The sequence below is a fragment of the Sinorhizobium garamanticum genome (assembly GCF_029892065.1).
Lineage (GTDB): Bacteria > Pseudomonadota > Alphaproteobacteria > Rhizobiales > Rhizobiaceae > Sinorhizobium > Sinorhizobium garamanticum.
In genome coordinates this window covers 1,468,186-1,581,452 of the sequence record NZ_CP120373.1, presented here as the reverse complement: position 1 = coordinate 1,581,452, position 113,267 = coordinate 1,468,186, and the positions used below count along the sequence as shown (strand labels likewise).

General features: G+C 62.4%; 108 protein-coding genes, 2 tRNA genes, 1 pseudogene and 1 riboswitch (2 of these 112 only partly in view). Of the genes and pseudogenes, 46 read left to right on the top strand and 65 right to left on the bottom strand.

Going from position 1 to position 113,267, the window contains the following annotated elements:
* The 8 genes from zapE to sdhC form a co-directional block, all read right to left on the bottom strand.
* Positions 1–266 carry the start of a cell division protein ZapE gene (gene zapE / locus PZN02_RS07370; protein WP_280660936.1) on the bottom strand. Its footprint begins 886 nt before the window's first position, so the window shows 266 of its 1,152 coding nt (coding positions 1–266); it begins with the start codon at positions 264–266; its stop codon lies beyond the left edge, outside the window.
* A 109-nt stretch (positions 267–375) separates the two neighbouring features.
* Positions 376–915, bottom strand: a complete 540-nt coding sequence (locus PZN02_RS07365) for a protease inhibitor Inh/omp19 family protein (protein ID WP_280660935.1) — start codon at positions 913–915, stop codon at positions 376–378.
* Between the two features lie 196 nt (positions 916–1,111).
* Positions 1,112–1,708 carry a peptide-methionine (S)-S-oxide reductase MsrA gene (gene msrA / locus PZN02_RS07360; RefSeq protein ID WP_280660934.1) on the bottom strand — a complete coding sequence of 199 codons (597 nt, stop codon included), beginning with the start codon at positions 1,706–1,708 and terminating at the stop codon, positions 1,112–1,114.
* A gap of 144 nt (positions 1,709–1,852) precedes the next feature.
* Complete coding sequence (locus PZN02_RS07355) at positions 1,853–2,632, bottom strand: succinate dehydrogenase iron-sulfur subunit (RefSeq protein WP_280660933.1); 780 nt, start codon at positions 2,630–2,632, stop codon at positions 1,853–1,855.
* A complete protein-coding gene (locus tag PZN02_RS07350; protein WP_280660932.1) occupies positions 2,625–3,578 on the bottom strand; it encodes a hypothetical protein in 954 nt (317 codons plus the stop codon). The genes PZN02_RS07355 and PZN02_RS07350 overlap by 8 nt, the downstream gene beginning before the upstream one ends.
* Positions 3,578–5,419, bottom strand: coding sequence for a succinate dehydrogenase flavoprotein subunit (gene sdhA, locus PZN02_RS07345; protein WP_280660931.1), 1,842 nt, complete (start codon positions 5,417–5,419; stop codon positions 3,578–3,580). Before sdhA ends, PZN02_RS07350 begins: the two co-directional genes overlap by 1 nt.
* Positions 5,420–5,426: 7 nt before the next feature.
* Positions 5,427–5,807: a succinate dehydrogenase, hydrophobic membrane anchor protein gene (gene sdhD, locus PZN02_RS07340; protein WP_280660930.1), complete on the bottom strand. Its 381-nt coding sequence runs from the start codon at positions 5,805–5,807 to the stop codon at positions 5,427–5,429.
* An 11-nt stretch (positions 5,808–5,818) separates the two neighbouring features.
* Positions 5,819–6,214, bottom strand: coding sequence for a succinate dehydrogenase, cytochrome b556 subunit (sdhC, locus tag PZN02_RS07335; protein WP_225109838.1), 396 nt, complete (start codon positions 6,212–6,214; stop codon positions 5,819–5,821).
* Positions 6,215–6,523: 309 nt separating this feature from the next.
* Between sdhC and PZN02_RS07330 the strand changes: the two genes are divergently transcribed.
* Complete coding sequence (locus PZN02_RS07330; protein WP_280660929.1) at positions 6,524–7,174, top strand: hypothetical protein; 651 nt, start codon at positions 6,524–6,526, stop codon at positions 7,172–7,174.
* Between the two features lie 32 nt (positions 7,175–7,206).
* Here PZN02_RS07330 and PZN02_RS07325 read toward each other — a convergent pair whose 3' ends face one another.
* The 5 genes from PZN02_RS07325 to tsaD form a co-directional block, all read right to left on the bottom strand.
* Positions 7,207–7,869 carry a class I SAM-dependent methyltransferase gene (locus PZN02_RS07325; protein WP_280660928.1) on the bottom strand — a complete coding sequence of 221 codons (663 nt, stop codon included), beginning with the start codon at positions 7,867–7,869 and terminating at the stop codon, positions 7,207–7,209.
* Between the two features lie 83 nt (positions 7,870–7,952).
* Positions 7,953–8,384 (bottom strand): EVE domain-containing protein, encoded by a 432-nt coding sequence (locus PZN02_RS07320; protein WP_280660927.1) that lies wholly within the window; start codon positions 8,382–8,384, stop codon positions 7,953–7,955.
* Between the two features lie 5 nt (positions 8,385–8,389).
* A complete protein-coding gene (locus PZN02_RS07315; protein WP_280660926.1) occupies positions 8,390–8,683 on the bottom strand; it encodes a YciI-like protein in 294 nt (97 codons plus the stop codon).
* Between the two features lie 78 nt (positions 8,684–8,761).
* Entirely contained in the window at positions 8,762–9,751 is a 990-nt protein-coding gene (locus PZN02_RS07310; protein WP_280660925.1) for an NAD(P)H-dependent glycerol-3-phosphate dehydrogenase, read from the bottom strand.
* 8 nt (positions 9,752–9,759) lie between these two features.
* Complete coding sequence (gene tsaD / locus PZN02_RS07305; RefSeq protein WP_280660924.1) at positions 9,760–10,854, bottom strand: tRNA (adenosine(37)-N6)-threonylcarbamoyltransferase complex transferase subunit TsaD; 1,095 nt, start codon at positions 10,852–10,854, stop codon at positions 9,760–9,762.
* A 176-nt stretch (positions 10,855–11,030) separates the two neighbouring features.
* On the opposite strand from tsaD, the gene hemC reads away from it, so the two are divergent.
* From hemC to PZN02_RS07275, 6 genes are all read left to right on the top strand, one after another.
* Positions 11,031–11,960 carry a hydroxymethylbilane synthase gene (gene hemC / locus PZN02_RS07300; RefSeq protein ID WP_280660923.1) on the top strand — a complete coding sequence of 310 codons (930 nt, stop codon included), beginning with the start codon at positions 11,031–11,033 and terminating at the stop codon, positions 11,958–11,960.
* 4 nt (positions 11,961–11,964) lie between these two features.
* Positions 11,965–12,678, top strand: a complete 714-nt coding sequence (locus PZN02_RS07295) for a uroporphyrinogen-III synthase (RefSeq protein WP_280660922.1) — start codon at positions 11,965–11,967, stop codon at positions 12,676–12,678.
* Between the two features lie 196 nt (positions 12,679–12,874).
* The gene (locus PZN02_RS07290; RefSeq protein ID WP_280660921.1) at positions 12,875–14,134 is read left to right on the top strand and encodes a COG4223 family protein; all 1,260 of its coding nucleotides are present in this window, start codon (positions 12,875–12,877) and stop codon (positions 14,132–14,134) included.
* Between the two features lie 18 nt (positions 14,135–14,152).
* Positions 14,153–15,769: a heme biosynthesis protein HemY gene (locus PZN02_RS07285; RefSeq protein WP_280660920.1), complete on the top strand. Its 1,617-nt coding sequence runs from the start codon at positions 14,153–14,155 to the stop codon at positions 15,767–15,769.
* Between the two features lie 24 nt (positions 15,770–15,793).
* Positions 15,794–16,276 (top strand): tellurite resistance TerB family protein, encoded by a 483-nt coding sequence (locus tag PZN02_RS07280; RefSeq protein ID WP_280660919.1) that lies wholly within the window; start codon positions 15,794–15,796, stop codon positions 16,274–16,276.
* A 1-nt stretch (position 16,277) separates the two neighbouring features.
* The gene (locus PZN02_RS07275; protein ID WP_280660918.1) at positions 16,278–17,027 is read left to right on the top strand and encodes a glutamine amidotransferase; all 750 of its coding nucleotides are present in this window, start codon (positions 16,278–16,280) and stop codon (positions 17,025–17,027) included.
* A gap of 36 nt (positions 17,028–17,063) precedes the next feature.
* On the opposite strand, the gene PZN02_RS07270 is transcribed toward PZN02_RS07275, so the two are convergent.
* On the bottom strand, positions 17,064–18,311 hold the full coding sequence (locus PZN02_RS07270; RefSeq protein WP_280660917.1) for an MFS transporter: 1,248 nt from the start codon (positions 18,309–18,311) through the stop codon (positions 17,064–17,066).
* Positions 18,312–18,545: 234 nt separating this feature from the next.
* Here PZN02_RS07270 and PZN02_RS07265 point away from each other — a divergent pair, with 234 nt between their 5' ends.
* Together PZN02_RS07265 and PZN02_RS07260 are read left to right on the top strand one after the other, a co-directional pair.
* Positions 18,546–18,842, top strand: a complete 297-nt coding sequence (locus PZN02_RS07265; protein WP_280660916.1) for a YggT family protein — start codon at positions 18,546–18,548, stop codon at positions 18,840–18,842.
* Positions 18,843–19,163 carry a DUF167 domain-containing protein gene (locus PZN02_RS07260; RefSeq protein WP_280660915.1) on the top strand — a complete coding sequence of 107 codons (321 nt, stop codon included), beginning with the start codon at positions 18,843–18,845 and terminating at the stop codon, positions 19,161–19,163.
* 7 nt (positions 19,164–19,170) lie between these two features.
* On the opposite strand, the gene ppa is transcribed toward PZN02_RS07260, so the two are convergent.
* From ppa to PZN02_RS07235, 5 genes are all read right to left on the bottom strand, one after another.
* Complete coding sequence (ppa, locus tag PZN02_RS07255) at positions 19,171–19,704, bottom strand: inorganic diphosphatase (protein WP_280660914.1); 534 nt, start codon at positions 19,702–19,704, stop codon at positions 19,171–19,173.
* Positions 19,705–19,954: 250 nt separating this feature from the next.
* Complete coding sequence (locus PZN02_RS07250) at positions 19,955–20,461, bottom strand: GNAT family N-acetyltransferase (RefSeq protein ID WP_280660913.1); 507 nt, start codon at positions 20,459–20,461, stop codon at positions 19,955–19,957.
* Positions 20,462–20,822: 361 nt separating this feature from the next.
* The gene (gene typA / locus PZN02_RS07245; protein ID WP_280660912.1) at positions 20,823–22,649 is read right to left on the bottom strand and encodes a translational GTPase TypA; all 1,827 of its coding nucleotides are present in this window, start codon (positions 22,647–22,649) and stop codon (positions 20,823–20,825) included.
* A 194-nt stretch (positions 22,650–22,843) separates the two neighbouring features.
* Positions 22,844–24,406, bottom strand: coding sequence for an alkaline phosphatase D family protein (locus PZN02_RS07240; RefSeq protein ID WP_280660911.1), 1,563 nt, complete (start codon positions 24,404–24,406; stop codon positions 22,844–22,846).
* 299 nt (positions 24,407–24,705) lie between these two features.
* The gene (locus tag PZN02_RS07235; protein WP_280660910.1) at positions 24,706–24,927 is read right to left on the bottom strand and encodes a KTSC domain-containing protein; all 222 of its coding nucleotides are present in this window, start codon (positions 24,925–24,927) and stop codon (positions 24,706–24,708) included.
* A 225-nt stretch (positions 24,928–25,152) separates the two neighbouring features.
* Between PZN02_RS07235 and PZN02_RS07230 the strand changes: the two genes are divergently transcribed.
* Positions 25,153–26,460, top strand: coding sequence for an amidase (locus tag PZN02_RS07230; RefSeq protein WP_280660909.1), 1,308 nt, complete (start codon positions 25,153–25,155; stop codon positions 26,458–26,460).
* Between the two features lie 17 nt (positions 26,461–26,477).
* On the opposite strand, the gene PZN02_RS07225 is transcribed toward PZN02_RS07230, so the two are convergent.
* A complete protein-coding gene (locus tag PZN02_RS07225; protein WP_280660908.1) occupies positions 26,478–26,636 on the bottom strand; it encodes a hypothetical protein in 159 nt (52 codons plus the stop codon).
* 178 nt (positions 26,637–26,814) lie between these two features.
* Between PZN02_RS07225 and PZN02_RS07220 the strand changes: the two genes are divergently transcribed.
* Positions 26,815–27,321, top strand: coding sequence for a hypothetical protein (locus PZN02_RS07220; protein WP_280660906.1), 507 nt, complete (start codon positions 26,815–26,817; stop codon positions 27,319–27,321).
* Positions 27,322–27,378: 57 nt separating this feature from the next.
* Entirely contained in the window at positions 27,379–28,188 is an 810-nt protein-coding gene (locus tag PZN02_RS07215; protein ID WP_280660905.1) for a DUF429 domain-containing protein, read from the top strand.
* A 74-nt stretch (positions 28,189–28,262) separates the two neighbouring features.
* Here PZN02_RS07215 and PZN02_RS07210 read toward each other — a convergent pair whose 3' ends face one another.
* The 6 genes from PZN02_RS07210 to PZN02_RS07185 form a co-directional block, all read right to left on the bottom strand.
* A complete protein-coding gene (locus tag PZN02_RS07210; RefSeq protein WP_280660904.1) occupies positions 28,263–29,051 on the bottom strand; it encodes a hypothetical protein in 789 nt (262 codons plus the stop codon).
* 118 nt (positions 29,052–29,169) lie between these two features.
* The gene (locus tag PZN02_RS07205; protein WP_280660903.1) at positions 29,170–30,486 is read right to left on the bottom strand and encodes an alpha/beta hydrolase; all 1,317 of its coding nucleotides are present in this window, start codon (positions 30,484–30,486) and stop codon (positions 29,170–29,172) included.
* 94 nt (positions 30,487–30,580) lie between these two features.
* Positions 30,581–32,959 carry an arylsulfatase gene (locus PZN02_RS07200; protein WP_280660902.1) on the bottom strand — a complete coding sequence of 793 codons (2,379 nt, stop codon included), beginning with the start codon at positions 32,957–32,959 and terminating at the stop codon, positions 30,581–30,583.
* Positions 32,946–33,878: a formylglycine-generating enzyme family protein gene (locus tag PZN02_RS07195; protein WP_280661419.1), complete on the bottom strand. Its 933-nt coding sequence runs from the start codon at positions 33,876–33,878 to the stop codon at positions 32,946–32,948. Before PZN02_RS07195 ends, PZN02_RS07200 begins: the two co-directional genes overlap by 14 nt.
* A gap of 271 nt (positions 33,879–34,149) precedes the next feature.
* Positions 34,150–34,419, bottom strand: coding sequence for a hypothetical protein (locus PZN02_RS07190; protein WP_280661418.1), 270 nt, complete (start codon positions 34,417–34,419; stop codon positions 34,150–34,152).
* A 47-nt stretch (positions 34,420–34,466) separates the two neighbouring features.
* Positions 34,467–35,267 carry a DUF2092 domain-containing protein gene (locus tag PZN02_RS07185; protein WP_280660901.1) on the bottom strand — a complete coding sequence of 267 codons (801 nt, stop codon included), beginning with the start codon at positions 35,265–35,267 and terminating at the stop codon, positions 34,467–34,469.
* Between the two features lie 213 nt (positions 35,268–35,480).
* On the opposite strand from PZN02_RS07185, the gene PZN02_RS07180 reads away from it, so the two are divergent.
* Complete coding sequence (locus PZN02_RS07180) at positions 35,481–36,410, top strand: AraC family transcriptional regulator (protein ID WP_342394716.1); 930 nt, start codon at positions 35,481–35,483, stop codon at positions 36,408–36,410.
* A gap of 98 nt (positions 36,411–36,508) precedes the next feature.
* Here the strand turns inward: PZN02_RS07180 and PZN02_RS07175 are convergent.
* Positions 36,509–36,647 (bottom strand): annotated as a pseudogene (locus PZN02_RS07175) (type II toxin-antitoxin system mRNA interferase toxin, RelE/StbE family); the annotation flags it as partial.
* A gap of 508 nt (positions 36,648–37,155) precedes the next feature.
* Between PZN02_RS07175 and PZN02_RS07170 the strand changes: the two are divergent.
* Positions 37,156–37,497, top strand: coding sequence for a helix-turn-helix domain-containing protein (locus tag PZN02_RS07170; protein ID WP_280661417.1), 342 nt, complete (start codon positions 37,156–37,158; stop codon positions 37,495–37,497).
* Positions 37,498–37,716: 219 nt separating this feature from the next.
* Here PZN02_RS07170 and PZN02_RS07165 read toward each other — a convergent pair whose 3' ends face one another.
* From PZN02_RS07165 to PZN02_RS07155, 3 genes are all read right to left on the bottom strand, one after another.
* Complete coding sequence (locus PZN02_RS07165; RefSeq protein WP_280660899.1) at positions 37,717–48,105, bottom strand: autotransporter-associated beta strand repeat-containing protein; 10,389 nt, start codon at positions 48,103–48,105, stop codon at positions 37,717–37,719.
* Positions 48,106–48,234: 129 nt separating this feature from the next.
* Positions 48,235–49,401 carry a hypothetical protein gene (locus PZN02_RS07160; protein WP_280660898.1) on the bottom strand — a complete coding sequence of 389 codons (1,167 nt, stop codon included), beginning with the start codon at positions 49,399–49,401 and terminating at the stop codon, positions 48,235–48,237.
* Positions 49,402–50,541: 1,140 nt separating this feature from the next.
* Positions 50,542–50,631 (bottom strand) — tRNA-Ser (locus PZN02_RS07155).
* Positions 50,632–50,936: 305 nt separating this feature from the next.
* On the opposite strand from PZN02_RS07155, the gene rplU reads away from it, so the two are divergent.
* The 4 genes from rplU to PZN02_RS07135 all read left to right on the top strand — a co-directional run bounded on the left by rplU (position 50,937) and on the right by PZN02_RS07135 (position 52,956).
* Positions 50,937–51,308 carry a 50S ribosomal protein L21 gene (gene rplU, locus PZN02_RS07150; RefSeq protein WP_280660897.1) on the top strand — a complete coding sequence of 124 codons (372 nt, stop codon included), beginning with the start codon at positions 50,937–50,939 and terminating at the stop codon, positions 51,306–51,308.
* A 33-nt stretch (positions 51,309–51,341) separates the two neighbouring features.
* Complete coding sequence (gene rpmA, locus PZN02_RS07145; protein WP_280660896.1) at positions 51,342–51,611, top strand: 50S ribosomal protein L27; 270 nt, start codon at positions 51,342–51,344, stop codon at positions 51,609–51,611.
* Between the two features lie 131 nt (positions 51,612–51,742).
* Positions 51,743–52,375, top strand: a complete 633-nt coding sequence (locus PZN02_RS07140) for a GNAT family N-acetyltransferase (RefSeq protein ID WP_167528129.1) — start codon at positions 51,743–51,745, stop codon at positions 52,373–52,375.
* Positions 52,372–52,956: a GNAT family N-acetyltransferase gene (locus PZN02_RS07135; protein WP_280660895.1), complete on the top strand. Its 585-nt coding sequence runs from the start codon at positions 52,372–52,374 to the stop codon at positions 52,954–52,956. Before PZN02_RS07140 ends, PZN02_RS07135 begins: the two co-directional genes overlap by 4 nt.
* 41 nt (positions 52,957–52,997) lie before the next feature.
* Here PZN02_RS07135 and PZN02_RS07130 read toward each other — a convergent pair whose 3' ends face one another.
* Positions 52,998–53,858 carry an endonuclease/exonuclease/phosphatase family protein gene (locus tag PZN02_RS07130; protein ID WP_280660894.1) on the bottom strand — a complete coding sequence of 287 codons (861 nt, stop codon included), beginning with the start codon at positions 53,856–53,858 and terminating at the stop codon, positions 52,998–53,000.
* A gap of 70 nt (positions 53,859–53,928) precedes the next feature.
* On the opposite strand from PZN02_RS07130, the gene obgE reads away from it, so the two are divergent.
* The 10 genes from obgE to PZN02_RS07080 all read left to right on the top strand — a co-directional run bounded on the left by obgE (position 53,929) and on the right by PZN02_RS07080 (position 64,208).
* On the top strand, positions 53,929–54,939 hold the full coding sequence (gene obgE / locus PZN02_RS07125) for a GTPase ObgE (RefSeq protein ID WP_280660893.1): 1,011 nt from the start codon (positions 53,929–53,931) through the stop codon (positions 54,937–54,939).
* 1 nt (position 54,940) lies between these two features.
* Positions 54,941–56,122, top strand: coding sequence for a glutamate 5-kinase (gene proB / locus PZN02_RS07120; RefSeq protein WP_280660892.1), 1,182 nt, complete (start codon positions 54,941–54,943; stop codon positions 56,120–56,122).
* Entirely contained in the window at positions 56,115–57,398 is a 1,284-nt protein-coding gene (locus PZN02_RS07115) for a glutamate-5-semialdehyde dehydrogenase (protein ID WP_280660891.1), read from the top strand. Before proB ends, PZN02_RS07115 begins: the two co-directional genes overlap by 8 nt.
* Before the next feature lie 58 nt (positions 57,399–57,456).
* Positions 57,457–58,050, top strand: coding sequence for a nicotinate-nucleotide adenylyltransferase (locus PZN02_RS07110; RefSeq protein ID WP_280661416.1), 594 nt, complete (start codon positions 57,457–57,459; stop codon positions 58,048–58,050).
* A 197-nt stretch (positions 58,051–58,247) separates the two neighbouring features.
* On the top strand, positions 58,248–58,661 hold the full coding sequence (gene rsfS, locus PZN02_RS07105; protein WP_280661415.1) for a ribosome silencing factor: 414 nt from the start codon (positions 58,248–58,250) through the stop codon (positions 58,659–58,661).
* A gap of 160 nt (positions 58,662–58,821) precedes the next feature.
* Positions 58,822–59,304, top strand: coding sequence for a 23S rRNA (pseudouridine(1915)-N(3))-methyltransferase RlmH (rlmH, locus tag PZN02_RS07100; protein WP_280660890.1), 483 nt, complete (start codon positions 58,822–58,824; stop codon positions 59,302–59,304).
* Between the two features lie 106 nt (positions 59,305–59,410).
* Positions 59,411–60,850 carry a murein hydrolase activator EnvC family protein gene (locus tag PZN02_RS07095; RefSeq protein ID WP_280660889.1) on the top strand — a complete coding sequence of 480 codons (1,440 nt, stop codon included), beginning with the start codon at positions 59,411–59,413 and terminating at the stop codon, positions 60,848–60,850.
* Positions 60,840–62,162 (top strand): S41 family peptidase, encoded by a 1,323-nt coding sequence (locus PZN02_RS07090; RefSeq protein ID WP_280660888.1) that lies wholly within the window; start codon positions 60,840–60,842, stop codon positions 62,160–62,162. The genes PZN02_RS07095 and PZN02_RS07090 overlap by 11 nt, the downstream gene beginning before the upstream one ends.
* Positions 62,163–62,308: 146 nt before the next feature.
* Positions 62,309–63,526, top strand: a complete 1,218-nt coding sequence (locus tag PZN02_RS07085) for a divergent polysaccharide deacetylase family protein (RefSeq protein ID WP_280660887.1) — start codon at positions 62,309–62,311, stop codon at positions 63,524–63,526.
* 154 nt (positions 63,527–63,680) lie between these two features.
* Positions 63,681–64,208: an RNA pyrophosphohydrolase gene (locus PZN02_RS07080; RefSeq protein WP_280660886.1), complete on the top strand. Its 528-nt coding sequence runs from the start codon at positions 63,681–63,683 to the stop codon at positions 64,206–64,208.
* Positions 64,209–64,591: 383 nt separating this feature from the next.
* On the opposite strand, the gene bfr is transcribed toward PZN02_RS07080, so the two are convergent.
* From bfr to PZN02_RS07055, 5 genes are all read right to left on the bottom strand, one after another.
* Complete coding sequence (gene bfr, locus PZN02_RS07075; protein ID WP_280660885.1) at positions 64,592–65,077, bottom strand: bacterioferritin; 486 nt, start codon at positions 65,075–65,077, stop codon at positions 64,592–64,594.
* A complete protein-coding gene (locus tag PZN02_RS07070; protein ID WP_425336275.1) occupies positions 65,043–65,402 on the bottom strand; it encodes a (2Fe-2S)-binding protein in 360 nt (119 codons plus the stop codon). The genes bfr and PZN02_RS07070 overlap by 35 nt, the downstream gene beginning before the upstream one ends.
* A 300-nt stretch (positions 65,403–65,702) precedes the next feature.
* Positions 65,703–69,056 (bottom strand): error-prone DNA polymerase, encoded by a 3,354-nt coding sequence (locus PZN02_RS07065; RefSeq protein ID WP_280660883.1) that lies wholly within the window; start codon positions 69,054–69,056, stop codon positions 65,703–65,705.
* The gene (locus PZN02_RS07060; RefSeq protein ID WP_280661414.1) at positions 69,053–70,468 is read right to left on the bottom strand and encodes a DinB/UmuC family translesion DNA polymerase; all 1,416 of its coding nucleotides are present in this window, start codon (positions 70,466–70,468) and stop codon (positions 69,053–69,055) included. Before PZN02_RS07060 ends, PZN02_RS07065 begins: the two co-directional genes overlap by 4 nt.
* 40 nt (positions 70,469–70,508) lie before the next feature.
* Complete coding sequence (locus tag PZN02_RS07055) at positions 70,509–71,456, bottom strand: ImuA family protein (RefSeq protein WP_280660882.1); 948 nt, start codon at positions 71,454–71,456, stop codon at positions 70,509–70,511.
* A gap of 167 nt (positions 71,457–71,623) precedes the next feature.
* On the opposite strand from PZN02_RS07055, the gene PZN02_RS07050 reads away from it, so the two are divergent.
* Positions 71,624–72,058 (top strand): metallopeptidase family protein, encoded by a 435-nt coding sequence (locus tag PZN02_RS07050; RefSeq protein ID WP_280660881.1) that lies wholly within the window; start codon positions 71,624–71,626, stop codon positions 72,056–72,058.
* A gap of 156 nt (positions 72,059–72,214) precedes the next feature.
* On the opposite strand, the gene PZN02_RS07045 is transcribed toward PZN02_RS07050, so the two are convergent.
* The 4 genes from PZN02_RS07045 to PZN02_RS07030 form a co-directional block, all read right to left on the bottom strand.
* Entirely contained in the window at positions 72,215–72,403 is a 189-nt protein-coding gene (locus tag PZN02_RS07045) for a Trm112 family protein (RefSeq protein WP_225108993.1), read from the bottom strand.
* A gap of 11 nt (positions 72,404–72,414) precedes the next feature.
* Positions 72,415–73,095: an LON peptidase substrate-binding domain-containing protein gene (locus PZN02_RS07040; RefSeq protein WP_280660880.1), complete on the bottom strand. Its 681-nt coding sequence runs from the start codon at positions 73,093–73,095 to the stop codon at positions 72,415–72,417.
* Between the two features lie 323 nt (positions 73,096–73,418).
* A complete protein-coding gene (gene trxA, locus PZN02_RS07035; RefSeq protein WP_280660879.1) occupies positions 73,419–74,396 on the bottom strand; it encodes a thioredoxin in 978 nt (325 codons plus the stop codon).
* A gap of 58 nt (positions 74,397–74,454) precedes the next feature.
* Positions 74,455–74,964: a prolyl-tRNA synthetase associated domain-containing protein gene (locus tag PZN02_RS07030; protein ID WP_280661413.1), complete on the bottom strand. Its 510-nt coding sequence runs from the start codon at positions 74,962–74,964 to the stop codon at positions 74,455–74,457.
* Between the two features lie 328 nt (positions 74,965–75,292).
* On the opposite strand from PZN02_RS07030, the gene PZN02_RS07025 reads away from it, so the two are divergent.
* Positions 75,293–75,367 (top strand) — tRNA-Gly (locus tag PZN02_RS07025).
* A gap of 210 nt (positions 75,368–75,577) precedes the next feature.
* Here the strand turns inward: PZN02_RS07025 and PZN02_RS07020 are convergent.
* The 7 genes from PZN02_RS07020 to PZN02_RS06990 form a co-directional block, all read right to left on the bottom strand.
* The gene (locus tag PZN02_RS07020) at positions 75,578–76,594 is read right to left on the bottom strand and encodes an aldose epimerase family protein (RefSeq protein WP_280660878.1); all 1,017 of its coding nucleotides are present in this window, start codon (positions 76,592–76,594) and stop codon (positions 75,578–75,580) included.
* 264 nt (positions 76,595–76,858) lie between these two features.
* Positions 76,859–78,043: a vWA domain-containing protein gene (locus tag PZN02_RS07015; RefSeq protein ID WP_280660877.1), complete on the bottom strand. Its 1,185-nt coding sequence runs from the start codon at positions 78,041–78,043 to the stop codon at positions 76,859–76,861.
* A gap of 6 nt (positions 78,044–78,049) precedes the next feature.
* Positions 78,050–78,976, bottom strand: a complete 927-nt coding sequence (metA, locus tag PZN02_RS07010) for a homoserine O-acetyltransferase MetA (protein WP_280660875.1) — start codon at positions 78,974–78,976, stop codon at positions 78,050–78,052.
* A 61-nt stretch (positions 78,977–79,037) separates the two neighbouring features.
* A riboswitch (SAM riboswitch) is annotated at positions 79,038–79,115 on the bottom strand.
* A gap of 23 nt (positions 79,116–79,138) precedes the next feature.
* A complete protein-coding gene (locus tag PZN02_RS07005) occupies positions 79,139–80,005 on the bottom strand; it encodes an AAA family ATPase (RefSeq protein ID WP_280660871.1) in 867 nt (288 codons plus the stop codon).
* Between the two features lie 140 nt (positions 80,006–80,145).
* Positions 80,146–80,526: a RidA family protein gene (locus PZN02_RS07000; protein ID WP_280660870.1), complete on the bottom strand. Its 381-nt coding sequence runs from the start codon at positions 80,524–80,526 to the stop codon at positions 80,146–80,148.
* A gap of 12 nt (positions 80,527–80,538) precedes the next feature.
* Entirely contained in the window at positions 80,539–81,144 is a 606-nt protein-coding gene (gene leuD, locus PZN02_RS06995) for a 3-isopropylmalate dehydratase small subunit (protein WP_280660869.1), read from the bottom strand.
* 145 nt (positions 81,145–81,289) lie between these two features.
* Positions 81,290–81,535 carry a hypothetical protein gene (locus PZN02_RS06990; protein WP_280660868.1) on the bottom strand — a complete coding sequence of 82 codons (246 nt, stop codon included), beginning with the start codon at positions 81,533–81,535 and terminating at the stop codon, positions 81,290–81,292.
* A gap of 112 nt (positions 81,536–81,647) precedes the next feature.
* Here PZN02_RS06990 and PZN02_RS06985 point away from each other — a divergent pair, with 112 nt between their 5' ends.
* Both PZN02_RS06985 and PZN02_RS06980 read left to right on the top strand, forming a co-directional pair.
* Positions 81,648–82,553 carry an HpcH/HpaI aldolase/citrate lyase family protein gene (locus tag PZN02_RS06985; RefSeq protein ID WP_280660867.1) on the top strand — a complete coding sequence of 302 codons (906 nt, stop codon included), beginning with the start codon at positions 81,648–81,650 and terminating at the stop codon, positions 82,551–82,553.
* On the top strand, positions 82,550–82,756 hold the full coding sequence (locus tag PZN02_RS06980; RefSeq protein WP_280660866.1) for a DUF1737 domain-containing protein: 207 nt from the start codon (positions 82,550–82,552) through the stop codon (positions 82,754–82,756). Before PZN02_RS06985 ends, PZN02_RS06980 begins: the two co-directional genes overlap by 4 nt.
* 199 nt (positions 82,757–82,955) lie before the next feature.
* Here PZN02_RS06980 and PZN02_RS06975 read toward each other — a convergent pair whose 3' ends face one another.
* Entirely contained in the window at positions 82,956–84,170 is a 1,215-nt protein-coding gene (locus PZN02_RS06975; protein ID WP_280660865.1) for a ubiquinone biosynthesis hydroxylase, read from the bottom strand.
* 99 nt (positions 84,171–84,269) lie between these two features.
* Here PZN02_RS06975 and tesB point away from each other — a divergent pair, with 99 nt between their 5' ends.
* The 6 genes from tesB to PZN02_RS06945 all read left to right on the top strand — a co-directional run bounded on the left by tesB (position 84,270) and on the right by PZN02_RS06945 (position 91,950).
* Entirely contained in the window at positions 84,270–85,154 is an 885-nt protein-coding gene (tesB, locus tag PZN02_RS06970) for an acyl-CoA thioesterase II (protein ID WP_280660864.1), read from the top strand.
* 225 nt (positions 85,155–85,379) lie between these two features.
* Entirely contained in the window at positions 85,380–85,730 is a 351-nt protein-coding gene (locus PZN02_RS06965; protein WP_280661412.1) for a P-II family nitrogen regulator, read from the top strand.
* Positions 85,731–85,758: 28 nt separating this feature from the next.
* Positions 85,759–87,186, top strand: coding sequence for an ammonium transporter (locus PZN02_RS06960; protein ID WP_280660863.1), 1,428 nt, complete (start codon positions 85,759–85,761; stop codon positions 87,184–87,186).
* A 355-nt stretch (positions 87,187–87,541) separates the two neighbouring features.
* Positions 87,542–90,196, top strand: coding sequence for an FtsK/SpoIIIE family DNA translocase (locus PZN02_RS06955; RefSeq protein WP_280660862.1), 2,655 nt, complete (start codon positions 87,542–87,544; stop codon positions 90,194–90,196).
* A gap of 135 nt (positions 90,197–90,331) precedes the next feature.
* On the top strand, positions 90,332–90,997 hold the full coding sequence (locus PZN02_RS06950) for an outer membrane lipoprotein carrier protein LolA (RefSeq protein WP_280660861.1): 666 nt from the start codon (positions 90,332–90,334) through the stop codon (positions 90,995–90,997).
* 146 nt (positions 90,998–91,143) lie between these two features.
* Positions 91,144–91,950: an exodeoxyribonuclease III gene (locus PZN02_RS06945; protein WP_280660860.1), complete on the top strand. Its 807-nt coding sequence runs from the start codon at positions 91,144–91,146 to the stop codon at positions 91,948–91,950.
* Between the two features lie 24 nt (positions 91,951–91,974).
* Here PZN02_RS06945 and PZN02_RS06940 read toward each other — a convergent pair whose 3' ends face one another.
* Together PZN02_RS06940 and PZN02_RS06935 are read right to left on the bottom strand one after the other, a co-directional pair.
* The gene (locus PZN02_RS06940; RefSeq protein ID WP_280660859.1) at positions 91,975–92,430 is read right to left on the bottom strand and encodes a cyclic nucleotide-binding domain-containing protein; all 456 of its coding nucleotides are present in this window, start codon (positions 92,428–92,430) and stop codon (positions 91,975–91,977) included.
* Between the two features lie 178 nt (positions 92,431–92,608).
* Positions 92,609–93,292 (bottom strand): response regulator transcription factor, encoded by a 684-nt coding sequence (locus PZN02_RS06935; protein ID WP_136505392.1) that lies wholly within the window; start codon positions 93,290–93,292, stop codon positions 92,609–92,611.
* A gap of 143 nt (positions 93,293–93,435) precedes the next feature.
* On the opposite strand from PZN02_RS06935, the gene PZN02_RS06930 reads away from it, so the two are divergent.
* Complete coding sequence (locus tag PZN02_RS06930) at positions 93,436–93,984, top strand: L,D-transpeptidase family protein (protein WP_280660858.1); 549 nt, start codon at positions 93,436–93,438, stop codon at positions 93,982–93,984.
* Between the two features lie 12 nt (positions 93,985–93,996).
* Here the strand turns inward: PZN02_RS06930 and PZN02_RS06925 are convergent, their stop codons facing one another.
* The 5 genes from PZN02_RS06925 to rplS all read right to left on the bottom strand — a co-directional run bounded on the left by PZN02_RS06925 (position 93,997) and on the right by rplS (position 98,917).
* Complete coding sequence (locus tag PZN02_RS06925; RefSeq protein WP_280660857.1) at positions 93,997–94,542, bottom strand: SixA phosphatase family protein; 546 nt, start codon at positions 94,540–94,542, stop codon at positions 93,997–93,999.
* Between the two features lie 108 nt (positions 94,543–94,650).
* Positions 94,651–96,060, bottom strand: coding sequence for a 3-isopropylmalate dehydratase large subunit (gene leuC / locus PZN02_RS06920; RefSeq protein ID WP_280660856.1), 1,410 nt, complete (start codon positions 96,058–96,060; stop codon positions 94,651–94,653).
* A gap of 300 nt (positions 96,061–96,360) precedes the next feature.
* Complete coding sequence (locus PZN02_RS06915) at positions 96,361–97,179, bottom strand: amino acid ABC transporter permease (RefSeq protein WP_280661411.1); 819 nt, start codon at positions 97,177–97,179, stop codon at positions 96,361–96,363.
* A gap of 71 nt (positions 97,180–97,250) precedes the next feature.
* Complete coding sequence (locus PZN02_RS06910) at positions 97,251–98,060, bottom strand: basic amino acid ABC transporter substrate-binding protein (RefSeq protein ID WP_280660855.1); 810 nt, start codon at positions 98,058–98,060, stop codon at positions 97,251–97,253.
* A 323-nt stretch (positions 98,061–98,383) separates the two neighbouring features.
* Positions 98,384–98,917: a 50S ribosomal protein L19 gene (rplS, locus tag PZN02_RS06905; protein WP_280660854.1), complete on the bottom strand. Its 534-nt coding sequence runs from the start codon at positions 98,915–98,917 to the stop codon at positions 98,384–98,386.
* Positions 98,918–99,247: 330 nt separating this feature from the next.
* Between rplS and PZN02_RS06900 the strand changes: the two genes are divergently transcribed.
* Entirely contained in the window at positions 99,248–99,994 is a 747-nt protein-coding gene (locus PZN02_RS06900; RefSeq protein ID WP_280660853.1) for a sulfite exporter TauE/SafE family protein, read from the top strand.
* Positions 99,995–100,027: 33 nt separating this feature from the next.
* On the opposite strand, the gene trmD is transcribed toward PZN02_RS06900, so the two are convergent.
* The 7 genes from trmD to PZN02_RS06865 form a co-directional block, all read right to left on the bottom strand.
* Positions 100,028–100,738, bottom strand: a complete 711-nt coding sequence (gene trmD, locus PZN02_RS06895) for a tRNA (guanosine(37)-N1)-methyltransferase TrmD (protein WP_280660852.1) — start codon at positions 100,736–100,738, stop codon at positions 100,028–100,030.
* An 11-nt stretch (positions 100,739–100,749) separates the two neighbouring features.
* On the bottom strand, positions 100,750–101,301 hold the full coding sequence (rimM, locus tag PZN02_RS06890) for a ribosome maturation factor RimM (RefSeq protein WP_280660851.1): 552 nt from the start codon (positions 101,299–101,301) through the stop codon (positions 100,750–100,752).
* A gap of 108 nt (positions 101,302–101,409) precedes the next feature.
* Positions 101,410–101,784: a 30S ribosomal protein S16 gene (gene rpsP / locus PZN02_RS06885; RefSeq protein WP_280660850.1), complete on the bottom strand. Its 375-nt coding sequence runs from the start codon at positions 101,782–101,784 to the stop codon at positions 101,410–101,412.
* 37 nt (positions 101,785–101,821) lie between these two features.
* On the bottom strand, positions 101,822–102,157 hold the full coding sequence (locus PZN02_RS06880; RefSeq protein ID WP_173508728.1) for a chorismate mutase: 336 nt from the start codon (positions 102,155–102,157) through the stop codon (positions 101,822–101,824).
* Positions 102,158–102,169: 12 nt separating this feature from the next.
* The gene (ffh, locus tag PZN02_RS06875) at positions 102,170–103,726 is read right to left on the bottom strand and encodes a signal recognition particle protein (RefSeq protein ID WP_280660849.1); all 1,557 of its coding nucleotides are present in this window, start codon (positions 103,724–103,726) and stop codon (positions 102,170–102,172) included.
* A 258-nt stretch (positions 103,727–103,984) separates the two neighbouring features.
* Positions 103,985–104,632: a cysteine hydrolase family protein gene (locus PZN02_RS06870; protein ID WP_280660848.1), complete on the bottom strand. Its 648-nt coding sequence runs from the start codon at positions 104,630–104,632 to the stop codon at positions 103,985–103,987.
* A complete protein-coding gene (locus PZN02_RS06865; protein ID WP_280660847.1) occupies positions 104,629–105,102 on the bottom strand; it encodes a MarR family winged helix-turn-helix transcriptional regulator in 474 nt (157 codons plus the stop codon). The genes PZN02_RS06870 and PZN02_RS06865 overlap by 4 nt, the downstream gene beginning before the upstream one ends.
* Positions 105,103–105,224: 122 nt before the next feature.
* Between PZN02_RS06865 and PZN02_RS06860 the strand changes: the two genes are divergently transcribed.
* From PZN02_RS06860 to PZN02_RS06835, 6 genes are all read left to right on the top strand, one after another.
* Positions 105,225–106,226: an MBL fold metallo-hydrolase gene (locus PZN02_RS06860; RefSeq protein WP_280660846.1), complete on the top strand. Its 1,002-nt coding sequence runs from the start codon at positions 105,225–105,227 to the stop codon at positions 106,224–106,226.
* 103 nt (positions 106,227–106,329) lie between these two features.
* Positions 106,330–107,235: a diaminopimelate epimerase gene (gene dapF, locus PZN02_RS06855; RefSeq protein ID WP_280661409.1), complete on the top strand. Its 906-nt coding sequence runs from the start codon at positions 106,330–106,332 to the stop codon at positions 107,233–107,235.
* Positions 107,232–108,506, top strand: coding sequence for a tRNA (N(6)-L-threonylcarbamoyladenosine(37)-C(2))-methylthiotransferase MtaB (gene mtaB, locus PZN02_RS06850; protein WP_280660845.1), 1,275 nt, complete (start codon positions 107,232–107,234; stop codon positions 108,504–108,506). Before dapF ends, mtaB begins: the two co-directional genes overlap by 4 nt.
* Positions 108,507–108,884: 378 nt before the next feature.
* Positions 108,885–110,354 (top strand): signal recognition particle-docking protein FtsY, encoded by a 1,470-nt coding sequence (gene ftsY / locus PZN02_RS06845; protein WP_425336287.1) that lies wholly within the window; start codon positions 108,885–108,887, stop codon positions 110,352–110,354.
* A 164-nt stretch (positions 110,355–110,518) separates the two neighbouring features.
* Positions 110,519–111,151 carry a septation protein A gene (locus PZN02_RS06840; protein ID WP_280660843.1) on the top strand — a complete coding sequence of 211 codons (633 nt, stop codon included), beginning with the start codon at positions 110,519–110,521 and terminating at the stop codon, positions 111,149–111,151.
* On the top strand, positions 111,148–111,741 hold the full coding sequence (locus PZN02_RS06835; RefSeq protein WP_280660842.1) for a DUF2585 domain-containing protein: 594 nt from the start codon (positions 111,148–111,150) through the stop codon (positions 111,739–111,741). The genes PZN02_RS06840 and PZN02_RS06835 overlap by 4 nt, the downstream gene beginning before the upstream one ends.
* Before the next feature lie 4 nt (positions 111,742–111,745).
* Here the strand turns inward: PZN02_RS06835 and PZN02_RS06830 are convergent, their stop codons facing one another.
* The 3 genes in view from PZN02_RS06830 to PZN02_RS06820 are tightly spaced (each overlapping or abutting the next) and all read right to left on the bottom strand, a layout consistent with a single transcriptional unit that may run on beyond the window.
* On the bottom strand, positions 111,746–112,354 hold the full coding sequence (locus PZN02_RS06830) for a DsbE family thiol:disulfide interchange protein (RefSeq protein WP_280660841.1): 609 nt from the start codon (positions 112,352–112,354) through the stop codon (positions 111,746–111,748).
* A complete protein-coding gene (gene ccmD, locus PZN02_RS06825) occupies positions 112,351–112,527 on the bottom strand; it encodes a heme exporter protein CcmD (protein ID WP_280660840.1) in 177 nt (58 codons plus the stop codon). Before ccmD ends, PZN02_RS06830 begins: the two co-directional genes overlap by 4 nt.
* Positions 112,524–113,267, bottom strand: the 3' portion of a protein-coding gene (locus PZN02_RS06820; protein ID WP_280660839.1) for a heme ABC transporter permease. The gene runs 27 nt beyond the window's last position; only the last 744 of its 771 coding nucleotides appear in the window; its start codon lies beyond the right edge, outside the window; its stop codon occupies positions 112,524–112,526. Before PZN02_RS06820 ends, ccmD begins: the two co-directional genes overlap by 4 nt.

Sequence of the window (113,267 nt, the reverse complement as noted above, 5' to 3'; positions counted from 1 at the left end):
TCGAAGAACATGTCCATCAGCATCGTCTTGCCGCGACCAACGCCGCCGTGGATGTAAAGGCCCTTGACCGGAGCGTGATCCTTCTTGCGCGAGGCAAAGAGCCAGCCGAGCGCATTGGACTTGCGCGACGGCCTGCTGGCAAGCAGCTCCGCGGTCAGGTGGTCGAGTCGCCGCGCGATCGCAATTTGCGCCGGGTCGCGCTGTCGTTCGCCGGTGGTAACGAGCGTTTCAAGCTTGTGAACAATGCTGTCGTCTGGGTTGAGCACGCGGCACCCAAGGTGAGCAAGGAGCAATTTAGGCGAGAGGCACGGGACGGGCAAGACTGCTCACACGTCCTCGTCCCGCGTTCGGCTGAGCGCCGGGCGTTGGCGGCCGTCAGCGGCTGAGGCTGACCGGCTGCCCGCTGTTGGTCGAGCCGTCGAAGCGCGCGTCTGCGGTCTTGTAGAGGCGTGCGATCGGATTGCCGCCCCGGTCCTTTAGCACCACCTGCTTGCCGGCGACTTCCCAGGAGCCCATCGTCGTCAGCTCGCCGGCGCAGCCGCGCGTGCCGCCGCGCGATCCGCTGCCGAGGTTCGTCAGCGTCAGGAACATGTCACAGGAGCTGCCGGCGCTCGACACACGCCAATTGCCGACCATCGATTCCTTCGTCACGTCGAGCGCGTTCGGGGCGGCCGCGACCTGCGTGCCGGCCGGCGCGCCGCCGGGAGCTGCGGCGCCAGCGGTGGGTGCCGCCGGGAACTGCGAGGTGTTGGTCGTCGGGTCAGGGAGCTGGCCCGACGAAACCGTCGGAACGGGCGCAGCCTGCAGCGGAGCAGGCGAAACATCCTGAGAACCGAAACCACCCATGGATGTCCGCTGGCATCCGGTCAGCGCAAGCACAACCGCCAGCCCCGCCGCCGCATGAAAAACCCGCATGTCTCTTACCCCCAATATCTTCGTCGAACCATGATGCAACGCGATAATAATGGCCGAACTACAGCAAATCCACCTGACAAATCAAGGGAAGGCATTTCAGCAGCACCTGTTGCACGATTGAAACGCCGGTTGGAACGGGTGCCCTCCGCATCCGCCGACGCGGAAAATGCGGCAAGGCCAGGCGGCGAGAATACAATCAGTGATTGACGCCGGCATAGGCACGGTCGCCCCAGAGCGCCTCGACCGTCCGGTTCCTGCCGCAGCCGTTCCTGTAATACCAATAGCGAATCGGGTTTCGTGCGCCGAAGTCCTGATGATACTCCTCGGCCGGCCAGAATTTTGCAGCACCCTCGACCGGTGTGACGATCGGCTTTCCGAGTTCGGCTTCAGCCTTGATCTTTCCGGCCTTCGCGTCCATCGCCTGCCGTTCGTCAAGCGCGTAGATCGCGGTCGTGTAGGCAAAGCCGCGATCGCAGAACTGACCGCCGCCGTCCGTCGGGTCGGTTGTGTGGAACAGCACCGAGACCAGCATCGAATAGGAAACCCTGTCCGGATCGAACTTGATGCGGACCACTTCGCGATGGCCGCCGCTCGCGTAGTCCTCATAGGTCGGATTGGCGCTCTTGCCGCCGGCATAGCCCGAAATCGTCTCGAGAACGCCGGGCACGCCGTCGAAATCGGTCTCAACGCACCAGAAACAGCCGCCGGCAAACAGCGCAAACTGCGACTCGGCCGCCCGCGCCGGTAAGGACAGCAAGCAACCGGTGACAAGTGCAAACAGCAAACGATTCATCGCAATCTCCGATCCCCAACATAAAGCTATGAGGACGGCCGAAAGTTTCAAAATCAAATGCCGACACGGGGCCGTGAAGTTCGTGAGATACGCAAACGGCGGGCCAGAGAGCCCGCCGTCGAAGCCGACAATAGTTGCCGGCGACTAGACCCTGCGCTCGACCAGCATCTTCTTGATTTCGCCGATCGCCTTGGCCGGGTTGAGCCCCTTCGGACAGGCCTGGGCGCAGTTCATGATCGTGTGGCACCGGTAGAGCCGGAACGGATCCTCGAGATTGTCGAGCCGCTCGCCGGTCGCCTCGTCGCGGCTATCGATCAGCCAGCGATAGGCCTGCAGGAGAACGGCCGGGCCGAGATAGCGGTCGCCGTTCCACCAGTAGCTCGGACAGGAAGTCGAGCAGCAGGCGCAAAGGATGCACTCGTAGAGGCCGTCGAGCTTCTGGCGATCCTCGTGGCTCTGCTTCCATTCCTTGGCCGGCGTCGGCGAAACGGTCTTCAGCCAAGGCTCGATCGAGCGGTGCTGGGCATAGAAATTGGTGAGATCTGGCACCAGATCCTTGACCACCGGCATATGCGGCAGCGGATAGATCTTCACCGTTCCCTTGATCTCGTCCATGCCCTTGGTGCAGGCGAGCGTGTTGGTGCCGTCAATGTTCATCGCGCAGGAGCCGCAGATGCCCTCGCGACAGGAGCGGCGAAGCGTCAGCGTCGGATCGATCTTGTTCTTGATGTAGAGCAGGCCGTCGAGCACCATCGGACCGCAGTCGTCGATGTCGATGTAGTAGGTGTCGACGCGTGGGTTCTTACCCTCGTCCGGATTCCAGCGATAAACGCGGTATTCACGCAGGTTCGTCGCGCCGACCGGCTTCGGCCAGACCTTGCCTTCGGTCACCTGCGAGTTCTTGGGGAGAGCGAGTTCAACCATCGTTAGTTGCCACCTTCACAATTTCGAGAATCGTTTTGATGTCTTCCGATTCATCGGACAAATCATAAATACGTTCGACCATCGAAACCGGGCTAAAATCGTCGCTTTCGCCGAGCCACTGTTTTAGCACATTGTTTTCAACGAGTTCAGGGTAGTCGCCGAGTAGCGTTATGACCAATTCGAAGACAATCGCCGTCAACGCTATAAGCATTGCGTATGCGGTCGCCTTAAAGTCCGGGGTGGCGAGCCACGCTCCAGAAAATCCGTCCTTGGCCGTAATCACCTTCACATGTGCATTGTAACCCCAATGTACATGGTCACTCATCCATCCATAGAGGCGGCCGATCGTTCGGAACTTCGCCGCCGCAGTGCCTAAGCATTTGGTCGTTTGGGTTTTCTGGATCTGCTTCGCGTCGTCGACCCTTCGAATGACATAAACCCACGCTAGCTGCTCAAGAATCATTCTTGCGATGGCGACAGCTTCGAACAGAGCGCCCTTGTCGGCTTCGGCGAATGCCCGCCTGAAGCTGTAGTCGACTCTGATAAGGGTTAAGTCGCCTATCCACTCCCCGACAGTCGGTTCTCGATTCAACATAGGTGGATATGACGTTATCGCTTCCTGTATTCGGGAAAGCCGCGAGAAGCATGCCCGTTTGTAGCCTCGATCAAGTCTTGACTCCGATCCTGGATCGGCTTCATAGCGAATATCTTTGAGATATGTTTTTCGGACGTGATCAATAGACTTATTTCGCAGAGAGTAGGTTACGATAGCAGCACTAATCATCTCACGGAGCAACGCAGGATAACTATAATCAACTCCAACTTGATAACCAGCGTTGTTTACCGGAGCCTCAAAATCCTTCTGCATGAAAATCGGGAATGCCGCATAGAGCTGCGAGCGCTGACGCGCATCATGCTCAAACGCAGTTTCTTGCGCCCCGAACACTAGTACACGCGCGCCTTCGGGGCGATCTTCATCGGATCGATGCCCTCGGCGATCAGGTCGGTGTGAACCGGGCGGTAGTCGAGCCGGACATCGCCGGCCTCGTTGACCCAGGCAAGCGTATGCTTGCGCCAGTTGACGTCGTCGCGCCCCCCGAACGGGCCTTCGGTGTAATCCTCGCGCGCATGCGAACCGCGGCTCTCCTTGCGTGCTTCGGCGCCGTAGATAGTCGTGATGGCATTGGCCATCAGGTTTTCCAGCTCCAGCGTTTCGACAAGGTCGGAATTCCAGATCATCGAGCGGTCGGTGACCTTGACGTCGGAAAGCTCCTTCCAGATCTCCGAGAGGCGACGGCAGCCGGATTCGAGCGATTCCTGCGTGCGGAAGACGGCGGCGTCGTCCTGCATGGCGCGCTGCATCTTCTCGCGCAGCACCGCCGTCGGCGTCCTGCCATTGGCATGCCGCAGGCGGTCGAAACGCTCGACGATGCGGTCGCAGGCAGCGGTGTTGAGCGCCGGAATGGATTCCTGGCGGTCGATGATCTGGCCAGCACGGATCGCCGCAGCGCGGCCGAAGACGACCAGGTCGATCAGCGAATTGGAGCCGAGGCGATTGGCGCCGTGAACCGAGGCGCAGCCCGCTTCGCCGACCGCCATCAGGCCGGGCGCGAGGCGCTCGGGGTTCTCGCTGTCGGCATTCAGCACCTCGCCCCAATAGTTGGTGGGAATGCCGCCCATGTTGTAGTGGACGGTCGGCAGAACCGGGATCGGCTCGCGGGTGACGTCAACGCCGGCAAAGATCTTCGCGCTCTCGGAAATGCCCGGCAGGCGTTCGTGCAGCACCGTCGGATCGAGATGGTCGAGATGCAGGAAGATGTGGTCCTTGTTCTTGCCGACGCCGCGGCCTTCGCGGATTTCGAGCGTCATGCAGCGCGAGACGACGTCGCGCGAGGCGAGGTCCTTGGCGGACGGGGCATAACGCTCCATGAAGCGCTCGCCTTCCGAATTGACGAGATAACCGCCTTCGCCGCGCGCCCCTTCGGTGATCAGACAGCCGGAGCCGTAGATGCCGGTCGGGTGGAACTGCACGAACTCCATGTCCTGGAGCGGCAGGCCGGCGCGGGCGATCATGCCGCCGCCGTCGCCGGTGCAGGTGTGTGCCGACGTCGCCGAGAAATAGGCGCGGCCGTAACCGCCGGTCGCCAGCACCACCATCTTCGCCGAAAAGCGGTGGATCGTGCCGTCATCAAGGTTCCAGGCGACGACGCCGGTGCAGCGCCCGTCGTCCGACATGATCAGGTCGATGGCGAAATATTCGATGAAGAATTCGGCGTTGTTCCGGAGCGACTGGCCGTAGAGCGTGTGCAGGATCGCATGGCCAGTGCGGTCGGCAACCGCGCAGGTGCGCTGCACCGGCGGGCCTTCGCCGTAGTTCTGCATGTGGCCGCCGAAGGGCCGCTGGTAGATCTTGCCTTCCTCGTTGCGCGAGAACGGCACGCCGTAGTGCTCGAGCTCGTAGACCGCCTTCGGCGCTTCCATGGTGAGATACTGCATGGCGTCGACGTCGCCGAGCCAGTCGGACCCCTTGACCGTGTCGTAGAGATGCCACTGCCAGCTGTCGGGCGTCATGTTCTGCAGCGACGCGGCGATGCCGCCCTGGGCCGCGACGGTGTGCGAGCGGGTCGGAAAAACCTTGGTGATGCAGGCCGTCTTCAGGCCCTGCTCGGCCATGCCGAGGGTCGCGCGGAGGCCCGCGCCGCCGGCGCCGACGACGACGACGTCGAAGGCGTGATCGACATATTGGTAAGCCCTGCCGTTTGCAGCGGGTGAACTGATCGATGCCATGGCGAAATTACCCTGCAAAAGCGATCTTCAGGATGGCGAAAAGACAGAGCCCGCCGACCGAGATCGCGAAAAATGTGTTGAGCATGAGAAGAGCGATCTTGATGCCTTCTGCATGCACGTAGTCTTCGATGATCACCTGCATGCCGAGCCGCATGTGGGTGAAACCGGAAAGGAGAACGAGACCCATGATCACCGCGACGAACGGATTGGAGAGCGCAGCTACGACTTCCGCATGGGGGGCGCCAGCATAGCGGGCCACGAAGAAGGCGAAGAAGATCAGCAGCGGTACATTGGAGACAGCCGTCAGACGCTGGCGCCAGAAATGATCGGTCCCCTCCTTGGCGGAGCCGAGGCCGCGAACCTTGGCGAGAGGTGTGCGCATATCCATGTCGTATTCCCTCAGTACCGAACCAGATAGCCGATCACCCAGATCAGCAACGTCAGGGAAACCGATCCGATGATCGTCGCCTTGGCCATCTTCGTCGCAAAATGCTTCTCGTAGCCGTAGCCGAGGTCCCAAATGAAGTGGCGGATGCCGCCAAGCATGTGATGGACGAGGGCCCAGGTGTAGCCGAAGAGGACGAGTTTGCCGATCCACGTGCCGAACAGCCAGCTGACCCAATCGTAATAGGCGGCACCAGAGGCTGCGGCGATCAGCCACCAGGCCACGAGGATCGTGCCGAAATAAAGGGCGCCGCCGGTAATGCGATGCACAATCGACATCACCATGGTTGGGATGGGTTTGTAGATTTGAAGATGCGGCGAGAGCGGCCGGCTTCTTGTGACATTCGTCATCGGAACCTCACGGTGTGACCGGATCGCCGCGCCCCAAAAACTGGACCGCCCTAGTCCGGTATCGCACACGATTGTGCGCAATTCAGTCATCCGGACCTTTAATCACCATAAGGCTTAACGACAAGTATGCTTGTGGAGCAAAATTAATAAAATCGATTAGACAAAAAACGGCGTTTTTCAGCCTCGCTGAGACATGGGAGCGAATTAACGATAAGTGCAGAAAACATAAGCAAATCCGTGACATTTGCCCGCAACTGGCCCAGGATGACATTAAGGATTTGTTAAGGATGATCCGGAGGGCACGACAGAATGAATCTGTTGCGAGTGGTGGGTGCGACCAAAGTTCTAGTGCTGGCTTGCGCTCTGGCAATGCCGGTCAGTCTGCCGGCGGCAGCGGCGAACGGCGCGAGCTTTGGCGACGTTCAGACCCGCACACGTCATGTCCGACTCAAGCACGGCTTCGGCCATCATGATTTTCGCAAATTTCACCACGGCCGCCGGTTTTTTGCCGGTCATCGGCGGCACCGTTCGGTCATGTCGGGTATCGACAACTTTCCATCGTTCAATCAGCGCTTGCCGGACGTCAACACCCGCACTCGGCACGTATGGCGGAAGCATCACCTGAGGGGCTTCGCGCGGCGCGATTGGCGCCGGGACCATGGCGTGATCGTGATCGGCGGGGCATACGGCTTCGGCCCATACGGTAGTACTGGGTCCTATGGCGGCGACGACTTTCCGTCGGTGACGCCCGGCATCGGAACCTATGCCGGCGGTATCTCCGCCTTCCGCCAGGAGGGCAACGGCATCTATTTCAGCCAATACGGCAACTACAACTATTTGACGGAGGGTGCGGCCGATCCCGCCCCGCCGCTGAATCGTGCGAAGATCATCGTCGTCTCGCCGCAACAGAACGACCGCGTCTGCTCGTGGGAACACGGCGTCTGCGTCATCCGGCCGTAGCGGAATGAGGCGGTAGGCAGGCGCCTGTCCTGTCAGCCGAAGCTGTCGTCCGGCTCGAAGCGCCAGACGGTCGTGCGCTTCACCTCGCTGTCTTCAAGCGCCCGCGTGACCGGCACTTCATAGGTCGCGAGCACCGTCATCATCTCTCGCGGGCAATAGGCGCGCCCCGGGTCGCCGACGAGCACGGCGGCACCCGCCCTCGCCAACCCGGCAAGCCAGGGGCGAAGCAGATCGGCAAAGCCTTTGTCGTAGAAGACGTCACCGGCGAGATAGACATCGGCGACCTTCGGCTCGCCGATGATGTTCCGATCGCTGAACGCTATCTCGACGCCGTTCAACTCCGCATTCAGCCGTACCGCGGTTTCCGCCCAGGGATCGATGTCGACGGCAAGGACGGAAGAGGCGCCCGCCTTCATCGCCGCAATCGCGACGAGGCCGGAGCCGGAGGCGAAATCGACGACACGGCGGCCACGCACGGTCTCCGGGTGATCGAGGACATGACGTGCAAGCCCCTGCCCGCCCGCCCAGGCGAAGGCCCAGAACGGCGGCGGCAGACCGATCTCCTCGAGTTCCTCCTCCGTCTTCAGCCAGAGTTCATGCGCTTCGCTCGCGAGACGCAGCCGGATCTCCGGTACATGCGGCGGCGAGAGAATGCCCGTGTTGGCGCGGATGAAGCTTTCGGGATCGGTCTTCAACAGGCGCTCCGGGCGTGATCCGAAAAGTGGAAACCGGTTTTCGTTTATGATTTCAGGTCGATCCGACCTGAAATCATCGTGATCTAGCGCGGCGGGTTGTCGAGCCCGCCCATGCGGCAGACCTCGATCCACTCGTCATCGGTGACCGGCTGCACCGAAAGGCGCATCGACGTCACGAGCGCCATCTTGGCGAGCTTGGGGTTTTCCTTGATTTCCTTGAGAGAGACCGGGCGCGGCATGTCCATGACGGCGCGGATATCGACGCAGTCCCAGCGGGCATCGCCTTCAGCCGTCGAATCCGGGTGCGAGAGAGCACAGACCTCGGTGATGCCGACGATCTCCAGGCCTTCATTGGAGTGATAGAAGAAGCCCTTGTCGCCGATCTGCATCGCCCGCATGTTGTTGCGCGCGAGGTAGTTGCGAACGCCGGTCCACTCGGTACCCTTTTTGCCGGCGTCCTTCTGCATCTGCCAGGACCATTTCGCCGGTTCGGATTTGTAAAGCCAGAAAGCCATCGCCCTCACGCCTCCGGATTATTGAAGACCCAGTTGTAGGCCTTGATCTCGACATTCGAAAAAAGACCCGCCTTGGCATAGGGGTCGGCCTCGGCGATTGCCTTCGCCTCTTCAAGCGTCTCGGCCTTGACGATGACTAGGCTTCCCGTCGGCTTGCCGTCCTCTCCGAGAAAGGGCCCGGCAATCTTGACGATGCCCTTGGCGTTGAGATCATTGAGATAGGCGAGGTGATCGGGACGCGTATCCAGCCTGAGTTGCAGCCCGCCGGGCTTGTCCGTGCATAGAAGTGCGAAGAGCATGGTTCCTCCTAACATTGTCGACCGGAGCGGGATGCGGGCGGTAAACCGCTTCACGCTTTTGCCCATCCCGCTGCCGAATCATTCCTGAGTAATCGGGCGTGACATCAACTGCTCCAGGGCGGTGCGGACATCGAGCCTTCCGTCGATGATGGCGGCGACCGCCTCGGTAATCGGCATGTCGACCCCGAGTTCGTGCGCGACGCGGGCGGCGACCGACGCGGCAAAGGCGCCCTCGACCAGTTCTCTGCCCTGTCCTTTTGCTGGCCCATCCCTGCCGAGAGCAATGCCGAAGCGGAGGTTACGCGACTGATGGCTTGTCGCCGTCAGCACGAGATCGCCGAGCCCGGAAAGACCACGGACGGTATCGGGTTCCCCGCCTTGGGCCACGACGAAGCGCGACATTTCCGCAAGGCCGCGGGAGATCAACGCCGCGCGGGCCGAATCGCCGAGCCCCGCGCCTTCGACGATGCCGCAAGCGATCGCCAGCACGTTCTTGAGCGCCCCGCCAAGCTGCACGCCGATGCGGTCCGCCGAGGGGTAGAGCCGAAACGTTCGGCCGGAAAGGGTTTCCGCGAGTTCCGTCGCGGTCTCGCTGTCGCGAGCCGCAACGACCATCGCCGTCGGCAGGCCCCTGGCAATATCGGCGGCAAAGCCGGGGCCGGAGAGCACACCGACCTTGTGGCCCGGCAACTCCTCGTCGAGCACATCGGTCAGGAGCCGGCCGGTCGATTGCTCCATGCCCTTGGCACAGGTGACGATTGTCGCATCGGTGCCGATCGAGGCGCCATAGCTGCGGGCGGCGGCCCTCTGCTCCTGCGAAGGCATGGCAAAGAGGACGATATCGGCGTCCATGAGCGCCGCGGTATCGGAGGAAAAGGCAAGCTCCGCGGGAAGCGGAATGCCGGGCAGAAATGCGTCGTTCCGGCGCGTGCGGTAGCATTCCTCGACCGTCTCCTGTCGGCGGGCGAGCAATGTCACTTTGGCATTGCCGGTCGCTGCCGCGACGGCGGCAAGCGCGGTCCCGAAGGCTCCGGCTCCAACGACGACGATCTTCGGTTTTTCGCTCATCTTGTCCATCATGCCTTGGCGCCGCGCTTGCCGGAGCCGATCAATGCCTGCGCGTGGTTGTCAAGCGGCCAACGCGAGCGCGGCGCAACGTCGAGGCCGTCCGCCGCCAGTCCCGCCGCCAGCCGCTCGGCACCGGCCCAGGCGATCATCGCCGCGTTGTCGGTGCAAAGCTGAAGCGGCGGCGCCACGAAGCGGAAGCCGTTCTGGTCGCAAAGCTCCTGAAGCGTCGCCCGCAACTCCTGATTGGCGGCAACCCCGCCGGCGACAACGAGCGCCGGTTCAGAGACAGTGGCGAATTCCGCCTTGAACCGCTTCAGCCCGCGCCCGACACGGTCCCTGAGCGTGCGCGAGATGGCGCGCTGGAAAGAGGCGCAAATGTCGGCGATATCCTGTTCCGTCACAGGCTCCAGCGACTGCGCCGCCTGGCGAACCGCCGTCTTCAGTCCGGAGAAGGAAAAGTCGAGCCGCGCGTCGCCGACGAGCGGACGCGGGAAATCGAAGCGCTTGGGATCGCCCGTCCGGGCCATGCGCTCGACTGCCGGCCCGCCCGGATAGGGAAGGCCGAGCAGCTTTGCGGTCTTGTCGAAGGCTTCACCGAGCGCGTCGTCGATCGTCGTGCCCCAACGTTCGTAGTCGCCGACGCCCTTCACCAGGATCAATTGTGTGTGGCCACCAGAGACAAGCAGCATCAGATAGGGAAAGGTGAGGCCATCGGTGAGCCGCGCCGTCAGCGCGTGGCCTTCGAGGTGGTTGACGGCATAGAGCGGTTTGCCCGTCGCCCGTGCGATCGCTTTGCCGGTCATCAAGCCGACGATCAGGCCGCCGATCAGACCGGGACCACTTGTCGCAGCGATCGCGTCTATGTCCTCAAGCTTGACGCCGGCGCGCAGCAGCGCCTCCTCGATCAGCGTATCGAGCGCTTCGACATGGGCGCGCGCGGCAATCTCCGGAACGACGCCGCCATAGGCGCTATGTTCTTCCAGCTGACTGAGCACGACATCGCCGAGGATCCGGCCGCTGCCGTCCTTTTCCCGCAGCACGACGGACGCCGCGGTTTCGTCGCAGCTTGTTTCGATGCCGAGGATACGCAGGGGCGCGGACATGTGTGGTCTACTCAAAGATTGCGGTCGCACGGAAAGGTGGGTACACGGAACTTGTGTCAGCGCCGTGCGTCTTTCAGAAGCACAAAGGACGCTGTAATGCTTTGAACTGCTGCATGGTTTTATCCTTAAATCGGTGCCGATTTAAGGAAGCATGCAGTAACAATGGATGACCGAGGATGCAAACGAAACCTTTCCGCATCGGCACGCGCGGCAGCCCGCTGGCGCTCGCCCAGACGCATGAAACGCGCGACCGGCTCGCCGCCGCTCATGGTCTGCCCCCGGAAATGTTCGAAATCGTGATCCTGTCCACCAAGGGGGACCGGATCACCGACCGATCGCTTGCCGAGATTGGCGGCAAGGGCCTGTTCACCGAGGAACTCGAACAACAGCTTTTGTCGGGCGACCTCGATTTCGCTGTGCATTCGTCGAAGGACATGTCGACGAAGCTGCCGGACGGGCTTTTCCTCTCCGCCTTCCTGCCGCGCGAGGACATTCGCGATGCCTTTGTCGGACGGACGGCGCCGAAACTCCTGGACCTGCCGCAGGGCGCAACCGTCGGCTCGTCGTCGCTGCGTCGTCAGGCACTCATTCGGCGTCTCAGGCCCGACATCAACGTGATCACCTATCGCGGTCAGGTCGAAACGCGGCTGCGCAAGCTCGCGGAAGGCCAGGTCGACGGTACGCTGCTCGCCTATGCCGGCTTGAAGCGGCTCGGCATGACCGACGTGCCGACCGAACTGCTCGATCCCGAGGAATTTCCGCCGGCGCCGGCGCAAGGGGCGATCTGCATCGAAAGCCGTATCGGCGACACACACGTCAACACGCTGCTTGCCGCCATCGACGATCCGCGCACCCACGAGGCCGTCTCTTGCGAGCGCGGCTTCTTGGCGACGCTCGACGGTTCCTGCCGCACGCCGATCGCCGGCCACGCCCAATCGGACGGCACGCATATCCGCTTTGCCGGGATGATCCTGACGCCGGACGGCGCAACCTGCCATCGCATCGCCGTCGAGGGCAAGGCAGCGGAGGCGACCGAACTCGGGCGCAAGGCCGGCGAAGAGATCCGCGCCAAGGCTGGACCGGGATTCTTTTCGAGCTGGACGTGAGCCAATGCGCGTGCTCGTCACTCGGCCGCGCCCGGCTGTTACCGCGACGGCGCTGAAGCTCGAGGCGATCGGCCACGAAGCCATCCTGCTGCCGCTGATGCAAGCAGAGCATCTCGCCGCCGCTGTCGAGACCGCATTGAAGCAAAGCCACTGCGCCATCGTACTGACAAGCGCGGAGGCAACCCGGGTCCTCGCCGCGGTGGGTCACGCGCTTGAACCGCACCTGGCAACACCGCTCTTCTGCGTCGGCGAGGCGACCGGCCGCGCCGCTGCGGAGCTCGGATTCACCGACATTCATGTCGGACCGGGAACGGGCGAAGGTCTCGCTGAAACGATCGCGACCTCGTTCGCCGCGCGACCACCCGAACCACTGCTCTATCTCGCCGGTTCACCGCGTTCCGATGGCCTCGAACGAGCGCTGCGACTGCGCGGCATCGATTACAGAACCGTCGAATGCTACCGGATGACGCCGGTCGCGTATCGTGCAGACGAGCTCTCGGGTCTTCTGCACGCGGGGCGGTTTGACGCCGTGCTTCTTTATTCCGGTGAAGCCGCGCGGCAGTTTGCCGCTCTTCTCTCGCAGAGCCGTCTCAGCGCCGCAGCCTTTTCCCGGCGCTATCTCTGCTTGAGTGCATCGATAGCGGAGGCCGTGCCGCCTGACGCTGCGGCGGAAGTCGCCGCGATGCCCGACGAGGAGCACCTGCTGAACCTCCTTTGATCCGCGCGAAACGGTTTTCAAGCGATGGGGCGTGAACAGCAAAGCCAGCAGCGGTTTTCCGCGCAGGTGCCGACCCTTAATCGGGTGATCTGACGGCGTTTCCGGCAAAAACGGAGTTGGGGGCTTTCCCTCAGGAGTTCGCCTGACTAGGTTTGTCATAATAGGCCGACTGGCTATGCAACGGTAAGAGGTCACCATGGTATCGGAAAACCCGCCGCGCCGCTCGAAATCCGAGAAGGAGCCGCTGACGATCGACCTCCAGGCGGAAAAGACGGCGACCGACGAGGCCGAATCTGTCGCAAGCCAGGAATCGGTCACCGACGAGCCCGCTGAGATTTCGGCCAACCAGGCAGAGAGCGAAAGCGCGGTGGACCCGTCAGACGCGGCTGATGCGAAAGAACAGACGGAGGAGGAGCGCGCCGATGCCGCCGCGGCCGCCTTCGACGAAGAGCCCCCGCACCTCAGCAACGAGACTGTGGCGCAGCCGGCGCCGCAGAGACAGGCGACGAGCGCCGGTGCGCTGGCGGCCGGCATTCTCGGCGGCCTGGTAACGCTCGCCGGCGCTGGCGTGCTGCAATATGCCGGTTATATTCCGGCGCTCGGACCGGATCGCGGCAATGCCGCCATCGAGCAACGCCTCGCCAGCGAAATCGAGGCGATCAAGACGCAGATCGCATCGCAATCGGCGCCGACCGCGGACATCGGCCCGCTGGAGAACCGTCTTGCAGCGCTGGAACAGGCAGCCAAGCAGCCGGGCGCAGATGGAGCGAGCGCGCCGCAGATTACCGCGCTCGAAGCGGAAGTCGCCAATCTGACCAAGGAAGTCGCCGGGCTGAAAGCCAGCCTCGCCGATGCCGAACAGTCGGCGGCCGCCGCCAAGGCCGAGCTTGCCGGGCGCATCGACCAGGCCGAACAAAGGCTCAACGAGCCGGTCAACGACATCCAGATGGCGAAGGCCGTCGCCGTGACAGCGCTGAAGACAGCAATCGATCGCGGCGGGCCTTTCCTGGCCGAACTCGACGCGCTGCGCAGCATTGCGCCTGACGACGCGACGGTGAAGGATCTGGCTCAGGACGCCGCGACCGGTGTCGCGACGCGGACCGACCTTCGCTCAGCTTTCCCGCAAACGGCGGACGCGATGCTCGATGCGCTCAACCAGCCCGATCCGAACGAGGGCATTTTCGCTCGCCTCGTCTCGAGCGCCATGTCCGGCATCCGCATCCGGCCGGTCGGCAGCGTCGAGGGCGACACGCCGGAAGCCGTGATCGCGCGCATCGAGGACAAGCTCAACAATGGCGACCTCAAGGGCGCGTCATTGGAATGGGGGAACCTCCCCGAACCGGCGAAATCGGCCGGCGCGGATTTCAAGGCGAAGCTCGACCAGCGCCTGCGCGTCGAGACCACCATCGATGCCGCCGTGGCACAGACCATGACGCGTACCGGCACAGCCGGCTAAAGGAGGGAAGAAGAATAGATGATCCGTATATTGTTCTTCATCCTTTGCGTGCTGTGTCTCGGTCTCGGTTTCGCGTGGCTCGCCGATCGACCGGGGGAGCTGTCGCTGATCTGGCAGGGACAGCGCATCGAAATGACGCTGATGCGCGCCGCCTCCATTCTGATCTCGCTCTTTGCCGCCGTCCTGATCGTGATCTGGCTGCTCCGCACGATCTGGATGTCGCCCCATACCGTCACGCGCTATTTCCGCGCCCGTAAGCGTGATCGCGGCTACCAGGCGCTTTCGACGGGGCTGATCGCCGCCGGTGCCGGCGACGCCAATCTTGCCCGCAAGATGTCGGCACGAAGCCGCGGCCTGATCAGCGCCGACCGGGAGCCGCTCATCCACTTGCTTGAGGCGCAAACCGCGCTGATCGAGGGCAAATACGACGACGCGCGCAAGAAATTCGAACTGATGGCCGACGATCCGGAAACGCGTGAACTCGGCCTGCGCGGCCTGTTTCTCGAAGCCAAGCGCCTTGGCGCGAACGAGGCGGCCCGGCAATATGCGGAACGCGCCGCGGAGAAGGCGCCGCACCTGCCGTGGGCAACGCTGGCGACGCTGGATCACCGCAGCCAGGCAGCGCAATGGGACGAGGCGATCCGCCTTCTCGACCAGAGTCGCGCCGCCAATATCCTCGGCCGCAAGGAGGCCGACCGGAAGAAGGCCGTGCTGCTCACCGCCCGCGCGATGGCGAAGCTCGACGCTGACCCGAAAGCGGCGCGCGACGACGGCCTTGCCGCACTGAAACTCGATGACAGCCTGGTGCCGGCCGCGCTGGTAACGGCCAAGGCCCTGTTCCGCGAAGACAACCTGCGCAAAGGCGCGGGTATCCTCGAAAGGATGTGGAAGCAGCAACCGCATCCGGATGTGGCAAGGCTCTACGTCAGAGCGCGCGGAGGCGACTCCGCCCTCGACCGTTTGAAGCGTGCAAAGAAGCTCGAATCGCTCCGCAGCAACAATGCGGTTGCATTGGCAACGGTTGCCGAAGCCGCACTTGAGGCACGCGAACTGCCGCTTGCCCGCGCCAAGGCGGAAGCGGCTGCGCGGCTCGAACCGACTGAAAGCGTCTTTCTGCTGCTCGCCGATATCGAGGAGGCGGACACGGGCGACGAGGGCCGTATCCGCCATTGGATGGCGCAGGCGCTGCGCAGTCCGCGCGATCCGGCCTGGACTGCCGACGGCGTCACTTCGCCGTCATGGCTGCCGGTGTCGCCGGTCAGCGGCCGGCTCGACGCCTTCGAATGGGAGGCCCCCGCCTTGCAGCTTTCGGCCAAGCTCGAAAATGGTCATCCGAGCGCAGACGAAGCGATCCGCAGCCTTCCGCCAGTCGCGACCGCCCAGCACGTGGCAGTGCGCGCGACCCCAGAGCCGGCACCGGCGGCAGCAACGCCAGCCGTCCTGGAAGACGAGCGTGAGAAAGTAATCAAGGTTCCGGAGAGGAAAGAAGCTGTTCCCTCTCCTGCCAAGAAAAAGGAAGAGGCCGCGGAGGAAGAGCCGGCTCCCTTCTTCGGACGGCCGCCGGACGATCCCGGCGTTCGCGACCCGTCTGCCGGAGAAAAGGCCCCAGACAAGGCGGGCTTCCGGCTGTTTTGAACTTTGAAGGCGGTGCACAGAGACATGTTAGAGCGGTTCCGAGCGTTTCTCGAAGGTTTGGCAGGCCCCCCGGAGTCCATCAAGAAAGGCGACCCGCGCGTCGCCGTGATCGCGCTGTGCGTCCAGGTCATGGAGGCCGACGGCGCCGTTCTGGCTGCCGAGCGTCGCAAGATGCGCGATATCATCGAGGAACAATATCAACTCGACGACGAAGGTCTCGATGCGCTCATCGAGGCCGGCGAGGCCGCCGAAAGTGAGGCGATCGACTTCTACAAGTTCACCGCTGAAATCAAGCGCCATCTATCCGAAGAGCAGCGGATCGAGCTTGTCGGCATGCTGTGGGAGATCGTCTATGCCGATGGCGTCCGCAACGAAATCGAAGATCACGTGATCTGGCGGATCGCCGACCTCCTGGGCGTGTCCGGGCGCGATCGCGTCTTGAAGCGGCAGGAGGCTGCCGCCAAGATCGACGCGAAAGAGGAGAACGACACGCAGCAGGAAGACTGAAATGCCTGCAGAGGCCGACGACGTCAAAAGACCAATCCTCATAATCCTGCATCAGGAGCGATCAAGCGCCGGCCGCGTGGGGCAGATTCTCCAGCAGAAAGGCTTTGCGCTCGACATTCGCCGCCCTGCCCTCGGCGACGAGCTGCCGCCGACGCTGGAGGGGCATTCCGGAACCATCGTCTTCGGCGGGCCGATGAGTGCCAACGACGAGGAAGAGTTCGTCCGCCGCGAGATCGATTGGCTGTCGGTCCCGCTCCTCGAGAACAAGCCCTATCTCGGCATCTGCCTTGGCGCGCAGATGCTGGCACGCAACCTCGGCGGCAAGGTCGCGCCGCATCACGAGGGCATGACGGAGATCGGCTGGTATCCGCTAAAGGCCACGGCGGCCGGCAAGGCGCTGATGGACTGGCCGGCCATGGTTTATCACTTCCACCGGGAAGGGTTTGATCTGCCTGTCGGTGCCGAGCTGCTGGCGACCGGCGAGACCTATCCGAACCAAGCCTTCCGCTACGGTGAGAACGCCTGGGGCATTCAGTTTCATGGCGAGCTGACGCGCGCGATGATGCACCGCTGGGTCGTCCATGGCGCGCACCGCTTCGTGCTGCCTGGCGCCCAGATCGGCAAGGCGCACCTGGACGGGCGAATGATCCACGATCACCCTTTGCGGACGTGGATGGAAAATTTTCTCGAACTGATTTTTTTGCGGGGCGGAGAGGCAGTCGGGGCGCCCAAAGGGCAAGACCGAGGGTAACAAAACTGGCTCCGCCGCTCCCTGCTACGCGTGTGATCAGACCGGTTGGTGCTCTTCCGGAACGTCGAGCGTATCGATCTTGCGCAATTGCGGGAAACCGACCGCCCAGAGCAGCGACACCAAAAGAGTACCCACACCGCCAAAGGCGACTGCGAAGACGGCGCCGAAGGCCGAGGCCATCATGCCGGCGCGGAACTCGCCAAGTTCGTTCGACGCGCCCACGAACACCATGTTGACCGCGTTCACGCGGCCGCGCAGTTCGTCCGGGGTCCAGAGGGTGATCAGGATTTCGCGGACATAGACCGAGATCATGTCCGCCGCCCCCATGACGACAAGTGCTGCAATCGAGAGCCAGGGTGTCGCCGACAGGCCGAAGACGACCGTCGCGAGGCCGAAAAGCGCAACGCCGATGAACATGTAGAGGCCTGCCCGATTGCGGATCGGGTGGGCGGCAAGCCAGACCGCCATGCCGACGGCGCCGACGCCCGGTGCGGCGCGCAGAAGCCCGAGCCCCCACGGACCGAGTGTCAGGATATCGCGGGCAAAGACCGGCATGAGCGCGACCGCACCGCCAAGCAACACGGCGAAGAGATCGAGCGAGATCGCCCCCAGCACGACCTTCTCCGCCGTGATGTAGCGGAAGCCCGCCGTGATCGTCTGCCAGCTTTGTCCCGAGGCGGGCGAACGCACCGCCGGCTTCGGCACGGCAAAGACCATCAGGGCCGCCGCTGCAAAGAAGCAGAGACTGACCGCGTACGGCACAATGGGACCGAAACCATAGATCAGGCCGCCGGCGACCGGCCCGACGATCGTCGCGGTCTGCCAGGAGGTTGAATTCCAGGCGATCGCATTGGGCAGGTGCTCGACTGGCACCAGATTGGGAGCAAGCGACTGTGCGGCGGGGCCGAGAAACGCCCGCTCGATCCCGAAGACGATGAGGATCGCATAGACGGGCCAGGGCGAAAACAGCCCTGTCACCGTCAACAGGAGTAGCGCGGCCGCGCAGAGTGTACTCACCGTCGTGCAGATGCCCATGATGACGCGACGGTTGTAGCGGTCCGCGACGGTCCCCGTCACCAGAATCAGGGCCAGCGACGGCAGGAACTGGAAAAGGCCGATGAGGCCGAGATCGAACGGATCGCGCGTCAGGTCGTAGATCTGCCAGCCGACGGCGACGGACATGATCTGGATGGCGAAATAGGCGAGAAAGCGGGAGAAGAAATAGCGTCGATAACCGACATGCCTGAAGGCGGCGAAACGATGCGCGGCACGAACGGCGGACATGTGGGGGATGCTCCTGGTGCATGATTCCCTAAATCGGAATCGATTTAAGGACAAAATCATGCAGAAACTTAAAGGTCTACACCGACCTTCGCGCGTCTGATCGGCGCGCGGCGCCGTAGGACGGCAAAGGATCGGCGCGATGCCGTTAAACATGATCGCGCAGGACGAAGCGTCGTACTTGCCCGTTTAGTTTCCAATGTCTACATGTCTGTCAACAACGAATTGGAGACTGGCATGATTGCTGTCATCGCAACTTTGAACTTCATCATCAACATAGCTTGGTTCCTGATCATCGCGTCGGCCATCTTCTCCTGGCTCTATGCCTTCAACGTGATCAACGTGAACAACAACGCGATCAACATGATCGGCCGCTCGCTCTATCAGCTGACCGAGCCGCTTTACCGGCCCATCCGCCGCTTCCTGCCGGACATGGGCGGTGTCGATCTGTCGCCGCTGGTGGTTCTGGTGATCCTCTATTTCATCTGGTACTTCCTCAACACGACGGTCGCCTCGGCGGTGATCGGCATTTAAGTGCACGCGGCACTGACGAGCCTTGACGACCATGTCCGCTTGACCGTTCGACTGACGCCGAACGGCGGCCGCGACGCGATCGACGGCTTCGAGAGCGCTGCCGACGGTGGGGAATATCTCAGGGTTCGCGTCCGCGCCGTGCCGGAAAAGGGCAAGGCGAACCAGGCGCTGATCGGCCTGCTGGCAAAACAATTCGGCATCGCAAAAAACAGGATCGCGCTCGTTTCCGGCGACACGCAGCGTAAAAAAATCCTCCGGATCGAGGCCGATCCGGAGGCTATCATCAAGCGCCTGGCCGAAATCATCAGCCAGGCAGAATAAATGAAGACTACTTCTTCGACTTGGCGCGCTCGACCGCTTCCCGGATCAGCTGCTTGGCGACGCTCACGTCCTTCCAGCCGAAGATCTTCACCCATTTGCCGGGCTCCAGATCCTTGTAATGCTCGAAGAAGTGCTCGATCTGCTTGAGCGTGATTTCCGGCAGGTCGGTGTAGTCGTGGACCTTGTCGTAGCGCTGGGTCAGATGGCCCGACGGCACGGCGATGATCTTCTCGTCCTGGCCGGAATTGTCTTCCATCATCATCACGCCGATCGGGCGGACATTGATCACGCAGCCCGGCACCAGCGGGCGGGTGTTGCAGATCAACACGTCGATCGGATCGCCGTCGTCGGACAGCGTGTGCGGAACGAAGCCGTAATTACCGGGATAGGTCATCGGCGTGTAGAGGAAGCGGTCAACCACCAGCGTGCCGGCTTCCTTATCCATTTCGTACTTGATCGGATGCCCGCCGACCGGAACCTCCACGATCACATTGACATCTTCCGGTGGATTTTTTCCGATGGAAATCGCGTCGATCCGCATAAGTACCTCCAGGGGTCGGTTTAAAATTCGCTCCGTCGGATAAAGGGAAACATGCCGCGATGCAACATAACTTTCGTCCGGATGGGCGGAACATGCAGTAGGCGGGCGACACGGCCAAAAATAGGCAGGCGGAAGTTTTCAAGCGCAACGATGTGAAAGAGACCGGGTTCCACTGCGACGTGATCGGGCCGTCTACCGCGACAAGCGCGGCGAAAGTCGGGCGGAACTGCCGCAGTGACGGACGAAGCCGTTAGTTCCAGACGAAGCCGACTTTCTTCAGGTATTTGTCGCCGAAATCTTCCATGCCTTCGGCAATGTCGCTGCCCCCGGCCGTCTGGAAGAAGCTGTAGGCGTGTTCGCTGTCTTCGAGGCACCAGACGACGAGGCCCTTGCAGCCAAGCGACCTCAAGAGGCTCTTTGCCTCGCGGAAGAGAACGCGTCCGAGGCCGATGCCCTGATATTCCGGCCGCAGGTAGATCTCGTAGATCTCGCCCTCTTGCGGCAGCGCTCGCGCCCGGCTCAGGCCCAGCGTGGCATAGCCGGCGATCGTTCCGGCGACATCGACGACAAGCAACGTGGCGGGCCCGCGCGTGGCCTTGCGCCACCAGGTCTCGTCGCGGCGGTTGACCATCTGGATCAGGGGACGATGCGGAATGATGCCGCCATAGGCCTGCAACCAGGAAACGCGATGCACCTCAGCAATCGCCGCCGCCTCATGTGGCTCCCCGGGCCTGACCTCGATCGAAACAGTCTTCATGACTCGACTCTAAACACACGACACGGCGAACCGGAATCCCGCAGGGCTGCCGAGCGGCGTTAACCCACAGGCAACTTTAACGGCATCCGAGTGAAGGTTAACGCCTTTTTAACTTTATCCGCAAGCCGGTCGCGAAAGGCACACACAGCAAAAAAACCCCGGATCGCTCCGGGGTTTTTTTGCAATCAACAATCAGAATGTGGATCAGCCCCTCACCCTAACCCTCTCCCCGCAAGCGGGGCGAGGGGACACCGTTGCGACAAGGTATAGGCGGGGCGGGGCGGCATTTCCCTTCTCCCCGCAGGCGGGGAGAAGGTGCCGGCAGGCGGATGAGGGGGCCTTCGCGTGCGCCCGAGGGCAGTTACGCCGCGCCGGCGGTGCGGGACTTCTCGAAGCGCTTGCGCTCGTTCGGATCGAGATACATCTTGCGAAGCCGGATCGATTTCGGGGTGACTTCCACCAGTTCGTCGTCCTGGATCCACGAAAGCGCGCGCTCGAGCGTCATCTTGATCGGCGGCGTCAGGCGAACGGCTTCGTCCTTGCCGGCGGCGCGCATGTTGGTGAGCTTCTTGCCCTTCAGAACGTTGACTTCCAGGTCGTTGTCACGGGTGTGGATGCCGATGATCATGCCGGCATAGACCTTTTCGCCCGGCTCGATCACCATCGGGCCGCGATCCTCGAGGTTGAACAGCGCGTAGGCCACCGCTTCGCCCGCCTCGTTGGCGAGCAGCACGCCGTTGACGCGGCCACCGATCTCGCCCTTGTAGGGCTGATAGTCGTGGAACAGGCGGTTCATGATCGCCGTGCCGCGCGTATCGGTCAGCAGTTCCGACTGGTAGCCGATGAGGCCGCGGGTCGGAGCGAAGAAGACGAGGCGGACGCGATTGCCGCCCGACGGACGCAGCTCGACCATCTCGGCCTTGCGCTCCGACATCTTCTGAACGACGACGCCCGAGTGTTCCTCGTCGACGTCGATGACCACTTCCTCGATCGGCTCGAGGAGCTGGCCGTTCTCGTCCTTGTGCATGACGACGCGCGGACGGGAGACGGCGAGCTCGAAGCCCTCGCGGCGCATCGTTTCGATCAGCACTGCGAGCTGCAATTCGCCGCGACCGGAGACGAAGAAGGAGTCCTTCTCGGACGATTCCTCGATCTTGAGAGCAACGTTGCCTTCCGCTTCCTTGAACAGGCGGTCGCGGATGACACGCGAGGTCACCTTGTCGCCCTCGGTACCGGCAAGTGGCGAATCGTTGACGATGAAGGACATGGTGACGGTCGGCGGATCGATCGGCTGGGCCGTCAGTGCCTCGGCAACGGAAGGATCACAGAAGGTGTCGGCGACGGTACCTTTCGTCAGTCCGGCGATTGCGACGATGTCCCCGGCATGGGCCTCCTCGATCGGCTGACGCTCGATGCCGCGGAAAGCGAGGATCTTCGAAATACGGCCGGATTCGAGCAGCTTGCCATCCTGACCGAGCACCTTCACGGCCTGGTTCGGCTTGACGGAACCGGAATATACGCGGCCGGTGATGATGCGGCCGAGGAAGGGGTTTGCCTCGAGGATCGTGCCGATCATGCGGAACGGCCCTTCCGCCACAGTCGGCTCGGGAACATGCTTCAGAACCAGATCGAGCAGCGGTCCCATTCCCTGATCCTTCGGACCTTCGGGATTGACGTTCATCCAACCGTCACGACCCGAACCGTAGAGGATCGGGAAGTCGAGTTGCTCGTCGGTGGCGTCGAGCGCGGCGAAAAGGTCGAAGACCTCGTTGATGACTTCCTCGTGGCGGCCGTCGGGCCGGTCGATCTTGTTGATCGCGACGATCGGCTTCAGTCCGACCTTCAGCGCCTTGCCGACCACGAACTTGGTCTGCGGCATCGGGCCTTCGGAGGCGTCGACGAGCACGATCGCGCCGTCCACCATCGACAGGATGCGTTCGACCTCGCCGCCGAAGTCGGCGTGGCCGGGGGTGTCGACGATGTTGATGCGCGTTCCCTTCCACTCGACCGAAGTCGCCTTGGCGAGAATGGTGATGCCGCGTTCCTTTTCCAGATCGTTGGAATCCATCACGCGTTCGGCAACGCGCTGGTTTTCGCGGAAGGAGCCGGATTGCTTCAGAAGTTCGTCAACGAGCGTGGTCTTCCCATGGTCGACGTGCGCGATGATCGCGATGTTACGAATGCTCATTTTTTGTCTCGGAAAGTTCGTGGGCACGCGCGACAGGGCGGGTACCGCTTTTCAGTTGCCGCGCTCATACAGGTTTTTTCGCAGAAGCGAAAGGGGGCCGGCGCGCAGACCAGGTCTGCACAAAGCTCTTGAGCGGGATGAGGAAAAGTGTGCGCGGTTTTCCGCCCGCATCCCGCTCCAACTTTCTGAATCGCTCACGCAGCGGCCGCAGGATCGAGCGTCACGCGCCAGAGTTCCTTATCCTGGCGATCCATCAGCCGCACCGTCATCTGCTGCGTCCGGCCGTTGATGTCGACGATGCCGAAGAATTGCAGGCCGGCGGACGGCGGCAGGTTGCTGTCGATGCCGCCGCCGGACGCCTTGATGAAGCGGACCTCCGGGCCAAAGGTCATGTCGAGTTCCTTCGGACCGTAGGTGCCGGAATGCAGGGGACCGGACACGAACTCCCAGAAAGGCAGGAATTCCTTGAAGGCGGCACGCGACGGATCGTAGTAATGCGCGGCCGTGTAGTGCACGTCCGCCGTCAGCCAGATGATGTTCTCGACTGCGTTGTCACGAATGAACCGCAGCAGGTCGGCGAATTCCGTCTCCCTTCCCGTCGGCGTGCCGTTGTCACCGTTGGCGATCGCATCCGACCCGCGCCGTGCCGAATAGTCATCCCAGACGACAAGGCCAATCGGCATGTCGCAGGCGATTACCTTCCAGGTGGCGCGCGACGCGGCCAGCTCCCGTTTCAGCCAGTCCGCCTGTCGCCAGCCGAAGAGACCGCCGTCGCCCTCCCCTTGGTTGGGGCCGCGATAGGAGCGCAGATCGACGAAGAAGACGTCCAGGAGCGGTCCGTAGGCGACCTTGCGGAAGATGCGTCCGGGTTGCGTCGGCAAGGTGCGGATCGGCGTCATCTCGTGGAACGCACGAGCCGCGCGCGATGCGTAGACCGCGACGTCCTTTTCCGGATAGCGCGGATCATCCCTGAGATCGGTCGAGGCCGACCAGTTGTTCAACACCTCGTGGTCGTCCCATTGATAGAAGGTGGGGCAGACGGCATTCAGCCCGCGCACGTGCTCATCGAGAAGATTGTATTTCCACTGGCCGCGATATTCTTCCAGCGTGCGGGCGACGTCGCGCTTTTCGGGCGTCACGATCCGGTTCTTCCACATGCCCCCGTCCCGGAGCTTGATCTCGTCGGGGATGGGATTGTCGGCGTAGATCGTGTCGCCGGAATGGATGAAGAAATCCGGCTCGTGAAGCTGCATGGTCGAATAGGTCTTCATCCCGACATCGTCGATGCCCCAGCCCTGGCCGGCGGTATCGCCGGACCAGACGAAGCGCACCGACCGCCGGCGCAAGGGCGCCGTGCGGAAACGCCCGACGATCGGCTCGGCGACACGATTGCCGTCGTAAAGATCGGTCGCGGTGAAGCGGTAGAAGATATCCTGGTCCGGCAGCAGGTTGTCGAGCCGGCACTTGATCGCGCAGTCGGTCTGCGGCGTCGCATCGATGTCGGGAAGCCGGACCGCGTTCGAGAAGCTTTCGGTGGTCGAATATTCGACTGCCACCCGCGCCGGCCGGTCCACCCGCGTCCAGATCATTCCCGATTGCGTATCGACGTCGCCAGACTGCACGCCATGCAGGAACTCCGGCCGCCCATAGCCACGGGCATAGAAGGGTGTCGCGAGACCGGAAGAAGCGACGAGACCGGCGCCGCCGGCGGAGAAGAGAAAGGAGCGCCTGGTCAGCGTGCTTCGAATATCAGCCAAATTTTGCCTCCGGTACCGGCTTTACGAATCATCGGTATTTCGAGCGGACCTTTGGCGAGCCGCATGTCAGCGGCTTTACAGCGAGATGAAACTATTTGGACGGTTTGGCGACAGTTCTGTGAAAGAGCGGCGACGAAGCGATCGGCGGCGGGGCCTTGACGATGCGCCCCTCCCCTTACCCCAGTCCTCTCCCCGGCGAGGTTTCTGAGGGAGATACAGCATCGCCGATTGTCCCTTCTCCCTGCCTGAAGAGAAGGTGCCGACAGGCGGATGAGAGGCAACCGCGCGCTCACTCCGCCTCAGTGCGTGAAATCGTAGTGATCCCGGACGTGATGGTTGAAATAGCCGCCCGCGGAGTCCGCATGCACGAGCTCTTCGTAAACACGCTCCGGCACATCGAGATAGTGGTAAGGCCTGCGATTGCCGACGAACCAAACGCTGAGCGTTCGATGGCGCGCGTCGTAATTGACGCGTTGGATCGCGGAAGAGTCCAGGATCGCGGACGATTGCAACATTGGCATTGGCGTCTTCCCGGTTGGATTCCAGAAGTCGCTGATGTCTGACATTATACATCAATGGCCGCGATTTATAAACGATGACAGGGCGTCCGGCGCGGGCGTTCCCCGCGAGGCAGCCGCGGGCAATGAAGGCGCAGCACATTGAATCCCTGCATGATTTGTCCATAACTCGGTTCCGATTTACGGAATCATGCGAATAACTGCTATCCCATTCACGAGGTCTTCGCCTTGACCCAATCGCACACCCCTTTTCGCGACCGGCTCGAAGCCGTTCTCGCTCGGCTCGACCGGCGCCGGGCCGAAGAACGCGTCTTCGTGAAACTCTATTCCGACACCGCCCGCGCCGAGGCGGACGCCGCCGACCGAAGGCTGAGCGATGGAAAGAGCCTCGGCCCGCTCGACGGCCGCATCGTCTCGATCAAGGACCTCTTCGACGTCGCCGGCGAGCCGACGCTTGCCGGCTCGATCATTCGCCGGGCAGCAGAACCGGCCACGGCAGACGCTGCGATCGTCCGACGCTTGCGCGCCGCCGGAGCCGCCGTTCTCGGCAAGACGCACATGACCGAATTCGCCTTCACCGCCGTCGGCCTCAGCCCGCACTATCCGGTGCCCGGCAATGCGATCGACGCGAGCCTCGTTCCCGGCGGTTCATCATCGGGTGCGGCCGTCTCCGTCGCGGAGGGCACCAGCGAGATCGCCATCGGATCCGACACCGGCGGATCGGTGCGCATTCCGGCGGCGCTGAACGGTCTCGTCGGCTTCAAGCCGACCGCCCGGCGTGTGCCCCTCGATGGCGCCTTCCCGCTCTCTCCAAGCCTCGATTCGATCGGCCCGCTCGCGCGCACCGTCGCCGACTGCGCGCTCGCCGACGCCATCATGGCGGGCGATACGCCAAGACCGTTGGCCCCACTGGCGCTTGACGGGTTGAAGCTCGGCATTCCGAAAGGCCTTCTCCTCGAAGACCTCGCCCCGGAGATCGCAAGAGCCTTCGAGGCGAGCCTGCAAACGCTCTCCCGCGCCGGCGCGAAAATCGCCGAATGCGGCATCGACGATCTCCTCGCCCGCTTCGCCGAGGCAACGTCGATCGGCTCGATCGCCGCGATAGAAGGCAGCCGAATCCACCGCAACTGGCTTGAGGACGCGGGCGCACCCGTCGACACCCGGGTAGCATCGACGCTGCGCCGGCGCTTGACCGTGCCCGATGCGGCGCTGGCAAAGCTGCTGCGGACGCGACAAGAGCTCATTCGCGCCATGGGCGAGCGGCTGGCACTCCTTGACCTCATCGCCCTCCCGACCACGCCGATCCCCGCCGTCGGCATCGCCTCTGTGGAACAAGACAAACAGGAATATCGCCGCGTCGAAGACCTGCTCTTGCGCAACACTCAGATCGCCAATCAATTCGACCTGACGGCAATCACGCTGCCGATGGCGGGCACGCGCCTACCGGCGGGTTTGATGCTGGTTGGACGGAGCGGGACGGACCGGGCGCTGCTGGCTGCCGCGGCGTCTGTCGAAAGGCTGCTGCAAGCCGGCTGAATGAAGCGGCATCGGCCTCAATGCATCTGGGATACCCAATCCTCATCAAGGATCCGAAATGCATCTTCGAGCGCCGCGACCAGGATGTCCGTGAGTTCGTCGCCGCGATTGTTCGCGAGAAGCAGGGCGAGGGCCGCATCCTGCGGGTCGCTGTAGTGCTGAACATCGTTAGACATCGCATCGTCCTTTTTCGCCGCGTCACATTCCGGCAGTTGGGACGGTGATAGGAAGGCCGACTTGTGCGAGGCTTAAGGGGCAGCGCAAGTCGCTGTCCGCTGCTGCGGGTACCTTTTTGCTCGCCCTTGCCGTGCAGGCACGATAGTGGATCGCGGAATTTCAACGGCGGATGTGAGGATGACGAAGAAGAAACTCGACGATACACACGATCTGCAGCAGCTCAGATCCGAGTTCCCTGATGTCCATGGCGCTCTTCTCGCCGGCAAGATCCCGTCCTTGCGCAAGGCCCTCGTCATCGCCGGCATAAAGCCCGAGCGCACCCGACTGGATAAGCTCAAGAATTCCTGGGCGAAGGCGACCGATAACGAGCGGGACGCCTTTTTGAGCTGGCTTACGGCTAGGGGCGCGCGATCGACGACGGCCGCGCATTCCTCCACCCCCTCGCCGTCTGCCAGTGCCGTGGAGGCGCCGATTGCGAGCGGCCGCTATCTGCTGCCCTCCGCGATCGCGGAGATCAAGGCGATCATGGCCCGACGCCGGTTGAAGCCGGACGACGTGATGCAGGAAATCGGGTTTCCTCCCGGCGACCACTCCCTCGCCCACGCGCTTGCCCGTGGCGCTAGCCTCAGATTGGCGGTGATCGCCGCATTGGAGGCGTGGCTGCGCACGAACGCACGAGGATGAGGCCATGGGTGTGATTTTGCGGCGAAGGAGCAGCTTTCTGCCGTGGGAATTGCGACGTTGAAAGAAACACGCTTCGACAAACTGCTCGGCATCGACGTTGGATACTCGCTGTCGCGACCAACCACGGGGATTGCGTGGTGCGTCGACGGGAACCTCGGCTGCGCTCGGACGCACAGCGATTGGGACCGTCGACAGCGCCACATTCCAGAATCAACGACATTTTCGATTATCGCCATCGATGGCCCGTTGATGCCGCCCGACGCACCCGACGAACTCGACCGCTCCTGCGAGCGCCTCTTTATCCGCGGGGCGTTCCATGCGCGTTGCAAGCCGGGACTTAGCCACCACGGCCATGGCCTCGCCCTGAGAAAGGCCGCGGCCGAGACTGCGGCGCAGGTCAGGCACCTTGCGGCAGCGCCGATGATCGGCAAATCCGTCATCCCCGGTGCCGCAATCATCGAAGCGTTCCCCAACGCCTTTCTCGGCGTTCTTCTTAAGGATGAGCGTTTTGCCATGTCCAGGGCGGCGAAGCGCAGGAAGTTTGACTGGCTATACGACCACGCGGTTGAAAGCCGCGTCTTCGACAGACTTCTTCGCGCCATCGGCTGGAACAACGAGGCACTGCTACAGAAGGTCACAATCGAACGAGACCATGAAAAACGGGCAGCGTGGATCTGCCTACTGACAGCGGCAACCGCCGCCGCAGGCAAGTCCGAAGTCATTGGAGATGAGGCGGGAGGCTGGTTCTGGCTACCGCCTGCGGAGCTTTGGGCGCCCTGGGCAGCTAACGCTTTGGCGCAGAACAGGGCAGCTATCTCGGCAGGGGGCGCGATCGCCAGGTCGGAGACGGGTTTGGCCATTGGGTGAAATCTGTTGGGGGGCGCGCCGTTCCCGATGACACATTACGCGATCTCATAGACACGCTCTTCGTCGGCGCATCCTTAAAACCGCAGCACGAGCCCCAGAATCGGCCCCTGCTGTACAGCGTCGAACACGAAACCGTCGTTGCTATAGTCCACCCCCAGTGCGCGGTAGCCGGCGACCGCCGAAATCATGTCACTGAACCGGTAGCCGATCGCCGTGGCGACGTCCCAGTCGAGATCGGCGCCACCGGCACCGATGAGCCCCCACCCTGTCAGGTAGATTTCGGGTGTGAGCGAATAGGTTCCGCGAAAGCCGGCCAGACCGTCTACCCAGGTCGCGTCATCGCTTCTGGAGCGTCCATCGAGAAGCCCGCCGTGGAAGGAAAGCTCGCTTTCGACGGACCATATGCGCAGGCCGGCCACCACGTCCAACCGCGCTGTCCCGATCTCGAAGACGGAGTATCCCGCACCGAGCAGCCCGGCGAATGTTTCGGAAGTGAGCTCGACGTCCGTCGCGAAAACACCTCTAGGTGTGTCAGCCTGCCCCGAAATCTTCGTATACATCACGTCAGCGAAGATGCTGTACGGACCGTTGCGGGCTTCGCCTATCGCCATCGCACCGAACTCGAGGTTGTCGAAGATGTCGCTGAAGCTGGCATCGACATCCACCGCCGGCAGCCCGAACTGCGCAACGTCGCCCGACAATCCGGCCGCCCAGAAATAGGGGGCGAAGGAAAAGGTCCATCCGCTTTCGGTGGTCTGCTGAAGCTCCGGCGTCATTGGGGAATAGATGTCCGCGGCCTTGACCGTCCCGGCAACGAGGCAAGTTCCGATTGCCGCTAGAGCGCGAACGACGCAAATCTTCATGATATCTCTCTCTCTGACGGTCGCGGTTGCGACCAAGCTCTGTTGTAGGTCTTCGTTCAACCCCGGGCTGAGGTCCGCGGCTTGATCACGTGTACTCCGGATGCCGTTGTCAGCGCGGCTACGGGTTGCAGCTTCCAGACCTCGTCCGGCTTTCCTTCCCGCACTCGCTATCGGCTTTGTTTGATCTCGCCCCGCCGGATGGTCCGACGAGTGTCTCGACGTGGTGGGCGTAATTCTGCCGCGTGTTCTGATCGACGATCACGGCCGGCGCAGCAACGACCAGTCCCGCGGCGGTTCCGACGGTGTGGGCGGCCCCGGCGGTCGCCGCCACGATATGGTCGCCAAGCCCCAGGCGACTGTCGGTCAAGGTTTGGCCGCTGGAAAGGCGACTACCAATCAGTTGTACGATCTCGGGCGACTCCGCGAACTTGGTGTGGTGCAGATTGTCGCCTGCCTTGATTTTCGTGAGATCGACGACGGTGATCCCGTTCGCCGCCAGTTCCTCCTTGTAGGGCGACTGCTCCGGATCGATCGCTCCCAACCGGGAGACATTTCCCCAGACGCGACGAGAAACGGCGAGCGCACGGTCATCGCGGGAGACGAAGAGCGTGAAGCGCGGCCGTTGCTTGCCCATGTCGGCGATTTGCGAACCGAAGACGTCTACGTCTACGTCCGGTGCCGCCAACATGACGTTCTTGAACTTTGCCGGCAGCCCGTCGTTGCGAATGGCCATCTGGCGCAAAGATTCCAGCGCCAGCCAATTGCCCATCGAATGGGCCAGGATCGATACTTCCTTAACCTCGGGGTCACGCGCCAGATACTGGAACAAGCGTTCCACGGCGTTGCGGGTGTAGTTGGTGCTTTCGCGATCGTAGCCATAGGCCAGCAGACTTCCGCGCGAAGGCCACGTCGCGAGCACCGGCACGCTGCGCGCGCCCGAGTCGTGGATGATCTGCGCGAAGCGGAAGACTGCATCCTCGAAGTGGTTGTTGAACCCGTGGATAAAGACGAGGACACTGCCGTCCGGGCTCTTGCGCACATGACTGCTCAACCATTTCTCGGCCGCATCGCGGTCGACTTCCGCCGCCTGCAATGTTGCGAAATCCGTCTCGGGATTCGGCGGCAGCTTGCGCGGCCAAGCGACTTCACCGGCCTTACGGACAGTATCAGGCGGGATCGACACTGTAATTTCCGCGAATGTCGGGCTGAGCGCGCGCTCGCCGCTGAACATCTCGCCCGGTTTTTCCGCCCGGCTTCGGGTTGTCGTGACCAGCATCTCGACTTGAGCGGCCGACGGATTGGCCGCTACCGGCTGGAGCACCCCCGTCGGACGGCCCGCGCATGCAGAGAGCAGCGTCAGACCCAAGGCGACGCACTGCAAAAGTGGCCATGATGGTGCGCCGCCTTTGGCGTTCCGAGTAAGGTGCCGCGTCAATTCAATCACTCCAGTTAAACACCGTATGCACGCCGGTAGAAAGAAGAGCGGCGATCGAAGAGTTCGCCGCTCCAAGGCTCTCAGCATCGAGCGATCACTTCAAATACTCGACCTTCAGATGTTGTATCTTGCCGTTGAACGCGAACGGCTTGCGATCAAAGTATGCGAGGGAGACTGGAGAGTAGCTGTCTCTGCCCACGTCGAAGGCGTCATTGGCAGTAAATGCGAGCGGAGCGGAGCGCGGCACGCGTCCCTTCGCCACCTCTTTGCCATCAATGCGGATAACGACGTCGAGCGGTGCGCCGTGCTTGCTGCCGGCCTTGCGCGTTTCGACCTCTATGTTGACCTTGCCGCTCGGCAACGGTTCGGAGGATTCGAGACGTGTCCGCTCGATCTCGAACAGATTGTACTCGTAGGTGAGCTTACCGTTCTCGACCCACAAAGCGACACCGCCCGAAAAGGCACCCAATGCGTAGAGCACGCCCTCCGAGTCCGGCTTCAATTCCGCCTCAACGGTCACAAGATTGCTGCGCGCTCCAACTTTCGGCGCCGTGAACTCAGGAACCCCCACGACGTCTTGCGTGAACTGGAACTCGGTCGCCGGATTGGACGGCGCATCTTCCGGATGAAAGACGGCAGACCATAAGCCTCCCCCGACAGGGAACACCTTGTTGGCCTCAGCCTGCCCGCCAAACGCCTTCTTGAGCTCTTCGACTTTTTCGGGATGCTCGGCGGCGACGTCCTTCGCCTGGGAGTAGTCCGCGCTGAGATCGTGGAGTTCCCATACGTCATTGTCCGGCGACCATTTGAAGATGGCGGGATCAAGGCCGGGAGTCCATGGTGTACGGGGCCCGAAGACGGATGCGATCCACTCGTCCTGATAAATGGCACGGCTGCCCATGATCTCGAAGTACTGCTCCTTCTTTTGCCCCGAAGCCTCGGGAGAGTCGAAGGTGTAGGTCATGCTGACACCATCGAGCGGGTCCTGGGTGATGCCGTCCACGAGCTTCGGCGGCTGAATGTCCAGAACGTCATAGATCGTGGGCACGATGTCGTTGAGATGATGAAACTGGGAGCGCGGTTTCTTGTCCGGCTTGATTCTGCTCGGCCAGGAGACCACGAGCGGCGTACGCGTTCCGCCGAAATGGGCAGCAACCAGCTTGGTCGATCGATGCGGCGTCGAACCGGCCCATGCCCAGCCGGCATGATACATGTTGTCGGCCTTGGGCGATCCGAGAACATCCATCCCGCCCAGGTCATTCATCGCGCGAATATGATCCTTGATCTCCGTAGCGATGCCGTTCTGCGCCAGAAGCTCGCTGATCGTGCCGTTCTGGCCCTCCGCACTGGACCCGTTGTCGCCCCAGACGTAGAAGATGAGGGTATTGTCGCGAATTCCCAGTTCATCGAGGGCCTCGAGCAGCCGCCCCGCCTGAGTGTCCGCATGTTCGGTATACCCTGCAAAGACCTCCATAAGTCGGCGCTGGAACGGCTTCTCGTCTTCTGGAATGTCCTTCCATCCCGCAAGCGTATCCGGACGGGGCGTTAGTTCCGTGTTCTCCGGTATCCATCCGAGTTGTTTTTGGCGGGCATAGATGCGTTCTCGCATGGCATCCCAGCCGTCATCGAATTTGCCTTTGTACTTGTCCGCCCATTCCTTGAAGATGTGGTGCGGACCATGTGCGGCGCCGGGCGCCCAGTACATGAAGAAGGGCCGGTCCGGCGTCAGCGCGTGCACCTGCTTCATCCACGACACCGCCTTGTCGGTCATGTCCTCGGTGAAGTGGTAGCCTTCCTTCCCGTGAGACGGGTCGACACGAACGGTGTTTTCGACGACGGCGGGCTCCCACTGCGAGGATTCCCCGGCAAGAAAACCGTAGAAATAATCGAACCCGATTCCTTCGCCAGCGGGCCAGTCCGTGTACGGCCCGACGGCGGTCGTTTCATTGGCCGGGGTATTGTGCCATTTGCCGAAGGCTGCGGTCGCGTAGCCGTAATAGCCAAGGACTTTCGCGGCGGTTGCGGAGGTGCGTGGTATTCTGCCGGTGTATCCGTCCCAGTCGTTTGCCAACTCGGCGATCTGGCCGTTCCCGACGCGATGATGGTTGCGCCCCGTCAGCAATGCCGCCCGCGAGGGGGAGCACATGGCGGCATTGTGGAAGCGATTGTAGGACACTCCGTCTTCCGCAAGACGGCTCAATGTCGGCGTTTCGATCACGCCGCCGAAGGTGTCCGGCAACGCCGGGCCGACGTCATCGAGCATGATGACGACAATGTTCGGAGCATTCGCAGGAAGGCGCGGCTGCGCAGGCAACGGGCTGTAAGTGGACTGGGCTATCGTCGGGCCGGCCTTGCTCCCTGAGGGCTTTGGCGGAAAAGGCAGCGATTCCTGAGCCATTGCGGGGGCGCTCAAAAGGAGGAGTGCCGTGCTTACTCCCAACCAACGTGTTCTCGCGTGCTTAGGTGACTTCATACAACTCTCCTGGTCTGACAACACATCTGAAACCTACGTGACACGTCGACGTGTCGATCGCCTCGGCATGCCGCGCCGCGGGACGGTAGCGGCGGCAGTAATTGGGCGCACAAAGATGGGATCCGCCCTTCAAGACCTTGCGCGGAATTCTTATCTCGGGCTGGCAGGGATCATAGCTGTCGGCTTCGCGTCCGCCGCGAGGATTTCTGGGAATACAGCACGCCTTCGAGGCGTCTGCCTCGTGCCGCGACGAAAACCAGTCGGACGTCCACTCCCAAACGTTGCCGATCATGTCGTACAAGCCGTATCCGTTCGGCGGAAAGGCTTTGACCGGAGAGGTGCGCGAAAAGCCGTCCTCAACGTCATTGACAGTCGGGAAGGCCCCCTGCCAGGTATTGGCCAGATGGCGTCCGGCGGGAGTGAATTCTGAACCCCAGGCATATTCGGCGCCCTCGAGGCCGCCTCTCGCAGCAAATTCCCACTCTGCCTCGGTTGGAAGATCCTTTCCGCTCCACCGGGCGTACGCGAGCGCGTCGTGATAGGAAACATGAACGACCGGATGGTCATCCAGCCCTTTGATGTTGCTTCCGGGGCCGCATGGCTGACGCCAGCAGGCCCCCTTCAGAAAGGACCACCATTGAGTCCAGTCTTGCAGGTCAATAGCCCCGTTCGGCTGATGAAATACCAGTGAACCGGCGTACAGCATCTCTGGCAAAATGCCGGGATAGTCCCGTGGATCAGGAGGAGACTCCGCGAATGTGCGATAGCCGGTCGCCGCAATAAACTCCGAAAACTCGGCATTCGTCACAGGCGCTTCATCGATATGAAAGCCATCGACGCTCGCGCGATGCACCGGCCCCTCTTCGGGATAGTGTCCGTCGGACCCCATCGAGAAGGTTCCGCCCTCTATGAAGATCATGCCGGCGCGCACACGCCCGGCAACGACGGTTCCGTGAGCCGATTCCAACGTCACGCTTCCCCCTTGACCCCATGGCGACAATACGTTTGCAACGCCTGGTTATAGCGTTACAGCAAGCGCAAGCGCGTCGCTTGCCATTTGATGCCACATGGACCTCGCAAACAGCCTATTGGGATGGTCGCTCAGGGTGGCCGATGGACCGACTAACACGTTGTATTTTCCCGCTGATCTTGGTTCCTAGGAAAATTGCGTGCGATGCAGCGCATTGGGTTCAGTCGATGTAAACGACGACGTAACGCCCACCGTACGGTTGGTAGTAGACCCCGCCGCAGCGCCACACCACGGCACCGTTGACGCTGGTGCTGACGCAGCCCGCGGGCAGCGTGGCGACATACACCGTCGAGCGGCGGATCACTCGGCGCGTGGTCCGGCGGGCGACCCCGGCGACACTTCCTGGTGTCAACGGGCGCCCCACGACTGCCTGCGCCTCAGATACGAACGATCCGAACGGCGTGGAAACGAGATTGTCCGCCGCAAGCATGGCTATACCGGCGATGGCGACTGAAAGGACTTTCAACTTGCGCCTCTTCATTGCGCCGCCTCCAGTGAAAGCTCGCCGGTGACATCGGCATGGACGTGTTCAACTTTGTTCGCGTCCGCTGGCGGCGCGAATTCAAACTGCGCTGCCTCGATCCCGTCCGAATTCCAGTTGCTCAGCCGCAGCGTGTATTGTGGCGCCCCGGTCATCCATTTGGTCGTGATGACGTATTTAATCGGCAATGGCTTGCTGCCCTTGCTGATCCAGATTTGCCAGTCGACGATATCGGTCCTGAAGGCGAGATGATCGCATTCGACGCCGTTGACGAAGGCCGATCCGACAACGGTTCCCTCCGTGACGCCATCGGTGAGGACGGCGTAGGGGTCGCTTGCGAGCAGGTCCGCCCCCGGAGCATCAAGTTCGGTTGTGGCGCGAAGCTCCTCTGTCGCCTCTTCAACGCTGCGGCCAGGACTTTGCAGTTGTGCGTAAGCGTTTGTGATCTGGTCGTGGAGCGATATCGTGGTGCCGTCGAATATCACTTCCGCCTGGGCAAAGGGGCCTATGCGCTTCATCCGGAAACCCTTCGCGCGATCGAGCGCAATGGAGCCGGATGCGCTGTACTGAATCTTCTGGCCACCCAGAGTGAGGATTTCCTGATCTGCGTCGTAGTCGACACTAAGGGTGGGCATCGATTTGAGATTTTCGCTCATCGCAGCCAGGATCCGATCCGCCTCCGGATCGATCTCGTCTCGCGCCGATACCGGCCACGCCGCCGCGCTGGCTGCGACCGCCACAATCAGTGTGTACGGGCGGCAGGCCGTGCCAAGCCAGCTCATTATGGGTCTGTTCATTTGCTCACCTAGAGGACTCGTTTTTCTTTGACTTCGCGCTCGCCGCCGAAGACGGGGGCAGTTCCGGCCCGCTCCGATCAACTTCCTGCAAAGCCCTTCCCAGTCGGTTGCATACTGCTATAGTGCTCAACTCACGTCTTGCCTTTTCACGCCAACTTTGCTGCTCGGATGTTACATTTTGCACCCTCCATCAGGGTTAGGGCCTTCCTGCCGATGGCGCCCTATCTGGCCAAGCACGATGTTTCGGCCATCGAGTTCTGCGCGCGCCTCGGCATCTCGCCAAACGTGTTCCAGAACGCCGACGGCTGGCTTCCGCGCGCCCAATGCTTTCACATGGCCAACGAGGTGGCAGCCCTTCTGGGAGACCCATTCGCCGGCGCGCATGTCGGGCGCTTGACCGAACTGCGTGATCTCGGCCCATGGGGACAGTCGGTTCTCGCGGCAGAGAACGTGGCTGATGCATGCGTGCTCGCGGCATCCAACGTGGCCTCGATCCATCACGGATCGGATATACGCTTCTTGGTGGAAGGTGATACCGCTCGAATTGTCTTCCGCTTCGCTGATCATTGCGAGTTCGATCCTCGGCACTTCATCTTCGGCAGCCTCGCTGTACTGCGGAAGGTGCCGCTTTTGGCGGGTGAGCCCTCCGCAGTAAAGGTTCGGCTGACCGCTTCGAGGACGCGTGGAAGCGAGGCTCTGGAGGAGTGCTTGGGGCCGAACATCGAAACGGGATGCGACTACGATGTGATCGAGTTCGATCGGGAGTTGCTCGACCTTCCTCTCAAAACCCCCACAAATCGGCCCTCGAAGGTGACAGCGGCACTGGCTTCGGCGATAGAGGCGGCGAAGATGCTCAGCGAAAGGCTGTCCGATGGTCATGAGCTTGGACTAGCAACCGTAGCGAGAAGCCTTGGCATGTCGGCTCGGACCCTGCAGCGGCGCCTGAAGTTTTGCGGCGTCGATTTTGAAGAGTTGCTCGACGAGACGCGCCGCAGTGAAGCCATCCGGTTGATCTGCGAAGGCGTTCACAGCATGACAGACATCGCCTTCAGGGTGGGCTACAGCGATTCTGCGCATTTCACGCGCGCATTTAAACGGTGGACGGGAGTGGCGCCATCGCGCTTCCAGACGGACAAGGCCTGAGACGGGTGACGATGGCGTATGACGTTTCCCCGGCGAGAAGCTCGGGCAAGCGCTCTAAGGCTTGAACAGACGACCCTTGGCGGCCTGCAGTTTCCCTATGGCGTACGCGGGATAACTAACTCCCGTGTTCCGGCAATTCGCCCAGGGCGAACGCTTTCAGGAAAGTCAGGAAGACGACGAGTTGCGCAGGCGATCTCCTCGTCAGCGTGCACCGCTGCCCTTGGGTTCTCTTTCAATACAGCTGAAGACAGCATCACGATCGTCAAGCGCATGTTGCGCCCAAGCCTCATCGCTCGTCCGTTCCTGCTTTGCGCAGAGCTGCTTCCCGACGCTGACGAAAGCGCGCCTCTGCGTCGACAGCATCGCGAGCAAGGCCCCAACCCTGATCAAGGGTGCAGAATGTAACATCCCAGCGACAAAGTTGGCGTGCAAAGGCAAGACATAAGTTGAGCACTATAGCAGTATGCAACCGACTGGGAAGCTTCACGATAAAGTTGATCGGAGCAGGCAGGAACTGTTGGTCGACGCCGTTCAGCGGGGGCCGATCCGGGGCTCGTGCTGCGGTTTTAGGGATGCTCGTGCGCCGACGGAGGGCGTTGCGTACAGCGCTTGATCGGTCGGTATCTGGCCGACGACGCATTGGTCCGAAAATCAGCAAAGACAATAGGAGTAACGCGTGCTCAGTCGTAGCTCTGAAAGAAAAGAACCCAATCCCATCGACATTCACGTGGGTCGCCGAATCCGCATGCGCCGACTCTGGATCAAGATGACCCAGGTGACCCTTGCCAAGGCGCTCGGAATTACGTTTCAGCAGCTGCAGAAGTACGAGAACGGGACCAATAGGGTCGGAGCAAGCCGGCTGCAAGCGATCGCGAAGGTGCTCGGAGTGGCACCCTCGTACTTTTTCGACGGCATGCCCGGTCGTCAGCCCGGCGAGTCCGCCAAGGCGATTCCGCACAATGAGCTGACCGGGTTTCTGTCCAGCGAAGATGGCCTAGCACTGAACAGGGCTTTCGAGCGAATTCGCGACGCGAAAATTAGAAAGCGCTTTGTGAGCCTGGTCGAAACCCTCGCAGCGCAGGCATAGTGCAACCTATCTGACGCGCATTTCCCTCAAGATTGCGCCTCAATATCCCAATGGGCAAAGCATCATCGAGAAAGCCACTCGATGCCCCGTCGCTGGACCCGCTGCCGGTAAAACCCATCCGGCGCCTGCAATGTCGCAGTGGCCCTCCACCTGATATCCAGCTGCATTCGGAACTCTGTTCATGCCTCTGGGGCCTGGGCTGCCTCGAGCCTGGGCGGGCTACCACCGCACCCTGAAACCGACGGTGCCGCTCACGCTGTTGGTGCCCCCGAAGTTTTCCAGGCTGGTATCCGCCAGCGCCTCGCCATAGAGCGAGTATCTGTCATCGGCCCAGTTGACCGACCAGCCCAGGCCGACGCCGCCTCGCCATGGGCCATTTTCGCTCGTGAAGCGGGTTCCTCCCACGTCGACCCGAGAGCCGTCGGCGAAGTCGTAATAGAGGTTGGCGATTCCATAGAGATGCGAGCGACCGGTGCGACCTTCCGTATCCTGCCACTCGGTCTGGCGGTCGACGGCCAGGCCGAGTCGGCCAACAAGGCTCCAGCTCTTGTCGAGCGACACGTCGGCATTGAAGCGATCGGTGAAGTCATCGTACCGCACCGAGGAATAGGTGAGCTGGGCTTGCGGCGTCAGCGCCCAGATCTCATCCAGCGCAATGCGCTGACCGGTTTCGATGCTGAGCGCGTAGCCCGTTCCGTCATTATCGTTGACGAGGCCTTGCCCGGCGGTGGCGGAGTAGAGATCGCTATTGTACCACGTCGCCTGCGCCTGGCTGTCGAGATAGAAGCCGGTATTGCCGTACCAGGTCAGCGTGCCACCAAGACCGTAACCGGTCGTGTCGATACTGCCAATACCATGGGCCGACGTGACGTTGGAGGAGACGCTGCCATAATGGATGGACGCACCTGCGATCAACCGTCCAGATTCGTCCTCGTCGAGCAAACCGTCGATGCCTGCCTGGAGTTTCCATGTGGTCGCATCATAGTCGGTGCCACTGGTTGATATCTTAGGCTCGAAGTCGGCGTGGGCCGCCTCGATCCGCCCCCAGATACCGTCGGAGTCGTCGGTGCCGTCCTCTTGCGCTCGCGCGTCGTCGCGGGCGACCCAAGACCTGTTGCCGACACGCTGCTGCAAGGTACCGAGGCTGTTGAAAGCCTGCAGAGAACCGGCATAAGCCTCATAGAGCGGAACACCCGGTTGATAGAGCGGATCGCTCGGATCGTCTGCCAGGGCAGAGCGTAAGTACCAGTCGCCATCGGCCGGCGTACTCACGCCGCCCTTGAAGAGCCGATAGGCATAGGCGCCAGCGACAACGGCTTGATCGCCTTCATAAATGTAATCGCCATGAAGGGAAAACCTGCCGCTTGACGCGCCGCCGACGTCGACGACCTTGATGCCGTCCACGGTTTGTGCGCCGCCACCGCCGACATTGGCGACGTGCAGATCGGTGCTGCCCGAGCTATCGCCGGTCACAACGAGGCGGTCGGTCACCGAGCCATCTCCGCCGAGCACGGCGTTCAGGAGGATCGTCCCGCCACGACCCTCATAATTACCCGCAACCGTCAACGTCGTTCCCGGCGCACCCGACAGCTTCACCGTCCCGGCATTGGCCAGTGAAGCCACCGTCTGGTCGAAGCCGCCAAGATCGAGCGTGCCATTGCCGCCAACCGAAAAGGCCGAAGACGGGCTGAACGCGCCGGCCAATCCGGCCTGCAGCGTGCCGCCGTTCACCGTGGTGGTTCCATCATAGGAGGAGGCGCCGGCAAGGAGCAGCGTGCCGCCCCCTGCCTTGGTGAAGCCGCCGGGGCCATCGAGCGTGCCGTTGAGGGTGAAGCTCGTCCCAGCATCGATGAGAAAGGTTCCGGTGCTCGCCAGGGTCACGCTGCGGCCACTCTCCAGAGAGGCCGTGTTACGCAACGTGCCGCCATCGAGCGTTATCCCTCCGGGAGCATCGCCCAGGTTCTCGTCAGCGGAGATCTGCAGCGTGCCTTCCTCGATCACCGTTCCGCCGGTGTAGGTATTGACCCCGGAAAGTACCAATGTGCCGAGATCGGCCTTGACCAGCGTGGATGAGCCGGCGAGCTCTGCAGCGATGGTCGCCACCATGTTCGTGCCGTCGAGCGTGCCGTCGCCGACGCGGATGACGGATGAACCGCCGACCAGGGTCAGTGGCTCGCCATCGATCACATAACCGTCGGCGGCGAATTGCATGCCGAGGGCTTCCACCTGGCCGTTGCCGTTGTCGATAGTCACGGTTCCCGGCTGGCCCGCGAACACGGCGAAGGCGCCGTTCGAATAGGGCGCGTTGATCAGGCCCGTGTCGTTGGTCCAGTGGTCGTTGTCGGCGCGCCGCCAGACGCCGTCGCCACCATGAATGCTGCCATCATTGGCGGTGCCGTCTGGCCCGTCCCAGAAATTGAGCGTCACGCCCGTCGCGTTGACCAGATTGACCTGCTTGTCGATCGAGGTCTGCACGAGGAAATCGCCGGACGGCATGGCGCCGAGGCTGAGGCCGTTGTCGGTGAGCGCGCCCTCGTAGCTGATGATGCGGTATATGCCCGGGATAAAACTGCCGCCCGCAGACTGGGTCACGTTCAGCGTGCCGTCGAGTTCAAGGTCACTGCCCACCACGGTTAGGTCGTTGAAGGCTCCGCCGACCACATTCGCCTGGCCGAAATTGTAATTGAGGTTCGAACCGGTGCTGAGTGCCAGACCGCCATTGATGGTGAGCGTTCTGGGAACGATGCCCAGATCGCCAGGATCGAGAATGCCGCCGTCGGCTATCGTCACGCCGCCGCCAATCGTACCGATCCCGCCGAGCGTGGCGCCGCTTGCAACCGTGGTGAGTCCCGTCGCGCCGGACTGGTCGCCATTGATGAGCAGGCTTCCCGATTGCACCGTGCTCGGGCCTGAATAGGTGTTGTTGCCGGTCAGGATGGTGGCGCCGCTACCGATCTGCTCGAGCGAACCGCTGCCCGAGATCAGGCCGGCGAAGGTGTAGGTGCCTGAACGGTTGAAGGCGAGCGTGCCATTGTTGAGCACGTCACCGCGGATCGAACCCGACGCACCGCCGTCCCCGAGTTGCAGCGTGCCACCGGAGATCGTCGTGCCACCGCCATAGCTGTTCGCGCCCGTGAGCGCCAGCGTGCCAGTCCCGGTCTTGGTCAGCGAACCAGTGCCATCGATCACGCCGGAGAGAAGCAGATCCGCGTCGGTCTGGAACGTACCGCCGCCGTCTTCCATGGTAACGCCGCGCGCCGAGGCGAAAGCGGCAGTGTTCTGCAACGTGCCGCCATCGAAGGTGATTGCACCGGCCGCATCGCCAAGGTTCGTGTCGCTCGAGACCGACACCACGCCCGCGTCGATGAAGGTGCCACCCCCGTAGGTATTGAGGCCGGCAAGCGTCAGCGTGGCGCCGCCGGTCTTGGTAAGCGCACCCGTGCCGCCGATCACGCCGGAAAGCATGAGGTCGGCGTCGGTCTGAAACGTGCCGCCCTCGTCCTCCAGCGTGACGGCGCGTGCCGACGCGAAAGAGGCGGTGTTCCGCAGCGTGCCGCCGTCGAAGGCGATTGCACCGGCCGCGTCGCCCAGGTTGCCGTCGCTTGAGACCTGCAGCGTGCCGGTCTCTATCCTCGTGCCGCCCGTGTAGGTGTTGGCGCCTGAAAGCACCAGCGTACCCAGATCGGTCTTGACCAGCGTGGAGGCGCCGGCGAGTTCCGCAGCGATGGTCGCCATCATGTTGGCGCCGTCGATCGTGCCGTCGCCGACGCGGATGGTCGACGAACCGCCGACCAGTGTCAGGGGCTCTCCGTCGATAACATAGCCATCGGCCGCGAACTGCATACCTGAGGCTTCGACCTGGCCATTCGCATTGTCGATGATCACCGTGCCACCCGTACCGGTAAACACAGCGAAGGCGCTGTTGGCGTAGGGCGCGTTGTAGGCGCCTGTGCCGGTCGTCCAGCGTTCATTGTCGGCAAGGCGCCAGACCCCGTTTCCACCCTGGATGGCCCCGTCGTTCACCGGACCGGCAGCGCCATCCCAGAAGGTGAGTTGGTTCCCGCTCGTATCGACCAGATTGACCTGGTTCGCGACGGAGGTCTGCACGTAGAGATCGGAGGACGTGACATCGAGGCCGTTGTCCGTGAGCGTGCCGCCATAGCTGAAGATACGGTAGAGACCCGGGCCGAAATCGCCCCCAGGCGTTTCCGTGATATTAAGCGTGCCGTCGAGCACGAGGTCTCCGCCCACAACGGTCAGGTCGTTGAAGGCGCCGCCGACGACATTCGCCTGGCCGAAGCTGTAGTTGACGAGCGCCCCGTCATCGAGCGTGAGACTGCCAGCGACGGTTAAAGTGCCAGGAAGCGACCCCGGATTGCCGGGGTCGAGGACGGCGCCAGCGACCAGGGCGACATCGCCGCCGACCGTGCCCGTTCCGCCGAGCGTCGCGCCACCTGCAACTGAGGTCGGCCCGGTCGCGCCGGATTGGTCGCCATTGATGTACAACCTGCCCGATTGCACGGTGGTGGGACCGGAATAACTGTTGTCACCCGTCAGAATGGTGGTGCCGCCACCGATCTGCTCAAGCGAGCCGTTGCCCGAGACTAGGCCGGTAAAGCTGTAGGTATCCGAGCGGTTGAAGGCGAGCCTGCCGTTGTTGAGCACGTCGCTTTCGAGCGAACCGGAGGTACCGCCATTGCCGATCTGCAGCGTGCCGTCGGAGATGGTCGTGCCATTGGCATACCCATGGTCGCCGGTGAGCGTCAGCGTGCCGATGTTGTCCTTGGTAAGGATCTCGAAGCCGCCGACGCTTGCCCCGTCGAGGGTCAGGGACTGAGCGTTGTTCACCTCAAGAGTGTCCGTGCCGGCACGAGCTTCAACCCCGCCGCCGCTGATGCTCGCTCCATCATTCAGGGTCAGCGTATCGTCGCCGGTGCCGAGCGCCAGCGTGCCGGCGCCGGTGTTGAGCAGACCCGCCACGGTCACCACATCGCTGCCGCCGCCCAGATCGCCCGACGCCCTGAGAATGCCGCCGGGATTTATATTGATCGTGTTGTTACCGGCATCGCCGGTGATCGCCACCTGGGTGGAACCGGCAGCCTGTACCGTGCCGCCAACGGTCAGGGTGGAACTCCCGGTCATGGCGATGGTGGGTGCCTCGAGACCTCCAGCCACCTCCAGAGTGCCCGCACTGATGGTCGTGGCGCCGATGGCGTTGTTCGCCGAAGTCAGCACGCTGGCGCCCACGCCGATCTGTGCCAGGGTTCCAGGCCCGCTCAGCGTGCCGTCAAAAGTGAAGGTGTCGCTGCGGTTGAGCGACAGGGTTGAGGTCGGCGAATCTACAATCACGTTGCCGACGCCGGCATTACCTGACGTGCCGCCATTGCCGATTACGAGGTTTCCGTCATTGATGACGGTATTGCCGGAATAGCTATTGTTGCCGGTCAGCACCCAGGTGCCGCTGTCGTTCTTGGCGAGCGTCGTGGCGCCTGTGCCATTGTCCCCTATGGCGCCGCCCATGGTGTTGTTACCGGTATTGGTACCGCCGAGCGCAATGGTTCGGGGCGTGTCGGTGCCGGTCAGGGTCACGGGACCCGTATTGCTGAAGACCAGCGGACCCGTGCCGGAAGATTCGATGTAGGTGACGCCGGTGTCCAGGGTGAACTGGCGGTCGGTGGTGTCGCCGGCACCAGTATAGCGCAGGGTCGATTCGTTGCCGATCACCAGATTGGCGGCGGCATTGGAGGACGCGCCGATGCTGCTGGGCAAGCCGCCGTCGGCCATCTGATCGATCTCGAGAATGCCGCCGCTGATGGTGGTGATGCCGGTATAGGTGCTGTTGTCGTTGGTCAGGCGCCAGAGACCAGTACCGGTCTTGGTGAGCGAGGTGGCGCCCGTGCCGTTGTCGGCGAGTTGCGCGGAGAAGATGTTCGTGCCGGTGTTGGTGCCGGTTAGTGTGAGGGTTCGCGCCGCATCGATGCCTGCCAGCGTGACCGAACCGGCATAGGCAAATGCAATGGGACCCGTGCCACTGGAGGACAGCGTGCGGCCACTGGCACCCAATATAAACTGGCGATCGGTGCTGCCGCCGCTGCCGGCATAGTTCAGAGTGCCGCCGTTGAGCACCAGGTTGGCGGGATCGGATGTGGAAGCCCCGATCGAACTGTTGACGCCGCCGTCCTCCAGACAGGCCACTTGCAGCGTACCGGCATTGATCACGGTGCTGCCCGTGTAGCTACTATCGCAGCCCACGAGCGCCTGTGTGGTGTTGCCGTTCTTGATCAGATTGCCGGTGCCGCTGATCGCGCCGGCGTAGCTGCGGTTGTCGACACTATTGATCGTCAGCGTGGCGCTGCCCAGGCTGATGTCGCCTCCGTTGGCGCCGCCGCCGATCAGTGAGGTCACCACCGTATCGAAGCCGTCGAGATCCAGAAGCACCCCGGCCGCGTTGCTCAGCGACATATGACCCTGCGGGCCGAACGCGTTGGTCGTCGCCGCGCGCAGCACGCCGCCAGTCACGCTCGTGTTGCCGGTATAAGTGTTGTTCCCCGATAACACCAGCGTGCCGGCGCCGCCCTTAACGAGCGATCCGCCGCCGATGGCGTCCCCCTCGAATTCCAGGGTGGTTCCGGCGTTGGTCACATTGATACCGCTATTGCTTCCCGAAAGCTGGAAGCCGCGATCGGTGACGGCGTCGCCGCCGGTATAGAAAAGTGTGCCGTCGTTGAGCACGAGATTGGTGGAATCAGCACTGGAGGCGCCAATGCCGCTGGCCTCGCCGCCGTCGGCAAGGCAGTCGGTGCTCAGGTTGGCGCCCTGCAGGGTCGTGGGGCCGGTATAGGTGTTGTTGCAGCCGTTGAAGGTCTGAGTGCCGCCATTGGTGCGCCAGACGCCACCTGTGCCGCTGATAACACCCGAATAGTTGCCGTTGCCGCCGGCGATGCGCAAGGTAGCCGAGCCCAGGGTCACGTTGCCGCCATTGCCGCCGCCGCCGTTAAGGGGGCCAATGGTGTTGTCGAAGCCATCCAGGTCCAGTGTGACGCCGGCCGCGTCGGCCAAGGTCATGGTGGCGGCAACGGTGGGGGCTCCGAAGGCTTGGGTGGAGCCGGCGCGAAGGATCCCTGCGTTGACGGTGTTGCCACCGGTGTAAGTGTTGGTGCCGGAGAGCACCAAGGTACCGTCGCCTTCCTTGGTAAGGGCGCCGCCCGGACCAACGACGTTGCCGGTGAACGTCAAGGTGGTGGTCGGATCAGCCACGTCGATCGTGCCGTCGTTGACACCCAACGTGAAGCCGCGGTCGGTGGTGACGGTGCCGCCTGTGTATTGCAGTCCGCCGCCATCGAGCACCAGATTGGCGGAACCATTGCCAGACTGGCCGATGCTGCTCACCTGGCCCCCATTGGCCAGGGTCGTGGCCCCCAGCATGCCGCCGGTGACGGTGGTGACGCCGGTGTAATCATTGGCGCCGTTGGCGAGCGTCAGCGTGCCCGGCCCGCTCTTGCTGAAGTTGGCGTCGTCGGGGCTGGTGACCAGACCGGAGAAGGTCAGGTTGGCGTTTGGATCGGTCACTTCGATCCCAGCGCCGGTGATGGCGCCGGACTTGACGATGGTAAAGCCGCGGTCGCTGGTGTCGCCGGCGCCGGTGTATCGCAGGATCCCGCCTTCGAGCACCAGGCTGGACGAATCGGCGGAGGACGCGCCGATGCCGCTGGCCACGCCGCCATTCCGGATGCTGCCGACGGACAGCGTGCCCTGCACGACCTGCGTCGCCCCAGTGTAGCTGTTGCTGTCGTTGCCCAGGGTAACCAACCCGGTGCCGGCCTTGACGAACCCAGTGCCGGCGCCATTGTCGACAATCTGAGAATTGATGGTGAAATTGCCTGTGCTGTTCTGCCGGACACCCAGGTCACCGCCGGCGGCGCCGGTGATCATTCCGCCGGTGATCAACTGGTTGGTGTTCAACACCGAGGGGGAAACGATGATCGCGCCGTCCACGCCCAGGGTCTCGCCGGGGTCCACAGTCACCGTAGTGGACACCGGCTGGGTGTAGCGCAGGCCAGCCAGTTGCACGCTGCCGTTCACTCTGCCGGAAAAGCCGTCGACATCGTTGATGTATTCGTTGTCGAGCCAGGTGCCGGCATCGTCCTTGTCGGTGTAGTCGCTGTCCTCGAACGCGAGGATATTGCCGCCTTCGACCTTGGCGTAATCGGTGCCGTTGACCGTGGCCCAGCCGCCCAGTGCGGTGTTGGTCGTGGTGATAGTGCCGCTGTCCGGCAGGTTGAAGTTGACGAGACCACCGGTGCGGGTGATGGCGCCCAGATTGACGGTCAGGCTGCCGCCGCTTCCCGAGCTGGCGTCGATGGTGTTGTTGCCGGCGGTGATGTTCACACCGTCGAAGGTCTGGACATTGGTCTCGCCGGCCGCGCCGATCACATTCAGGGTGCCACCGCCCATGCTCAGGGTAGAGCCGCTACCGATGACGCCGCTGGTTGGTCCGCCTGCACCGCTGAAATCGAGGTTCAGAGTGCCGCCGCCGATGACGGTGTCGCCGGTATAGGTGCTGGCGCCCGTCAGGGTCTGGCTGCTGCCGCCCAGCTTGTTCAGGCCGCCTGTGCCGGTGATGCTGCCGGCGAAGGCCGCGCTGGTGCCCGTCGGCGCCTCCAGCGTCAGCGTGGCGCTGCCCAGGTCCAGCGTGCCGCCCGTGCCAGTCAGAGTGGTCAGCGTCCGGTCGAAGTTGTTCAAGTCCAGCGTGCCGCCATTGACCAAGAATCGGGTCGAGCTGCCGAACGCGTCGACCGAGCCGGCGCGCAACGTACCGCTGTCAACTACGGTCTGGCCGGTGTAGGTATTGGCGCCCGCGACTATCCAGGTGGCATCGCCGCCGCTCCTCAGGTTGCCGCTGCCAGAGATGACACCGGAAACGACGTTGTTGGCGCCGGTAAAGCTGCCGCCGAGCGTGGCGGTACCGGCGATCGCCGTGCTACCGCTAAGGGTGAGGGCGCCCGTACCGTCATTGCTGAGCGTGCCGTTGTTGATTGACCAGTTGCGATTGCTGCTCGCGGAGGCGCCCGTATAGCTCAGAGTGCCATTGCCGCTGATGCTTATCCCGCTGCCTGTGCCCAGCGAACTGGCTACGCCCGTGTCAGCGATGGTGCCGGCCACCACCGTTCCCGCACCGCCGATGGCCGGGCCACCGGAAAACGTGTTGGCGTTCCCCAGTCTGACAGTCCGTCCCGAATCCGCGATAAATGAGATCGGACGGGCGTTGTTGCTGCTGATCACGCCGAGCAGTTCCATGTCGGCGCTCTGTGCGTAGAACTCGGGATCGTTTCCCGAACCGCCCCCAAGGGCGATGTTGCCGGTCAGCGTCAGCGTGCCGGTGCCGCCGTTGCGGAGCTGAGGCCGGACGCTAGGCCCCGAACCCGGATTGATGGTCCAATTGCGGTCGGAGGAGTCGCCATCGCCGGTATATATGAGTGTTAGGTTGGTCTGGCTTGAATTCGTGAAAAGTATGGTGCCGTCGGCTGCCGTAATGGGCGCCCCCAGGGAGCTCACCTCGCCCAGGTTGCCGATCGAGGTGAACCTGGACGTGCCGCTGCCTGTGAACGCAGTCCGGCCGGTATAGTCATTGGCGTCGTTGGTCATGGCGACCGAGCCACTGGCGGTGAGGGCGCCTTCGCCGGTGAAATAGGCGCTGCCGACGCCAGCGCCGCTGATGGTGTGGCCGCCTGCCCCAACCAGGTTTACCGTCCGGTTGCTATCGAGCGCGCCGTTGGCGCTCAGGCCGCGCCCCGGCTGCATGTTGATGACATTGCCGATATCGCCAAGGGCAGCGTCGCCGATTGCGCCGATACCGAGATTGCCAGTATTGAGGTTGATGTCGCCGATGAAGCTGTTGGCGGCGTTCAGCGCCAGCGTCCCGCCATTAATGTCGATCCCGCCGTTGAAGGTGTTGCTGCCGTTCAGCGTCAGGGTTCCGCCGCCGGCCTTGATCAGTCCGCTGGTGCTGTTGATCACCGAGGAAATGGTGGAGGTGCCGGTGGTGACCGAAAGGGTCGGATCGACACCGTCTAGAGTCAGGATGCCGCCCGTGATGGTGTAGCCGTTGGTCTGGAACGTGATGTCGTGCACGGTGATTGGCACGCCAAGGGTTACGGTGCCGGCCGTGCTGCCGAAGAAGGCGTCGTGGAGCGCCCCGTTGTCCCAGGCACTGTAGGGGCCGCTCACACCGTCGTCGCTGGCGCTCCAGACTGGAGCGGTCAGATTCCAGGTGCCGGTGCCACCGCGATTGAGGGATGTGTTGTTGACGTCCCAATACAGGTCCGCTGCCGGAACGGGGCTTGCGGCAAGCCCGGTCAGCAGCGCCAAGGGCAGAAACTTGCCCGCCATCTTGCGGGCGACGCTTGAGAAAAGCCCGACGAGGTGGGGGGCGTAGCTGGCCACTTCCCCTTTCCATTTCGTCATGCGACCGCCGCGTATCGTGCGCAAGCGTTCGATCACGTCATGGCTTAGTCTATTTGATGGCTCCCAAATTTTCGGGCGGTCATAAGTTTGCGTATCCGAGTCCTGCCGCATGCCACCTCGCATCGTGTCTTGCGCGATGGTCATCGGGAAAAGATTCACAGAATCCGGTAGCCTGCACCGCCCATCAGCACGATTCTTCTTTTGAGGAAGCTTTTTCGCAAAGGAAGGTAATTTACTGTACTGAACATGGAGAAGAGCACCTCGTCAGAGGCGTCAATTGGAGAATTCCAAGCCTGCCTTCCTCAGCGAACGGAGGAATCTTTCGGCGTCTTCCAAACGGCCAAACCGCAACAACGCCTCTTGACGAACGTTCGTTACCAAGCCTGGCGCATGCTGCATGAGCCAGGCACGCTCTCCTGCCGCGTCTGCCGCATAGCCTCCTTCGGCAAAGATCGCCGCGGCAATCACATGATAGAGCGCATTGCCGGAAGTGTTGGCGTTTTTGATCCACATGACCGCCTGTCGGATGTCGCCGCTGAAATAGGCGCAGACGGCTAATCCCACCTCATAATAGGCCAGAGGTCCCGGATTGCGTTTACGCGCCTCTGCGACCAACAGGCACCCTTCCCTCCAATTTCCGGAAAGTGCTAGCCGATAGCCGTACTCGCCCAGAAACACGGTGTCGTTTGGATTGATGCTCATGCCGCGGCGCCCCACTCTCATGGCCGCATCGATCTCCCCCTTGAAATAGAGAGCGATCATCTGTGCCTGGAGAGCCCGGACGTTGGTCGGCTCCAATTCCACCGCACGAGCGGCTGCAGCAACAGCGCGATCGATCAACGGGGTCGAGCTCGTGGAATCGAATGGATAACGGAATCGAACTTCGTCAATGTAGATCAGTGATAGAAGTGCCCAAGCGGTTGAGTACGCTGGAAAGCGCTCTACAGCTTTCTCGAGACATGAACGAACGGACGGACGCGCTTCTGGATCGAAGCCGGCCCTATACGAGTAATAGGAAAGCGTGCAGAAATATGCGGCGCGGTCGTTGGGAGCGCCGGGAACAATGCGCTTGGCGTCTGCCTCGAATATCGCACCATATGCCTGTGCCAGGCTTGTCGCTACATCAGCGGCAATGTCGGCTTGAACCTTCAGAAGATCGGGAACTCGTGTCGTACCATCGTAGCTGTGCGCCCAGAGCACCGATCCGTCCGCGCGATTGAGCATGCGAACCCGAAATCGGAAGGACTCGTCCGACATATCGACGCTTCCTGCGACCACGTAGCGTACGTCCGGTCCCACCTGGCCGAGTGGTTGAACCACGACAATGTCCTTAAACTTGACGAGCTGACTTACGATCTCCTGCGTAAACCCACGGGCCAAAGCCGCAGTTTCGTCCGACCCATCCATGTCGTCGAACCACTCGACCAGCAAATGCGGCAATTCGGGCTTCCTCGGAGAAAGCCGGAATGAATATGACCAAAAGCCCAGCACTGAGACAGCGGCCAACAGCATGGCGACCGCGGCTATGAGCCAAGGCTTGCTCAGCGGGCGCGGCCGCGGGGGCTCGAATGCGTCCGCGTAGACAGGTTCTTCCGCGGCGGGACGTCGGGTGCCGCGCAGTGAGAACGTGGCAGCGTATCCGCCCTTTGGAATGCTGATGAGAATGGGGTCGGCTAGCCCGGCGGTCAGATAATACCGCTCAAGCGCCCTGCGGAGTTGACCGGCTGCGACGCGCACAATCGGGTCTGCCTGAGGGTCGAAAGACGTGTCACGGTCGAACACCTCTACGGCTATCGAATAGGCCTTGATGAGATTGCTGCGCCCCGCCAAGGTTTCACCCACGACATAACTGAGGAACCGACGCTCGCGATCAGTCGCTTGAAAGTCCGCGCTGGTCAGAATGCGCGCGAGTTGAGCCCTGCAATCCTCGATGGAGAAATCGGTCTGTTGATGGACGTTCACTTCCGCTCAGATCGCCCCCTCATTTCCCTCACGACTGCTGTCGATTCGCTGCAACGACGTCGCCCCGTCCCGGTCCTTATACCAGCATTGCGTTTGCTAGTAGCCTCCCAACATCTGTGGGTTACAATATGGAGATGGCGCGGAGGTCCCCTTTGCTATGACGGCATGAACGGCAATTGAGATCCGCTATCCGACATCCATCGGCATTCCTGCACACCCCGCTCAGTTGCGATAGAGGCCCTCGCCGCAATAGGCAAACAACGGCGGGCGGGCAGCAAGGAGCAGTTTCAATGATTTTGGTTCATCAGATGAGATTTGAGCTGGCACCTGGATTGGATTGGCTAGGTGCGCGGTTACGACACCGGCCCCTTCGGGAACAGAACGTTCCCCATCGACGTATTCGCGAACGGCTGCAGGACCGTGCAAAGCAACTGGGCATTTCATATGCCAAGCCGCACGCCGAATAGGATCAGATGGACGCCGACATATGCGCGTTACGCCTCCGGCCGGAGGGAGCCGGACTCGGCATACTCGCATCCGACAAGCATTTCACCGCGATGGGGCTGAATGCAGTAGCCGAGAAAAAACGCTATGAAGCATAGCTTTTATGGCGACACGTGGCGGAGAGGGGGGGATTCGAACCCCCGATGGGCTTGCACCCATGCCGCATTTCGAGTGCGGTGCATTCAACCACTCTGCCACCTCTCCGCAGGTCTGGTTGGCGCTTTGGTTGGCGCGGTCGGGTTCATAGCGGCAGATTTGCGCCCTGACAAGGGGCCGTGAAAAGAATATCTTGCTTGGCGGCGCCTTTCGTCTTGACAGTCAGGGGCGATTCCCGTAATCCGCGCAATGAAGTGGTGTGGTCTGACCGCGCCGCGAAGGGTAAGAGTTTGTGCCCACCCACTGGTGGAGGTCAAGGGTTTCCGAGGCGCTCCACTCAACGTAGCGACTGACAAAAAGACGGCCTTGCCTTTTTAAGGTAAAGAGCCGGACCGAACATGAAAGGATAAAATATGTTCGCAGTCATCAAGACCGGCGGTAAGCAGTACCGCGTGGCGGCCAACGACGTCATCACCATCGAAAAGCTGGAAGGCGTTCAAGGCGACAAGATTGAATTCACCGAGATCCTGATGGTCGGCGCCGGCGCCGATGCCACCATCGGTGCTCCGTTTGTCGAAGGTGCCGTTGTCAGCGCCGAAGTTGTGGAACAGGGCCGCGCCAAGAAGGTCATCGCCTTCAAGAAGCGCCGCCGCCAGAACTCCAAGCGTTCGCGCGGCCATCGCCAGCATCAGACGACTGTCCGCATCCTGGACATCGCTGCTGCCGGCGGCAAGGCGAAGAAGGCTTCGAAGAAGACCGAAGCTGCCGCTGAAGCTGCAAACTGAGTTCCGGGATCGAAGGTTTAAAGGAGAACACCAATGGCACACAAAAAAGCTGGCGGTTCGTCGCGCAACGGTCGCGATTCTGAGTCCAAGCGCCTTGGCGTGAAGAAGTTCGGCGGCGAAGTCGTCGTTGCGGGCAACATCATCGTGCGCCAGCGCGGCACGAAGTGGCATCCGGGTGCCAATGTCGGCCTCGGCAAGGACCATACGATTTTTGCGCTTACGGCAGGCAACGTGGACTTCCGCACGAAGGCCAACGGCCGAGTCTACGTGTCTGTAATGCCGAAAGCGGAAGCAGCGGAATAAGCCGGTAGCGCTCTAAAACAGCCGGCGTCTCATCGACCCGGCTGATGCACCCGCAAGGTTCAAAGCCAGACTTCAAAAGGGGAGATGGGACGGTACCCAACTCCCCTTTTCGCATGTCTGGAGGAAGAACCATGCAAACCGAGCTCTTGAGGGAAGACCAATCCCGGTCTCCCGAACAAAGGCTGAGGCCTCAGCGGTCAAGGACCGATTGCCCGATATTGTTATCGCCCCGGCTCGTTTTACGCGCGCCCCACGAAGACGATATCGACGCCCTTGCCCATCTTGCCAACAACGCCAATATCGCCACCATGGTCTCGCGCATGCCGCACCCCTACACCACGGCGGATGCGGCCGATTTCGTGCGACGCGCAAAAGCCGGCACGATTGGCAAGTGCGTCTACGCGATCACCAAGGCGGACAATGGCGCATTCTTGGGTTGCTGCGGCATCGAGCCGCATCCCGACGGCAAGACGGCCGAGCTTGGCTACTGGCTGGGCGAACCCTATTGGAACCAGGGCTACGCCACGGAAGCCGCGCAAGCGCTGACCGACATGGCCTTCCGCACCCGCGACATCGACCAGATCGATGCGCGCTGCCGGGTCATGAACATCGCCTCGCGGCGGGTCATCCAGAAGTGCGGCTTCCAGTTCCAGGGCTCCGGCATGGTCGAAAGCCTGGCGCTCGGTGGCATGATGTCCGTCGAATGGTACCGGCTCGACCGTAAGACCTGGGTTTCGCTGAGAAGCTGGGGAGGCATGCGATGAACGCGCTCGTTCCCGAACGGTCGCGGGTCATCATCCGCCCCGATCCCGGCCCCTGCCCGGTCATCCAAACCGAGCGGCTCAGGCTCAGACCGCACCGGCTTGCCGATGCGGAAGCGATCGCCCAGTCGCTCGGCGACTTCCAAGTCGCGCGCATGCTGGCGCGCGTCCCGGCGCCTTATGACCATCAGGATGCGCTCGACTGGTTGAACCGCCAGGCGACCAACGTCCTGCCCGACTGGGCGCTCGCCGTCACCACCGGCGACGATGTCCATATCGGCTGCGTCGGCATCGAGCTCAGGCACGGTCAGTGGCATGTCGGCTACTGGCTGAACCGGTTCTACTGGGGCAAGGGTCTGGCGAGCGAGGCGGTCCACACGGCGATCGAGCGCTTCTTCCGGCGCATGCCGGACACCGTGCTCCACTCAGGTGTCTTTGCCGACAATCCGGGCTCGCTCCGGGTCCAGGAGAAGCTCGGCTTCAGGATCACCGGCTGCAGCCAGATCTACGCGCTCGCCCGCAACGCCATGGTCGCGCACATCGAGACGCGTCTGACAGCCGCGGATCTGCGTCGGCCGTACTAATAAAGAGACCCGCGAAGGGCAGCCTTCGCGGGTTTCCCCGTTCAATGGAGCTCGATTCCGACCGGCAGGTGATCGGACCCCGTGGCGTCATAATCGGTCCAGGCATCCTTCAGGCGGGGGACCAGACCGGCACTGAGGAAACAATAATCGAGATGCATGCGCCGCTGACGATCATCCGGGTGAATCCAGCTATAGCTTTCCGGCGTCAGCCGGCCGAGTTGGGCGAGCGCGTCGACCGGATTGCCCATGCGCAGCGAGCGGCCGTAAAAGGCATCGGACGTGCCTACCATCGCATTGTATTCGGGCGATTCCGGCACCATGTTGAAATCGCCCATCACGACGAAATCTTCCGGATGGGGCGGTTCGGCGAAGCCGAAGTCGGCCGCGCCCGAAATCGCGCCGCCTTCGAGCGGATAGTTGACAAGCCTTTGTTTCAGAAACTCGATCTGGCTGATGCGTTCGCCCGGAAGCACATGGTCGAGGTGGACGGAATAGACCCGCAACGGGCCGGTCGGTGTCGCAATCAGCGCTTCGGTCGCGCCGCGTTGCAGGTTCATGGGACTGACCGTGCGCGTCCGCGGCAAGGCTATCAGCCGCGTCGAAAGGATAGGCCAGCGCGACAGGATCATGTTGCCGAACTGGAAGCGGCGATTGATCACGCGGCCGTTCTCGATCGTCGAGCCGGCATCGATGTCACAGGGCGCATGGAAAACGGAAAAATAGTCCGGCAGCAGGTCTTCGAAAATCGAGACGAGGTCGGCATTGCCGTTGCGATGGAAGTTGCGCGTCACTTCCTGCAAGGCGATGATGTCGGCTCCGCGGAGAGAAGCGGCAACGCGCTCGGGGTCGAAGCGCCCGTCGAGACCGATGCCGTATTGGATATTGTAGCTTGTGAACCGCACGATAGTCTTTGACCTCCAGGGTAACCGCCTATATCGATGGCGGCGAATATACTGAACAGATGGCAGCCAGATGAAATTTCTCGACGAAACAAAGGTCTATATCCGATCCGGGGACGGCGGCGCAGGCGCGGTCTCCTTCCGCCGCGAGAAATTCATCGAGTTCGGTGGACCGGACGGCGGCGATGGCGGCCGCGGCGGCGACGTCTGGGTCGAGGCCGTCAACGGCCTCAACACGCTGATCGACTTCCGCTACCAGCAGCACTTCAAGGCGAAGACCGGCACGCATGGCATGGGCCGCAACCGCACTGGCGCCGGCGGCGCCGACGTGACGCTGAAGGTGCCGGTCGGCACGCAGATCTTCGAGGAAGACGGCGAGACGCTGATCGTCGACATGGTGGCCGAAGGCCAGCGCTATCGGCTTGCCGCCGGCGGCAATGGCGGCTTCGGCAACGCCCATTTCAAATCCTCCACCAACCAGGCGCCGAACTGGGCCAATCCGGGCCTTGAAGGCGAGGAAAAGACCATCTGGCTCCGGCTGAAACTGATCGCGGATGCCGGCCTCGTCGGCCTGCCGAATGCCGGCAAATCGACCTTCCTTGCCGCCTGCACCCGCGCCCGGCCGAAGATCGCCAACTATCCCTTTACCACGCTGCATCCCAATCTCGGCGTCGCGACCGTCGATGGTCAGGAGTTCATCCTCGCCGACATTCCGGGTCTCATCGAGGGCGCCCACGAGGGTGTCGGCATCGGCGACCGCTTCCTCGGCCATGTCGAGCGCACCCGCGTGCTCTTGCATCTCGTCTCGGCACAGGAAGAGGATGTCGCCAAGGCCTACAAGACCGTGAAGCACGAGCTCGAGGCCTATGGCGGCGGGCTGGAGGACAAGCCGGAAATCGTCGCACTGGCACAGATCGACGTGCTCGACGAGGAGGAACTGAAGGCCAAGGCCAAGGCGCTCGCCAAGGCCTGCGGCTCGACGCCGCTCACGATTTCGGCGGTCACCGGCAAGGGCATGACCGAAGCGCTTCGGGCGCTTCGCAGCGTCATTTCCGCGGCCAAGGCCGGAGAAGAGAGCGCATAGAATGACAAAGACCCGCAAGCCGCTGCAAAAATACCGCCGGGTCGTCATCAAGATCGGGTCGGCGCTGCTGGTCGATCGCAAATCCGGCCTGAAAAAGGCCTGGCTCGACGCCCTGTGCGCCGACATTGCCGGATTGAAGGCGAAGGGCGTGGAAGTGCTCGTCGTCTCTTCCGGTGCCATAGCGCTCGGGAGAACGGTGCTGGACCTTCCGGCGGGCGCCTTGAAGCTAGAGGAGAGCCAGGCCGCCGCCGCCGTCGGCCAGATCGCCTTGGCGCGCGCCTGGTCGGAAAGCCTCTCGACCGATCAGATCATTGCGGGTCAGATCCTGCTGACGCTCGGCGACACGGAAGAGCGCCGCCGTTACCTCAATGCCCGGGCAACCATCAGCCAACTGCTGAAGCTCGGCGCCGTGCCGATCATCAACGAGAACGACACGGTGGCCACCACGGAGATCCGCTATGGCGACAACGACCGGCTCGCCGCCCGGGTGGCGACGATGGTCGGTGCCGACCTGCTCGTGCTGCTCTCCGATATCGACGGGCTTTACACCGCCCCGCCGCATCTCGACCCTAACGCGCGCTTCCTCGATACGATCGCCGAAATCACGCCGGAAATCGAGGCGATGGCCGGGGGTGCGGCCTCCGAGCTTTCGCGCGGCGGCATGCGCACCAAGATCGACGCCGGCAAGATCGCGACCACTGCGGGCTGCGCGATGATCATCGCCTCGGGCAAGCCGGAGCATCCTCTGAACGCGATCGAGTCCGGCGCCCGCTCCTCCTGGTTCGCGCCGGCCGGCTCGCCGGTGACCGCGCGCAAGACCTGGATTGCCGGGCAGCTTCTGCCGGCCGGCACGCTTATAATCGACGCCGGCGCCGAAACGGCGCTCCGCTCCGGCAAGAGCCTGCTGCCGGCCGGTGTCCGTCAGGTGACGGGCAGCTTCAGCCGTGGCGACACGATTGCGATCCTGGGCTCGTCCGGCCGTGAGATCGCCCGCGGCCTTGCGGGCTACGATGCCGACGAGGCGCGCCAGATCGCCGGCAAGAAATCGGCCGAGATTGCCGCAATCCTCGGCTATGCTGGCCGCGCGGCGATGGTGCACCGCGACGATCTGGTGATGACGGGTCCCGCCGGAACGCGCGTGGACGATGGAAGAGACGAGAGGAAGGGCGAGGTTCATGCTTGACGCGGTCAATAACGGCGACGACGTCAACAACGTCATGCTGGAAATCGGCCGCCGCGCCAAAGCGGCAAGCCGACCGCTCGCCGTTGCGAGCGCCGAGCGCAAGCACGCGGCGCTGATCGCCATGGCAGATGCGATTGTCGCCAGGACGGAGGAAATCCTCGCAGCCAATGTGGTCGACCTTGAAAACGCCGAGAGAACCGGCGTCGCCAAAGCCTTCATCGATCGTCTCACGCTCAACCGGGACCGCATCCGCGATATGGCCGACGGCATCCGTGCGATTGCCGCCTTCAAGGATCCGATCGGCGACGTGATTGCCGAATGGGACCGCCCGAACGGTCTGCATATCGAGCGCGTACGCACGCCGCTCGGCGTGATCGGCGTGATTTACGAAAGCCGGCCCAACGTCACGGGCGACGCCGGCGCGCTCTGCCTCAAGGCCGGCAATGCGGTGATCCTGCGCGGCGGCTCCGACAGTTTTCATTCGTCGCGGGCGATCCATGCCTGCCTGGTCGAGGGGCTGAAGGCCGCCGGCCTGCCGGAGCATGCGATCCAGATGGTGCCGGTCGCCGACCGCGCCGCCGTCGGCGCCATGCTTTCCGGCCTCAACGGCGCGATCGACGTGATCGTGCCGCGCGGGGGAAAAAGCCTTGTGGCCCGCGTTCAAAACGAGGCGCGGGTGCCGGTCTTCGCGCATCTGGAAGGCCTCTGCCACATCTATGTCGACGCTTCGGCCGATCTCGACATGGCAAGGAAAATCGTCGTCAACGCCAAGATGCGCCGCACCGGCATCTGCGGCGCCGCCGAAACGCTGCTGATCGACCGCAATGCCGCCGATCGTTTTGCGAAGCCGCTGCTGCAAGCGCTCGTTGACGCCGGCTGCGAAGTCAGGGTTTCGCAGGATCTGGAAGCGCTGCTGCCGGGTCTGAAATCCGCGACCGACGAGGATTGGGCGACCGAATATCTCGACGCCATTATTTCGGCGAAGCTGGTCGACGGTATTTCCGGCGCCATCGACCACATCAACACCTGGTCGTCGGCTCATACCGAAGCGGTTATCGCGGAAGATCCGGCCGTCGTGGAACACTTCTTCTCGGAGATCGACTCCGCCATCCTCCTGCACAACGCCTCGACGCAGTTTGCCGACGGCGGCGAGTTCGGCATGGGCGGCGAGATCGGCATCGCCACTGGCAAGATGCATGCGCGCGGGCCCGTCGGCGTCGAGCAGCTGACCTCGTTCAAATACCGCGTGCGCGGCACGGGACAGGTGCGGTCCTGACGTGATTCCACCTCGAGTGAACGCGCGCTATCTGCGCATGCCGCATGTCGAAAGCGGGATGACGGTTGGCCTCTTCGGCGGATCGTTCAACCCGCCCCACGGCGGCCATCTCCTCGTCGCCGAAACGGCGTTGCGCAGGCTTGGTCTCGATCAGCTCTGGTGGATGGTGACGCCCGGTAACCCGCTGAAGAATAACAACGCTCTCGCGCCGCTGGCGGATCGCATCGCGCTCAGCGAGAAGATCGCCTCCAATCCCCGCATCAAGGTCACGGCCTTCGAGCAGTCGCTTGGCCAGAGTTATACGGCTCGCACACTCGAAATCGTCCGCGCCCGCAATCGCGACGTACGCTTTGTCTGGGTGATGGGGGCGGACAACCTCAAGAATTTCCACCGCTGGCAGAACTGGCGCAAGATTGTCTCGACCTTTCCGATCGCGGTCATTGACAGGCCGGGCTCGACGCTTGCCTATCTTTCATCACGCATGGCGCGGACCTTCGATTATGCCCGGATCGACGAGGACGATGCTCTGGCGCTCGCCTTCCACCCCGCGCCCGCCTGGACATTCATTCACGGACCACGCTCACCACTCAGTTCCACGGCGCTTCGCTCTACGGAGCCGCGCGTCTCATCAGACGTTCAGAGTTCGCTGTAGCTCTTTGAGTCGCTGCTGCTCTTATCCATGAACCGGCTTCGATTTAAGGGAACATGCAGCAGTTAATCTGCGTGAATTCCCATGATTCATTTCTCGCGTCTTGAAACCCTCATGGTTTGGTGCCTACATTTACGGACGGTTCGATCCTGATCGTCGAATCGGAAGTGCCTGTTCTGTTCTTTTAGAAAGGAAAAACCCTGACAACAGTACACGCCAAGGGTTATGCGGCAACCGCATACCCGCGCAGCACGGGATCAAGCGACGAAGCCGCTGTCCGTGCGCTTAACCTGGTCCTCGAAAGCCTAGAGGACTCGAAGGCAGAAGATATCGTCACCATCAACATTGCCGGAAAATCGGCGCTGGGAGACTTCATGGTTGTTGTCTCCGGGCGGTCGAACAGGCATGTGATGGCGATTGCCGACCACCTGATCACGGACCTGAAGGACGAAGGGTTTGGCAATTCCCGCGTCGAAGGCCTTGAAGGTGGCGACTGGGTGCTGATCGACACCGGCGATGTGATCGTTCACATCTTCCGGCCGGAGATCCGGGAGTTCTACAACATCGAAAAGATGTGGGCTGCCCCGGAAATCGAGGACGGTACCCTGCACTGAGACGCGCCGCCCGAACCTGACTAAAATCTCAGGACGGAGCGACAGCGCCGGTGTCGAATGAAAATGCAGCTGTCATCGCCCGGCCGGGCTGATGGCAGCAGGAGTGGTTTTGCCAGTCGTTTCGCAGGATCGGTCTGGCACCGGTAGGGATGATCGGGTCGTGCGTATCGGACTTTTCGCAGTCGGCCGCCTGAAGGCGGGGCCGGAAAAGGACCTCGCGGGCCGTTATCTCGACCGCTTCGCCAAGGCGGGGCCTGCGGTGGGGCTGGAGTTCACCCGGGTCGTGGAAGTGGCCGAAAGCCGCGCCGGCAACGCGGAGACGCGCAAGCGCGAGGAGGCCGCTCAGCTCGAAAAGGCGCTCGCGGACGGCGGCCTGCTCGTGCTGCTCGACGAACGCGGAAAGGCGATCGATTCGGAAGCCTTCGCTTCGCTCATCGGCACATTCCGGGACAGCGGAAAGCGCGATCTGACGATCGCGATCGGCGGCGCCGACGGCTTGGATCCGGCGTTGCACGCACGCGCTGACGCGATACTCTGCCTTGGCAAGATGACCTGGCCGCACCAGCTCGTGCGCATCCTGATTGCAGAGCAGCTTTACCGTGCCGTGACGATCCTGTCAGGTCATCCCTATCATCGCGCCTGATGAGACGTTTGTGTATTCACGGGCGCGATAACACGATTATGTGTTGGTTGGCCTAGCCAAATCAGATTAGGGTTTCTGCCTATCTTGCAGGAAAGCATCGGGCCGGATGACGCGCCGAGAGAAAAGTGCCGATTTGGGTTGGGCGGTGCGTCGGGTCGGACGCGGTGCCGCGGCATTGGCCGTTCTCTTGGGCGTGATTGCCTTGGGCGTGATTGCGCCGGCTGTTGCCCAGGACGCGACCGTCGGGGCTCCCGCCGGTGCGCCGACGAACGAACAGGCACCGCCGGACCCCGCAGCTGATCTCGCGCTTAGACGCGACAGCACACGCAGTGAGCTCGACGCGCTTTCCAAGACCATTACGCTGTCGCGCGAGCGCGCCGAAGCGCTCGAGCAGACGATCGCCGAGATCGACAAGAGCAATGAGGGGCTCCGCGCCGCGGTCGTCGAGTCAGCAGGCAAGCGACGTGGGCTGGAGCAGCAGATTGCCGACGGCGAAAAGAAGCTCAACGACCTGCGCGTGAAAGAGGACGTGGTGCGGCGGTCGCTCCGTGCCCGGCGCGGCATACTTGCCGAAGTGCTTGCCGCCCTGCAGCGCATGGGGCGAAATCCGCCGCCGGCCATCCTCGTCACGCCGGAGGACGCGCTGGCCTCCGTCCGCAGTGCAATCCTCCTTGGCGCCGTTGTGCCGGAGATGCGCGAGCAGACCGACAGTCTCGTCGCCGATCTGAAGGCGCTCGCAGGCATTCGCAGCGGCATCGGAAAGCAGCGCGCGGAATTGACGGCGGCGATGACGGCCAATCTCGAGGAAGAGCGCCGCATGTCGATGCTGGTGACCGAAAAGGAAAGGTTGCGGCAGCAGAATGCGAACGAACTCGCGGTCGAGCAGCGCAAGGCCCAGGAACTGGCCTCGCAGGCGACCAATCTCGAAGGATTGATTTCGTCGCTCGAGACCGAGATCTCCTCGGTACGGGACGCCGCCGCGGCCGCGCGCGCGCAAGAGGAGGAGCGCCTGCGGATGAGCGAGGCCGAGCGCGAAGAGGCCCGGGAGATTGCCCGCAACGCGGTGCCCGACAAAAACCGCATTGCGCCCGCATACGTATTTTCGGAGTTGCGGGAGCGGCTTGCCTATCCCGTGGCGGGGTCGCTCCTGCGGCAGTTTGGCGATGCCGACGGCACCGGGCATTCGCTGCAAGGCATTATGCTGGAAACCAATGCAGGCGCATTGGTGACCACGCCGGCAGACGGGTGGATCGTCTACGCCGGAAGTTTCCGCAGCTATGGGCAGATGATCATTCTCAATCCCGGCGATGGGTATCATATCGTTCTGTCGGGAATGGAAAATGTGAGTGTCCGGCCGGGACAGTTCGTCGTGGCTGGGGAGCCCTTGGCGACGATGGGTGCAAAAAGAGTGGCGAGTGCGGCGGCCTTGGCGCTGGAAACTGACAGGCCAACGCTTTACATTGAATTCCGAAAAGACGGAAAACCGGTCGATTCCCGGCCGTGGTGGTCCGCAGCAGAGGTTGGAAAGGCGCGAAATGATACGTAGAGCTTCACTTGTTCTGGTCGGGGCGCTGATGGGTGCGACGGCGATGGGCGTCGTCTATTCGGCGACCATTCCGGCCGTGGCAGCCAATTCGTCGACGTACCGCGAACTGGCGATCTTCGGCGACGTTTTCGAGCGCGTGCGGGCGCAGTATGTGACGCCCCCGCAGGATGACAAACTGATCGAGAATGCCATCAACGGCATGCTCTCCTCGCTCGACCCGCATTCGAGCTACATGAACTCGACGGACGCCGAGGATATGCGCACCCAGACGCGCGGCGAATTCGGCGGTCTCGGCATCGAAGTGACGATGGAAGACGATCTCGTCAAGGTGACGAGCCCGATCGACGACACGCCTGCTGCGCGCGCCGGCGTGCTTGCCGGCGACTTCATCTCGAAGATCGATGGCCAGGACGTTCGCGGCCTGAAGCTCGAGGAAGCGGTCGACAAGATGCGCGGCGCCGTCGGCACACCGATCAAGCTTACCATTCTGCGCAAGGGCGCCGAAAAGCCGATCGAGCTGACGATCGTGCGCGACGTGATCGCCGTGCGTGCGGTCAAGGTCCGCGTCGAAGGCGATGTCGGCTACCTTCGGGTGATCTCCTTCACCGAGAAGACCTTCGACGACCTGAAGAAGGGCATCGAGAAGGTCAAGGCGGAAGTCCCGGCGGACAAGCTGAAGGGCTATGTGCTTGACCTGCGCCTCAATCCGGGCGGTCTTCTCGACCAGGCGATCAATGTTTCGGACGCCTTCATGGAACGCGGCGAGGTCGTTTCGACCCGCGGCCGCAACCCGGACGAGACGCGCCGCTTCAACGCGACGCCGGGCGATCTCGCCGACAACAAACCCGTCATCGTGCTCGTCAACGGCGGCTCGGCTTCGGCATCGGAGATCGTTGCGGGTGCGCTCCAGGATATGAAGCGCGCGACAGTGCTCGGCACGCGTTCCTTCGGCAAGGGCTCGGTTCAGACGATCATTCCGCTCGGCGACGCCGGCGCACTGCGCCTGACGACCGCGCTCTACTATACGCCGTCGGGCAAGTCGATCCAGGGCACGGGTATCACACCAGACATCAAGGTCGAGCAGCCGCTCCCGCCGGAGCTTCTGGGCAAGGTGGAAGCGCAGGGCGAATCCGACCTGCGTGGCCATATCCCGGGGCAGAATGAGACAGACGAAGGCTCCGGTTCGGTCGCCTATGTGCCGCCGGAAGCCAAGGACGACATTCAGCTCAACTATGCGCTCGACCTGTTGCGCGGCAAGAAGACGGATCCGGCCTTCCCGGCCAATCCCGATCAGGCCGAGCTCAAGAAGTAAGCCGAAGACATACATGATCATGGGCGCCGGGCTGTTCAACCCGGCGCCTTTATATTATGCAACGGCAACAGCCAGCGGGAATCCGATGATTCTTCGTGAGCGGCATTCTTCACCGGCAACTTCCTTCAGGTCGACCGAGGCTCCGTTTGGGAACCGATCTCAATGCCCCACTTGGCCAGAACCGGAAGGTAAGGCCTGTACGTCGCCGTAACTTCCGCAGCTTCCTCGGCTATGTGCTCGTGAGCCTCTGTGCAGCCACCGTCGTCGGCCTTTCCGCCTGGAGCGCTTTGTCTCCCGACGGGCTTACCCATGCGACCGAAGCGCCGGAACTTGCCTCAAGAGGCGCAACACCCGTCGGAGGGACTTCCGCAACGGCCGCAACGAGTGATGCCGCAGGAAGGCGGAGAAGTGCTCTTCGCCCGGATGGCGCACTTTCCGGCGCCCATGTCGAAGAGATGCTGACCAACGACGGGACAACGGTGACGAAATACACGCCGCGGTCGCGCCAAAGCGACGGCCCGGCATTCATCAATGTCGGATCGGTTCGCGGCCAGGATCCGCGCATGGCGGCGCTGCCGAACGAGGACCTTTTGGAGGACAGCCCGCAGGGCCGGCTGCCAATCATCGGTCCGGATGGGCTTAGGCCGATGGACCAGTACGCGCGCCCATGGTCCGGCGCGCGCGGCAACCGCATTGCGCTCGTTATCGGCGGTCTAGGCCTCAGCCAGACCGGAACGCAGCGGGCGATCCGCGAGCTTCCGCCGGAGGTGACGCTTGCCTTTGCCGCCGCCGGCAACAGCCTGCAGCGCTGGATGCAGGACGCGCGACGCGACGGCCATGAGATCCTGCTGCAGATTCCGATGGAGCCGTTCGACTACCCGGACAATGATCCGGGCCCGCACGCGCTCCGCGTTTCATCGAGCGCCACGAAGAACCTCGCCGAACTGCACCGGAGCATGGGCCAGATCACCAACTATACCGGCATCATGAATTACCTCGGCGGACGCTTCCTCTCCGACGCCGATGCGCTCGAGCCGGTGATGCGCGACCTCGGCAAGCGCGGACTGCTCTTTCTCGACGACGGCACCTCGGCACAATCGCTCTCTGGCACTCTCGCCGGCGCCTTCGACGTGCCGCATGGTTTTGCCGATGTCATTGTCGACAGTGCGCTCAGCCGCAGCGCGATCCTGCGCAAGCTCGACGAGCTTGAGCGCATCGCGAGGCGAAACGGCACGGCAATCGGCGTCGCCTCCGCCTTCGACGAAAGCGTGGCGGCAATCTCGGAATGGATGCAGGAGGCCGGCGGGCGCGGCATCGAATTCGTCGGCGTTTCGGCGCTCGTCAACGATCCGCAACAAAAATGAGATAAGCGGGCGAAAGAGAAAGCGCGCCGTATCGCCATGGCATTGCATCGGGTCATGCGGTTTGCGATGCAGCAATTCAAGGTGCTACAGCGTCCTTTGCGCATCTGATAGGACGCGCAAAGGACGCTGTAGGGGGCGAGAGAAGGAAGTCGGTATGAGCAAGGACAAGAGCAAGGTCGTGAAGGCGAAAGACCTGCCCTACAGGCCCTGCGTCGGCGTCATGGTCCTGAACCGCGAAGGCCTTGTCTGGGCCGGGCATCGGCTCGCCGTTGGCAATTCGGAATATGACGGCTCGCCGGAACTGTGGCAGATGCCGCAGGGAGGGATCGACAAGGGCGAGGATCCGCTCGAGGCAGCTTACCGCGAACTCTACGAGGAGACCGGCATTCGCTCGGTTTCACTGCTTGCCGAGGCGCCGAACTGGATCAACTACGATCTGCCGCCGCAATTGATCGGGATCGGCCTCAAAGGCAAGTACCGCGGGCAGACGCAGCGCTGGTACGCCTTCCGCTTCGAAGGCGATGAAAGCGAAATCGCCATCAATCCACCGCCCGGCGGCCACGATCCGGAATTCGACGCGTGGGAGTGGAAGCCGATGCACGAATTGCCGGATCTGATCGTGCCGTTCAAGCGCAAGGTCTATGAAGAGGTCGTTGCGGCCTTCTCCCATCTGGTACGCTGACCGCGTTCTCTGTCCGCATCTGCCCCTCATACGCCTGCCGGCACCTTCTCCCGCAAGCGGGGAGAAGGGACGATGCCGCTCCGCTCGCGGCCCACGTCGCCTACAGCACCGCGCGTCCTATCAGACGCGACAGCAGCGTACTGCGCCTTGTCGGTTGCGCCACGGCAAGCTTCTCCTCTCATCCTCATTCCCGTGCTCGTCACAGGAATTCAGCCAGCCCAAGTCCTTGGGATGAAAAGACTCTTCCGCGCCGCCGACGCGGCGCTGCTGGATCCCTGTGTCGGGCACAGGGATGAGGGTGGGTGGGGGACGCCGTGCGCAACAGCGAGAGAAGGAGCGCGCCGCCTTTGGTTGCGCGGCGCGAACAATCCACGAGGCTGCCCCTATTCGGCTTCGTCGGCCGAGGCAGCGTTGAGCTGACCGTACTTCTGCTCGCCGATCTTCTCGAGAAGGTCGATCTGCGTCTCGAGGAAATCGATATGGCCCTCTTCGTCGGAGAGCAGTTCCTCGAAGAGCTTCATGGAGACGTAGTCTCCGGCGTCATGACAGATGTCACGGGATTTCTTGTAGGCCGTGCGGGCATCGTATTCGCCGGCGAGGTCGGCCTTGAGCACTTCCTTGACGTTCTGGCCGATGCGCAGCGGTGCGACCGTCTGCAGGTTGGGATGGCCTTCGAGGAAGATGATGCGTGCGATAAGCTTGTCGGCGTGGTGCATTTCCTCGATGGATTCTGCACGCTCCCTCTTTGCCAGAAGCGTGTAACCCCAGTCTTCGAGGAGGCGGTAGTGCAGCCAGTACTGGTTGACGGCGCCGAGTTCGAGATAGAGCGCTTCGTTAAGCTGCTCGATGACCTTTTTGTCGCCTTTCAAGATCCGCCCTCCGGTTTTCCTCGTGGAATTGTTTTAGGCGGATCATGAAATCAAATATCTCGGCTTCCGTCGAGTCGCGGCGAGCGTGATATTGCTCGGTAGTGCGGATGATGATGTCGACGACATTCGGAAAGCAGCCGCAGCAACGGCCGCGTTTTTCCATCGCGTGATAGACCTTCGCCGGCACGATCAACTGCCAACAGTCTTCGTCGAGTAGACTGATGATCGTGTCTTCGATCTCTTCTTCCGTGATGAAATTGCAGCTGCAAACCAGCATCTCGTATTGCCTATCAAACGCAACGCCCTGATTTCTCGCATAAAGCAAAAGAGGATATTTGCCGTCAACAAAAAACTCCTCCCCGTAAAGTTGAGGGGTACGTTAGACCGGTTCTAAACTTGACGAAAACCATCGCATTTTCATAACATTAGACGATTCTAAGAAGACGTTTTTTCTTCCAGAACTTGCAATTTTGGCGGAATGGCCTGCGACATTTTTACACAGGCGCGACCCAAGCGCCGCAAACCTCGTCGGGACGAACGAGACACCGATACGATCTCACCGAAGCTTGGAGCGGGATGAGGAAAAGCGTGCGCGGTTTTCCGCCCGCATCCCGCTCTGACTCAATTAGTGGAAGTTGCGCCCTTTCGGCATGACATCGGCCACCTCCGTTGCCGTATCCCGGTGCTCGCCTGCGCGGGCGGGCAAAGGCAGCCGCATCTGCTTGAGCGCTTTCCTTTCGCGGGCGGCGGCCGTCGGCCGCAAGGCCTCGTCCATGCGGTCGCTGGCTGCAAGACGCCGCGCTTCCTTACGCAGGAGACCAAGCATCGGCGTTATGTCCTCGACATGCTCGGCAACCACATGGATGACGCCGCTTTCGCTCTGTAATCGGCCACGGACCTTCACAAGCCGTGAGCCCATAACCTCTGCCCGGTATTTCTTGAACATTTTTTCCCAGACGATGATGTTGGCGACGCCGGTCTCGTCCTCGATCGTCATGAAGATGACACCCTTGGCCGAACCCGGGCGCTGACGAACGAGCACAAGGCCGGCGACCGTGACCCTTCTTCCTGCGGCGGTCTGCGCCAGATCGCGATTGGCAACTATGCCCATTCGCGAGAAATCCTCCCGCATGAAGGAAACAGGGTGAGCCTTCAGCGAAAGCGTCAGATAGCGGTAATCGTTGATGACATGCTCTCCGGGGGGCATATCGGGAAGGGCGACCGCCGGCTCGGCCTGCAGATCCTCGGAACCCGCGCCATCGAAAAGCGGCAGACGCTCGACCGCCGACGCCTCATCAAGCGCCTTCACCGCCCAGAGGGCTGCGCGCCGATCGAGGCCGATGGAACGGAAGGCATCGGCATCCGCAAGGCGCTCCAGAACGGACCGGGTAAGCCCGGAACGCATCCAGAGGTCATGGATGGAGCGGTATCCCCTGCCCCGACGCGCAACGAGCGTATCCATATCCTCTTGCCTCAGTCCCTTGACCAGCCGGAAGCCCAGCCGGACGGCCTTCTGAGTCCGGATCACGCCTGCCATTTCGGCATGGCGAGGACCGATCTCTGCCTTGTTGAACATGCCTTCGCCTTCGAGCCCGGCGTCCCAGCTCGAAAAATTGATGTCGACCGGCAGCATCTTGACCCCATGTTCGCGGGCATCCCGCACGAGCTGCGCCGGCGCATAGAAGCCCATCGGCTGCGAGTTCAAGATCGCAGCACAGAAGACGTCCGGGTAATAGGTCTTGAACCAGGACGAGGCATAGACAAGGGATGCGAAGGAGGCCGCATGGCTCTCGGGAAAGCCGTATTCGCCGAACCCCTTGATCTGGTTGAAGCAGCGCTCGGCAAACTCCCTGTCGTAACCGTTCTTGACCATGCCCTCGATCATTTTCCGCTCGAAAGTATGGATCGTGCCGGTCCGCTTGAAGGTCGCCATGGCGCGGCGGAGCTGATCGGCTTCGCTGGGCGAAAAGCCGGCGGCGGTGATCGCGATCTGCATCGCCTGTTCCTGGAACAGCGGCACGCCGAGCGTCCTTTCCAAGACCGCTTTCAGTTCCGGACTCGGATATTCGACCGGTTCCTGCCTTAACCGCTGCGCCTCGCGCCGCTTGAGATAGGGATGCACCATGTTGCCCTGGATGGGGCCGGGGCGGACAATCGCGACCTCGATCACCAGATCATACATTTCACGCGGCTGGAGGCGCGGAAGCATGCTCATCTGCGCCCGGCTTTCGATCTGGAAGACCCCGATCGTATCGGCGCGACAAATCATGTCATAAACGACCGTCTTCTGATCCTGATAGATTTCAGCCAGCTTTTTTGGCTCGCCGTAATGCGCTTCCAGAAGCTTGAAGGCCTTGGCGAGGCAGGTCAGCATGCCGAGCGCCAGCACGTCGACCTTCAGGATCTTCAGATGGTCGAGGTCATCCTTGTCCCATTCGATCATGTAACGGTCGGGCATGGCCGTGTTCATGATCGGCACGACCTCGTCGAGCCGGTCGCGGGTGATCACGAAGCCGCCGACATGCTGCGACAGATGCCGCGGAAAGTTCAAGAGCAGGCTGGCATAGCCAAGAACGCGCCTCGTCAGCGGATCCGATGCATCGAGACCAGCAGCCTTCGCCTGCTCCTCGGTGAAGGCCGAAGAGCTCCAGCCCCAGATCGAGCTCACGAGCGCCGACTGGACATCCTCCGAAAGGCCGAACGCCTTGGCGACCTCGCGCCCGGCCGAACGCGAGCGATAACTGATCACCGCGGCCGTCAGCCCGGCATGTTCCTTGCCGTAGGTCCTGTAGATATGCTGGATGACCTCCTCGCGCCGCTCGTGTTCGAAATCGACATCGATATCGGGCGGTTCGTCGCGGTCGCGGGACAGGAACCGATCGAAGAGCAGGGTGAACTTCTGCGGATCGACGTCGGTGATGCCGAGGCAGAAGCAGACCGAGGAATTGGCCGCCGACCCCCGCCCCTGGCAAAGAATTTTCTCACCGCGGGCAAACTTCACCAGCTTGTGCACGGTCAGGAAATAGGGCTCGTATTTCTTGTCGTTGATGAGTTCCAGTTCGTATTCGATCTGCCGCTTCACCTTTTCCGGCACGCCGGCGGGATAACGTTCAGCCGCGCCTTCGGCGACAAGCCGCTTCAGGGTTTCCGCCGGCGTCTCGCCTTCGGCATTTTCGTCCGGATATTGGTGGCTGAGTTCGTCGAGATTGAAGGCGAGCCGCTTGAAGAACTTGCGCGCATTGACGATCGCCTCGGGGTAATCGCTGAAAAGCCGCGCCATTTCCTTCGGGCCCTTCAGGTGCCTCTCGGCATTCTTCTGGAGAAGGAAGCCGGCGCTGGCGATCGTCACATGTTCCCGAATGGCGGTGACGACATCCGCGAGCGGCCTGTATTGCGGATCGTGGTAGAGCGCGTCATTGGTGGCCAGAAGCCGCACGCCGGCCTTCCGGGCGAGAGCGGCAAGAACGGCGAAATCATGCCGGTCGAACCCGTCGTAACGCGGCGTCATTCCGAGATAGAGCCTGCTGCCCGCCTGTTGCTGCAGCTTCTCCAGGATATCTCCAAGAAAGCCAGCATCCGGTCGCCCCTCGCCTTGCATGACGATAAGGAGAAGATCCTCCTGCCACTCGAAAAGATCCGCGAGATAAAGCGTGCACTCCCCTTTCTTCGAGCGCAGGTTTCCGGCGCTAAGCAGGCGACACAGATGCCCCCACCCCTTCCTGTTTCTTGGATAGGCGAGGATATCCGGCGTGCCGTCAGCAAAAACCAGGCGGGCGCCCGGCCGGAAAGGATAGCCCTCCACTTTTGCCTTGGCATGGGCCCGGACGACGCCCGCGACGCTGTTGCGATCGGCGATGCCGAGGCCGGCAAGCCCGACCTTCTTGGCAAAGACGATCATTTCCTCAGCGGGCGCTGCTCCTTCCAGAAAGGAGAAATTCGTGCGCGCGCCAAGCTCGTAGAAGGTAGGATCCGCGCTCATGCGAAAACTCCATGCATGAACCAGCGGACCGGGGAGATTTCCCGTCCGTAAAGACCCTCGCGGAACAGCCAGAAACGGCGGCCTTCCTGGTCCTCGACCCGGAAGTAGTCGCGGGTCGGATACCCCTCCCCATCGATCCACCATTCGGCGGCGATGCGCTCCGGCCCCTCGGCGCGGGCGACGCGATACTGGGTCTTGCGCCAGTTGAAGCTGCGCGGCGCGCCATCGGGCACCTCGGCCGTCGCTTCGACAAGCTCAGGATGCGTGAAAATCCGGAGCGGGCGGTTTTCGGGACAGGCTTTCTCATCGACCGGACAGGATCCGATGACCGCCGCAACATCCGTCAAGGGAGCAAATCCGCCCGCGCGTTCCGGCAGATGGCTTTCGGCAAGGGTCGCAAAGGTCAGGCAATCCGGCCCGAAGCGCGCACACAGCTTGTCGGCGAAGACGGCGAGCGGCTGGCTTTCATCGGGAACGCCGGAAAAATCCTGTTGGGCAGGATCGAGCCTTTCGCTTCTAAGGACGGATAGCCGGAGGATCTCGAAACCGTATCCGGCATCGAGGTCATCATGAACCGCCTGCAACCGCTCGCGAAAGAGGGCCGCGATCCGATCGGCATCGTTCAAGGGAACGGCCGCATGCGCCTGAATGCGGAACACCCGGCCATCGACGCGAATGAGGAGAAGCTCGAACAGACGCCCGCCTTCGCCATGCCGTTCCAGCGAGAGGCGGACATCGTTGGAAAGATGCCGTGCCAGTTCAAGAATGTGCTCTTCTTCCTGAAGCGGCTCGGCAAGGCGGCGTTCGGCGGAAAAGCTCGGAACGGGGAGACGGGGCGAGAGGGGCTCGTCCACGTGGCCCCTTGCCTGATCGAGCCGCAGGAGAAGCAAGGAACCGAAGCGGCGGGTGAGAGGCGCGCGCGGTGCTTGAAGAAGATCGCCGATCTCTTTCAGCCCGACCCGCTCGAGCAGGGCGGCGGTTTCCGCCGGCAGGCGCAGCGCGGCGACCGGCAAGGGTGCGAGAGCCCGTTCGGCATCATCGGGCGCAATGACGGCGGCACTGCCGTAGCGGGCAACCGCCCAGGAGAGGCCCGCAGAGGATGAGATCACCGCCCGCGCCTCGATGCCGAGCAGGAAGAGGCGCGAAAGCACGTCGTCGACCAGCGCTCTCTCGCCGCCGTGAAGATGGGCGCAGCCGGTAATGTCGAGGAACAGGCCATCCTTTCCGTCGAGTGCGACGAGCGGCGTATAGCGGTCGCACCAGTCGGCAAGCCCCTCCAGGAAGGCCCGATCCGCCGCCGGATCGTCGATGATCACATCGAGCGACGGGCACATGGCGCGGGCATCCGCCGCCCCCTGGCCTCGCTTCAGGCCCACCCGTTCGGCAAGCGTGTCGAGCGCGACGAGCCGCATGGCATTGTCGATCTTGGCGGCAAAAACGACGGGCGGATGATCAGGACGCCCTTGCGTAAGCCAGGAGGCGCCCCATCTGATCCGCGCCACTCGATCGGCCGACAGATGCGGAAAATGGATCGACAGAATTCGCTGATTGCCCGTCTGCCTGAGAAGCGACGGACTGCTCGATGGGGTAGAAGCGGCGGTCATGGGCATTCCATTCCAGAAAGATATCGGCAGAGGCGTAAGCCCTGCTTTTTTCGACAAGGACGCGAAAGGCTGGATGGCCGATACTGCCGCAAAGCATCGAGCCATCGGGAAGAGGTCGCTCGCCGGCAGATGCCGGCTTGATCTGAAGCCGGAAAAAGGCGCTGCTGGCCTCCTCCTCGCCCGCCTGCCGGAAGAGGAGAAGAGGCACTCCGCCTGCCCGGGCCCTTACATGCAGGCGCCTGCTCTCGCTCAAGGCGAGACAGGCGGGATTGCCGCGGATTTCCAGAACGACGGCCGCAAAGACCGGTACCGAAAGAGCCGTTTCGGCAACCCAGAGCGCATCCTTGACCGTGCGTATCGAAACGAACAGGAAGCGCTCGATGTCGAGCCCATAGGATTTGAGGCCCGGCGCATATGGAAATCCGGCCTCGCGAGAGGCAAGGCCCTGGCTGATCCACAGGACCGGCGCCAGATGACCTTTCTCCTTCTTCCTCCGCTGACAAAGCACCGCAAGTGCCGTCACGAAACCGGCGGCTGCCCCCACATCGCGCGTTTCGGCATTGCGGATTTCCGTCATGCCCGCGAGCGGCAGCCCACCCTCGAGCACGTCATCAAGCGGCGGGACGCCAAGGGACAGGATCTTGTTGCGGGATGCCTCCTCCCTTTGGCGCCGGAAACCGGCAGGATCGGCCGCCTGGGCTGCACGCACGACCCCGGGCAGCCGGCGATTTTCAATCTGCGCTATGGTTTCGCGGAGGGAAGAAACGGTTTCCCGCTGCACGGCTTTCTCGGCCATGACGGTCGGCTCCACCAGATGTTCACGTTATGTTCTCTATGGATTCCAGAGCCTGCCGCAAGAGTCAACACCGATGTTTGAGAATTTATTCCTCGCTCTGCCCAACCAGAATTCAACACTCGAAAAACAAAGGAGAAATCGTTATATGAGGGCAACAAGGAGTGCCCATGGCCCGCATTGACCAAACCGATGATTGGCGGGAACGCCACGCACCGACGCTCAGCACATTCGAACTGCTTGCGCTCGAAGCCTATAGCCATCTACCGGAGGAATTCCGCAAGCTGACGACCGACCTCATCATCGAAGTCGCCGATTTTCCGAACGACGACGTCTTCGAAGACATGGCGCTTGAAACGCCTTTCGATCTGCTTGGCCTGTTCGAAGGCCGCGGGATCGGCGAACGCTTCACCATGGAGACCGGCCAGTTCCCAAACCGGATCACGCTCTATCGCCGCCCGATCCTCGACTATTGGGCGGAAAACGAGGAAACGCTGGGCGATATCATCACCCATGTGCTGATCCATGAGATCGGCCACCATTTCGGCCTTTCCGACGACGACATGGAGCGGATCGAGGCAAGCGTCGAACACGTGGGCGGGTAGCCTGCCCAGCTTTTCTGATCACAAATTGCCCCTCATCCGGCCACCTTCTCCCCACGCGGGGGCGAAGGAGAATCGCGGCCACACTCCCAAAACCACCTCCCCGCCTGCGGGGAGGTGAGGGGCAATCATGGCTCCCGCCTGTTTGGATTAAGTACGCTAATCTTCGATCTTGCGCGCTTCCGACACGAGCATGATCGGAACGCCGTCGCGGATCGGATAAGCGAGCCGGGCTTTTTCGGAAATCAGCTCCTGCGCTTCGGCGTCATAGCTCAGCCGTCCCTTCGTCAGCGGGCAGACGAGCAGCTCGAGGAGTTTCGGATCGACCTTGCTGGCATTGATGTCCATGGCTTTGCCGCTTACTGCAGGATGTTGTCGAGGTCGCCGAAATTGCGGGCAAGCACGATCTCGGTGATCGCGATCAGCGTTTCGGCGCGGGTTTTCAGGTCAGGCGCTTCCAACAGCGCCTGCTTTTCCGCCGGGCCGTAGGGCGACATCATCGCCATAGAATTGACGAGCGTGCGGTTGCTTGCCCGCTCCACGCTCTCCCAGTCCGCTTCCAGCTTGTTGGCGTCGAGATAGGCTCTGAATGCGGCGAGCAGCGCCTCGCGGTCGACCAGGCTCTCGTCATCCGGGCTGTCGAGATCGGTCGCGAAGGGGCCGATGCGGAAGCGGCGATAGCCGCGGCATCCGGCCACTTCGGCGAAGAGCCGGTAGCGGCACACACCGGTGAGCGAGGTGATGTAGCGTCCGTCTCCAGTCTCCGCAAAGGAGGTGATGCGGCCGATGCAGCCCACCTGGCAAAGCGCCGGCACGGGCCCCGAATCGATGTCGTTGCGCCCCTCGGAGAAGGAGGGTTGGACGATGCCGATCAGCCGGTTGCCGGCGAGCGCATCATCGAACATCGCAAGGTAGCGCGGTTCGAAGATATTGAGTGGAAGCTGCGCGCCAGGAAGCAGGAGCGCGCCCGTCAGCGGAAATACCGGAAGAATCTCCGGCAAGTCCTGAGGACCGAGGTATCGCGCATTTCCGACATGCATTCTGATAGACCTTGCAGATACCGGCTTGTCGCGCCTCATCGCCAGGCACGACACCCCGATCAAGAAATGGTGCGTCCCTCGAAAATCTCAAGGGAAAAAGACGCGGATCCTGCTGCAGTCTTGCCGCTTAATGCATGTCGCCCGAAAGTGTGCAACGGTTTCGGGACAACGACATGCATGCACGCAACGACTTAAAGCGCGTCGCCTACAGCGCCGCGCGTCCTATCAGACGCGCAAAGGACGCTGTAGCACTTTGAATTTCTGCATGTTCTATCCTTAAATCGGCTACGATTTAAGGAAACATGCAGTAGCTCCGACGCGCTTTAAGAGAAAAGAATCGACGAAAGCTTGCGCCGTGCGGCGACCGTCGCCGGATCCTTCGGCCCCCAGACTTCAAAGAAGCCCAGGAGCTCGCGCCGGGCGCCGTCGTCCTCGAAGCTGCGGTCGCGCTTCATGATCAAAAGCAGGTGGTCGGCCGCCGCGTTACGGTCGCCTTCGACATTGCGGATCTTGGCAAGCTTCAGCCGCGCCGCATGATCATCCGGATTGAGCGCCAGCTGATGCTCGAGCGCCGTCGGGTCGCCGAGTTTGCGCGCCTCTTCGATCTGGTCGAGTTTCTTCGAGACAGCGCTGATGGCTGCGTCCTTCGCAAGCTCTTCCGGCAATTCCGAAAGCGCCTGGCGCGCCTCGGCATGCTGTCCGAGCGCAATCATGCATTCGACCATGCCGGCAATGGCCGTCGCATTGTCCGGCTCCGCCTGCAGGACGGCGCCATAGAGGCCGGCCGCGTTTTCCGCCTCCCCGGCATCGAGCAATGCCTTGGCGTCGGTCAGTGCGGCTTCGATCTCGGCCTTGCCATCGCTCACGGCGGGTCCTGCGATACGGTCGATGAACTGCTTGATCTGGCTTTCGGGAACGGCGCCCATGAAGCCGTCGACCGGGCGCCCGCCGACAAAGGCGATGACGGCGGGGATTGACTGGATGCCGAGTTGGCCGGCGATCGAGGGATGGTCGTCGATGTTCATCTTGACGAGCTTCACCCGGCCGGCCGCCTCCGTTACGACCTTTTCGATCACCGGGGTCAATTGCTTGCAAGGTCCGCACCAGGGAGCCCAGAAATCGACGAGAACCGGCTGCTGGCGCGAAGCCTCCAGCACGTCGCGGGAGAAGGTAGCGGTGGTTGTCTCCTTGATCAGATCGGCCGCGGCTGCCGCTTTCGGCGCCGGCTGGCCGCCGAACGAAGCCGAAGCCGTCATCTGGTTGCCGAAAGAACCTGCATAGGGATTGTCGCTACCGCTCATTCTTCTCTCCTCGCGGACTTGCCGTCCGACTTCATGCATCCGCGCCAAAGATCGTATGTCAGGTCGTCACTTTCAAGACAAGCGGCTCATGCCCGGTCGCTTCCATGAAACGTAGCATGTCTTTCGACGCGATCGACGTCGTCTGGTCGTTCGAAAGCGGATGGCCGTTGATCGTGTCAAATTCCATCAACGCCTCGTCGAGAATGAACTTCACGTTGCCGCCCGTGTCGTTGATCGCGCCGAAGGCGGTCACCGCGCCGGGGATGACGCCCAGATACTCCATCAGCTTTTCCGGCTTGCCGAAGGAAACCTTGCTCGCCGCGCCGATGATCTGATGGACGGTCTTCAGGTCCACCGTCGCATGCTCCTCGACGGTCAGCAGGAAATAGTTGTCCTTCTTATCCTTCACGAACAGGTTCTTTGTATGTCCGCCGGGAATTTCGTCGCGCAGCGCCACCGATTCGGCAACGGTGAACACCGGCGCATGGCGCTTCGTCGTGTGTTCGATCCCAAGGTTGTCGAGAAAACGGAACAGGTCCTCCGCGGTCTTCGGCTGCGCCTCGCTCATCATCAAATCCTTCCTTTCGTGGCGATTTCCGCCTGCTTTACGGAGAACAGGCGCGCTCTGCAATCTCAGGCGCGGCGATTCTCATAGGCTGGAGCGGCATGCCGGCGGAAACCGCTCACACGTCCTCATGCCGCTGCACACCCCTGGCCGATATGCATCAGTGGAAAACACCGGCATTTCCAAGCTTTTTGGACGGCCCCAAAAAAATTCTTCGCATTCGCGTCATTTCCCTGTTGCATTTGAAAAAGGCTTAGGCCATATAGCGCCCGTCGCCGCAAGACGGGGCGGCACCACGGTCCACCGACTACCCCCGGACCGCGGATGATGAGCGGGTGTAGCTCAGGGGTAGAGCACAACCTTGCCAAGGTTGGGGTCGGGCGTTCGAATCGCCTCACCCGCTCCAGTTTCTCAACCTCTTCATTTCATTGTTGTTCTTGGTCTCTATCGCTGGGCCACGCTGCTTTTACAGCGCCGCGTGTCCAATCGGACGCGCAAAGGTCACTGTAGTACTTTGAATTGCTGCATGATTTTGTCCTTAAATCGATTCCGATCTAAGGAATCATGCAGTAGCAGTCGGCCGATGGTGCAGTTCTTACCGATTCGGCCACTCGCCTCAGCTCTTCATAAACACGTAGTCCGTCTCCTGGCGCAGCGTTTCGCCAGGCCTGAGCACCCCCTTCGGGAAACCTTCATGGTTGATTGCATCGGGCCAGATTTGCGTTTCGAGGCAGAAGCCGGCGAAGGGGGCGTAGCGGCGACCCTCCAAGCCCGGCACCGGCACATCGAGCTTGAAGCCGGTATAAAGCTGGATGCCAGGCTCGGTCGTCAGCACTTCCAGCGAAATCCCGGAATTGATGCTGCGCGCCAGTGCCACCGAGTGTTTGTCCATCCGCTCCGGCGAGAGACAGAAATTGTGGTCGTAGAAGATCTTTTCGCCTTCCGTCTGCCGCCGCAGCGAGGTCATTTCCCTGAGATCGAAGGCGGTGCCGGCAACGGCACGGATTTCACCGGTCGGGATCTGCCGCTCGTCCGTCGGCAGATAATGGTCGGCGGCGATCATGATGTCATGGCCGAACACGTCATCGCTGCCATCGAGATTGAAGTAGCTGTGCTGGCAGACATTGGCGAGCGTCGGCGCGTCGGTTTCCGATTCGTAAGTGACGTTCAGCACGCCGCCGAGTTTCAGCGTGTAGGTGCAGGTGACCGTGCAATTGCCGGGATAGCCGGCCCGTCCGTCGGGATCGGTGATCCTGAGCGTCACGCGATCCTCTGCCAGGTCGACGATCGTCCAGTTCCGCTTGGCGATATTGTCGCTGCCGCCGTGAAGATGGGTCACGCCCTTTTCGTTGAGGTCGAGTTGATAAGCATTGCCGTCGAGCGTGAAGCGTCCGCCGCCGATGCGGTTGGCGTTGCGGCCGGGGGTGGCGCCGAAATAGGACGAATGCGCAGGATAGCTGTCGAAATCCTCGAAACCCAGAACCAAAGGCGGCTGATGCCCTTCGAGCCGCAGATCCTGGATGACCGCCCCCCAGGTGATCACCTTCGCCGTGAGCCCGCCGCCCCTGAGCGTCACGCGGTGAACCGGTTCACCGGAAGGCAGGCGACCGAAGATTTCCATGTCCGCGCTCATCTTGTCTCCCCTCTCGTGGCACCATCGGAGTGCCGGTGCCACGTCAAGCTTCAGAATCGGCGACAACCTGCGGCATTTCCGGTGGCGCGGCAACCGGAAAGTCATACTTTTCCTCCGTGGTCTGCAGCGGGCCCGAGGGCCCTTCATCCGCCTGCCGGCACCTTCTCCCCGCCTGCGGGAGAAGGTTAGGGGAGGGGGCGACCACCGCCTCTGAAAGAGTGAGGGGCAACCACTCACGTTTGGGCGACATGCATTGGGGCGAATTCAACGCGACAATTCCTTCGTCGCAGCTTGCAGGCCGGCGAGCGTCAGCGGGAACATCCGGCCGCCAAAGAGTGCGCGAATCATGCCGATCGACTGGGTATGGCGCCAATTCTCCTCGGGAACCGGATTGAGCCAGATCGAGCGCGGGAAATGCGCCGTAATGCGCGTGAGCCAGAGTGCGCCGGCCTCGTCGTTCCAGTGTTCGACCGACCCGCCCGGATGGCTGATCTCATAAGGGCTCATCGAGGCATCGCCGACGAAGATGGCGCGATAGTCGCCGCCGAAGGTGCGCAAGAGTTCGGCCGTGCAGGTCAGATCGACGCGCCGGCGGCAATTGTCCTTCCACAGGCCCTCATAGACGCAATTGTGGAAGTAGAAATAATCCATGTGCCGGAATTCGCTGCGCACAGCCGAGAAGAGTTCTTCCACGACACGGATATGGTCGTCCATCGATCCGCCGACGTCGAAAAACATCAAGAGTTTGACCGCGTTGCGCCGCTCCGGCCGCGTCACGACGTCGAGATAGCCATGCTCGGCGGTGGAGCGGATCGTGCCGGATAGGTCGAGCTCCTCGGCGGCACCCTCACGCACCCAGCGCCTGAGCCGCTTCAGCGCCACCTTGATGTTGCGTGTCCCGAGCTCGACCGTGTCGTCATAGTCTCTGAATTCGCGCCGGTCCCAAACCTTGACCGCGCGCCGGTGACGCGAGCCCTCTTGGCCGATCCTCACCCCTTCCGGATTGTAGCCATAGGCGCCGAAGGGCGAGGTGCCGGCCGTGCCGATCCATTTCGAGCCGCCCTGGTGGCGGCCCGTCTGCTCGGCAAGCCGCTCACGCAGCGTTTCCATCAGCTTGTCGAAGCCACCAAGCGCCTCGACGAGCTTCTTCTCCTCTTCGGTTAGGTATTTCTCGGCGAGTTTTTTCAGCCACTCCTCGGGAATGGTTGCTTCACCAAAAGCCTCCGATGGGGAAACCGCTTCCAGCCCGGCAAAACAATGCCGGAACACCCTGTCGAACCGGTCGATGTGTCGCTCGTCCTTCACCAGCGCCGCACGGGCGAGGAAATAGAAGGCCTCGACGTCGAACGTGGCGATCCCTGTCTCCATTCCCTCGATCAGCGACAGAAATTCCCGGAGCGTCACCGGGATCTTCGCAGCCTTCAATTCGAGGAAGAAGGGGATGAACATCGAGGCTCAATGGTCTCCCGTGCCAATCTTTTCGAGTTCATAGGGTGTCGTCTGGTATATTTCGTTGATCCAGTTGCCGAAGAACAGATGCGCATGGCTGCGCCAGCGGTTTTGCGGCGGCAGGTCGGCGTCATTGTGCGGGAAATAGTCGTGCGGCAGCTTGATCGGCACGCCGGCATCGACGTCGCGGAAATACTCGTCGGATAACGACGTCGAATCATATTCCACGTGGTTGAACATGTAGAGCCGGTTGCCCTTCTTCTCGTGCACTAGGCAGACGCCCATTTCCTTCGATTCCATCAGGATCTCGAGCCCCGGCACCCGGTCGATGTCGGCGCGGCGCACCTCCGTCCAGCGTGAAACCGGAACGGCAAAATCGTCGGAAAAGCCGTTCAGATAGACAGAGGACGGCTTTAGATTCTGGTGACGGTAGACGCCGAAGGCCTTTTCCTTGAGCGAATATTTCGGCACGCCGTGGAAATGGTAGATCGCCGCCATCGCGCCCCAGCAGACGTTCATCGTCGAATGCACATTCGTCGCCGTCCAGTCGAAGATGCGCTGCAGTTCCTTCCAGTAGGTAACGTCCTCGTATTCGAGCGTCTCGACCGGCGCGCCGGTGATGATGAAGCCGTCGAACTTGCGGCCCTTCACCTCCTCCCAGGTCTCGTAGAAGGCAAGCAGGTGATCCTCGGACGTGTTCTTCGGCCGGTGGCCGTTGACGCGGACCAGCGTCAGTTCGACCTGCAGCGGCGTTGCGCCGATCAGCCGCGCCATCTGGAGCTCGGTCTTGATCTTGTTCGGCATGAGGTTCAGTAGCCCGATCTGAAGCGGGCGGATGTCCTGACGGATCGCCACGGTCTCGGTCATCACCCGCACGCCCTCATTGACGAGGGTTTCGAAGGCGGGCAGCGTATCGGGAATCTTGATGGGCATGGGGTCCACTCGATCAATACAAAAAAACCGGCGGCGAGATGATCGCGACCGGTCCTTGGAAATCCATTTTTCCTCGGCCCTTTAGCGATTTCTTTAACGTGGCTGCAAGCCGGCCGGCCAAATCACCACGGATCGTTTGATAGCGCGCTGCGTGGCACGCGGTCAATGAAAAACGTTTTTCGCGGAGTCTCGGCCGTCGCGGCGCGCCATGAAGGCGAGGCGCTCGAAGAGATGCACATCCTGCTCGTTCTTCAACAGCGCTCCGTGCAGCTTCGGCAGCATCGATTTCGGGTCGGCGCGGAGATCCGCCGGATCGATCTCGTCGGCGACCAGCAGCCTGATCCAGTCGAGCGCCTCGGAGGTCGAGGGTTTTTTCTTCAGCCCCGGCACCTCGCGGATGCCGTAGAAGGCGGTGAGCGCCGCCGAAAGCAGCGTCCTGCGGATGCCCGGATAGTGCACTTCGACGATGCGGGCGAGCGTCTCGGCATCGGGGAAACGGATATAATGGAAGAAGCAACGGCGCAGAAAGGCGTCCGGCAGTTCCTTCTCGTTGTTGGAGGTGATGATGACGATCGGCCGGTGCCGCGCTTGGATCGTTTCGCCGGTCTCGTAGACGTGGAACTCCATCCGGTCGAGTTCCTGCAGAAGGTCGTTCGGGAACTCGATGTCCGCCTTGTCGATCTCGTCGATCAGGAGCACGGTTTTCTGCGGCGCCTCGAAGGCCTGCCAGAGCTTGCCCTTGCGAATGTAGTTCTTCACGTCATTGACGCGCTGATCGCCAAGCTGGCTGTCGCGCAGCCGCGAGACGGCGTCATATTCGTAAAGACCCTGCTGTGCCTTGGTCGTCGACTTGACGTTCCACTCGATGAGCTCCAGACCGAGGGCGGCAGCGATCTGGCGTGCAAGCTCGGTCTTGCCGGTGCCAGGCTCGCCCTTGACGAGAAGCGGGCGCTCCAGCCGGATTGCCGCGTTGACGGCGATCATCAGGTCCTTGTCGGCGATATAGTCGGCCGTGCCTTCGAACTGCATGGGCTTCTCTTCGATCTCTGCAGCGCCGCACGTCTTATCAGACGCGCAAAGGTCTCACTTTGGTTTGCTTCATGTTTTCGTCCTTAAATCGGCAACGATTTAAGGAAACATGCAGCAGGCTGAGTTGGAGAGGACAGGCGTCACCCGCGAAATGCCGTAACCTCGATCTCGATCAGCATTTCCGGGCGGATAAGATCGCAGACGATCATTGTCGCCGCCGGGCGGATGTCGCCGAACATCGCGCCGAAGATCGGAAAGACCCGGTCGGCAAAGCTGGCGTCGGTGACGTAGTAATGGTTGCGCACGACGTCCGAAAGCGAGAAGCCGGCCTCCTTCAAGGCACCCTCGATCGTCCTCAGGCAATTGCGCGCCTGGTCCTCCACAGTCTCTGGCATGGTCATCGTGGCATAGTCATAACCGGTCGTGCCGGAGACGAAGCACCAGTCCCCTTTAACGACGGCACGCGAATAGCCTGCCGTCTTCTCGAAAGGGGAACCGGAAGAGATGAGCTTGCGCATCATGGGCGCTGGCGCTCAGGCCCAGGGGCGCGATACGGCGTTTTTCTGCTCGAAGCTGTCGATGGCGCTCGCCTTCTCCAGCGTTAGGCCGATATCGTCGAGACCGTTCAGAAGGCAATGGCGCTTGAAGGCATCGACCTCGAACTTGACCGAGCCGCCGTCCGGACCGGTGATTTCCTGTGCTTCCAGATCGATCGAAAGCACGGCGTTCGAACCGCGGTTGGCGTCGTCCATCAGCTTGTCGAGGTTGGCCTGGCTGACGACGATCGGCAGAATGCCGTTCTTGAAACAGTTGTTGTAGAAGATGTCGGCGAACGAGGTCGAAATAACGCAGCGGATGCCGAAATCGAGGAGCGCCCAGGGCGCATGCTCTCGCGAGGAGCCGCAGCCGAAATTGTCGCCGGCAACGAGAATCTTGGCGTTCTGATAGGCCGGCTTGTTGAGCACGAAATCCGGATTCGGCGTGCCGTCCTCGTTATAACGGGCTTCGGCGAAAAGTCCCTTGCCAAGGCCGGTGCGCTTGATCGTCTTCAGGTAGTCCTTCGGAATGATCATGTCCGTGTCGATGTTGACGACGGGCAACGGTGCAGCGACACCGGTGAGCTTGACGAACTTTTCCATGACTTTGGCCTTCGATTTCAGCGGAAACGTTGGGAGAGCGTTTAGATCAGTTTCGCGCCGAAATGAAGGAAAATCTGCGCTTCGAAAGCACCGCGCGTCCTATCGGACGCGCAAAGGTCGCTGTAGCGCTTTGAATAGCAGCCTGTCACAGATCGATGATCGTGCCGCGCCCGTCGTTCCAGATCCGCATTTCGCGCCTTTCTCCGGTCGGGTTCGCCCGGGCGCGCACAGGTGCGGGCTTGCCATTGAGCTTAGCGGCGATGGCGCTGCCGATCGCAACGACGGCGGCGATGCCGGCCAGAGCCACGGCAATCGATGCGGTAAAGACGAGAGCTGCCACGGTGATGGCTATGGCGGCGGCCGTCAGGAGAACAGAGCGGATGCTTTGCATGATCGTCAACCTTTCAAAAAAGCGATGTGGGAGTTCAATGCGTCTCTTGCAAGAGGATGGTCCATCGATCGGTCGTCTTGCGTAACAATCGAAAGGCGGGCACAACGGTTCCATGACAACTGCGATCGACCATCATCCCACTCGCCTGCGCCGCTCCGTGCTCTGCGTTCCGGCCGACAATGCCCGCGCCTTGGCGAAGGTCCGGCAGCTTGCCGCCGACACCGTGATCTTCGATCTGGAGGATGCCGTTGTTCCCGAACACAAGGGCGACGCGCGCGAAGCGCTTGTCCGGCATCTTTCGGAGCACAGGCCCGACTGTGAAGTGGTCATTCGCGTCAATGCGCTGGGATCCGGCTTCGGCCAGATGGATCTCACCGCCGCGGTTGCCGCCGGTCCCGACGCCATCCTTCTGCCGAAGGTCGAGAGCCCCGCCGATATCCAGACGGCCGTCGACTGGCTTGGCGAAAACGATGCGCCTGAAAGCCTCAGGCTCTGGGCGATGATCGAGACGCCGCGCGGCCTGCTCAATGTTGCGGCAATCGCCGAGACCGGCCGCACCTTCGGTGGCAGGCTCGATTGCGTCGTCGTCGGGCTGAACGATCTCGGGAAGGAGACGGGCGTTCCCGCGCATCCCGGCCGCGCCTACCTGGTGCCCTGGCTGATGCAGATCCTGCTCGCCGCGCGCGGCAGCGGGCTTAATGTCATCGATGCGGTCTTCAACGATTTCCGCGACGCGGACGGTTTCGAGGCCGAATGCCGCCAAGGGCGCGACATGGGTTACGACGGCAAGATGCTCATTCACCCGGCGCAAATCGGTCCGGCAAACGAGCACTTCGGTGTCGATCAGGCGGCGGTCGATGAAGCGCGCGCAATCATCGCGGCATTCGATTTGCCGGAAAACGCGGACAAGGGCGTGATCAATCTCCACGGCCGCATGGTCGAACGGCTGCATCTCGACCAGGCCCTGAAACTGGCCGCCAAGGCGGACATGATCGAAAAACGAAAGGTAAAATCTTGAAACTCTACCGCTTCCTCACCGGCCCCGACGACGCCACCTTCTGCCACAAGGTGACGGCGGCATTGAACCAGGGTTGGACCCTGCACGGCCCGCCGACCTATGCCTTCAATGCCGATACCCAGCACATGCAGTGCGGCCAGGCGGTGGTGAAAGAGGTGGCAGGCAAGGACTATCACCCCGACATGAAGCTGTCGGAGCAGTAAGCAATCTTTGGCGACTGAGTAACTTGCCCCTCACCTTAACCCTCTTCCCGCAAGCGGGGCGAGGGGACGGGAGCTTGCCGCTTCCCTTCCTCCCGTCATCGTCGCAGGCAGATGCCGCGAGTCTCCTTCGCCCCGCCTGCGGGGAGAAGGTGCCGGCAGGCGGATGAGGGGCGCAACAGGCGAAAAGCTCTCACACCCCTCAGATCGGCTGGCCTGCCAGAAGGCGCGGGTCCCCCTCGCCGGCCACCCCGGCTGCCTGGCGGATGAAGAAGTTCTTGAGCGACGGAATGCGATCGACGATGCCGAGGCCAACGTCGCGGGCGATCCTGATCGGCGTGATGTCGTTGGAAAACAGCCGGTTCAGCACATCCGTCGTCACCCCCATCCGGAAGGTATCGAAACGCCGCCAGGTCTGGTAGCGCTCGAGGACCGCGAGCGACCCGATGTCGAGGCCCAGGCGATCTGCCTCGACGATCGTTTCGGCGAGCGCCGCCACGTCCTTGAAGCCGAGATTGAGCCCCTGGCCCGAGATCGGATGAATGCCGTGAGCGGCATCCCCCGCAAGCGCGAAGCGTGGCGCGACGAAGTCGCGGGCAAGCGTCAGGCCAAGCGGAAACGCCCTGCGGCCGCCGACGACCTTGAGGTGGCCGAGCTTGTGGCCGAAGCGGCGCTCGAGCTCCTCCTCGAAGAGGAAATCGTCGGCCTTGACGAGGCGTTCGGCATCGAAGGTGCTCTCGGTCCAGACGAGTGAGGAACGGTTGTTTTTCAGCGGCAGCGTGGCAAAGGGACCGGCCGGCAGGAAGTGCTCCTCGGCCGTGCCCTCGTGCGGGCGTTCGTGCTCGACAGTGGTCACGATGCCCGACTGGCCGTAATCGAACTCAACCACCTTGATGCCTGCCGCCTCGCGCAGCTTGGAGCGAACGCCGTCGCAGGCGACCAGAAGGCGCGCCTCGATCGATTCACCACCGCCAAGCGTAATCGCCACCGCGTGCTCGCCGCTCTTGAAGCTCTCGACCATCGTCGATTGGCGGATGACAACGCCAAGATCCTTGCAGGCGGCGCGCAGCGCGCCGACCATCGCCGTGTTCGGCACCATATGGGCGAAGGGGCGCCCGTCGCCGCCGTCGCCCTCGAAGGTAAGAAAGACCGGGCGCACGGGATCGACCGCCTTCGAATCGGTAATCACCATCCTGAGGATCGGTTCGGCTTCGGGCGCAATCGCATCCCAGACGCCGAGAACCCCAAGCATCCGCTCGGCAGCCGAGGCGACGGCGGACGCCCGCTCGTCCTTCTTCCAGGCGCCTTCCGGCGCGCCGTCGACGACGGTGATGTCGAGATGGGGGGCCGCTTTCTTCAGCGACACGGCAAGCGACAGACCGACATAGCCGCCTCCGGCAATCAACACATCGATCATCCGCTTCTCCCGTCGCACTTGAGCCCATCGCACTTGAGCATTTGTCCTATGGCTATATAGATCAACGCCATCGCCGTTCCTACACCGGAGACCGCCGAAATGTCGCGCCTTGCCGAAACCGCCACGCCCATGGATGCGCTCCTTGCGATACTCGACCTCGAGAAACTGGAGGAGAACCTGTTTCGCGGCTTGAGCCCCCAGGTCGGCTGGCAACGGGTCTTCGGCGGACAGGTGATCGGCCAAGCGCTGGTGGCGGCGCAACGCACCGTCGACGAGGGCCGCTTTGTGCACTCGCTGCACGCCTATTTCATGCGGCCGGGCGATCCATCGGTGCCGATCATCTACGACGTCGATCGTATCCGCGACGGTTCGAGCTTTGCCACCCGGCGGGTCGTGGCGATCCAGCACGGCAAGGCGATCTTCTCGATGTCGGCTTCCTTCCAATACGACGAGGACGGTTTCGACCATCAGTTCGAGATGCCGAAGGTGGCGATGCCTGAAACATTGCCGGGCGAGCAGGAGCTCAAGGAAAAGTTTCTCATCCATGCACCCGAGGCAATCCGCCGTTATTGGGAACGGCCACGGCCGATCGAGATCCGCCCGGTATCGCTTGAGCACTATTTCTCGCGCGACAAGCTGCAGCCGACGCAGGACGTGTGGGTGAAGGCCGTCGGCACCGTGCCGGACGAGCGCCATCTGCAGGCAGCCGTGCTCGCTTATCTCTCGGACATGACTCTGCTCGACACCTCCCTCTATGCCCACGGCACCTCCGTCTTCGACCGCAACCTGCAGGTCGCCAGTCTCGACCATGCCATGTGGTTCCACCGCCCCTCGAAGATGGATGATTGGCTGCTTTACACCCAGGACAGCCCGAGTGCGCATGGCGCACGCGGCATGACGCGCGGCAGCCTGTTCGACCGCTCAGGGGTGCTGATTGCCTCCGTGGCGCAGGAAGGATTGATCCGCAAAAAGGCAACTGAATAATAATTGGGCATTTTTTATTTTCTGCCCATTTTTTACGCTGAAGATCTGGTGATTTTTTAGCATTCCGTGGAGCAATCTCCACGGAATGTGATTTTTGCGCATTTTTTCAAAGACTTAATCCCTTCCATCGAATCTGGCACGCGCCTTGAATGTGTCTCTTCAGTTGCCGGGCGTTTCACGCGCTTAAGCAGCAAGGAGAACGGCCTCCGGCGGAGGCGGAAAAGGATGGGAAACCAGATGAAAATTGTGATGGCCATTATCAAGCCGTTCAAGCTCGATGAGGTTCGTGAAGCCCTCACTCAAGTTGGCATCCAGGGGCTGACCGTGACCGAAGTGAAAGGCTACGGCCGCCAGAAGGGGCACACCGAAATTTACCGCGGCACCGAATACGCCGTGAGCTTCCTGCCGAAGCTCAAGGTCGAGATCGCTGTGCCGTCGGAGATCGTCGACAAGGCCGTCGACGCAATCGCCTCTGCCGCCAAGACCGGCCAGATCGGCGACGGCAAGATCTTTGTCTACACGATCGACCATGCCGTGCGCATCCGCACCGGCGAAACCGACACAGAAGCGTTGTAAACCACGCCGTTCAGGGAGCATTTCTCACATGTCATCGTTCAAACTTTCCACCTCTCTCGGACGCCTGGGCGCAACGGCCGCCGCCCTGCTTGCGCCGGTAGTCGCCTTCGCCCAGGAGGCGGCCCCTGCCGCCGCCGAGGCCGTTGCGGCAACGCCCGTTCCGGACAAGGGCGACACCACCTGGATGCTGCTGTCGACCATTCTCGTGCTGCTCATGACCGTTCCGGGCCTGGCGCTCTTCTACGGCGGTCTCGTGCGCGCCAAGAACATGCTCTCGGTGCTGATGCAGGTTCTGATGATCACCGCCGTCGTCATGATCATCTGGGTGACTTACGGCTATTCGCTGGCCTTCACCGATGGCGGCTCGCTCAACTCCTTCATCGGCGGCTTCTCCAAGATGTTCCTTGCCGGCGTCGACACGACGACGCTCGCGGAAAGCTTCTCGAAGGGCGTGTTCATTCCCGAATACGTCTTCGTCGTGTTCCAGATGACCTTCGCCTGCATCACGCCGGCGCTGATCGTCGGTGCTTTCGCCGAGCGCATCCGCTTCTCGGCCGTCGTGCTGTTCGTCGTCCTCTGGGTCACCTTCGTCTACTTCCCGATCGCCCACATGGTGTGGTTCTGGGGTGGTCCGAGTGCCTATACGGCCCCGACCGGCCTGATCTTCTCCTTCGGCGCGATCGACTTTGCCGGCGGCACCGTCGTTCACATCAATGCCGGCATCGCGGGCCTCGTCGGCGCGATCCTGCTTGGCAAGCGCACGGGCTACAAAAAGGAGATCATGGCACCGCATTCGATGACACTCACCATGGTCGGCGCCTCGCTGCTGTGGGTCGGCTGGTTCGGCTTCAATGCCGGCTCCAACCTGGAAGCCAACGCCTATGCGGCGCTCGCCATGATCAACACCTTCCTCGCAACGGCCGCCGCAATCATCTCCTGGGCCGTGGTTGAAACGCTCGTCCGCGGCAAGGCCTCGATGCTCGGCGCTGCATCGGGCGCCGTTGCCGGCCTCGTCGCCGTCACGCCGGCTGCCGGTTTCGCCGGCCCGATGGGCGCGATCGTTCTCGGCCTCGCCGTCTCGCCGGTCTGCTACTTCTTCGTCGACGTGGTGAAGAACAAGTTCGACTATGACGACAGCCTCGACGTGTTCGGCATCCATGGCGTCGGCGGCATCCTCGGCGCGATCGGAACCGGTATCCTCGTCAACCCGGCGCTGGGCGGCGCAGGCATCGTCGACTATTCGACCGCCGACTTCGCCGCTGGTTATGCCGGTACGGCAACGCAGGTCTGGGCGCAGCTCAAGGGCGTCCTCGTCACCATCGTCTGGTCCGGCATCGGCTCGGCTATCCTCTTCAAGGTAGTCGACGCGCTCGTCGGTCTGCGCGTCTCGGTCGAAGCCGAGCGCGAGGGTCTCGACCTTTCCTCGCACGGCGAAGCCGCCTACCACGCGAGCTAAGCAGTTTGCGGCGCCGTAGGCGGCGCCGCCAAAAGTCCCGTCGCGGTCCGTCTGGTTATTGCGGACCGCCACTGGCCCGGATCCACAAGATCCGGGCCTTTTTTTGTCCGATGCCCCTTTTGTCTGGCGGCCGCGCCAATCGGTATTTTACCGGCATCCGCGCATGGTTAATGTCGCATTAACCCTAGTCCGCGTAGGTTGATTCCATGGCACGCAATGTGCCCGAAGCGTCCCGCTCGCACGCACATTCTTCGAACGCGGGCGAGATGCTGCGGAATCAAAGTACTGGAACGTCCTCCATGGTCGACCCATGAACGCGCGACGCTCCGAAGGATCGACACGGGCAACAGGCAACATGAGCAGAAGCAATCCCGCAACGCTTGACAGCCGTTCCAACCGGTTCGTGCTGACCACCTTCGTTTGGCGCCAGATCGCCTCGCTGGCAGGATTTGTCCTGTTCGGCGCGCTGGCGCTCGCCGTCGCCGCGCTGTCGACATGGAACGTGTCCGATCCGAGCTTCTCCTACGCAACCTCGGAGGAACCGACCAACGTGCTCGGCTACGCGGGCGCCGCCTTCGCCGACATCTTCATGCAGTTCTTCGGGCTGGCGAGCGTCGTTGCGCTGCTTCCCGCGGTCGCCTGGGCGCTTGTCCTCATCGGCGGCAAGCCGTTCGACAAGGTCTTCAAACGTCTCGGCCTCTGGTTCGTCGGCTCCGCACTCGCTGGCGCGGCGCTGAGCTGTGTTCCGGCACCGATCACCTGGCCGCTTCCGAACGGTCTCGGCGGCGTTTTCGGCGACATGATCCTGCGCTTCCCCGCCCTTTTCACCGGCGCCTTCCCGACCGGCACCTTCGCGACCGTTCTCGCCTGCCTTTTCGCTGTGCCGGCTGCCTGGTGCCTGATCTATAGCGCCGGCCTCATCGGCGTCAGCGAGGAGCAAGAGGACGAGCCGGCGGAGGAGGTCGTGCCGAGCAAGGCCCGCACCGTCGGCGAAGAACTCGACGATGAGGACGCGGGGGGGCCCTTCACACTGCTCATGGGCTCGCTTGCCCACATGCGGTTTACGCTTGAAGCCCGCCTGCGCCGCGCCTTCGGCATGAGCGGTACGCGAAGCACCAAACGTCAGTATGACGAACCCTATGACTTCAACAATGACGAATTCGGCACGCTGAACGAACCCGTGCGGCCGAAGCCGCTGGCCGACCGTGTCGAGCCTTCCCTCGACCGCGCGGAGCGCCGCGTCGTGACACCGCCGCCGATCATGGCGAACGACGACGATCCGCCCTTCGATCTCGACGAGCAGCGCCCTGCTGGTATCCTGCCGGACGACGACGAAGACGATATCGCCGCCGATTGGGCGCCAAGAGCTGCCCCACCGAAGGCAGGCCGCGCCAAGGCCGGATCCCGCGTCGCGTCGCCGGCGCCGCGCCCCAGATCGGGCCAGCGCATCGAACGCGAGGCGCAGCGCTCGTTTGTCGATGATGACGGTGACTTCGTACTTCCGCCGATGCAATTCCTTGCCGAACCGAAGAATATTGCCCGCGATCCCTCGCTCTCATCCGACGCGCTCGAACAGAACGCCCGCATGCTAGAGGGAGTCCTCGAGGACTTCGGCGTCAAGGGTGAGATCATCCATGTCCGCCCCGGCCCGGTGGTTACGCTTTACGAACTGGAGCCGGCACCCGGCATCAAGTCCTCCCGCGTCATCGGCCTTGCCGACGACATCGCCCGTTCGATGAGCGCGATCGCCGCCCGTGTCGCGGTCGTGCCGGGCCGCAACGCCATCGGCATCGAGCTGCCGAACCAGCGGCGCGAAACGGTCTACCTGCGCGAGCTGATCGGCTCGCGCGATTTCGAGACGACCAAGACCAGGCTCGCCATGGCGCTCGGCAAGACGATCGGCGGCGAGCCGGTCGTCGCCGATCTCGCCAAGATGCCGCATCTGCTCGTCGCCGGCACCACCGGTTCGGGCAAGTCGGTGGCGATCAACACCATGATCCTGTCACTGCTCTATCGGCTCAGACCCGACCAGTGCCGCCTGATCATGATCGACCCGAAGATGCTGGAACTCTCCGTCTATGACGGCATCCCGCACCTGCTCTCGCCTGTTGTGACCGATCCGAAGAAGGCCGTCGTCGCGCTAAAATGGACCGTGCGCGAGATGGAAGAGCGCTACAAGAAGATGTCGAAGATCGGTGTGCGCAACATCGACGGCTTCAACAGCCGCGTCGAGCAGGCGCTGGCCAAGGGCGAAGCGATCACCCGCACGGTTCAGACCGGGTTCGACCGCCAGACGGGCGAAGCGATGTACGAGACGGAGGAATTCGACCTCACGCCGCTGCCCTATATCGTCGTGATCATCGACGAGATGGCGGACCTGATGATGGTCGCGGGCAAGGATATCGAGGGCGCCGTCCAGCGGCTCGCCCAGATGGCGCGTGCGGCCGGCATCCACGTCATCATGGCGACACAGCGTCCGTCGGTCGACGTCATCACCGGTACGATCAAGGCCAACTTCCCGACGCGCATTTCCTTCCAGGTCACCTCGAAGATCGACAGCCGCACGATCCTTGGCGAGCAGGGCGCCGAACAACTGCTCGGTATGGGCGACATGCTCTACATGGCCGGCGGCGGGCGCATCCAGCGCGTGCATGGCCCCTTCGTTTCCGACACGGAAGTGGAAGAGGTAGTCGCTTACCTGAAGACCCAGGGCGTGCCGCAATATCTCGATGCGATCACCGAGGACGACGGCGAGGATGAGGACGGCGGCGGACCGGCCGGCACCTCCAACCTCGCCGATTCCGATGATCCTTACGATCAGGCGGTGGCGATCGTTCTGCGCGACGGCAAGGCCTCGACCTCATACGTGCAGCGACGCCTCGGTATCGGCTATAATCGTGCCGCCTCGCTGATCGAACGGATGGAGCAGGAAGGCATCATCGGACCGGCGAACCATGCCGGCAAGCGCGAGATCCTGGTGCCGACCGAGGCGGAAATCACCGGCCGGTAATCCGGCCCTCATCGCCGGCCGCCATGACGCGCGGCCGGTAACGGTCATTTGAAACGACGCCCCTTGCGGCATCCGTGAGCGCCTTGAAGGCGCCCCACTTGCTCTTCAAATGATCTTGAAATGAAGGAGACTGCGATGACAGAGACAAAAACCGGCCAAGGCAGCAATCGAGCAATCTCGCGGCGTGTCTTCGTTTGCGGCCTGGCGGCTCTCGCGGGCATGGCCGGAACGACGCTCGACGCACGGCGCGCCTCCGCACAGGCCACCGGCGTCGCCCAGAGGATCGCCGATCACTTTTCGTCGGTGAAGACAATGGCGGGCGAATTCGTGCAATTCGGACCGCGCGGCGAGCAGACAGGCGGCAAATTCTACATCCGCCGCCCCGGGCGCATCCGCTTCAATTACGAAGCCCCCTCGCCTATGCGAGTGATCGCCGACGGCAAGTCGGTCGTCATCGGCAATATGAAGCTGAAGACCTGGGACATCTATCCGCTTTCGAAGACGCCGCTCAATCTGCTGCTGAGCGAAAGGATCGACCTGACCGGCAGGATGGTGCGCGCCGTCCGGGAAGAGTCCGACCTCATCACCATCGTGCTCGGAGACCGCTCGATCTTCGGCGATTCGACCATCACGATGATGTTCGACCCGAAAACCTACGATCTTAGGCAATGGACGATCACCGATCCCCAGAAGAAGGACACTTCGGTGATGATCTTCAATGTTCGCACCGGAATGCAGTTGGACGACAAGGTCTTCCGCATTCCCTATGACGAGGTGCGCAACAAAGGGCGCGGCGGCTGATCAGCCAACGCGAAAAACGGTGAGAAATGGCCGCCCTCGGGCGGCTTTTTCTTGACTTGTCGATTGGCCCCAGACCTGTTTAAAACGTCCCGTGTTGCCGGACACTTGCTCTCCCTCCGTCGGCAAAATTTCCAAAGGAATGAGGAATGGCCCTTTCCATCGCCACATGGAACATCAACTCCATTCGCCTGCGCATGCCGCTGGTCGAGCACCTTCTGAAGACATGGCAGCCCGACATCTTGTGCCTGCAGGAAACCAAATGCCCGAACGACCAGTTTCCGTCGTCGCCGCTGAAAAGCCTCGGCTACAAATACATCGAGATGCACGGCCAGAAAGGCTATCACGGCGTGGCGACCGTTTCGCGCCTGCCGCTGCATGAGCTTTCCGACCGCCGCGACTACTGCGGCGTCGGCGACGCACGTCATCTCTCCGTAGTCTTCGAGGCCGGCGGCAAGACGATACGCCTGCATAATTTCTATGTCCCGGCGGGCGGCGACGAGCCGGACCGGACGATCAATCCGAAGTTCGGCCACAAACTCGACTTTGTCGATGAAATGAAGCTCCTACACGCCGAGGCCGAGGCCGGCGTCTCGTCCATCCTCGTCGGCGACCTTAACATCGCGCCGCTCGAGCACGACGTCTGGTCGCATAAGCAGCTCTTAAAGATCGTCAGCCACACCCCGGTCGAGACCGAGGGCCTGATATCGGTGATGACCGGCGGCGCCTGGGTCGATCTGATGCGCCAGCACGTGCCCCCGCCGGTAAAGCTCTACACCTGGTGGAGCTATCGCGCGAAGGATTGGGACCTCGCCGACCGCGGCCGCCGCCTCGATCATATTTGGTCCTCGGCCGACATCGCGCCGAAACTGAGCCGCGTCGACATCCTACGCGAGGCACGCGGCTGGGATCGCCCTTCCGACCACGTGCCGGTGATCGCGCATTTCGACCTTTAACGGCGGAAAATTTAGGCGCCCGTCCTACGCAAAACGGCCGGCGAGCGCCTCGGCGCGCCGGATCATCGCCTGCAGATTCTCGCGAATACGGGCTTCGACAAGCGCGGTCACCTCCGGATACTCTTCCAGCATCCGGCGAAAAAGCGGGCGATTGATGCGGATGACTTCGCTGTCTTCGTCGGCGGTCGCCGTGAACTTGCGCTCGACCATCGAGATCAACGCCAATTCCGAAAGAAGCGCGCCGCGCTCGACGGTGGCCACATGCTGCTGTCGCCCCTCGCCGTCCGCCTTCGAAAGCGTGAAACTGCCGGCGGCAACGGCAAAGGCACAGTCGGCCGGCGCCCCTTCGCGAAAAAGTTCCTGGCCCTTCAGCACGCGGCGACGCTCAGCGCCGAAGGCAATCAGCCTCAGCTTGTCCTCGCTGATATCGGCAAAGAGCGCCACATTGGACAAAAGCGCGATGTCGTCGTTGAGTGCCAAGCGGCAAATCTCCTGCTGCATGTTTCCTTAGGTCGTAGTCGATCTAAGGATAAAACATGCACTAACCAAAAGGGCTACAGCGTCCCTCGCGCGTCTCACAGACGTGCGGCGCGGCAACGCACTTTGACGAGCGGAATGCGGAAACGGCAAGCCGCTTCACCACTTTCCGCGATCCCGCTTAAGGAACGATCTTATAGCCGCCGTTCTCTGTCACCAAAATCTCCGCATTGGAAGGGTCGCGCTCGATTTTCTGACGGAGCCGGTACACATGCGTCTCCAGCGTGTGCGTGGTGACGCCGGAATTGTAGCCCCAGACCTCCTCGAGCAGGACATCGCGCGTGACCACTTTCTGATCGGCGCGATAGAGATAGCGGATGATTGCCGCTTCCTTCTCCGTCAGGCGGATCTTCTGGCCATTCTCCATCGTCAGCAGTTTCTGGCTTGGCTTGAAGGTGTAGGGACCAACGCTGAAGGTGGCGTCCTCGCTCTGCTCGTGCTGACGAAGCTGGGCGCGGATGCGGGCGAGCAGCACGGCAAAGCGGAACGGCTTAGTGACGTAGTCGTTGGCGCCCGCTTCGAGCCCGAGGATGGTGTCCGAATCGGTGTCGTGCCCGGTCAGCATGACGATCGGTGCCTTGAAGCCGCCTTTGCGCAGGAGCTTGACGGCCTCACGGCCATCCATATCGGGCAGGCCGACATCCATGATCAGGAGGTCGACCTGGTGCGCACGGGCCGCCTGGATCCCCTTGCCGGCGGTCGCCTCTTGCAGGAGGTCGAACTCCTCATAGAGAGAAAGCTGCTCTACCAATGTTTCGCGCAGGTCATTGTCGTCATCGACAAGGAGAATGGTACGTGTCGCCATAGGGACAATTCCTGTTTGCTTCCTGAATCAAACTAGCTCAAATGCCGCACTTGGCAAGCCGGCCGCCGTTGAACTCCGTCATAAATGCAACCATGCCTATGGTCGTCACTAAGTCACGGACAAGGCAAAATTTTGTGAGAATAATGCGCAAGAAAACGTCGGGAGTAAGATCGCCGAAATCAACGATCGTCGTCAGAATGGCGCCACGCGACCGCCGGCGCGCACTTGTCAGCTTCGGCGGCAGAACGGAACAGGCGGCAATCGGCAGAAGCGGCGTGACCGCGATCAAGCGCGAGGGCGACGGCGCGACGCCGCGGGCATCGATGAAGCTGATCGGCGGCTACATGCGCCGCGACCGCATCTCGTTGCCGCCGACTTGCCTGCCGATGCGTGCCATCCGCCGCGACATGTTGTGGTGCGACGATCCCGGGCACGCGTCCTACAATCGCCCGGCCAAAGCCCCGCTTGCGGTAAGCCACGAGACGATGATGCGCGACGACGGCCTCTATGACGTATGCCTGGTCATGGATTGGAACATTTTGTGCAGGCGCCGCAACGCCGGCTCGGCGATCTTCTTCCACCTGATCCGCCCCGGCTACGAGCCGACACAAGGTTGCGTCGCGGTCAGCCTGCCGGCAATGAAGCGGCTGATCCGGCATATGCGCCGGGGGACGATTGTAAAGGTGGTGTAGGAACTAGAGCCTTCAGGCTCCGTCCTCCAGCATGCGGGGCGTCACGAACCGAACGAGTCGGCCCGTCCCTGGCGCAATCTCCGACCATTGCTCGATGGTGAAATCCATGACGGCGAGCGCGGCGGTCGGGAACTTTTCGCGCAGGCGCACCAACGCCACCTCGTCTCCGCCGCCGGCAAGCAGGAGTGCAAGCTCCACCATGCCCGGATTGTGCCCGACGAGCATGAGCTTCTCGACCGACGGCTCCACGTTGCGGATCACATCGATCATGGCCCTGGCTGCCACCTCGTAGATGGCGACCGCGTCGCGGGCCTCGACCTTGTGTGGCAGCTCGCCGGCGACAAGCTCCCAGGTCTCCTGCGCGCGCCGGGCGGTCGAAACGAGCGCGAGATCCGGGATCAACTCCTGCCGCGCCATGAAGGCGCCGATTGCCGGCGCCGCCCTTCGGCCGCGGCCGGCGAGCGGGCGTCGATGGTCGGCAACCCCCTCCGGCCAGGCGGATTTGCCGTGACGGAGCAACAGGAGGCGGCGTATCGGGGGTCTGGCGTCGTCAGGCATGGGGCGCTCCTCATCTGTCGGCCGATCATTCTATTCTCGCACCGTCGCGCGCATAAAAAAAGCCGCCCCGAAGGGCGGCCTGAGATGCCGGAAAAGCTCAAAACCGGCTTATTTCCACTCGCGGATATCGACGAAGCGCCCGGAAACCGCCGCGGCGGCAGCCATCGCCGGCGAGACCAGATGCGTACGCCCCTTGAAGCCCTGACGGCCTTCGAAGTTGCGGTTCGACGTCGAGGCGCAGCGCTCGCCCGGCTTCAGCCGGTCGTCGTTCATCGCCAGGCACATGGAGCAGCCGGGCTCGCGCCAGTCGAAGCCTGCTTCCTTGAAAATCTTGTCGAGGCCCTCGGCTTCCGCCTGTTCCTTGACGAGGCCGGAGCCGGGCACGATCATGGCCGAAACCGTCGAGGCGACCTTGCGGCCCTCGACGACCTTGGCGACGGCGCGCAGGTCCTCGATGCGGCCATTGGTGCAGGAACCGATGAAGACCCGGTCGATGGCGATGTCGGTGATCTTCGTGCCCGGCTTCAGGCCCATATAGTCGAGCGCACGCCATTTCGAAGCGCGCTTGGTCTCCTCCTGGATTTCATCCGGGTTCGGAACGATGCCCTGCACCGAAACCACGTCCTCCGGCGAGGAGCCCCAGGAAACGATCGGCGGCAGATTGGCGGCGTCGAGCACGACGACGCGGTCGTAGTGGGCGCCCTCGTCCGTGTTGAGCGTCTTCCAGTATTCGAGCGCCATGTCCCAGGCCTTGCCCTTCGGCGCGCGCGGCCGGTCCTTGATATAGGCGAAGGTCGTCTCATCCGGGGCGATCAGGCCGGCGCGGGCGCCGCCTTCGATCGTCATGTTGCAGATCGTCATGCGGCCTTCCATCGAGAGCGACCGGATGGCTTCGCCGGCGAACTCGATGACATGGCCGGTGCCGCCGGCCGTGCCGATTTCGCCGATGATCGCGAGGATGATGTCCTTGGCCGTGACGCCCGGCGGCAATTGGCCGTCGACGCGCACCAGCATGTTCTTCGCCTTTTTCTGAATCAGCGTCTGCGTCGCCAGAACATGTTCCACTTCCGACGTGCCGATACCATGCGCAAGCGCTCCGAAGGCGCCGTGCGTCGAGGTGTGACTGTCACCGCAGACGATCGTCATGCCCGGCAGCGTGAAGCCCTGCTCGGGACCGACGATGTGGACGATGCCCTGGCGCTTGTCGTTCTCGGAGTAGTATTCGACGCCGAAGTCGGCCGCGTTCTTGGCGAGCGCCTCGACCTGGATACGGCTCTCCTCGTTCTTGATGCCGAGGTGGCGATCGGGCGAGGTCGGGACGTTATGGTCGACGACGGCGAGCGTTTTTTCCGGCGCGCGGACCTTGCGGCCGGCCATGCGCAGGCCCTCGAAGGCCTGCGGGCTCGTCACCTCGTGGACGAGGTGACGATCGATGTAGAGAAGACAGGTGCCGTCGTCCTGGCTGTTGACCAGATGATCGTCCCAGATCTTGTCGTAGAGGGTACGCGGTGCGCTCATGGCGATATGTCCATTCGAATTTTCAGAATATGGGAAGGGCCGGCAGCAGAGCGGCCGGAAAAACTGATCGAACGATCAGGATAGGCGGCTGGTGAGCGCGCCGGAAACTCGCGCGAAAAAGCGTGCCGGCAGACGCTTGTGGTCCTGCAGCACGACGATTTTCTGTTCGCGACATCCGAATTTGGATTCCATGGCCGTGCTCATATCAATTTTTTGACACCTCGGCAATTGGCGAGATGGAAGCGACTCCGCAACACCCCTCCCTGTCGTGAGAGGTTGGGGGAGAGCCAGCAAATGCGCCTACCGCGCCTCCGCCCGCCTCAGCCGCTGCTCCAGCGCTCTCAGCGCCAAGGACAGGCCGATCGTGAGGATCAGATAGACATAGGCGACGATCGAATAGGTCTCGAAGAAGCGGAACGAGCCCGAAGCGTAGATCTTGCCCATCTGGGTGATATCGGCGACGCCGAGCACCGAGACCAGCGAGGAATCCTTGACCATCGCCACGAAGTCGTTGCCGAGTGGCGGCAGGATGACGCGGATCGCCTGCGGGAAGACGACGAGGCGAAAGCGCTGATAGCGCGAAAGCCCGAGCGCTTTCGCTGCCTCCACCTGCCCCTTGTCGACCGACTGGATACCAGCGCGAAAGACCTCGGCGATGAAGGCCGAATAGCCGATCATCAAGGCGATGATCGCCCGCCACATCAGCGACACGTCGCGGACCACGAACGGCTCCATCCAACCCGCCGAGATCAGCGGCTGCGCGAAGAAATTCGCGGTCACGACCAGCGCCGGCGCTCCGACGAAGGCAATGTAGAAGAGCAGCACGAGGATCGGCACGCCGCGAATGACTTCGGTATAGAAGCGCGCGATCTGGCGCAGCGCCACATGCTCGGACAACGCCATCAATGCAATTGCGAGGCCAAGTATCGTCGCGAGCACGAAACCCACCAGCGTCACAAAGACGGTGACGCCGAGGCCCTTCAGGACGACGGTGAACACCTGGGCGAAGATGTCGTTGGCGGCGATCACCGCGGCAAGCGCTACGGCGATGACGAGAAGGGCGACCAGCCACCAGGGATAGTCGCCCTTCTCGGATGTGTCGGATTTAACTGGCGCCATCATGATTCCGATAAGTTGGAGCGGGATGCGGGCGGAAAACCGCACATATTTTCCTCATCCCGCTCCGGCGATCAGCCGCCCATCTTGTAGTCGAGGAACCACTTCTTGTTCAGCGCATCGAAGGTGCCGTCCTCCTTCAGCGCCTTGATGGCGGCATTGATCGGGGCCACGAGATCAGAGCCCTTCGGGAAGATGAAGCCGAAGTCCTCGGTGCCGAGCGGCTCGCCGACCACCTTGAGCTTGCCTTCGGACGAATCGACATAGCCTTGTGCCGCCACGCTGTCGGTCAGCACGAGGTCGACGTCGCCGGCCTTGAGCGCCTGCACGGTCGCGCCGAAGGTCTCGAACAGCTTGATGCGTGGGTTCTGCTCATTGCCGTCAAGGATTTCATAGACCGCCGTGTAGAACGGCGAGGTGCCGGGCTGGGCACCGATCAGCGCATCCTCGACCGCAGCGAAGCTCTTGGCGTCCTTAAAGCGGGCTTCGTCGCCGCGCACCAGCATGAACTGCTGCGAGCGCATATAGGGATCCGAGAAGTCGACCTTTTCCTTGCGGTCGTCCTTGATGGTGATGCCGGTCATGCCAACCTGGTACTGGCCGTCGGAGACCGCCTGGATCATCGCATCCCAACTGGTGTTCTGGTACTCGACCTTGAAGTTCAGCCGCTTGGCGATCTCGTTCATCGCATCATATTCCCAGCCGACCGCCTGGCCGGTCTTGGGGTCGACGAATTGCAGCGGTGGATAGGCGTTCTCGGTCACGACGACGACCGTCTTGCCGCCGAGGTCCGGCAGGTCGCTCGCGTGAGCGGGCGCAGAGAATACGAATGGAACGGCGAGGGCTGCGGCGATACCCGCAAGCACATGGCGACGGCATGTCATTGGAGAAGCTCCCGAAAATTGTGGCGACAGAAAATGTCACAAATTTCACCGGGAAGACAAGCAGATAGATCACTACTGCATGATTCCTTAAATCGGAATCGATTTAAGGACAAAATCATGCAGCACTTCAAAGTGCTTCAGCGACCTTTGCGCGTCCGATTGGACGCGCGGCGCTGTAGGATTTCGGGTCGATGCAAAATCCGATTCCCTTGAGGGGCGAGCGCGACGCGGGCGGAAACTGCTTCACACTTTTCCTGATCCCGCTCGGCAAAAAGAAAGGCGGCCCGAGGCCGCCTTTCTGAAAATTCCGAGGAACTGAAATCTTATTCGGCTGCGTTTTCCGCTGCCTTTGCTTCTTCCGCTGCCTTTGCCTCGGCGGCTTCGGCTGCGGCCTTCTCGGCTGCGAGAGCCTGGGCGGCTGCAACCTTTTCAGCCTCGATGCGTGCCTTTTCGTCAGCGACGGACTGGCGCTCGGCTTCGTTCAGCTTGCGGGCGCGCGTGCCGGTGTTTTCCACGATACGGGCCGACTTGCCGCGACGATCGCGCAGATAGTAGAGCTTGGCGCGACGGACCTTACCGCGGCGAACCACGTCGACGCTCTCGACGAGCGGAGAGTAAACCGGGAATACGCGCTCGACACCTTCGCCGTAGGAGATCTTGCGAACGGTGAAGCTTTCGTTGAGGCCGCCGCCGGAACGGGCGATGCAGACGCCTTCATAGGCCTGGACGCGGGTACGGTTGCCTTCGACAACGCGGACGTTGACGCGAACCGTGTCGCCGGCGGAGAAATCGGGAAGGGTGCGCTTTGCGGCGATCTTGGCGGCCTGTTCGGCTTCCAGCTGCTGGATGATGTTCATCGGTCTAACCTTTGCGTTCTTCTGAAACAGCCAGAGCGCTCTCGATCAGCCTGTTGGATTTCCCTTCAAGCCTTGCCGTATTTATGGCAGGAGCGGATTCGCCATTCTTTGTTGATGGTCGACGGGCAAAGAACCCGAACCGGGGCGGCACATACACCAAACAATCTGCCTTGTCATCCCCGAAAGCCGATTTTCTCGGGTTCCCGGCCCCGCAAGCCGCATTTTATCAGAATTTCCTCATATTGCAGGCATTGGAGGCACTGTCGGCGACGGGCTTGCGGTCGATATCGCCAACGGCTATCCCGGTGTCCACGCGGTTCGGGGATAGCCATGACGATTGTTCAAGCTCTTCTGCTTTTTGTTTCGGGATTCCTCTCCGGTGTCGTCAATGCCATCGCCGGCGGCGGCACCTTTCTGACCTTCGGCGCCATGACCCTTGGCGGCCTGCCGCCGATCGTTGCCAACGCCACCTCGTCGATCATCCAGCTGCCGGGCTACATTACGTCGGCGCTCGCCTATGCAAAGGAAATCCGCGCGGACCGGCGGAACGCGATCTTGCTCGGCGTCATTTCTGCGATCGGCGGACTGGCGGGTGCGCTGCTCCTGCTCTCCCTCTCGAACCCGTCCTTCCGCGCGATGGTGCCCTGGCTGCTGATCGCCGCGACCGCGATCTTCGCGGCCGGTCCGCTACTGAAGCCCAAGGCACGCAGCGACGAACACCGAATCGGCCCGCTCGGGGTGGCCAGCCAGATGGCGACCTCCGTCTATGGCGGCTTCTTCGGCGCCGGCATGGGCATCATGATGCTGGCCGTTCTCGGCCTTGCGACCGGTGGCGGCTATCATCGACTGAACGCGCTGAAGAACTTCATCTCGATCGTCATTGCCGCGATCGCCATCGCGGTCTTTGCCGCGGGCGGCGTCGTCTCCTGGCTGCACGCGGCCATCATGGTTCCGGGTGCGGCTCTTGGCGGCTACTCGGGAGTCTGGGCGGCGCGGCGCGTCCCCCAGGCGATCATTCGGGCGCTCGTCGTCGCGGTCGGGTTGCTGCTCGCCGCCTATTATTTCTTCACCGGCTGACCGATCGCACGGCAAGTTTTGATCCACGCGTGATTATTCCGAAAACCGGTTCCCACTTTTCGGATCACGCGCCAGCAGATCCGGCCGGCGCTCCGCCGTCAATTTTCGGGCTTCCGCCTCGCGCCATTTGGCGATGGCGCCGTGGTTTCCGGAGGTGAGCACGGCCGGGATTTCATGACCTTCGAAGACCTGCGGGCGCGTGTAATGCGGATGCTCCAGAAGTCCGCCCTCGAAACTCTCGTGCACGCCGGACAATTCGTTGCCCATCACGCCCGGCAGGATGCGTACGACGGCATCGAGCAGCACGAGCGCCGCCGGCTCTCCGCCGGAGAGAATGTAGTCGCCGATCGACACTTCCTCGAGATTGCGCGTGTCGATGACCCGCTGGTCGACACCCTCGAAGCGGCCACAGACGATGACGACGCCGGGGCCGGCGGCGAGTTCCCGCACGCGCTCCTGCGTCAAAGGCCGGCCGCGCGGGCTCATCAGCAGCCGCGGACGATCATCCTCGGCCGCGACTTTATCGATCGCGCGCGCCAGCACGTCGGGCTTCAGCACCATGCCGGCGCCGCCGCCGGCTGGCGTGTCGTCGACGGTGCGGTGCTTGTCCTCGGCGAAATCGCGAATCTGCACGGCCTCGATCGACCACTGTCCACGTTCCAGCGCCTTGCCGGCGAGCGAAACGCCGAGGTGTCCGGGAAACATTTCCGGATAGAGCGTCAGGACCGTCGCGCGAAAGGACATCGCCGAATCGCTCACTTGCTCTTTTTGCCGGCGCCGTCTTCCTTGGCGTCGACAAGGCCGGACGCAACTGGATCGACCAGCAGCTTGCCGGCTTCCAGGTCGATTTCGAGCACCGACCATTCGGTAAAGGGGATCAGCACCGGCCGCTTGCCCGGCCCCTTCAATTCCAGGAGATCGCCGGCGCCGAAATCGAAGACGCCGGTCACCGAGCCATAACTCCTGCCGGCACCGTCTACCGCTTCCAGCCCTTCGAGATCGGCGTAGAAAAACTCATCCTCGTCGAGATCTTCGTCGGGAAGATTGTCGCGTTCGATGAAGAGTTCGAGCCCGTTGAGGCCTTCGGCCGCATTACGGTCGTTGATGCCGCGAAAGCGCACCACGACCATGTTCTTGGCCTCGCGGATTTCGAGCACCTCGAAGACACGCCCGTCGGCACTGTGCAGGTTACCATAGTCGCCGAGCGCGGTCGGGTCGGCTGTAAAGGATTTCACCCGCACCTCGCCGCGCAGGCCCTGGGCTGCGCCGACCGTCGCCACCAGGACTGGATTTTCAAGCTTGCTCATGGTCTGCATCCATTTCCGATTTCGGGCACGATCCGGACTCCGTGTGCACATAAAACAAAACGGGCGGCATGAAAATGCCACCCGTTTGCCACGTCCGTTTGACGGAGATTATTCCGCGGCAGCTTCGGCAGCGGCAGCAGCTGCTTCTTCAGCCTTCTGCTTGGCTTCGGCGGCACGCTCCTGTGCCTTCTTGCCCGGCTGTGCCTTGTTCGGGTTGTTGCGGGCCGGGCGCTGGGCGAGACCGGCCTGGTCGAGGAAGCGCAGGACGCGGTCGGTCGGCTGTGCGCCCTGGGCAATCCAGTGGCTCACGCGCTCAGCGTCGAGCTCGACGCGCTTTTCGTCGTCCTTGCCGAGCATCGGGTTCCAGGAGCCGAGCTTTTCGAGGAAGCGGCCGTCACGCGGGCTGCGCGCATCGGCAACGACGATCTGGTAGTAGGGGCGCTTCTTGGAACCGCCACGGGCGAGACGAATTTTCAGTGCCATTTCAGTTACTCCTTGCAGGCTTTCTTGACCGCTTCGTTCAAGCGGAATGGGTGGCGCCGGCGTTGCTCGCGGGCTGCGAGCGATCGGCGGCGATGGCTTCATGATGCCGGATGACTTCCTTGATGATGAAGTTCAAGAACTTCTCGGCGAAATCCGGGTCCAGATTGGCATCCTTCGCCAGACGGCGGAGGCGTTCGATCTGGTATTCTTCGCGCGCCGGATCGGCCGGCGGCAATTGATGCTTGGCCTTCAGAACGCCGACCGCCTTGGTGCAGCGGAAGCGTTCGGCCAGCATGTGGACGAGCGCGGCATCGATATTGTCGATCGACTGCCGGTAGCCCGCCAATTCCTCTCTGATCTCGGGATCAACCATTCGCTGCGATCCTCACTTTTTCTTCGGCAGGCCGGGAAGACCCGGGAAACCGCCACCAAGACCCGGAAGCTGGCCGGGCAATCCCCCGCCGCCAAGACCGGGCAGGCCGCCACCAGGCTTTCCGAGGCCGGCGGCCTCAGCCTGCTTCTGCAGGGCCTCGAGCTGCTTGGGGTCGAGCTTCGACAGATCCGGCATGCCGCCGCCGAGCCCGCCGAGGCCCATCTTGCTGGCAAGGCCGCCCATCATCTGCTTCATCATGCCGCCTTTGCCCTTGCCGCCCATCATCTTCATCATGTCCGCCATCTGGCGGTGCATCTTCAGAAGCTTGTTGATGTCGGCGGCATCGGTGCCCGAGCCGGCAGCGATGCGCTTCTTGCGCGAATGCTTGAGGATATCCGGATTGGCGCGCTCGGCCTTGGTCATCGACGAGATGATGGCGAGCTGGCGCTTGAAGAGCCCGTCGTCGAGGCCGGCAGCGGCGATCTTGTCCTTCATGCCGGCCATGCCGGGCATCAGCCCCATGATGCCGCCCATGCCGCCCATCTTCTGCATCTGGCGCAGCTGGTCGGCGAGGTCGTTCAGGTCGAACTTGCCCTTGGCCATCTTGGCGGCCATGGCGGCCGCCTTCTCGGCATCGATGTTTTCCGCCGCCTTTTCGACCAGCGAAATGATATCGCCCATGCCGAGGATGCGGTCGGCAACGCGGCGGGGATGGAACTCCTCGAGCTCGCCCATCTTCTCGCCGACGCCGATGAGCTTGATCGGCTTGCCGGTGACGGCGCGCATAGACAGCGCGGCACCGCCGCGGCCGTCGCCGTCCATGCGGGTGAGCACCAGGCCGGTGATGCCGACGCGGTCGTCGAAATTGCGGGCGAGATTGACCGCGTCCTGACCGGTCAGCGCATCGGCGACGAGCAGGATCTCATGCGGATTGGACTTCCGCTTGATCTCCGCCATCTCGATCATCAACGGCTCGTCAATATGGGTGCGGCCGGCGGTATCGAGGATGACGACGTCATGGCCGCCGAGCTTGGCCGCCTGGACGGCGCGCGCGGCAATGTCGGTCGGCGACTGACCGGCGATAACCGGCAGCGTATCGACGCCCGTCTGGACGCCGAGCTGGCGCAACTGCTCCTGCGCAGCCGGACGGCGCGTGTCGAGCGAGGCCATCAGGACCTTCTTCTTGTCCCGCGTGGTCAGGCGCTTGGCGATCTTGCCGGTCGTCGTCGTCTTACCCGAGCCCTGGAGGCCGACCATCATGATGACGACCGGGGCTGGCGCGTTGAGATCGACCGACACGCCCTCCGAGCCGAGCATCGCGACGAGCTCGTCATGGACGATCTTGACGACCATCTGGCCGGGCTTGATCGACTTCAGGATTTCGGCGCCGACCGCCTTCTCGCGAACCTTTTCCGTAAAGGACCGCACGACATCGAGCGCGACGTCCGCTTCGAGCAGCGCACGGCGAACCTCCCGAAGCGCCGCGGAAACATCAGCTTCCGACAGGGCGCCGCGGCCGGTCAGTCCATTCAATATGGAACCAAGACGGTCCTGGAGGCTCTCGAACATTCTCTCTTCCTTCTGGTTTCCGGTTTTACCAACGGCTCAGCCGGAAACGTGGGTTCCCTCGCGCGGAAAACAAGGCGCAAAGCCAAAAACCACCCGAGGGCGCAACGCGCTGTCGGATGTTGACCTCCGGGCTCTCTTTATACCTTTGCGGGTCCCGGTCGGCGGCTTCGAAGTCATCACTTGCGAAGGAATTGGCCGCGATAAACATCAAAGCCGGTGAAAAGTCAAGGATTAGCGGTAAATTCGCTTGAGGCCGCTTCAGGTCAGTACGGCGCCCCGCCCTTCGAGCGCCTTGGCATGCTTGCGCCATCCGGCTTCGTCGCGACTCAATACGGCGTTTTCGAGAATTTCGACCCGATAACCGCGGTTGAGCGCGCCGTTGGCGGTGTTCTGGACGCAATGGCAGCCGTCGAGGCCTGTCAACAGCAAGGTGCCGATCCTGTTTGCAGCCAGATAGCCCTCAAGCTCCGGCGAGGAGAAGCCGTCGCTCAGCGATTTCACCACCTCGAAATCCGGCGACAGCGGCAGTGCCAGACCAAGCCCTTTCGATCCCGGGATTCCCCGCCCCTCGCCGAAAAGCCAGATCATCAGCCTGATGAGCGGCGCGCGATAGACATGGCGGATGGCAATCACCGGTATCTCGGCTTCGCTCGCCTTGACGGCAGCCGTGCTGATCATGGCAAGGCGCGACTTCAGGTAGGCCTCGTTCCATCCGTATTTTCCGCCGATCGACGTGAAATCCTTTTGCAGGTCGATGACGAGCAGCGCCAGGTTCGGCCGCATGGAAATGTCGATGCGCTCGCCGGTGGTCGGCGTATTCGCTCTCCTTAATTCGTGCTTCAGGCGAATGACGAAGAGGGCAACAGCAACGATGATCGCCCCGACCACCGCGAGAACCGCAATCATCCGCTTTCCTCCGTGCCCAGCTGACGCGCCAGTTCCTCGAAAGCGGAGTCGACGCGCGCCATCACCCGAAGAGCCACCACCACCTCGGTCTGATTGATATCGCCGAGGGCCGCATGCAGCAGTTCCAGTTCACGCTGGTGAACGGCGCTGAACAACTCACGGCCGGCGGCGCTCGGGACGCAGAAATAGGCTTTGCGATGCTCCGGATTGGGCTTTTTCTCGATCAAGGCCTTTGCGAAGAGCCCCGCCGCGATGCGCTGGACGAACTGTCGCTTCATCGATAGGCGCTTCGCCGCCTCCGGCACCGTCAGCGGCTCGTCGCAAAGCACTTCCAGGACGGCACGCTCGGCAACCGTGATCCCCGCCCCCTCGAGCATTTTCTCCACCGTCCTGTTGACGTTGAGCTGGATGGGGCGGACAAGTTTGATGGCCCTGTAGAGCCGTTCCTGTTTGTCGAATCGGACGAGCATCGGCTGATAATAGCAATCGAGTTGTCATCTTCAAGAATTTGTTAAGGACTCTTGCCCGAAGTCTGGGATGAGGCGCCCGGTGCGCCTATCTTGTTGCATGGCAACGGCAGCCGAGGACGGCGATGACGAAAGGTGGCAATCCCTATTACTCCGGCCCCGTATCGGATCATTTCGACGGCGTTCGCTTCTTCAATCCCGGCGGCACCGCACCGCGCGGCTTCGGCGCTCTCCTGCGCTGGCAGCTTGGCGGTGGTTGGGCGAGATGGCCCGCGCACCATGCCAGTCCGTTCCTGCCGGCGAGACCAGACCTCAATGTCGACGGCGACGGTCTCCGGGTGACTATGGTCGGACATGCGACGCTCCTGATCCAGGTCGGCGGCCTGAACATCCTGACCGATCCGGTCTGGTCGCACCGCGCAAGCCCCTTCCCTTTCGCCGGTCCCCATCGGCGCAACGCGCCCGGCATTCTCATGGACGACCTGCCGCCGATCGACATCGTCCTTATCACGCACAATCACTACGATCACCTCGATCTCGCCACGCTCACGGCATTGAACGAGGAACACGCACCGCGCATCGTGACACCGCTCGGCAACGACACGATTATCCGGCGTTCGGTTCCGAACGCCGAAATTTCCGTTGTCGATTGGGGCGACCGGGTCGATGCGGAGGACGGGATCACCATCCATGCCGAGCCCTGCCACCACTGGTCGGCCCGCCGTTCCGGCGACCGGCGCATGGCGCTATGGGCCGCCTTCGTCATCGAGACCCCGGCCGGCAAGATCTATCATGTCGGCGACACCGGCTTTCATGACGGCATCAACTATCGTGCTGCGCGTGCCAAGCACGGTTCTTTCCGCCTCGCCAACCTGCCGTTCGGCTGCTACGAGCCGCGCTGGTTCATGGCGTCGCAGCACCAGAATCCGGAAGAGGCGGTCATGGGCATGATCGCCTGCGGCGCCGAACACGTCGCCGGGCACCATTGGGGCACGTTCCGCTTGACCAATGAAGGGATCGAGGAGCCGCTGAGAGCCCTGGAGGCGGCACTCGAAAAGGCCGGCATTGAACGGACGCGCTTCAGGGCGATGCGCCCCGGTGAAGTCTTCGACGCTCCCAAGCCTTGAGGCGAAATGAAGCCGGCACTGGTAATTTCCGGGCTTTTCCGCCATATACAGCGCAAATGAAGGACGCCTCCCGGAAACGGAGGCCAGTTTGGACAATCGCGACATGGCCGACAGCGTGCAATTTGCCAGGATGAATGGGCTTGGAAACAAGATCCTGGTCGTCGACATGCGCGGCCGCAAGGATCGCGTCACGCCTCATGCCGCGGTCGCTCTGAATGCCGATCCGGCAACTGAATTCGACCAGATCATGGCGATCCATGATCCCAAGGCCGCCGGCACCGATGCCTGGATCGACATCATCAATTCCGACGGATCGATGGCCCAAGCCTGCGGCAACGGCACCCGTTGCGTCGTCCAGGCGCTCGCCGCCGAGACCGGCAAGAAGGCCTTCTTCTTCCATACGGTCGCCGGCCTGCTCGAAGCGAAGGAGCATGAGGACGGCACGATCTCCGTCGACATGGGCACACCGCGTTTCGGCTGGAACGAGATCCCGCTCGCCGAGGAATTCCACGACACGCGCCGGATCGAATTGCAGATCGGGCCGATCGACGATCCTGTTCTGCACTCGCCTTCCGTTGCCTCGATGGGCAACCCGCATGCGATCTTCTGGGTCGAGAACGACGTCTGGTCCTATGAGCTCGATCGCTTCGGCCCGCTCCTTGAAAATCATCCGATCTTTCCGGAGCGCGCCAATATTTCGATCGCCCGGGTCCGTTCGCGCCACGAAATGGACCTGAGGACCTGGGAGCGCGGCACGGGGCTGACGCTTGCCTGCGGCTCGGCCGCCTGTGCCGCCACCGTCAGCGGTGCCCGGACTGGCCGGACGGAGCGGACTGTGACCGTGAACGTGCCGGGCGGGCCGCTCCTCATCGAATGGCGCGAGCTGGACGACCACGTCATCATGACCGGGCCGGCCGAATGGGAATGGTCGGGTACCGTCGACCCTGCCACCGGCGCCTTTCAGCGCGACGGCGTAGCGGCTGGCGACAGCGGAGCGCGGGCGCTTTGAGCGGTGTCGAGGTCATAACCTTCGGCTGCCGCCTCAACACCTATGAATCGGAAGTGATGCGGGCCGAGGCCGAGAAGGCGGGACTGAACAACGCCATTCTCGTCAACACCTGCGCGGTGACCGGCGAGGCCGTGCGCCAGGCACGCCAGGCGATCCGCCGGGCGCGGCGAGAGAACCCGCACGCCCGCATCATCGTCACCGGCTGCGCCGCCCAGACCGAGAAGGAAACCTTTGCCGAAATGGCCGAGGTTGATGCGGTCCTCGGCAACGAAGAGAAGCTTACGAGCGCCTCCTATCGCTCGCTGCCGGATTTCGGCGTCGAGGCAGAAGAAAAACTCCGCGTCAACGATATCATGAGCGTGCGCGCCACCGCGCCGCAGATGATCAAACACATTGACGGACATGTCCGCGCCTTCATCCAGGTGCAGAACGGCTGCGACCACCGCTGCACCTTCTGCATCATCCCCTATGGCCGCGGCAATTCCCGCTCCGTGCCGATGGGCGCCGTCGTTGATCAGGCACGCCGGCTCGTCGAGGGCGGTTACCGCGAGATCGTGCTGACCGGCGTCGACGCGACGAGCTATGGCGCCGACCTTCCGGGAACGCCGACACTCGGGCTGCTTGCGAAGACGCTGTTGAAGCAGGTGCCGGACATCCTGCGCCTGCGTCTCTCGTCGATCGACAGCATCGAGGCGGATAGGCACCTTTTCGACCTGATTGCGGACGAGCCGCGCTTCATGCCGCACCTGCATCTTTCGCTCCAGCACGGCGACGACCTCATTCTGAAGCGGATGAAGCGGCGGCATTCGAGCGCCGATGCTCGTGCCTTCTGCCACGAGGTCCGCGGTTTAAGGCCGGAGATCAGCTTCGGCGCCGACATGATCGCCGGCTTTCCGACCGAAACCGAGGAGATGTTCGAGAATGCCGCGCGCCTCGCGCAGGACTGCGGCATCGCGCATCTCCACGTCTTCCCCTATAGCCCGCGCACCGGCACGCCGGCCGCGCGCATGCCGCAGCTCGATCGCGCCCTCGTCAAGGAGCGTGCGGCGCGCCTGCGTGCGAAGGGCGCGGAACTCTACGCCGCCCATCTCGACCATATGATCCGCAGCGAGCAGACGATTCTGGTCGAGATGAACGGGCTGGCGCACACGGAAAACTTCACGCTTGTCGATGCGGCCGGCCTCGAGCCGCGATCGCTCGTTGCTGTCACAATTACCGGCCACAATGGCAAGCATCTGACGATGCGACAAAAACAGATGGCTGCGGCCTGAAATCCGGACATTCCCATGGCGATTGGTTTCATCAAGAAGATCTTTTCCTTCGGCAAGGGCGCCGTCGAGGAGAAACCCGCGCCGCCGCAGGAGGCGCCGGAGGCGGCACCGGGCGCGGAGACGATAACCCCCGCTGTCCCGTCGGAAGATCTCCCCGACGAGCCGCGGGAGGTCGAGGCTACCGCGGAGGACGACCGTGGCGCGATCGAGGAGGCCGAAGCCGGCGCAGGGGAGATTGCGCCCTCGGCCGAGAGCGCCGCGGATGAGGTCGATGCCCGTAGCGAAGAGGTCGAAGCAAACGCCGAGACCGCTGCCGACGAAAGCGTTGCGATAGAAGACGAGAGCGCGCCTCCTGCGATCTCCCCCCTTGTGGGGGAGATGCCCGGCAGGGCAGAGGGGGGTAAACCTCTCTCCGACAGCGCCGCGCCGCGCGATGACGCCGCGACACCCCCCTCGGTCCCTTCGGGACATCTCCCCCACAAGGGGGGAGATCAGGGGGAGACTGAGGCAACCGCCAAAGACGACCAGACCCGCACTGAAGAGGCAGCGGCAGGTGTGGCCAATGTCGCCGCATCGCCCGACACAAGCGCAGAAGACGCCGATGCGAAAGGCGAGAGCGCCGAGGCAAGAAGCCCCGACATTGCCGCGCATGAAGACATTGCAGCAGACGAAACCGCGCCGGTGGAAGACGAGAGCGTGCCTCCTCCAATCTCCCCTCCTGGGGGGGAGATGCCCGGCAGGGCAGAGGGGGGTGAGCGCCCTACCGATCACGCCCCGCCTCGCAATGAGGCCGCCATACCTCCCTCTGCCCCTTCGCGACCCCTCCCCCACAAGGGCGAGGATCAAATCGCAGCCGCCCCCAGCCTCCCCAAAGGTTTTGCCACCGCCGACAAGCGTCCGAAGGAAGCAGCGCCCGCACCGCAGCCGAAGCTTTCCTGGTACCAGCGCCTGCGCCGCGGGCTGGCGCGCACGTCGTCGCAACTCACCGGCCAGATCACCAGCCTCTTCACCAAGAGGAAGCTCGACGAGGCGACACTGCAGGATCTCGAAGACCTGCTGATCCAGGCCGACCTTGGTGTCGAGACGGCGATGCGCATCACCGATACGCTCGCCTCCGAGCGCTATGGCAAGGACGTCTCGGGCGAAGACGTGTCCCGCATCATGGCCGGCGAAATCACCAAGGTGCTGGCGCCGGTCGCCAAACCGCTGGAGCTCGATCTCAGCCACAAGCCGCACGTGATCCTCGTCGTCGGCGTCAACGGCACCGGCAAGACAACGACGATCGGCAAGCTTGCCGCCAAGCTTTCCGGCGCGGGCATGAAAGTGATGCTCGCGGCGGGTGACACCTTCCGCGCCGCGGCGATCGAGCAGTTGAAGATCTGGGCCGATCGGACGAAATCCGACATCGTCTCCTCGAAGCTCGGCGCCGACGCGGCCGGCCTTGCCTATGAAGCGTTCCAACTCGCGCGCGAGAAGAAGTCGGACGTGCTGATCATCGATACCGCCGGGCGCCTGCAGAACAAGGCCGAGCTGATGGCGGAACTCGAAAAGATCGTCCGCGTCCTCGGCAAGCTCGATCCCGACGCGCCGCATACCGTCCTGCAGACGCTCGACGCGACAACGGGGCAGAATGCCCTGCAACAGGTCGAGATTTTCCGCAACGTCGCCGGCGTCAGCGGCCTGATCATGACCAAGCTCGACGGCACCGCGCGCGGCGGCATTCTCGTGGCGATCTCCGCCAAGCATAAGCTGCCGGTCTATTTCATCGGCGTCGGCGAGGGTATCGACGATCTCGAGCCCTTCGAGGCGAAGGATTTCGCCGAGGCGATCGCCGGCGTTGCCGCCTGATGGCGAGAGCCGACCAAGCCTAGGATCGTTTGGACGACGCATTGATATGGTTTTGCCGCAATGCTGGTGTTATGAGCAGCAACTCAGTGCTACAGCGACCTTTGCGTGTCTCGTAAGACGCGCGGCGCGGTAGAAGGCGCGATATGCAAGAACAGGACCCGCATATGTCGACAATCGAAGCCGCCAAACCGCGGACAGAGGTGAGCCCGCTCCTGAAGCTCGTGCTGGAGCTCGGACCACTCATGGTCTTCTTCTTCGCCAATTCGCGCGGCGACTGGCTGGCGCGGCAGTTCCCCGCCCTTTCGGAACTCGGCGGACCGATCTTCATCGCCACCGGGCTCTTCATGGCGGCGACGGCGATTGCGCTTGTTGCTTCCTGGATGCTGACCCGGACGCTACCGATGATGCCGCTCGTTTCCGGGATCGTGGTTTTCGTTTTCGGCGCGCTGACGCTCTGGCTGCAGAACGATACTTTCATCAAGATGAAGCCGACGATCGTCAACGCGCTCTTCGGCGCGATCCTGCTCGGCGGTCTGCTGTTCGGCAAGTCCCTGCTCGGCTACGTCTTCCATTCCGCCTTCAAGCTGGATGAGGATGGCTGGCGCAAGCTCACGATCCGCTGGGGTCTGTTCTTCCTGTTCCTCGCCGTACTGAACGAGATCGTCTGGCGTACCTTCTCAACCGATTTCTGGGTGGCCTTCAAGGTGTGGGGAACGATGCCGATAACCATTCTGTTCACTTTGGCCCAGATGCCGTTGATCATGAAGCATTCGCTCGAACAGGAAAGCGCCGAGTGACAATCGCGGCCGGGACCGACGACAACAGACAACGCTGGGCCTGGTTCTGGCTGATCGCCTGCCTTGGTGTGGTGGCGATCCAGATATTGACGCAGTATTTGATGGGCCGGCTGTGGATCTGCGAATGCGGCTACGTCAAGCTCTGGGAGGGCGTGGTCAAGTCCAGCGGCAACTCGCAGCACATCACCGACTGGTACACGCCGTCCCACATCATTCACGGCTTCCTCTTCTACGGTCTCGGTCATCTGCTCCTGCGCGGCAAGCCCTTGAGTGCGCGCCTGCTGCTCGCGACCGTGATCGAATCCGCCTGGGAAATTGCCGAAAACACGCCGATGGTAATCAACCGCTACCGCTCGGCAACGATCTCGCTCGACTATTTCGGCGACAGCATCCTGAACTCCACCATGGACACGCTCGCCATGGCTTCGGGATTCCTGCTCGCATCACGGCTGCCGATGGCCGTGACGGTCGCAATCGCAATCGTGCTGGAACTCTTCACCGCCTGGACGGTGCGCGACAATCTGACCTTGAATGTGCTTATGCTCGTCTGGCCGCTCGATGCGGTGAAGGCATGGCAGGCGGGGCTTTAGCGGCTCACGAGCCCGCGAGCGCCTTCTCGATCGCCGGCATCAGCCCTTCCTTGAGGCCGCGTTCGTCGAACGGACCGACACGCTTGTAGAGGATCGTGCCATCGGCGCCGACGAGATAGGATTCCGGGATGCCGTAGACGCCCCAGTCGATCGCGGCCTTGCCGCGCGGATCGACGCCGATCGCCGAGAACGGATTGCCGAGCTCACCGAGGAAACGCAGCGCGTTTTCGTTCTGGTCCTTGTAGTTGATGCCGACCACCAGAAGCCGCGGATCCTTGGAGAGCTGCAGGATGATCGGGTGCTCCTGCCGGCAGGGCACGCACCAGGAGGCCCAGATATTGACAAGCGTCAGCCTGCCCTTGATTGCCGCATCGTTGAGCGCCGGCATCGGCTGGCCCGCAAGCGTCGCGCCTTCAAGCGGCGGCAGGTCGAGCTTCGGCGCTTTCGTGCCGATCAGCGCCGAAGGGATTTCGCTGACGTCCTTGCCGGAATTCAGCTGGCTCCAGAAGATCAGTGCCAGTGCCGCGAAGATGATGAGCGGCAGTGCTGCAAACAGGAAACGCAAGGCGCCGGGCTTGCGCTCGTCCGGCTGGGGCGCGTGTGTGCTGCTCATCGGGCGGCCCCGCCAGAAGCCTCCGCCGAGCGGCGTCGAATGCCGGCCGCCTCGAGCTCCTTCAACTCACGCTGGCGGGCGCGGCCATCGCCGATGACCCAGAACACGAGTCCCGCCACCGTAGCGGCGGCGACGGCATAGCTGGCAAAGACATAGGCGGCGTGGCTCATCATAGTGTCTGCGCCTCCCGGCCGGCGTTGCGAACAGCCTGACGGCGCAGCGACGTGACCCGGCGGCGCCAGATCTCGTTGCGCATCGCGGCAATGTGCAGCGTGAAGAACAGCAGCGTGAAGGCAACCGCCATAATGACAAGCGGCCACAAGAACTCGGGATCGATCGTCGGCCCGTCGAGGCGCAAAACACTCGCCGGCTGATGCAGCGTGTTCCACCATTCGACCGAGAACTTGATGATCGGAATGTTGACGAAGCCGACCAGCACGAGAACGGCGGAGACGCGGGCTGAGCGGGCGGGATCGTCCATGGCGCGATTGAGCGCGATCAGCCCGAGATACATGAGGAAGAGCACGAAGACCGAGGTGAGCCGCGCATCCCAGACCCACCAGGCGCCCCACATCGGCTTGCCCCAGAGCGAACCGGTGACGAGCGCGAGAAAGGTGAAGCAGGCGCCGATGGGCGCGGCCGCCTTGGAGGAAACATCGGCGAGCGGATGGCGCCAGACGAGCGTGCCGAGCGCGGAGATCGCCATCACCGTGTAGCACATCATCGACAGCCAGGCGGCCGGCACATGCACATACATGATGCGCACCGTCTCGCCCTGCTGGTAATCGCCTTCGGTGGTGAAGGAAAGCCAAAGGCCGGCGGCGAAGAACAGGGCGGTGGCGACGGCGAACCAGGGCAGGACACGGTCCGCCAGCGCCAGAAACCGGGTCGGATTGGCGAGATCGCTGAATTT

Excerpts from the sequence above, each read along its gene's own strand:
- PZN02_RS07365 (WP_280660935.1), bottom strand. The coding sequence starts at position 915 with ATGCGGGTTTTTCATGCGGCGGCGGGGCTGGCGGTTGTGCTTGCGCTG.
- msrA (WP_280660934.1), bottom strand. The coding sequence starts at position 1,708 with ATGAATCGTTTGCTGTTTGCACTTGTCACCGGTTGCTTGCTGTCCTTA.
- PZN02_RS07355 (WP_280660933.1), bottom strand. The coding sequence starts at position 2,632 with ATGGTTGAACTCGCTCTCCCCAAGAACTCGCAGGTGACCGAAGGCAAG.
- sdhA (WP_280660931.1), bottom strand. The coding sequence starts at position 5,419 with ATGGCATCGATCAGTTCACCCGCTGCAAACGGCAGGGCTTACCAATAT.
- sdhD (WP_280660930.1), bottom strand. The coding sequence starts at position 5,807 with ATGGATATGCGCACACCTCTCGCCAAGGTTCGCGGCCTCGGCTCCGCC.
- sdhC (WP_225109838.1), bottom strand. The coding sequence starts at position 6,214 with ATGACGAATGTCACAAGAAGCCGGCCGCTCTCGCCGCATCTTCAAATC.
- PZN02_RS07330 (WP_280660929.1), top strand. The coding sequence starts at position 6,524 with ATGAATCTGTTGCGAGTGGTGGGTGCGACCAAAGTTCTAGTGCTGGCT.
- PZN02_RS07320 (WP_280660927.1), bottom strand. The coding sequence starts at position 8,384 with ATGGCTTTCTGGCTTTACAAATCCGAACCGGCGAAATGGTCCTGGCAG.
- PZN02_RS07315 (WP_280660926.1), bottom strand. The coding sequence starts at position 8,683 with ATGCTCTTCGCACTTCTATGCACGGACAAGCCCGGCGGGCTGCAACTC.
- PZN02_RS07310 (WP_280660925.1), bottom strand. The coding sequence starts at position 9,751 with ATGAGCGAAAAACCGAAGATCGTCGTCGTTGGAGCCGGAGCCTTCGGG.
- tsaD (WP_280660924.1), bottom strand. The coding sequence starts at position 10,854 with ATGTCCGCGCCCCTGCGTATCCTCGGCATCGAAACAAGCTGCGACGAA.
- hemC (WP_280660923.1), top strand. The coding sequence starts at position 11,031 with ATGCAAACGAAACCTTTCCGCATCGGCACGCGCGGCAGCCCGCTGGCG.
- PZN02_RS07295 (WP_280660922.1), top strand. The coding sequence starts at position 11,965 with ATGCGCGTGCTCGTCACTCGGCCGCGCCCGGCTGTTACCGCGACGGCG.
- PZN02_RS07290 (WP_280660921.1), top strand. The coding sequence starts at position 12,875 with ATGGTATCGGAAAACCCGCCGCGCCGCTCGAAATCCGAGAAGGAGCCG.
- PZN02_RS07285 (WP_280660920.1), top strand. The coding sequence starts at position 14,153 with ATGATCCGTATATTGTTCTTCATCCTTTGCGTGCTGTGTCTCGGTCTC.
- PZN02_RS07280 (WP_280660919.1), top strand. The coding sequence starts at position 15,794 with ATGTTAGAGCGGTTCCGAGCGTTTCTCGAAGGTTTGGCAGGCCCCCCG.
- PZN02_RS07275 (WP_280660918.1), top strand. The coding sequence starts at position 16,278 with ATGCCTGCAGAGGCCGACGACGTCAAAAGACCAATCCTCATAATCCTG.
- PZN02_RS07270 (WP_280660917.1), bottom strand. The coding sequence starts at position 18,311 with ATGTCCGCCGTTCGTGCCGCGCATCGTTTCGCCGCCTTCAGGCATGTC.
- PZN02_RS07265 (WP_280660916.1), top strand. The coding sequence starts at position 18,546 with ATGATTGCTGTCATCGCAACTTTGAACTTCATCATCAACATAGCTTGG.
- ppa (WP_280660914.1), bottom strand. The coding sequence starts at position 19,704 with ATGCGGATCGACGCGATTTCCATCGGAAAAAATCCACCGGAAGATGTC.
- PZN02_RS07250 (WP_280660913.1), bottom strand. The coding sequence starts at position 20,461 with ATGAAGACTGTTTCGATCGAGGTCAGGCCCGGGGAGCCACATGAGGCG.
- typA (WP_280660912.1), bottom strand. The coding sequence starts at position 22,649 with ATGAGCATTCGTAACATCGCGATCATCGCGCACGTCGACCATGGGAAG.
- PZN02_RS07235 (WP_280660910.1), bottom strand. The coding sequence starts at position 24,927 with ATGCCAATGTTGCAATCGTCCGCGATCCTGGACTCTTCCGCGATCCAA.
- PZN02_RS07225 (WP_280660908.1), bottom strand. The coding sequence starts at position 26,636 with ATGTCTAACGATGTTCAGCACTACAGCGACCCGCAGGATGCGGCCCTC.
- PZN02_RS07220 (WP_280660906.1), top strand. The coding sequence starts at position 26,815 with ATGACGAAGAAGAAACTCGACGATACACACGATCTGCAGCAGCTCAGA.
- PZN02_RS07210 (WP_280660904.1), bottom strand. The coding sequence starts at position 29,051 with ATGAAGATTTGCGTCGTTCGCGCTCTAGCGGCAATCGGAACTTGCCTC.
- PZN02_RS07200 (WP_280660902.1), bottom strand. The coding sequence starts at position 32,959 with ATGAAGTCACCTAAGCACGCGAGAACACGTTGGTTGGGAGTAAGCACG.
- PZN02_RS07195 (WP_280661419.1), bottom strand. The coding sequence starts at position 33,878 with ATGATCTTCATAGAGGGCGGAACCTTCTCGATGGGGTCCGACGGACAC.
- PZN02_RS07190 (WP_280661418.1), bottom strand. The coding sequence starts at position 34,419 with ATGCTTGCGGCGGACAATCTCGTTTCCACGCCGTTCGGATCGTTCGTA.
- PZN02_RS07185 (WP_280660901.1), bottom strand. The coding sequence starts at position 35,267 with ATGAACAGACCCATAATGAGCTGGCTTGGCACGGCCTGCCGCCCGTAC.
- PZN02_RS07180 (WP_342394716.1), top strand. The coding sequence starts at position 35,481 with ATGGCGCCCTATCTGGCCAAGCACGATGTTTCGGCCATCGAGTTCTGC.
- PZN02_RS07170 (WP_280661417.1), top strand. The coding sequence starts at position 37,156 with ATGCGCCGACTCTGGATCAAGATGACCCAGGTGACCCTTGCCAAGGCG.
- PZN02_RS07165 (WP_280660899.1), bottom strand. The coding sequence starts at position 48,105 with ATGACCATCGCGCAAGACACGATGCGAGGTGGCATGCGGCAGGACTCG.
- rplU (WP_280660897.1), top strand. The coding sequence starts at position 50,937 with ATGTTCGCAGTCATCAAGACCGGCGGTAAGCAGTACCGCGTGGCGGCC.
- rpmA (WP_280660896.1), top strand. The coding sequence starts at position 51,342 with ATGGCACACAAAAAAGCTGGCGGTTCGTCGCGCAACGGTCGCGATTCT.
- PZN02_RS07140 (WP_167528129.1), top strand. The coding sequence starts at position 51,743 with ATGCAAACCGAGCTCTTGAGGGAAGACCAATCCCGGTCTCCCGAACAA.
- PZN02_RS07135 (WP_280660895.1), top strand. The coding sequence starts at position 52,372 with ATGAACGCGCTCGTTCCCGAACGGTCGCGGGTCATCATCCGCCCCGAT.
- obgE (WP_280660893.1), top strand. The coding sequence starts at position 53,929 with ATGAAATTTCTCGACGAAACAAAGGTCTATATCCGATCCGGGGACGGC.
- proB (WP_280660892.1), top strand. The coding sequence starts at position 54,941 with ATGACAAAGACCCGCAAGCCGCTGCAAAAATACCGCCGGGTCGTCATC.
- PZN02_RS07115 (WP_280660891.1), top strand. The coding sequence starts at position 56,115 with ATGCTTGACGCGGTCAATAACGGCGACGACGTCAACAACGTCATGCTG.
- PZN02_RS07110 (WP_280661416.1), top strand. The coding sequence starts at position 57,457 with ATGACGGTTGGCCTCTTCGGCGGATCGTTCAACCCGCCCCACGGCGGC.
- PZN02_RS07095 (WP_280660889.1), top strand. The coding sequence starts at position 59,411 with ATGACGCGCCGAGAGAAAAGTGCCGATTTGGGTTGGGCGGTGCGTCGG.
- PZN02_RS07090 (WP_280660888.1), top strand. The coding sequence starts at position 60,840 with ATGATACGTAGAGCTTCACTTGTTCTGGTCGGGGCGCTGATGGGTGCG.
- PZN02_RS07080 (WP_280660886.1), top strand. The coding sequence starts at position 63,681 with ATGAGCAAGGACAAGAGCAAGGTCGTGAAGGCGAAAGACCTGCCCTAC.
- PZN02_RS07065 (WP_280660883.1), bottom strand. The coding sequence starts at position 69,056 with ATGAGCGCGGATCCTACCTTCTACGAGCTTGGCGCGCGCACGAATTTC.
- PZN02_RS07060 (WP_280661414.1), bottom strand. The coding sequence starts at position 70,468 with ATGCGGCTCGTCGCGCTCGACACGCTTGCCGAACGGGTGGGCCTGAAG.
- PZN02_RS07055 (WP_280660882.1), bottom strand. The coding sequence starts at position 71,456 with ATGGCCGAGAAAGCCGTGCAGCGGGAAACCGTTTCTTCCCTCCGCGAA.
- PZN02_RS07050 (WP_280660881.1), top strand. The coding sequence starts at position 71,624 with ATGGCCCGCATTGACCAAACCGATGATTGGCGGGAACGCCACGCACCG.
- PZN02_RS07045 (WP_225108993.1), bottom strand. The coding sequence starts at position 72,403 with ATGGACATCAATGCCAGCAAGGTCGATCCGAAACTCCTCGAGCTGCTC.
- PZN02_RS07040 (WP_280660880.1), bottom strand. The coding sequence starts at position 73,095 with ATGCATGTCGGAAATGCGCGATACCTCGGTCCTCAGGACTTGCCGGAG.
- trxA (WP_280660879.1), bottom strand. The coding sequence starts at position 74,396 with ATGAGCGGTAGCGACAATCCCTATGCAGGTTCTTTCGGCAACCAGATG.
- PZN02_RS07030 (WP_280661413.1), bottom strand. The coding sequence starts at position 74,964 with ATGAGCGAGGCGCAGCCGAAGACCGCGGAGGACCTGTTCCGTTTTCTC.
- PZN02_RS07020 (WP_280660878.1), bottom strand. The coding sequence starts at position 76,594 with ATGAGCGCGGACATGGAAATCTTCGGTCGCCTGCCTTCCGGTGAACCG.
- PZN02_RS07015 (WP_280660877.1), bottom strand. The coding sequence starts at position 78,043 with ATGTTCATCCCCTTCTTCCTCGAATTGAAGGCTGCGAAGATCCCGGTG.
- metA (WP_280660875.1), bottom strand. The coding sequence starts at position 78,976 with ATGCCCATCAAGATTCCCGATACGCTGCCCGCCTTCGAAACCCTCGTC.
- PZN02_RS07005 (WP_280660871.1), bottom strand. The coding sequence starts at position 80,005 with ATGCAGTTCGAAGGCACGGCCGACTATATCGCCGACAAGGACCTGATG.
- PZN02_RS07000 (WP_280660870.1), bottom strand. The coding sequence starts at position 80,526 with ATGATGCGCAAGCTCATCTCTTCCGGTTCCCCTTTCGAGAAGACGGCA.
- leuD (WP_280660869.1), bottom strand. The coding sequence starts at position 81,144 with ATGGAAAAGTTCGTCAAGCTCACCGGTGTCGCTGCACCGTTGCCCGTC.
- PZN02_RS06990 (WP_280660868.1), bottom strand. The coding sequence starts at position 81,535 with ATGCAAAGCATCCGCTCTGTTCTCCTGACGGCCGCCGCCATAGCCATC.
- PZN02_RS06985 (WP_280660867.1), top strand. The coding sequence starts at position 81,648 with ATGACAACTGCGATCGACCATCATCCCACTCGCCTGCGCCGCTCCGTG.
- PZN02_RS06975 (WP_280660865.1), bottom strand. The coding sequence starts at position 84,170 with ATGATCGATGTGTTGATTGCCGGAGGCGGCTATGTCGGTCTGTCGCTT.
- tesB (WP_280660864.1), top strand. The coding sequence starts at position 84,270 with ATGTCGCGCCTTGCCGAAACCGCCACGCCCATGGATGCGCTCCTTGCG.
- PZN02_RS06965 (WP_280661412.1), top strand. The coding sequence starts at position 85,380 with ATGGGAAACCAGATGAAAATTGTGATGGCCATTATCAAGCCGTTCAAG.
- PZN02_RS06960 (WP_280660863.1), top strand. The coding sequence starts at position 85,759 with ATGTCATCGTTCAAACTTTCCACCTCTCTCGGACGCCTGGGCGCAACG.
- PZN02_RS06955 (WP_280660862.1), top strand. The coding sequence starts at position 87,542 with ATGAGCAGAAGCAATCCCGCAACGCTTGACAGCCGTTCCAACCGGTTC.
- PZN02_RS06950 (WP_280660861.1), top strand. The coding sequence starts at position 90,332 with ATGACAGAGACAAAAACCGGCCAAGGCAGCAATCGAGCAATCTCGCGG.
- PZN02_RS06945 (WP_280660860.1), top strand. The coding sequence starts at position 91,144 with ATGGCCCTTTCCATCGCCACATGGAACATCAACTCCATTCGCCTGCGC.
- PZN02_RS06935 (WP_136505392.1), bottom strand. The coding sequence starts at position 93,292 with ATGGCGACACGTACCATTCTCCTTGTCGATGACGACAATGACCTGCGC.
- PZN02_RS06930 (WP_280660858.1), top strand. The coding sequence starts at position 93,436 with ATGCGCAAGAAAACGTCGGGAGTAAGATCGCCGAAATCAACGATCGTC.
- PZN02_RS06925 (WP_280660857.1), bottom strand. The coding sequence starts at position 94,542 with ATGCCTGACGACGCCAGACCCCCGATACGCCGCCTCCTGTTGCTCCGT.
- leuC (WP_280660856.1), bottom strand. The coding sequence starts at position 96,060 with ATGAGCGCACCGCGTACCCTCTACGACAAGATCTGGGACGATCATCTG.
- PZN02_RS06915 (WP_280661411.1), bottom strand. The coding sequence starts at position 97,179 with ATGGCGCCAGTTAAATCCGACACATCCGAGAAGGGCGACTATCCCTGG.
- PZN02_RS06910 (WP_280660855.1), bottom strand. The coding sequence starts at position 98,060 with ATGACATGCCGTCGCCATGTGCTTGCGGGTATCGCCGCAGCCCTCGCC.
- rplS (WP_280660854.1), bottom strand. The coding sequence starts at position 98,917 with ATGAACATCATCCAGCAGCTGGAAGCCGAACAGGCCGCCAAGATCGCC.
- PZN02_RS06900 (WP_280660853.1), top strand. The coding sequence starts at position 99,248 with ATGACGATTGTTCAAGCTCTTCTGCTTTTTGTTTCGGGATTCCTCTCC.
- trmD (WP_280660852.1), bottom strand. The coding sequence starts at position 100,738 with ATGTCCTTTCGCGCGACGGTCCTGACGCTCTATCCGGAAATGTTTCCC.
- rimM (WP_280660851.1), bottom strand. The coding sequence starts at position 101,301 with ATGAGCAAGCTTGAAAATCCAGTCCTGGTGGCGACGGTCGGCGCAGCC.
- rpsP (WP_280660850.1), bottom strand. The coding sequence starts at position 101,784 with ATGGCACTGAAAATTCGTCTCGCCCGTGGCGGTTCCAAGAAGCGCCCC.
- PZN02_RS06880 (WP_173508728.1), bottom strand. The coding sequence starts at position 102,157 with ATGGTTGATCCCGAGATCAGAGAGGAATTGGCGGGCTACCGGCAGTCG.
- ffh (WP_280660849.1), bottom strand. The coding sequence starts at position 103,726 with ATGTTCGAGAGCCTCCAGGACCGTCTTGGTTCCATATTGAATGGACTG.
- PZN02_RS06870 (WP_280660848.1), bottom strand. The coding sequence starts at position 104,632 with ATGATTGCGGTTCTCGCGGTGGTCGGGGCGATCATCGTTGCTGTTGCC.
- PZN02_RS06865 (WP_280660847.1), bottom strand. The coding sequence starts at position 105,102 with ATGCTCGTCCGATTCGACAAACAGGAACGGCTCTACAGGGCCATCAAA.
- PZN02_RS06860 (WP_280660846.1), top strand. The coding sequence starts at position 105,225 with ATGACGAAAGGTGGCAATCCCTATTACTCCGGCCCCGTATCGGATCAT.
- dapF (WP_280661409.1), top strand. The coding sequence starts at position 106,330 with ATGGCCGACAGCGTGCAATTTGCCAGGATGAATGGGCTTGGAAACAAG.
- ftsY (WP_425336287.1), top strand. The coding sequence starts at position 108,885 with ATGCCCGGCAGGGCAGAGGGGGGTAAACCTCTCTCCGACAGCGCCGCG.
- PZN02_RS06840 (WP_280660843.1), top strand. The coding sequence starts at position 110,519 with ATGTCGACAATCGAAGCCGCCAAACCGCGGACAGAGGTGAGCCCGCTC.
- PZN02_RS06830 (WP_280660841.1), bottom strand. The coding sequence starts at position 112,354 with ATGAGCAGCACACACGCGCCCCAGCCGGACGAGCGCAAGCCCGGCGCC.
- ccmD (WP_280660840.1), bottom strand. The coding sequence starts at position 112,527 with ATGATGAGCCACGCCGCCTATGTCTTTGCCAGCTATGCCGTCGCCGCC.